The sequence below is a fragment of the Serratia sp. BNK-23 genome (genome assembly GCF_047456145.1).
Lineage (GTDB): Bacteria > Pseudomonadota > Gammaproteobacteria > Enterobacterales > Enterobacteriaceae > Serratia > Serratia nematodiphila.
On record NZ_CP179900.1, the window covers coordinates 4,541,772 to 4,656,097 of the forward strand.

The 114,326-nt window shown below is 59.2% G+C and carries 110 protein-coding genes, 4 tRNA genes and 1 pseudogene (2 of these 115 cut by a window edge); 36 read left to right on the plus strand and 79 right to left on the minus strand.

Translation table 11 applies throughout. From position 1 onward, the window contains the following. A protein-coding gene (gene ispB / locus ACMGF9_RS21620) for an octaprenyl diphosphate synthase (protein ID WP_016929331.1) crosses the window boundary here: on the plus strand, positions 1-669 show its 3' portion. Its footprint begins 303 nt before the window's first position; only the last 669 of its 972 coding nucleotides appear in the window; its start codon lies beyond the left edge, outside the window; its stop codon occupies positions 667-669. A gap of 50 nt (positions 670-719) precedes the next feature. Here ispB and ACMGF9_RS21625 read toward each other — a convergent pair whose 3' ends face one another. Further along, positions 720-1,076 carry a DNA-binding protein gene (locus ACMGF9_RS21625; RefSeq protein WP_015376406.1) on the minus strand — a complete coding sequence of 119 codons (357 nt, stop codon included), beginning with the start codon at positions 1,074-1,076 and terminating at the stop codon, positions 720-722. Between the two features lie 181 nt (positions 1,077-1,257). Here ACMGF9_RS21625 and ACMGF9_RS21630 point away from each other — a divergent pair, with 181 nt between their 5' ends. Then, positions 1,258-1,518 carry a helix-turn-helix domain-containing protein gene (locus ACMGF9_RS21630; RefSeq protein ID WP_004933567.1) on the plus strand — a complete coding sequence of 87 codons (261 nt, stop codon included), beginning with the start codon at positions 1,258-1,260 and terminating at the stop codon, positions 1,516-1,518. Positions 1,519-1,584: 66 nt separating this feature from the next. Here ACMGF9_RS21630 and mdh read toward each other — a convergent pair whose 3' ends face one another. Further along, positions 1,585-2,523 (minus strand): malate dehydrogenase, encoded by a 939-nt coding sequence (mdh, locus tag ACMGF9_RS21635; protein ID WP_004933569.1) that lies wholly within the window; start codon positions 2,521-2,523, stop codon positions 1,585-1,587. Between the two features lie 464 nt (positions 2,524-2,987). On the opposite strand from mdh, the gene argR reads away from it, so the two are divergent. The 3 genes from argR to yhcN (ACMGF9_RS21650) all read left to right on the plus strand — a co-directional run bounded on the left by argR (position 2,988) and on the right by yhcN (ACMGF9_RS21650) (position 4,509). Then, the gene (argR, locus tag ACMGF9_RS21640; protein WP_004933572.1) at positions 2,988-3,458 is read left to right on the plus strand and encodes a transcriptional regulator ArgR; all 471 of its coding nucleotides are present in this window, start codon (positions 2,988-2,990) and stop codon (positions 3,456-3,458) included. Between the two features lie 403 nt (positions 3,459-3,861). Then, a complete protein-coding gene (gene yhcN / locus ACMGF9_RS21645) occupies positions 3,862-4,125 on the plus strand; it encodes a peroxide/acid stress response protein YhcN (RefSeq protein ID WP_004933574.1) in 264 nt (87 codons plus the stop codon). 120 nt (positions 4,126-4,245) lie between these two features. Further along, positions 4,246-4,509: a peroxide/acid stress response protein YhcN gene (gene yhcN / locus ACMGF9_RS21650; protein ID WP_004933578.1), complete on the plus strand. Its 264-nt coding sequence runs from the start codon at positions 4,246-4,248 to the stop codon at positions 4,507-4,509. Between the two features lie 197 nt (positions 4,510-4,706). Here the strand turns inward: yhcN (ACMGF9_RS21650) and mpl are convergent, their stop codons facing one another. Then, on the minus strand, positions 4,707-6,086 hold the full coding sequence (gene mpl, locus ACMGF9_RS21655; protein ID WP_004933582.1) for a UDP-N-acetylmuramate:L-alanyl-gamma-D-glutamyl-meso-diaminopimelate ligase: 1,380 nt from the start codon (positions 6,084-6,086) through the stop codon (positions 4,707-4,709). Between the two features lie 169 nt (positions 6,087-6,255). On the opposite strand from mpl, the gene fbp reads away from it, so the two are divergent. Then, positions 6,256-7,260, plus strand: coding sequence for a class 1 fructose-bisphosphatase (gene fbp, locus ACMGF9_RS21660; RefSeq protein WP_004933587.1), 1,005 nt, complete (start codon positions 6,256-6,258; stop codon positions 7,258-7,260). Between the two features lie 45 nt (positions 7,261-7,305). On the opposite strand, the gene ACMGF9_RS21665 is transcribed toward fbp, so the two are convergent. Beyond that, the gene (locus ACMGF9_RS21665; RefSeq protein ID WP_075684697.1) at positions 7,306-8,859 is read right to left on the minus strand and encodes a methyl-accepting chemotaxis protein; all 1,554 of its coding nucleotides are present in this window, start codon (positions 8,857-8,859) and stop codon (positions 7,306-7,308) included. 260 nt (positions 8,860-9,119) lie between these two features. Between ACMGF9_RS21665 and ppa the strand changes: the two genes are divergently transcribed. Continuing rightward, positions 9,120-9,650 carry an inorganic diphosphatase gene (gene ppa / locus ACMGF9_RS21670; protein ID WP_004933594.1) on the plus strand — a complete coding sequence of 177 codons (531 nt, stop codon included), beginning with the start codon at positions 9,120-9,122 and terminating at the stop codon, positions 9,648-9,650. Between the two features lie 52 nt (positions 9,651-9,702). Here the strand turns inward: ppa and ACMGF9_RS21675 are convergent, their stop codons facing one another. From ACMGF9_RS21675 to tamA, 3 genes are read right to left on the minus strand one after another with little or no spacing between them, the layout of a single operon-like run. After that, positions 9,703-10,050 carry a gamma-glutamylcyclotransferase gene (locus tag ACMGF9_RS21675; protein WP_004933596.1) on the minus strand — a complete coding sequence of 116 codons (348 nt, stop codon included), beginning with the start codon at positions 10,048-10,050 and terminating at the stop codon, positions 9,703-9,705. 2 nt (positions 10,051-10,052) lie between these two features. Then, positions 10,053-13,871: an autotransporter assembly complex protein TamB gene (gene tamB / locus ACMGF9_RS21680; RefSeq protein ID WP_160125973.1), complete on the minus strand. Its 3,819-nt coding sequence runs from the start codon at positions 13,869-13,871 to the stop codon at positions 10,053-10,055. Continuing rightward, the gene (gene tamA, locus ACMGF9_RS21685) at positions 13,868-15,586 is read right to left on the minus strand and encodes an autotransporter assembly complex protein TamA (protein ID WP_170310347.1); all 1,719 of its coding nucleotides are present in this window, start codon (positions 15,584-15,586) and stop codon (positions 13,868-13,870) included. The genes tamB and tamA overlap by 4 nt, the downstream gene beginning before the upstream one ends. A gap of 304 nt (positions 15,587-15,890) precedes the next feature. Between tamA and msrA the strand changes: the two genes are divergently transcribed. Together msrA and ACMGF9_RS21695 are read left to right on the plus strand one after the other, a co-directional pair. Beyond that, positions 15,891-16,532, plus strand: coding sequence for a peptide-methionine (S)-S-oxide reductase MsrA (msrA, locus tag ACMGF9_RS21690; protein ID WP_409438400.1), 642 nt, complete (start codon positions 15,891-15,893; stop codon positions 16,530-16,532). A gap of 180 nt (positions 16,533-16,712) precedes the next feature. Then, positions 16,713-18,044 (plus strand): hemolysin family protein, encoded by a 1,332-nt coding sequence (locus ACMGF9_RS21695; RefSeq protein ID WP_004933603.1) that lies wholly within the window; start codon positions 16,713-16,715, stop codon positions 18,042-18,044. Between the two features lie 69 nt (positions 18,045-18,113). On the opposite strand, the gene ACMGF9_RS21700 is transcribed toward ACMGF9_RS21695, so the two are convergent. Beyond that, a complete protein-coding gene (locus ACMGF9_RS21700) occupies positions 18,114-18,320 on the minus strand; it encodes a DUF1107 domain-containing protein (RefSeq protein ID WP_004933604.1) in 207 nt (68 codons plus the stop codon). 330 nt (positions 18,321-18,650) lie between these two features. Here ACMGF9_RS21700 and ACMGF9_RS21705 point away from each other — a divergent pair, with 330 nt between their 5' ends. Then, positions 18,651-19,208 (plus strand): YtfJ family protein, encoded by a 558-nt coding sequence (locus ACMGF9_RS21705; RefSeq protein ID WP_025159587.1) that lies wholly within the window; start codon positions 18,651-18,653, stop codon positions 19,206-19,208. 1 nt (position 19,209) lies between these two features. On the opposite strand, the gene cysQ is transcribed toward ACMGF9_RS21705, so the two are convergent. After that, entirely contained in the window at positions 19,210-19,950 is a 741-nt protein-coding gene (gene cysQ / locus ACMGF9_RS21710; protein WP_031300142.1) for a 3'(2'),5'-bisphosphate nucleotidase CysQ, read from the minus strand. A 255-nt stretch (positions 19,951-20,205) separates the two neighbouring features. Here cysQ and ACMGF9_RS21715 point away from each other — a divergent pair, with 255 nt between their 5' ends. Then, positions 20,206-22,158 (plus strand): bifunctional 2',3'-cyclic-nucleotide 2'-phosphodiesterase/3'-nucleotidase, encoded by a 1,953-nt coding sequence (locus tag ACMGF9_RS21715; protein WP_015376400.1) that lies wholly within the window; start codon positions 20,206-20,208, stop codon positions 22,156-22,158. Between the two features lie 98 nt (positions 22,159-22,256). Here ACMGF9_RS21715 and fklB read toward each other — a convergent pair whose 3' ends face one another. Next, positions 22,257-22,877 (minus strand): FKBP-type peptidyl-prolyl cis-trans isomerase, encoded by a 621-nt coding sequence (gene fklB, locus ACMGF9_RS21720; protein ID WP_004933618.1) that lies wholly within the window; start codon positions 22,875-22,877, stop codon positions 22,257-22,259. 267 nt (positions 22,878-23,144) lie between these two features. Between fklB and ACMGF9_RS21725 the strand changes: the two genes are divergently transcribed. Further along, positions 23,145-23,819: an OapA family protein gene (locus tag ACMGF9_RS21725; RefSeq protein WP_016929348.1), complete on the plus strand. Its 675-nt coding sequence runs from the start codon at positions 23,145-23,147 to the stop codon at positions 23,817-23,819. A 3-nt stretch (positions 23,820-23,822) separates the two neighbouring features. Here ACMGF9_RS21725 and ACMGF9_RS21730 read toward each other — a convergent pair whose 3' ends face one another. The 5 genes from ACMGF9_RS21730 to rpsF form a co-directional block, all read right to left on the minus strand. Then, a complete protein-coding gene (locus ACMGF9_RS21730) occupies positions 23,823-24,176 on the minus strand; it encodes a DUF488 domain-containing protein (protein ID WP_015376398.1) in 354 nt (117 codons plus the stop codon). A 110-nt stretch (positions 24,177-24,286) separates the two neighbouring features. After that, a complete protein-coding gene (rplI, locus tag ACMGF9_RS21735) occupies positions 24,287-24,739 on the minus strand; it encodes a 50S ribosomal protein L9 (RefSeq protein ID WP_004933629.1) in 453 nt (150 codons plus the stop codon). Between the two features lie 39 nt (positions 24,740-24,778). Beyond that, a complete protein-coding gene (rpsR, locus tag ACMGF9_RS21740; RefSeq protein WP_000135199.1) occupies positions 24,779-25,006 on the minus strand; it encodes a 30S ribosomal protein S18 in 228 nt (75 codons plus the stop codon). A gap of 4 nt (positions 25,007-25,010) precedes the next feature. Beyond that, positions 25,011-25,328, minus strand: a complete 318-nt coding sequence (priB, locus tag ACMGF9_RS21745; protein WP_004933632.1) for a primosomal replication protein N — start codon at positions 25,326-25,328, stop codon at positions 25,011-25,013. Between the two features lie 8 nt (positions 25,329-25,336). Beyond that, on the minus strand, positions 25,337-25,735 hold the full coding sequence (gene rpsF / locus ACMGF9_RS21750; RefSeq protein ID WP_004933634.1) for a 30S ribosomal protein S6: 399 nt from the start codon (positions 25,733-25,735) through the stop codon (positions 25,337-25,339). 453 nt (positions 25,736-26,188) lie between these two features. Here rpsF and ACMGF9_RS21755 point away from each other — a divergent pair, with 453 nt between their 5' ends. After that, positions 26,189-26,455, plus strand: coding sequence for a DUF1471 domain-containing protein (locus ACMGF9_RS21755; protein WP_004933636.1), 267 nt, complete (start codon positions 26,189-26,191; stop codon positions 26,453-26,455). 99 nt (positions 26,456-26,554) lie between these two features. Here the strand turns inward: ACMGF9_RS21755 and ACMGF9_RS21760 are convergent, their stop codons facing one another. Both ACMGF9_RS21760 and yjfP read right to left on the minus strand, forming a co-directional pair. After that, positions 26,555-26,902, minus strand: a complete 348-nt coding sequence (locus ACMGF9_RS21760; RefSeq protein WP_088381170.1) for a hypothetical protein — start codon at positions 26,900-26,902, stop codon at positions 26,555-26,557. 123 nt (positions 26,903-27,025) lie between these two features. Next, positions 27,026-27,778: an esterase gene (gene yjfP, locus ACMGF9_RS21765; protein ID WP_015376396.1), complete on the minus strand. Its 753-nt coding sequence runs from the start codon at positions 27,776-27,778 to the stop codon at positions 27,026-27,028. Between the two features lie 127 nt (positions 27,779-27,905). Between yjfP and bsmA the strand changes: the two genes are divergently transcribed. Both bsmA and ACMGF9_RS21775 read left to right on the plus strand, forming a co-directional pair. Continuing rightward, a complete protein-coding gene (gene bsmA / locus ACMGF9_RS21770) occupies positions 27,906-28,214 on the plus strand; it encodes a biofilm peroxide resistance protein BsmA (protein WP_021504936.1) in 309 nt (102 codons plus the stop codon). A gap of 122 nt (positions 28,215-28,336) precedes the next feature. Continuing rightward, a complete protein-coding gene (locus ACMGF9_RS21775) occupies positions 28,337-28,612 on the plus strand; it encodes a DUF1471 domain-containing protein (RefSeq protein ID WP_031300149.1) in 276 nt (91 codons plus the stop codon). Here ACMGF9_RS21775 and ACMGF9_RS21780 read toward each other — a convergent pair. From ACMGF9_RS21780 to nnr, 16 genes are all read right to left on the minus strand, one after another. Continuing rightward, positions 28,609-29,007 (minus strand): DUF350 domain-containing protein, encoded by a 399-nt coding sequence (locus tag ACMGF9_RS21780; RefSeq protein ID WP_015376394.1) that lies wholly within the window; start codon positions 29,005-29,007, stop codon positions 28,609-28,611. The genes ACMGF9_RS21775 and ACMGF9_RS21780 overlap by 4 nt on opposite strands. Positions 29,008-29,073: 66 nt before the next feature. Further along, positions 29,074-30,702 carry an isovaleryl-CoA dehydrogenase gene (locus ACMGF9_RS21785; RefSeq protein ID WP_414160414.1) on the minus strand — a complete coding sequence of 543 codons (1,629 nt, stop codon included), beginning with the start codon at positions 30,700-30,702 and terminating at the stop codon, positions 29,074-29,076. A 116-nt stretch (positions 30,703-30,818) separates the two neighbouring features. After that, positions 30,819-31,550 (minus strand): 23S rRNA (guanosine(2251)-2'-O)-methyltransferase RlmB, encoded by a 732-nt coding sequence (gene rlmB / locus ACMGF9_RS21790; RefSeq protein WP_004933653.1) that lies wholly within the window; start codon positions 31,548-31,550, stop codon positions 30,819-30,821. A gap of 61 nt (positions 31,551-31,611) precedes the next feature. Next, entirely contained in the window at positions 31,612-34,086 is a 2,475-nt protein-coding gene (gene rnr, locus ACMGF9_RS21795; RefSeq protein WP_015376392.1) for a ribonuclease R, read from the minus strand. Between the two features lie 59 nt (positions 34,087-34,145). Then, a complete protein-coding gene (nsrR, locus tag ACMGF9_RS21800) occupies positions 34,146-34,571 on the minus strand; it encodes a nitric oxide-sensing transcriptional repressor NsrR (protein WP_004933660.1) in 426 nt (141 codons plus the stop codon). 233 nt (positions 34,572-34,804) lie between these two features. Continuing rightward, positions 34,805-36,103, minus strand: coding sequence for an adenylosuccinate synthase (locus tag ACMGF9_RS21805; protein WP_004933663.1), 1,299 nt, complete (start codon positions 36,101-36,103; stop codon positions 34,805-34,807). 98 nt (positions 36,104-36,201) lie between these two features. Next, positions 36,202-36,402: a DUF2065 domain-containing protein gene (locus ACMGF9_RS21810; RefSeq protein WP_004933666.1), complete on the minus strand. Its 201-nt coding sequence runs from the start codon at positions 36,400-36,402 to the stop codon at positions 36,202-36,204. A gap of 63 nt (positions 36,403-36,465) precedes the next feature. After that, positions 36,466-37,470: a protease modulator HflC gene (gene hflC / locus ACMGF9_RS21815; RefSeq protein WP_004933669.1), complete on the minus strand. Its 1,005-nt coding sequence runs from the start codon at positions 37,468-37,470 to the stop codon at positions 36,466-36,468. Between the two features lie 3 nt (positions 37,471-37,473). Beyond that, positions 37,474-38,724: an FtsH protease activity modulator HflK gene (gene hflK, locus ACMGF9_RS21820; protein WP_016929360.1), complete on the minus strand. Its 1,251-nt coding sequence runs from the start codon at positions 38,722-38,724 to the stop codon at positions 37,474-37,476. 68 nt (positions 38,725-38,792) lie between these two features. Continuing rightward, entirely contained in the window at positions 38,793-40,073 is a 1,281-nt protein-coding gene (hflX, locus tag ACMGF9_RS21825) for a ribosome rescue GTPase HflX (RefSeq protein WP_004933675.1), read from the minus strand. Between the two features lie 98 nt (positions 40,074-40,171). Continuing rightward, entirely contained in the window at positions 40,172-40,480 is a 309-nt protein-coding gene (hfq, locus tag ACMGF9_RS21830) for an RNA chaperone Hfq (RefSeq protein WP_004933678.1), read from the minus strand. A 114-nt stretch (positions 40,481-40,594) separates the two neighbouring features. Beyond that, positions 40,595-41,536, minus strand: a complete 942-nt coding sequence (miaA, locus tag ACMGF9_RS21835; RefSeq protein ID WP_004933679.1) for a tRNA (adenosine(37)-N6)-dimethylallyltransferase MiaA — start codon at positions 41,534-41,536, stop codon at positions 40,595-40,597. Further along, a complete protein-coding gene (gene mutL, locus ACMGF9_RS21840) occupies positions 41,529-43,412 on the minus strand; it encodes a DNA mismatch repair endonuclease MutL (protein WP_021504942.1) in 1,884 nt (627 codons plus the stop codon). The genes miaA and mutL overlap by 8 nt, the downstream gene beginning before the upstream one ends. Before the next feature lie 22 nt (positions 43,413-43,434). Next, positions 43,435-45,231, minus strand: a complete 1,797-nt coding sequence (gene amiB, locus ACMGF9_RS21845) for an N-acetylmuramoyl-L-alanine amidase AmiB (protein ID WP_004929933.1) — start codon at positions 45,229-45,231, stop codon at positions 43,435-43,437. A 7-nt stretch (positions 45,232-45,238) separates the two neighbouring features. Then, positions 45,239-45,709: a tRNA (adenosine(37)-N6)-threonylcarbamoyltransferase complex ATPase subunit type 1 TsaE gene (gene tsaE, locus ACMGF9_RS21850; protein ID WP_015376387.1), complete on the minus strand. Its 471-nt coding sequence runs from the start codon at positions 45,707-45,709 to the stop codon at positions 45,239-45,241. 10 nt (positions 45,710-45,719) lie between these two features. Further along, positions 45,720-47,234: a bifunctional ADP-dependent NAD(P)H-hydrate dehydratase/NAD(P)H-hydrate epimerase gene (nnr, locus tag ACMGF9_RS21855; RefSeq protein ID WP_031300152.1), complete on the minus strand. Its 1,515-nt coding sequence runs from the start codon at positions 47,232-47,234 to the stop codon at positions 45,720-45,722. On the opposite strand from nnr, the gene queG reads away from it, so the two are divergent. Further along, positions 47,233-48,372: a tRNA epoxyqueuosine(34) reductase QueG gene (gene queG / locus ACMGF9_RS21860; RefSeq protein ID WP_021504945.1), complete on the plus strand. Its 1,140-nt coding sequence runs from the start codon at positions 47,233-47,235 to the stop codon at positions 48,370-48,372. The two genes, nnr and queG, sit on opposite strands and share 2 nt — an antisense overlap. 311 nt (positions 48,373-48,683) lie before the next feature. Here queG and ACMGF9_RS21865 read toward each other — a convergent pair. From ACMGF9_RS21865 to orn, 4 genes are all read right to left on the minus strand, one after another. Beyond that, positions 48,684-48,759, minus strand: a tRNA-Gly gene (locus ACMGF9_RS21865). 54 nt (positions 48,760-48,813) lie between these two features. Then, positions 48,814-48,889: transfer RNA gene (locus ACMGF9_RS21870), tRNA-Gly, on the minus strand. 66 nt (positions 48,890-48,955) lie between these two features. Continuing rightward, positions 48,956-49,031 (minus strand) — tRNA-Gly (locus ACMGF9_RS21875). A gap of 192 nt (positions 49,032-49,223) precedes the next feature. Continuing rightward, positions 49,224-49,769 (minus strand): oligoribonuclease, encoded by a 546-nt coding sequence (orn, locus tag ACMGF9_RS21880; protein ID WP_004929689.1) that lies wholly within the window; start codon positions 49,767-49,769, stop codon positions 49,224-49,226. A gap of 244 nt (positions 49,770-50,013) precedes the next feature. Here orn and rsgA point away from each other — a divergent pair, with 244 nt between their 5' ends. From rsgA to mscM, 3 genes are all read left to right on the plus strand, one after another. Continuing rightward, on the plus strand, positions 50,014-51,063 hold the full coding sequence (rsgA, locus tag ACMGF9_RS21885; protein ID WP_021504946.1) for a small ribosomal subunit biogenesis GTPase RsgA: 1,050 nt from the start codon (positions 50,014-50,016) through the stop codon (positions 51,061-51,063). Positions 51,064-51,139: 76 nt separating this feature from the next. Then, positions 51,140-52,033 carry an archaetidylserine decarboxylase gene (gene asd / locus ACMGF9_RS21890; RefSeq protein WP_015376384.1) on the plus strand — a complete coding sequence of 298 codons (894 nt, stop codon included), beginning with the start codon at positions 51,140-51,142 and terminating at the stop codon, positions 52,031-52,033. 13 nt (positions 52,034-52,046) lie between these two features. Further along, positions 52,047-55,394 (plus strand): miniconductance mechanosensitive channel MscM, encoded by a 3,348-nt coding sequence (mscM, locus tag ACMGF9_RS21895; protein WP_312425704.1) that lies wholly within the window; start codon positions 52,047-52,049, stop codon positions 55,392-55,394. Positions 55,395-55,462: 68 nt separating this feature from the next. Here mscM and epmA read toward each other — a convergent pair whose 3' ends face one another. Next, positions 55,463-56,440, minus strand: coding sequence for an elongation factor P--(R)-beta-lysine ligase (epmA, locus tag ACMGF9_RS21900; protein ID WP_031300154.1), 978 nt, complete (start codon positions 56,438-56,440; stop codon positions 55,463-55,465). A gap of 385 nt (positions 56,441-56,825) precedes the next feature. On the opposite strand from epmA, the gene frdA reads away from it, so the two are divergent. The 5 genes from frdA (at position 56,826) to blc (ending at position 60,747) form a co-directional block, all read left to right on the plus strand. After that, positions 56,826-58,622, plus strand: coding sequence for a fumarate reductase (quinol) flavoprotein subunit (frdA, locus tag ACMGF9_RS21905; protein WP_015376381.1), 1,797 nt, complete (start codon positions 56,826-56,828; stop codon positions 58,620-58,622). Continuing rightward, positions 58,615-59,349, plus strand: coding sequence for a succinate dehydrogenase/fumarate reductase iron-sulfur subunit (locus ACMGF9_RS21910; protein WP_004929676.1), 735 nt, complete (start codon positions 58,615-58,617; stop codon positions 59,347-59,349). The genes frdA and ACMGF9_RS21910 overlap by 8 nt, the downstream gene beginning before the upstream one ends. Positions 59,350-59,364: 15 nt before the next feature. Then, a complete protein-coding gene (gene frdC / locus ACMGF9_RS21915) occupies positions 59,365-59,757 on the plus strand; it encodes a fumarate reductase subunit FrdC (RefSeq protein ID WP_004929673.1) in 393 nt (130 codons plus the stop codon). A gap of 12 nt (positions 59,758-59,769) precedes the next feature. Further along, a complete protein-coding gene (frdD, locus tag ACMGF9_RS21920) occupies positions 59,770-60,129 on the plus strand; it encodes a fumarate reductase subunit FrdD (RefSeq protein ID WP_004929672.1) in 360 nt (119 codons plus the stop codon). A gap of 84 nt (positions 60,130-60,213) precedes the next feature. Beyond that, positions 60,214-60,747: an outer membrane lipoprotein Blc gene (blc, locus tag ACMGF9_RS21925; RefSeq protein ID WP_015376378.1), complete on the plus strand. Its 534-nt coding sequence runs from the start codon at positions 60,214-60,216 to the stop codon at positions 60,745-60,747. Here the strand turns inward: blc and sugE are convergent. The 4 genes from sugE to efp form a co-directional block, all read right to left on the minus strand. Next, positions 60,741-61,058, minus strand: coding sequence for a quaternary ammonium compound efflux SMR transporter SugE (gene sugE / locus ACMGF9_RS21930; RefSeq protein ID WP_004929669.1), 318 nt, complete (start codon positions 61,056-61,058; stop codon positions 60,741-60,743). The genes blc and sugE overlap by 7 nt on opposite strands. 192 nt (positions 61,059-61,250) lie before the next feature. Continuing rightward, the gene (locus tag ACMGF9_RS21935) at positions 61,251-61,382 is read right to left on the minus strand and encodes an entericidin A/B family lipoprotein (protein WP_004929668.1); all 132 of its coding nucleotides are present in this window, start codon (positions 61,380-61,382) and stop codon (positions 61,251-61,253) included. Positions 61,383-61,502: 120 nt separating this feature from the next. Next, positions 61,503-61,634 carry an entericidin A/B family lipoprotein gene (locus ACMGF9_RS21940; RefSeq protein WP_004929667.1) on the minus strand — a complete coding sequence of 44 codons (132 nt, stop codon included), beginning with the start codon at positions 61,632-61,634 and terminating at the stop codon, positions 61,503-61,505. Between the two features lie 70 nt (positions 61,635-61,704). Continuing rightward, positions 61,705-62,271, minus strand: coding sequence for an elongation factor P (efp, locus tag ACMGF9_RS21945; RefSeq protein WP_004929666.1), 567 nt, complete (start codon positions 62,269-62,271; stop codon positions 61,705-61,707). Positions 62,272-62,313: 42 nt separating this feature from the next. Between efp and epmB the strand changes: the two genes are divergently transcribed. Next, positions 62,314-63,342: an EF-P beta-lysylation protein EpmB gene (gene epmB / locus ACMGF9_RS21950; protein ID WP_004929665.1), complete on the plus strand. Its 1,029-nt coding sequence runs from the start codon at positions 62,314-62,316 to the stop codon at positions 63,340-63,342. Positions 63,343-63,429: 87 nt separating this feature from the next. Here the strand turns inward: epmB and ACMGF9_RS21955 are convergent, their stop codons facing one another. The 5 genes from ACMGF9_RS21955 to ACMGF9_RS21975 form a co-directional block, all read right to left on the minus strand. Next, positions 63,430-63,774: a DUF4156 domain-containing protein gene (locus tag ACMGF9_RS21955; RefSeq protein WP_004929664.1), complete on the minus strand. Its 345-nt coding sequence runs from the start codon at positions 63,772-63,774 to the stop codon at positions 63,430-63,432. Between the two features lie 303 nt (positions 63,775-64,077). Beyond that, positions 64,078-65,685 carry a methyl-accepting chemotaxis protein gene (locus tag ACMGF9_RS21960; protein ID WP_414160417.1) on the minus strand — a complete coding sequence of 536 codons (1,608 nt, stop codon included), beginning with the start codon at positions 65,683-65,685 and terminating at the stop codon, positions 64,078-64,080. A gap of 224 nt (positions 65,686-65,909) precedes the next feature. Then, positions 65,910-67,556, minus strand: coding sequence for a chaperonin GroEL (groL, locus tag ACMGF9_RS21965; protein ID WP_004929662.1), 1,647 nt, complete (start codon positions 67,554-67,556; stop codon positions 65,910-65,912). A 44-nt stretch (positions 67,557-67,600) separates the two neighbouring features. After that, positions 67,601-67,894, minus strand: coding sequence for a co-chaperone GroES (locus ACMGF9_RS21970; protein WP_004929661.1), 294 nt, complete (start codon positions 67,892-67,894; stop codon positions 67,601-67,603). A gap of 189 nt (positions 67,895-68,083) precedes the next feature. Next, positions 68,084-68,572, minus strand: a complete 489-nt coding sequence (locus ACMGF9_RS21975) for an FxsA family protein (protein ID WP_414160418.1) — start codon at positions 68,570-68,572, stop codon at positions 68,084-68,086. Between the two features lie 67 nt (positions 68,573-68,639). On the opposite strand from ACMGF9_RS21975, the gene ACMGF9_RS21980 reads away from it, so the two are divergent. The 7 genes from ACMGF9_RS21980 to ACMGF9_RS22010 all read left to right on the plus strand — a co-directional run bounded on the left by ACMGF9_RS21980 (position 68,640) and on the right by ACMGF9_RS22010 (position 74,905). Further along, positions 68,640-68,888 (plus strand): hypothetical protein, encoded by a 249-nt coding sequence (locus tag ACMGF9_RS21980; protein ID WP_197763682.1) that lies wholly within the window; start codon positions 68,640-68,642, stop codon positions 68,886-68,888. A gap of 51 nt (positions 68,889-68,939) precedes the next feature. Continuing rightward, entirely contained in the window at positions 68,940-70,376 is a 1,437-nt protein-coding gene (aspA, locus tag ACMGF9_RS21985; RefSeq protein ID WP_004929659.1) for an aspartate ammonia-lyase, read from the plus strand. Between the two features lie 249 nt (positions 70,377-70,625). After that, on the plus strand, positions 70,626-71,927 hold the full coding sequence (locus ACMGF9_RS21990; RefSeq protein WP_118892531.1) for an anaerobic C4-dicarboxylate transporter: 1,302 nt from the start codon (positions 70,626-70,628) through the stop codon (positions 71,925-71,927). A gap of 109 nt (positions 71,928-72,036) precedes the next feature. Next, a complete protein-coding gene (gene cutA / locus ACMGF9_RS21995; RefSeq protein WP_015376376.1) occupies positions 72,037-72,360 on the plus strand; it encodes a divalent cation tolerance protein CutA in 324 nt (107 codons plus the stop codon). Then, the gene (locus ACMGF9_RS22000) at positions 72,336-74,054 is read left to right on the plus strand and encodes a protein-disulfide reductase DsbD (RefSeq protein ID WP_414160419.1); all 1,719 of its coding nucleotides are present in this window, start codon (positions 72,336-72,338) and stop codon (positions 74,052-74,054) included. Before cutA ends, ACMGF9_RS22000 begins: the two co-directional genes overlap by 25 nt. A 39-nt stretch (positions 74,055-74,093) precedes the next feature. Next, positions 74,094-74,669: a division control transcriptional repressor DicD gene (gene dicD, locus ACMGF9_RS22005; RefSeq protein WP_004929655.1), complete on the plus strand. Its 576-nt coding sequence runs from the start codon at positions 74,094-74,096 to the stop codon at positions 74,667-74,669. A gap of 160 nt (positions 74,670-74,829) precedes the next feature. Then, a tRNA-Phe gene (locus ACMGF9_RS22010) sits at positions 74,830-74,905 on the plus strand. Positions 74,906-75,458: 553 nt separating this feature from the next. Here ACMGF9_RS22010 and ACMGF9_RS22015 read toward each other — a convergent pair. The 5 genes from ACMGF9_RS22015 to ACMGF9_RS22035 form a co-directional block, all read right to left on the minus strand. Next, the gene (locus tag ACMGF9_RS22015; RefSeq protein WP_226883036.1) at positions 75,459-75,881 is read right to left on the minus strand and encodes a hypothetical protein; all 423 of its coding nucleotides are present in this window, start codon (positions 75,879-75,881) and stop codon (positions 75,459-75,461) included. 119 nt (positions 75,882-76,000) lie between these two features. Further along, a complete protein-coding gene (locus ACMGF9_RS22020; protein WP_172575081.1) occupies positions 76,001-76,507 on the minus strand; it encodes a YbaK/prolyl-tRNA synthetase associated domain-containing protein in 507 nt (168 codons plus the stop codon). 26 nt (positions 76,508-76,533) lie between these two features. Beyond that, on the minus strand, positions 76,534-77,505 hold the full coding sequence (locus ACMGF9_RS22025; protein ID WP_076740818.1) for a threo-3-hydroxy-L-aspartate ammonia-lyase: 972 nt from the start codon (positions 77,503-77,505) through the stop codon (positions 76,534-76,536). A 21-nt stretch (positions 77,506-77,526) separates the two neighbouring features. After that, the gene (locus tag ACMGF9_RS22030) at positions 77,527-77,916 is read right to left on the minus strand and encodes a RidA family protein (RefSeq protein WP_046897895.1); all 390 of its coding nucleotides are present in this window, start codon (positions 77,914-77,916) and stop codon (positions 77,527-77,529) included. 54 nt (positions 77,917-77,970) lie between these two features. Further along, entirely contained in the window at positions 77,971-79,245 is a 1,275-nt protein-coding gene (locus tag ACMGF9_RS22035) for a cation:dicarboxylate symporter family transporter (protein ID WP_414160420.1), read from the minus strand. A 310-nt stretch (positions 79,246-79,555) separates the two neighbouring features. Between ACMGF9_RS22035 and ACMGF9_RS22040 the strand changes: the two genes are divergently transcribed. After that, positions 79,556-80,182, plus strand: coding sequence for a transcriptional regulator (locus tag ACMGF9_RS22040; protein ID WP_015376368.1), 627 nt, complete (start codon positions 79,556-79,558; stop codon positions 80,180-80,182). Positions 80,183-80,185: 3 nt separating this feature from the next. Here the strand turns inward: ACMGF9_RS22040 and ACMGF9_RS22045 are convergent, their stop codons facing one another. Next, positions 80,186-81,514 (minus strand): MFS transporter, encoded by a 1,329-nt coding sequence (locus ACMGF9_RS22045; protein ID WP_088381163.1) that lies wholly within the window; start codon positions 81,512-81,514, stop codon positions 80,186-80,188. A 252-nt stretch (positions 81,515-81,766) separates the two neighbouring features. Between ACMGF9_RS22045 and ACMGF9_RS22050 the strand changes: the two genes are divergently transcribed. Further along, positions 81,767-82,684 carry a LysR family transcriptional regulator gene (locus tag ACMGF9_RS22050; protein WP_015376366.1) on the plus strand — a complete coding sequence of 306 codons (918 nt, stop codon included), beginning with the start codon at positions 81,767-81,769 and terminating at the stop codon, positions 82,682-82,684. 69 nt (positions 82,685-82,753) lie between these two features. On the opposite strand, the gene ACMGF9_RS22055 is transcribed toward ACMGF9_RS22050, so the two are convergent. The 13 genes from ACMGF9_RS22055 to ACMGF9_RS22115 all read right to left on the minus strand — a co-directional run bounded on the left by ACMGF9_RS22055 (position 82,754) and on the right by ACMGF9_RS22115 (position 93,954). Then, the gene (locus ACMGF9_RS22055; RefSeq protein WP_176326575.1) at positions 82,754-83,041 is read right to left on the minus strand and encodes a hypothetical protein; all 288 of its coding nucleotides are present in this window, start codon (positions 83,039-83,041) and stop codon (positions 82,754-82,756) included. A 507-nt stretch (positions 83,042-83,548) separates the two neighbouring features. Beyond that, positions 83,549-84,091: a helix-turn-helix transcriptional regulator gene (locus tag ACMGF9_RS22060; RefSeq protein ID WP_166444750.1), complete on the minus strand. Its 543-nt coding sequence runs from the start codon at positions 84,089-84,091 to the stop codon at positions 83,549-83,551. Positions 84,092-84,305: 214 nt separating this feature from the next. Further along, the gene (locus ACMGF9_RS22065; protein WP_226883055.1) at positions 84,306-84,788 is read right to left on the minus strand and encodes a fimbrial protein; all 483 of its coding nucleotides are present in this window, start codon (positions 84,786-84,788) and stop codon (positions 84,306-84,308) included. 80 nt (positions 84,789-84,868) lie between these two features. Then, complete coding sequence (locus ACMGF9_RS22070) at positions 84,869-85,705, minus strand: hypothetical protein (protein WP_414160683.1); 837 nt, start codon at positions 85,703-85,705, stop codon at positions 84,869-84,871. A 103-nt stretch (positions 85,706-85,808) separates the two neighbouring features. Continuing rightward, the gene (locus ACMGF9_RS22075; protein ID WP_176326578.1) at positions 85,809-86,312 is read right to left on the minus strand and encodes a fimbrial protein; all 504 of its coding nucleotides are present in this window, start codon (positions 86,310-86,312) and stop codon (positions 85,809-85,811) included. After that, positions 86,309-86,824, minus strand: a complete 516-nt coding sequence (locus ACMGF9_RS22080; RefSeq protein ID WP_176326579.1) for a fimbrial protein — start codon at positions 86,822-86,824, stop codon at positions 86,309-86,311. The genes ACMGF9_RS22075 and ACMGF9_RS22080 overlap by 4 nt, the downstream gene beginning before the upstream one ends. Positions 86,825-86,928: 104 nt before the next feature. Further along, the gene (locus ACMGF9_RS22085) at positions 86,929-87,735 is read right to left on the minus strand and encodes a hypothetical protein (protein WP_176326580.1); all 807 of its coding nucleotides are present in this window, start codon (positions 87,733-87,735) and stop codon (positions 86,929-86,931) included. A gap of 425 nt (positions 87,736-88,160) precedes the next feature. Further along, positions 88,161-88,676, minus strand: a complete 516-nt coding sequence (locus ACMGF9_RS22090; RefSeq protein ID WP_176326581.1) for a fimbrial protein — start codon at positions 88,674-88,676, stop codon at positions 88,161-88,163. 13 nt (positions 88,677-88,689) lie between these two features. After that, positions 88,690-89,352, minus strand: a complete 663-nt coding sequence (locus ACMGF9_RS22095) for a fimbrial protein (RefSeq protein ID WP_414160423.1) — start codon at positions 89,350-89,352, stop codon at positions 88,690-88,692. 37 nt (positions 89,353-89,389) lie between these two features. Further along, the gene (locus ACMGF9_RS22100) at positions 89,390-90,148 is read right to left on the minus strand and encodes a fimbria/pilus periplasmic chaperone (protein WP_075686649.1); all 759 of its coding nucleotides are present in this window, start codon (positions 90,146-90,148) and stop codon (positions 89,390-89,392) included. A gap of 43 nt (positions 90,149-90,191) precedes the next feature. Beyond that, complete coding sequence (locus ACMGF9_RS22105; RefSeq protein ID WP_118892535.1) at positions 90,192-92,723, minus strand: outer membrane usher protein; 2,532 nt, start codon at positions 92,721-92,723, stop codon at positions 90,192-90,194. 47 nt (positions 92,724-92,770) lie between these two features. Beyond that, positions 92,771-93,292 (minus strand): fimbrial protein, encoded by a 522-nt coding sequence (locus tag ACMGF9_RS22110; RefSeq protein ID WP_118892719.1) that lies wholly within the window; start codon positions 93,290-93,292, stop codon positions 92,771-92,773. Between the two features lie 119 nt (positions 93,293-93,411). After that, positions 93,412-93,954 carry a fimbrial protein gene (locus ACMGF9_RS22115; protein WP_075686654.1) on the minus strand — a complete coding sequence of 181 codons (543 nt, stop codon included), beginning with the start codon at positions 93,952-93,954 and terminating at the stop codon, positions 93,412-93,414. A gap of 430 nt (positions 93,955-94,384) precedes the next feature. On the opposite strand from ACMGF9_RS22115, the gene ACMGF9_RS22120 reads away from it, so the two are divergent. Beyond that, entirely contained in the window at positions 94,385-95,140 is a 756-nt protein-coding gene (locus ACMGF9_RS22120; protein WP_075685543.1) for a winged helix-turn-helix domain-containing protein, read from the plus strand. A gap of 77 nt (positions 95,141-95,217) precedes the next feature. On the opposite strand, the gene ACMGF9_RS22125 is transcribed toward ACMGF9_RS22120, so the two are convergent. The 11 genes from ACMGF9_RS22125 to fes form a co-directional block, all read right to left on the minus strand. Beyond that, complete coding sequence (locus tag ACMGF9_RS22125) at positions 95,218-95,682, minus strand: hypothetical protein (protein ID WP_015376352.1); 465 nt, start codon at positions 95,680-95,682, stop codon at positions 95,218-95,220. Between the two features lie 3 nt (positions 95,683-95,685). Further along, a complete protein-coding gene (locus tag ACMGF9_RS22130; RefSeq protein WP_230199824.1) occupies positions 95,686-96,426 on the minus strand; it encodes a winged helix-turn-helix domain-containing protein in 741 nt (246 codons plus the stop codon). Positions 96,427-96,746: 320 nt separating this feature from the next. Continuing rightward, positions 96,747-97,364 (minus strand): DUF2238 domain-containing protein, encoded by a 618-nt coding sequence (locus ACMGF9_RS22135; RefSeq protein WP_075685541.1) that lies wholly within the window; start codon positions 97,362-97,364, stop codon positions 96,747-96,749. A gap of 118 nt (positions 97,365-97,482) precedes the next feature. Further along, positions 97,483-98,502: a YncE family protein gene (locus tag ACMGF9_RS22140; protein WP_370531156.1), complete on the minus strand. Its 1,020-nt coding sequence runs from the start codon at positions 98,500-98,502 to the stop codon at positions 97,483-97,485. A gap of 106 nt (positions 98,503-98,608) precedes the next feature. Then, positions 98,609-99,469 (minus strand): isochorismatase, encoded by an 861-nt coding sequence (locus ACMGF9_RS22145; RefSeq protein ID WP_004930014.1) that lies wholly within the window; start codon positions 99,467-99,469, stop codon positions 98,609-98,611. A 3-nt stretch (positions 99,470-99,472) separates the two neighbouring features. After that, positions 99,473-101,101, minus strand: coding sequence for a (2,3-dihydroxybenzoyl)adenylate synthase (locus ACMGF9_RS22150; protein ID WP_414160424.1), 1,629 nt, complete (start codon positions 101,099-101,101; stop codon positions 99,473-99,475). A 7-nt stretch (positions 101,102-101,108) separates the two neighbouring features. After that, positions 101,109-102,314 carry an isochorismate synthase gene (locus tag ACMGF9_RS22155; RefSeq protein ID WP_015376346.1) on the minus strand — a complete coding sequence of 402 codons (1,206 nt, stop codon included), beginning with the start codon at positions 102,312-102,314 and terminating at the stop codon, positions 101,109-101,111. A 212-nt stretch (positions 102,315-102,526) separates the two neighbouring features. Continuing rightward, entirely contained in the window at positions 102,527-103,783 is a 1,257-nt protein-coding gene (entS, locus tag ACMGF9_RS22160) for an enterobactin transporter EntS (protein WP_015376345.1), read from the minus strand. 175 nt (positions 103,784-103,958) lie between these two features. Then, entirely contained in the window at positions 103,959-107,903 is a 3,945-nt protein-coding gene (locus ACMGF9_RS22165) for an enterobactin synthase subunit F (protein ID WP_414160426.1), read from the minus strand. Between the two features lie 32 nt (positions 107,904-107,935). Next, positions 107,936-108,142 (minus strand): MbtH family protein, encoded by a 207-nt coding sequence (locus tag ACMGF9_RS22170; protein ID WP_004930023.1) that lies wholly within the window; start codon positions 108,140-108,142, stop codon positions 107,936-107,938. Next, entirely contained in the window at positions 108,117-109,490 is a 1,374-nt protein-coding gene (gene fes, locus ACMGF9_RS22175; protein ID WP_074469401.1) for an enterochelin esterase, read from the minus strand. Before fes ends, ACMGF9_RS22170 begins: the two co-directional genes overlap by 26 nt. 283 nt (positions 109,491-109,773) lie before the next feature. Between fes and ACMGF9_RS22180 the strand changes: the two genes are divergently transcribed. Continuing rightward, complete coding sequence (locus ACMGF9_RS22180) at positions 109,774-112,074, plus strand: TonB-dependent siderophore receptor (RefSeq protein ID WP_414160427.1); 2,301 nt, start codon at positions 109,774-109,776, stop codon at positions 112,072-112,074. 58 nt (positions 112,075-112,132) lie between these two features. Here ACMGF9_RS22180 and ACMGF9_RS22185 read toward each other — a convergent pair whose 3' ends face one another. Both ACMGF9_RS22185 and ACMGF9_RS22190 read right to left on the minus strand, forming a co-directional pair. Beyond that, on the minus strand, positions 112,133-113,365 hold the full coding sequence (locus ACMGF9_RS22185) for a YncE family protein (RefSeq protein WP_048325759.1): 1,233 nt from the start codon (positions 113,363-113,365) through the stop codon (positions 112,133-112,135). Positions 113,366-113,412: 47 nt separating this feature from the next. Beyond that, positions 113,413-114,326: pseudogene (locus ACMGF9_RS22190) on the minus strand (condensation domain-containing protein) (it continues 1,995 nt past the right edge of the window).

Genomic DNA, 114,326 nt, shown 5'->3' on the forward strand with positions numbered 1-114,326 from the left:
GCGTTCGGCAACGCCGCCAGCGTGCTGGTCGGCGACTTTATCTATACCCGCGCCTTCCAGATGATGACCAGCCTGGAATCCCTGCGCGTGCTGGCGCTGATGTCGGAGGCGGTCAACGTCATCGCCGAAGGTGAAGTGCTGCAGTTGATGAACGTGCACGATCCCGACATCAGCGAAGAAAGTTATATGCGGGTGATCTACAGCAAAACCGCCCGTCTGTTTGAAGCGGCGGCGCAATCGTCGGCGATCCTGTCCGGCGCCAGCGCTGAGCAAGAACAGGCGCTGCAAGATTATGGCCGCTACCTCGGCACCGCTTTCCAGCTGATCGACGATCTGCTCGACTACAGCGCCGACGGCAGCACGCTGGGCAAAAACACCGGCGACGATCTGAACGAAGGGAAACCGACCCTGCCGCTGCTGCACGCGATGCACAACGGCGACGACGCCCAGCGTGACATGATCCGCGGCGCGATTGAGCAAGGCAACGGCCGCCACCTGTTGGAGCCGGTGCTGCAGGCGATGCAGCAATGCGGTTCGCTGGAATACACCCGCAAACGCGCCGAGGAAGAAGCCGACAAAGCGATCGCCGCGCTGCAGGTCTTGCCGGCCTCGGAGCACCGCACGGCGCTGGAAGGCCTGGCCCATTTGGCGGTACAACGCGATTTTTAAGAAATTTTAATTTCGCAATACATTCATCAGGCCCGCCCACGCGGGCCTGCCTAGGTATTGCTCTCTTCGTCGATACGCGCCAGCAGGCCGCCAATCCCTTCCCGCATCAGGAAAGCCACCATTTTCTCGCGCTCGCTCTCCGTCAAATGGTAGTAATACTCGATCCAGACCGCCAACGGATCCTGGCGTTCTACGTCATATGTCGCCCCGTCTTCTTTCAGCGCCAGCAGGTTACGCACGCCTGGAGGCAGGCTGTCGATATGATACTCCAACGCTTTTCCCTGCACGCCTTTACGCCTGCGGCTGATCCAGCCTTCGCGTCGGGCCATCAGATTGATTCCCTGTGGTGAGGAGGGTAATCCTGCGATGCCTGTCAGTTCCTTGGCGGCAAACCACTCGTTTTTCATAGCCATCATCTCTGGGCAATAGTGGACAATGTCGTTTTTTGGAAATTACTTGGGTATTTTTTAGGAAATTTAATGGTATTCTTGTTTCCTAATAAGCGTTTCACGTTGTTCAAACGCTTAACCATGACCCGTTAGTTATACCACTAACGCAACTTTGGCTAATCAGAAAAGGAATGTAAACATGAATTCAAGGAACCCAGATTGGCATCCGGCAGATATCATCGCGGCGCTACGCAAGCAGGGCACCACGCTGGCGGCAGTGTCGCGCAAGGCCGGATTAAGCTCATCGACGCTGGCCAATGCGCTGTCGCGCCCGTGGCCAAAGGGGGAATGGCTGATCGCCGAAGCGATAGGCATCCACCCTTCGGAGATCTGGCCAAGCCGCTATTACGATCCGCACAGCGATTGCCTGCTGGATCGCAAAGCACGCATCAAATCGTGAACGCGGAGCAAAAAAAACCGCCGGAACAGCGTCCGGCGGCGTTTATCGGCTGACTATCGGTGTCGATCAGTTATTGATGAACTTCTCGCCCAGTTCGATATCTTTATGCAGCACGTCCAGCATCTCGTTCAGTGCTTTCTGCTCGAAGGCGCTCAGGGTGCCGATATCTTTGCGTTCTTCAACGCCGTTCTTGCCCAGCACCAGCGGCTGCGCGAAGAAGCGAGCGTATTTGCCGTCGCCTTCAACGTAAGCGCATTCCACAACGCCTTTCTCGCCCTGCAGCGCACGCACCAGAGACAGACCGAAACGGGCGGCCGCCTGGCCCATGGACAGCGTTGCAGACCCGCCGCCGGCTTTGGCTTCCACCACTTCAGTGCCGGCGTTCTGAATACGTTTGGTCAGATCCGCCACTTCCTGATCGGTGAAGCTCACGCCAGGGATCTGCGACAGCAGAGGCAGGATGGTCACGCCAGAGTGGCCGCCGATCACCGGCACGTTCAGTTCTTCAGGCTGCTTGCCTTTCAGCTCGGCCACGAAGGTATTGGAACGGATGATATCCAGCGAAGTCACGCCGAACAGTTTGTTCTTGTCGTAAACGCCGGCTTTTTTCAGCACTTCCGCCGCGATGGCGACCGTGGTGTTAACCGGGTTGGTGATGATGCCGATGCAGGCTTTCGGGCAGGTTTTCGCCACTTGCTCAATCAGGTTACGCACGATGCCGGCGTTAACGTTGAACAGGTCAGAGCGATCCATGCCTGGCTTACGGGCCACGCCGGCGGAAATCAGCACCACGTCCGCACCGTGCAGAGCCGGAGTCGCGTCTTCGCCGCTGAAGCCTTTGATTTTAACTGCGGTTGGGATGTGGCTTAAGTCGACGGCAACGCCTGGGGTAACGGGGGCAATGTCGTAGAGAGAGAGTTCAGAACCTGAAGGAAGCTGGGTTTTGAGTAGAAGGGCGAGGGCCTGGCCGATACCGCCAGCAGCACCGAGAACTGCAACTTTCATCCTATACTCCTTTATTATCTTAAATATATAAAGCGCCGTGAATGTGTTGGTTACGGACCTTAAGTTATTACACCTTTCAAAACAATAAATTAGCCAATTCTTGCCTGCAGGTGTAATAAAACGGCCGCTGTCGCGCCCATTTTAGATTAAATCGCTTACGCATGAAGGGCATAGCGCACACTAATCAAAAATAGTGCGAGGTTATTCACGAGCAAGTTAACCGGCCGTTACATTACACCCTTACGCAACATCAGAACAACATCATTTTAATAACATTTTATTTACCACCGCAGGCCGATTTTCCGTCGTCAAAAGGGCATATTCATCGCGGCCGGATTTTGTTAAAATGCCGCCCTTTCCTCGCCGTCCGGTCATTTTTATTTTCTTTGGGGCGGCCTTTGTTGCATAAAAATTCATCTATATGCATAATCATGACTTCCACTATCAACATTCCACGGTGCAAAATGCGTAATCCCGCAAAACAGGAAGATCTGATCAAGACGTTCAAAGCGTTATTGAAAGAAGAAAAATTCAGTTCTCAAGGCGAGATCGTTTTGGCGCTGCAAGAAGAAGGCTTCGAAAACATTAACCAATCCAAAGTATCGCGCATGCTGACCAAGTTCGGCGCGGTACGTACGCGCAATGCCAAAATGGAAATGGTGTATTGCCTTCCTGCCGAACTCGGCGTGCCGACCACCACCAGCCCATTGAAGAATCTGGTGCTCGACGTCGACCATAACGATGCCGTCGTGGTGATCCACACCAGCCCGGGCGCCGCACAGCTGATCGCCCGCCTGCTCGACTCACTGGGTAAATCCCAGGGCATCCTCGGCACAATTGCCGGCGACGACACGATTTTCGTCACCCCGTCCAACGGCTTTACCGCTCAGAAGCTGCATGAAGCGATCTTGGGCGTGTTCGAACAAGAGCTGTGAAACCTGGCGCTAACAAAGTGCGGCTGTAAACCGCATTTTGTTAGCGCTTCTTTAACCCTCGCGTTACCTTCCCAGCCTTCAACCGCGTTTAACACTGCTTTTTTATCCCGCAACAACACATTTCCATGACATCTCCATGTAACCAGCAGTACCCACTGTGATCTTCCGCACTTTTGGTCAAAATCACTTACCTTATTGAAATTACATAAATTTAACATCAAAAGATCGTTTTATGAGCGTTTTTTATTCCTTACGGTTATAAAAAATAAGGATCATGAGGTTAAAGTTTCACTAGCAACTGTTAGCGAACTATTAATTTTTCACGTTACTAGCTGTATACTCATTTTCGTGAACTGAATCACAGTTCGTTGGAACTGATAAAAGAATACGATGAGGTGAGATGATGAAAATTAAAGCTACCGTTGCAACCCTGAGCGTTCTGTCCATGCTTTCCTTTGGTGCATTCGCAGCACAATCTGTTGATGCAACCCAGGCCGCAAAACTGCAGCCCGCCGGTGTGATCACCGTGAGCGGCGTCGCTGCTGCGCCTTCCGACATTCGCCAGGCACTGTCCGACAAAGCCGACGCCAAAGGGGCGACCGCTTACCGCGTGATCGAAGCGCGCAACGACGGCAACTTCCACGCGACCGCTGAAATCTACAAATAAGTAACGGCATTACCCGGCAACGGGCAATACATCTCTGGAATCAAACGCTGTCATAACGGCCTTCAAGAATAAAAATCGCTGCCAAGCCCTTCCAGGCTGTTATGACCAAGGATCGCTATCATGAACATGAAAACTACTGTTGCTGCACTCGGTTTGCTGTCCGTCATCTCCTTCGGCGCGTCTGCCGCCCAGTTGGTGACTAACGATCAGACCGCCAATCTGCAATCTATCGGCACCATTACCGTCAGCGGCATCGACGGCGCGCCGACCGACATTCGCCAGGCGTTGTCGGAGAAAGCCGACGCGAAAGGCGCGACCGCCTACCGCGTGATCGAAGCCCGTAACGAAGGCAACTACCACGCCACCGCCGAGATTTACAAATAACAACTCTGGGAACGGCTTTGCAGAGCTGATTACCCTCGTCACTGCCACTGCCGAGTTCTGACGCAAACGCCGATTTCCCAGAGACCCTCTCGTCGTCCTATCCGACGAACCCCGTTGCCCTCGCTCGCGAGGGCTTTTTTATGGGCGTAAAAAAGGCCGCGAATGCGGCCCTTAGGTTGGCTTATGCGGCTAAGCGATCAGTAGGTCACCTTCGGTTCCTGCTTTTTCGCCAGCGCGTCCAGCAAGCGATCGTGAATACCGCCGAAACCGCCGTTGCTCATCACCAGAATGTGGTCGCCCGGCTGTGCGGTTTTCACCACCATGTCCACCAGCGTGTCGAGATCCGCGCTCCAATGCGCCGGCTGCACGCAGGCATCCGCCACTTCCGCGACCTGCCACGGAATGTGGTGCGGCTGGAACAGGAACACTTCGTCGGCACGGCCGAGCGAAGGCGCCAGATCGTTTTTGCTGATGCCCATTTTCATGGTGTTGGATCGCGGTTCCAGCACCGCCAGAATGCGCGCCGTACCGCCGACCTTGCCGCGCAGCGCGGCCAGAGTGGCCAGGATCGCCGTCGGGTGGTGCGCGAAATCGTCGTAAACCGTGACGCCGTTGGCTTCGCCACGCAGCTCCAGACGGCGACGGGCATTGATGAAATCGCCCAACGCGCGGCAGGCATCCGCCGGCTGCACGCCGACGTGGCGAGTCGCGGCGATAGCCATCAGGCCGTTATGCATGTTGTGCTCGCCCACCAGCGCCCACTTCACTTCGCCGACCTGCTCACCGTCGAGGAACACCGCGTAATGGCTGGCGTCCGGCGTCAGCTTCTGCGCGCGCCAGGCGCCCTCTTCGCCCACCAGCTCCTGTTCGCTCCAGCAGCCCATCGCCATCACCTGCTTCAGGTGGCTGTCGTTGTCCGGCAGAATGATTTTGCCTTTGCCCGGCACCAGACGCACCAGGTGGTGGAACTGTTTCTGGATGGCTTTCAGATCGTCGAAAATATCGGCGTGGTCGAACTCCAGGTTGTTCATGATCAGCGTGCGCGGGCTGTAGTGCACGAACTTGGAGCGTTTGTCGAAGAACGCGCAGTCATACTCGTCGGCCTCGATCACGAAGAACGGGCTGCCGCCGAGGCGGGCCGATACGTCGAAGTTGCCCGGCACGCCGCCGATGACAAAGCCGGGCTGGTAGCCGCAGGCCTCGAGGATCCAGGTCGCCATGCCGGCGGTGGTGGTTTTACCGTGGGTGCCGGCGACCGCCAGTACCCAGCGATCGCGCAACACGGCGTCGTGCAGCCACTGCGGGCCGGAAACGTAAGGGATACCACGCTCCAGCACCGCCTCCACGCACGGGTTGCCGCGCGTCATGGCGTTGCCGATGATCACCAGATCCGGCGCCGGATCCAGCTGGGCGGGATCATAACCCTGAATCAGATCGATCCCCTGGTTCTCCAGCAGCGTGCTCATCGGCGGATAGACGTTGGCGTCCGAACCGGTGACGTCATGCCCCAGTGAGCGCGCCAGCATCGCCAGCCCGCCCATAAAGGTGCCACAGATCCCAAGAATGTGAATGCGCATAGGTTTCTCATGTGAGTGCATCGAATGTCGGCATATTCTAACGCTCAGAATCGTCCAGAAGAAATGGATTTGCCTATGAATGGCGCGCATCTTTGGGCTACACTGCACGCGAAAACGTTGGCGGTTTGTTAACAGGCCGCTATCCATCCGTAGATTCAGGGATTGTGTCATGAAAACGTTAGGCGAATTTATCGTCGAGAAACAGCACGACTTCTCTCACGCCACCGGCGAGCTGACCGCGTTACTTTCTGCAATTAAACTGGGCGCCAAAATCATCCACCGCGACATCAACAAGGCCGGCCTGGTTGATATTCTGGGAACCAGCGGGGTGTCCAACGTACAGGGCGAAGTTCAGATGAAACTGGACCTGTACGCGAACGAAAAACTGAAAGCGGCGTTGAAAGCGCGTGGTGAAGTTGCGGGTATCGCTTCCGAAGAAGAAGATGAAATCGTGATATTCGACGGCGAGCGAGCTGAAAATGCCAAGTATGTCGTATTGATGGATCCGTTGGACGGTTCGTCCAACATCGATGTCAACGTCTCGGTCGGTACGATTTTCTCTATCTATCGTCGCATCACGCCGGTCGGCACGCCGGTGACCGAAGAAGACTTCCTGCAGCCGGGCAGCGCCCAGGTCGCAGCGGGTTACGTGGTTTACGGCTCGTCCACCATGCTGGTGTACACCACCGGTTACGGCGTCCACGCCTTCACGTACGATCCGTCTCTGGGCGTGTTCTGTCTCTCTCACGAGAAAGTGCGCTTCCCGGCGAGCGGCAACATGTATTCCATCAACGAAGGCAACTACATCAAGTTCCCTCTCGGCGTGAAGAAATACATCAAGTACTGCCAGGAGCAGGACGAAGCGACGCAGCGCCCTTATACCTCGCGCTACATCGGTTCTCTGGTGGCGGATTTCCACCGCAACCTGCTGAAAGGCGGCATCTACATCTACCCAAGCACCGCCAGCCACCCGCAAGGCAAGCTGCGCCTGCTGTACGAATGCAACCCGATGGCTTTCCTGGCCGAACAGGCCGGTGGTAAGGCCAGCGACGGCAAAAATCGCATTCTGGATATCACGCCGGTGAAACTGCACCAGCGCGCGCCATTCTTCGTCGGCACCAAGTCGATGGTAGAAGACGCAGAACGCTTCATCGCCGAAAACCCGGACGAGTAACGCGTTACTGGCAAGGGTTCGGCGCCGCGCCGAACCCTTATCGCCTTACAGCTTGAACGCCGCCATGCTCTGCGCCAGCAGCTGAGCCTGATCTTCCAGCGAGCGCGTCGCCGCCGCCGACTCTTCCACCAGCGCCGCATTCTGCTGCGCCACCTGATCCATCTGCGCCACCGCCAGATTCACCTGTTCGATACCGCTGCTTTGTTCGCGCGTCGCCGCCGAGATCTCACGCATCAACGCCGTCACCCGGCCTACTTCACCGGTGATACCGCTCATGGTCTGCGCCGCCGACTCCACCATCTGCTCGCCTTCCTGCACCCGGTTCTGCGACGCTTCGATCAACCCTTTGATCTCTTTCGCCGACTGGGCGCTACGCTGCGCCAAATTGCGCACTTCGCCGGCCACCACCGCGAAGCCGCGGCCCTGTTCACCGGCGCGCGCCGCTTCCACCGCCGCGTTCAGCGCCAGGATATTGGTCTGGAAGGCGATGCCGTCCATCACGCTGATGATGTCGGCAATACGGCGCGAACTGTCGGTGATCGCCTGCATCTTGCTCATGACCTGACTGACCACGTCGCTGCCCTGGTTGGCGATATCGGACACGCTCAGCGCCAGCTGATTGGCCTGCTCGCAGTTCTCGGCGTTCATTTTCACCGTCGAGGTCAGCTGTTCCATGCTGGCGGCAGTCTCTTCCAGCGAAGCGGCCGATTCTTCGGTGCGCTGCGCCAGATGCAGGTTACCGGCCGCCAGTTCGCGTGAACCGGTGTCGATCTGGCTGCTGGCGTCACGCACTTTGCTGACCGAATTGGCCAGCGCCTGCTGCATGCGCTGCATCGCCCGCACCAGGCGGCCCATCTCGGTATCGCCCTCGCCGCGGATCTCATGGGTCAGATCGCCGCCGGCGATGTATTCCAGCTGCGCGATGGACTCATCCAGCGGACGCAAAATGATCACCCGCAACGCAAACCAGGCCAGCACCGCCAGCAGCACGCTGAGCAGGCCCGCCACCACGATCAGCGAGATCTTGGTGCTGGCGTTGCTTTCGGCGTCATACACCTGCTTCTCGCCGAGCTTCATGGCGAAACTGCGGAAATCGCTGAGATCCTTTTCAAACGCGATGCTCAAGGCGGAAATGCGCGTCTCCTGGATATGGTAATACTCATCGATCTTGCCGGCCTTGATGGCGGCGGCCATCGGCTTCACACCCTGCTCCAGATAGGCGCGATAGCTGTTTTGCAGGCGGCTGGAGAGTTCGCGGCCGCGCTCGGTCACGGTGCCGACGCCGACAAAGCGCGCCATTTCCTTGTTCGACTGCTCGAGGTAACCGTAGATGCGGCCCACGGTGGCGTCGGAGACATCAGTCTGGCCGATCTCCCGTTGGCGCACCGCCAGCGAAGCGGCGGTTCGGGCGCGCAGCGTCAGGTTGGAGCTGTTGGCCAGCGAGCCCAGCTCTTCGCCGAGGATCTGGTTCAAGGTATGGATCGAGCGCGATCCTTCGTTAATCGCGTTGACGCCAATAACGCTGACCATGATCAGCAGCATGGTCATCAGGCTCAGCAGGGCGATCAGCCCAGCCTTCACCGTAATCTTTTTTAGCATGAGTTCTTCCCGGCTTCAGAATAGTGAGATCAGACGTAGTAGGGGTGGCAAAACGCGGAGCCAGCTTTGCTGGCTCATTATTGTTTGTTGAAGTTATCGGCAGCCGCAGGCAAAACTTCATGCCGCGGCGGGATTAATCTGGAAATTCTCCGCGCGCAGAAACACTGGGTTTTCGACGATGAAAAGGGCAGGAAATCGCAAAAGAGTCCGCTATAATAGCCGCCACTCCATTTCTGGTTTGATGATTAAAGGAAACCGACATGAGCTTGAATCTGGTCCCAGCTGGCAAAGACCTGCCGGAAGACATCTACGTAGTAATCGAAATCCCGGCCAACGCCGATCCAATCAAATACGAAATCGACAAAGAAACCGGCGCGCTGTTCGTTGACCGTTTCATGTCCACCGCGATGTTCTACCCGTGCAACTACGGCTACATCAACCACACTCTGTCTCTGGATGGTGATCCGGTTGACGTGCTGGTCCCAACCCCATATCCGCTGCAGCCGGGCTCCGTGATCCGCTGCCGTCCGGTTGGCGTGCTGAAGATGACCGACGAAGCCGGTGAAGACGCCAAGCTGGTTGCGGTACCGCACAGCAAGCTGACCAAAGAGTACGATCACGTGAAAGACGTGAACGACCTGCCGGAACTGCTGAAAGCCCAGATCGCTCACTTCTTCGAGCACTACAAAGATCTGGAAAAAGGCAAATGGGTGAAAGTGGAAGGCTGGGCAGACGCTGCCGCAGCTAAAGCGGAAATCATCGCCTCCTTCGAACGCGCCGCCAAGAAGTAATTTTCGCCGCCGTCCGATGAAAAAACACCGCTCATTGAGCGGTGTTTTTTTATTACTGATCTTCGAGGCGTTTCAGCCAGTCACCGCTGGTAATTCGCGGGTAACCGTCCACGCTGTGTTTATACAGGTAGATCCACGCACTCCCATAAGGCGTCTGAATCAGCTCGCGCTTATAGTCCTTGGTGTTGCTTTTCAGTTCGTCCAGCTCTGCCAGAATCGATGAGTTAATACGATACACTTCGCAATGTATCGTGCCCTCTCCAGGGATCGCCGCCGGGTAATGGCCCAGATTATAAATCTGATAGCCTTCGAGCTCGTGCTCGCCGAGCCATTGGGCGTTGGTCATCCAATGGCTGTTTCCCTGTTTGCGCCGTAAACTGCCGTAGACAATTATTCGCATCGCTAAAACTCAAACTGATAGAGCAAATCTAATGCCTGGTCGAGACCAGACACCGCTTCAAGATACAACTTAGGCATCAGGCGATAACGCAACGTCAGCGTGGCCAGCGAGTCGAAAATGCCCACCCCATATTTTACTTGTAAGCCTGGGAGGACATAGCCGCTCACGACAACCTGGGAATTGTCGCCAACCCCTTGAGTGTCCAGAGCCAAATTACTCACGCCGAATGCCTCGCCGATTTTACCCACAAGTTGACCACTTTGTGCAACCCCCATGCCGATTAACATCGACGTCATGGCGTTGCCGTCGGCGCCGGAACTGCTTAAGCCCTGACCGCGCAGCAGATAAGACAGGGCTTCCTGTTGCGATTTGGCCGGATCGGAGAACACTTCCAGCTTCGGCGCATCCGCCAGGCCGGTCACGCGCACGCCGGCGGTCACGTCGTCCTCGGTGGATTCCGGGTTGCGGATCGCCTCGATATTGAGCAGCGGCTGATCCGGCGGGCCAGAGAACATCAGCTGCCCTTTACGCACGATCAAATCCTGACCATAAGCATGGAAGCGACCGGAAGGGATGTCAATCTGGCCATTGAGGCCCAGCCCTTTCTTGTCCTGCACCACTTTCAAATCGCCCTTCAGGCGGGCTTTCAGGCCGAAGGCGTCCAGCCGCACGTCGTTGCCGACGTGGATCATCAGATTGCTGTTGATCGGGATCGAGGCGGTCTTCGGTTGAATCGGCTTCAGCTGATCGTCCAGCATCACCTCGTCGGAAGAGACGCCCACCGCGCTTTCCGGCAGTTCCTGCACCGTGATGCGCGCCCAGGGAATATCGACCTTGCCGTTGAGCGAGAACAGCTGCGGCGTGGCTTCGAACACCAGATCCGGCGATACGTCGATGCGGATCATCGGCGGCACCGTCACCCGCAGCTTGTCGCCCTTGGCGGCAATGCGCGCACGCCAGGCATTGATGTCACGCCAGTCGGCATCGCCCGCCAGATTCAGCTGGCCGCGCGTGGTGCTGAGCAGCCCTTCCAGCGTCGAGGTCATGCCGTTGAAATTCACCGCCAGCCGCGCGTCGGTCATATCGAACGGCATCCAGTGGCCCTGCACCTTCGCCCGATCCAACGCCAGACGCCCGAACACCAGCGGCTTCTGCGCGCTGCCGCCCAGACGCAGGTTGGCGTTCAGCATGCCCGCCGCGCTTTCGCCCTTCATCAGCGCCGGGTTAATCAGCGCCAACGAAATGTTGGTGATATTGACGTTGCCGCTGATGGTGCGCCGCACCTGCGGATCCGCCACCTGGATATTGCCGTCGAACTGGCCGTTGTTGGTCAGTTTGATCCGCCAGTCGGCCTGCGCGCGGCCGTTGTTCAGGCCGGCGTTGAGGGTCAGCGTATCGAAGGCGATCGGCAGCGCATTGCCCTGCACCTGCTGCACCACCTTGACGCCGTTGCCGGCCAACGTGACCTTCGCCTCCGGCAGCGCGCCGCCCGGTTTCCAGCTGACGTCGGCCCGGCCGGTGAACACGCCGCTCAGGGCGGTCTCCGGGCCGAGGAACGGCTTGATCATCGCCAGATCGAAGCGGTTGAGCACCACGCTGGCCTGGCCGCTCTGGCCGGCTTCGATGGTCTTCGGCACGCACAACTCGGCGTTCGGGTTCTGCCAGCAGTGCGGCCCGACGCTGATCTTCTGCGCGGTGTTCAGGTAGTCCAGCGCGATGGCGCGCGTCAGGCGCCACTCCCCCACCGGCGTATCGAAGCGGGTATTGTTCAGATTGCCGCGCCAGCGCTGCTGCTGACGATCGAAGCTGCCCTGCAGCGCCAGCTGGCCGGAGACCGGTTTGCCGTCGATCTTCAACTGCAGCTGATGCTGCTTCTCGCTGCCTTTGGCGTCGAGGGTCAGCAGGCTGACCTCCAGCGCGTCCTGCTTCAGCTGCTCGACGCGTACCGCCAGTTGCCCCTGGATCTGATCCGTGGAACGCACGTCGCCGTCGATCTTCACGCGGTTGATGCGCAGCGCCTGCCACTGCAAACCGGAAGCGGTCAAATCCGCCAGCAGCTGCGGCGCCTGCAGATTGCCGCGCAGCTTCAGCAGCCCTTTGGCGGTGCCGCCGAGGCCCGGCAGCGCGCCGTCCAGACGCGGCGCGTCGATGTTGGCGTCCAGGTTCCAGTTCTTCTCGTCCAGCTGTCCTTTGACATTCAGCTGGTTGCGCCCCAGCGTCAGATCGATGCCGGGGATTTTCCACTGCCCGGCGGCGTTGCCGCTCAGCGTGCCGCGCGCCGTGACCTTGTTCTGCTTCACGTTGCCGTCCAGCTGCAGCACCGGCACCTGCAGCTGCCAGCTGCCGCCGTGCAGGCTGCCGCGCGTGGTGATCTTGCCGTCGAGTTTCGCCGGCCATTCCGGCCACTGCTTGGCGGTATTGATGCCGCTCAGCGTCAATTGCGAGGTCCAGCTGATGGCCTTGCTCCAGTCCACCAGCGCGGTGAGATCGGTATTGCCCTGCAGCGCCGCCAGGCGCAGGCGCTCCAGCCTGAACTGCTCGACGTTACCTTTGCCGTCCAGCGTCAGCACCGCCGGCGGCAGATCCTGGCCTTTCAGATTGGCGCGCGTCGACAGCGCATAGTCGGTCGCCTTGCCGTTAAAGCGCAGGCGGAAATCGTTGACCTGATACTGCGCCTCGCCGCTCAGCGGCCATTTCAGCTGCTTGCTCTGCAGCGTCAGCGCCAGCGGCAGGCCGGCTTCGGCCAGCCGGGTTTGCACATCGAGCTGGGCGCCGACCGGGCCGGACAGATTCAGCGCCACCTTCAGCTCATCACGCAACCCGCCGTCGATGTTCAGCTTCACCTTCTCGCCCTTCAACGGGTCGATATTCAACGCGCTGTTGGCGGTCAGCGCCACCGGCCAGTCGCCGGTCAGGGTCGCCTGCCCCTGCACCGACAGCGTGCCCTGCGGCGACTTCACGTCGAAGTTGTCCAGCTGGATATGCTGATCCTGCGTGCTGGCCTGCAGCAACAGGCTCGTGATCAGCACGTCAGTATCGCCGGTCAAGCGCAGCTGTTCGCCGCTGATCTCTTTCACGGTGATATCCAGCGGCAGGCGGATGTCCGGCAGATCCGGCAACAGCGGTTTGGCGAACAGTTCCTTCAGCGTTTCGCCGAGCGGCTTCTCCTCCGGCTGCGGCGCCGGTTTCGCCGCGTCGGTAACCTGCTCACCGACCTTTTTCGCCACCTCGACCGCCGGTTGCACCGCTTCCGGCAACGGATTTTGCGGCGTTTTCGGCAAGGCGATCAGCAACGAGCCGATCTTGGTCGGCATCAGCGTCAGCGCGCGCTCTTGCCACTGCGCGCCGGTGCGGAACTCGGCCAGAGAAATGGCGGTGTCGTCGACGGTGACCTTGACGTTATTCAGCGCCAGCAGGCGCAGGGTGATCGGATAAGGGGTGCTGAGATTGGTGGTCGGTTCACTGCTCTCCTCCACCGGCGCGGAGGGCGCCATCTCTTTGGTGTTCACCGCCACGTCCACGTCCTGAGCGGTCAAGGCGTTGACGCACAGCGAGCTGCGTTTAAAGCAGGAGAGATCGAGGGAGAGATGGAACTGCCCGGCGTTGACCGTCACGCCCGGCATCTGATACTTCACGCCCTTCAGCGTCAGATCGCGCCAGCCGCCGCTGACGCCGGCGATCTCCAGCCCCGGCACCCAGCGCGCCGCGCCGTTGATGACCATATGCAAACCGGTGGTGGTCCCCACCAGGAAGGCCAGGCCGCCGATCAGCAACAGCAGAATGACCAGAAATCCGAGGCAAATCTTTTTAACCAGGCTCATAGTTCAGGCCCCAAACCGATGTAGAACTGCATCCCGTGGGTGTCCTTGTCCCCCACGGGCGCGGCGATATCCAGCTTCACCGGCCCCACCGGCGACTGCCAGCGCACGCCTACGCCGGCGCCGGTCTTGAAGTTGCTCTGCTTGATATCGTTCACCGCTTCACCGGAATCGACGAACATCGCCCCCCACCATTTGCCGGTCACGTTGTATTGATACTCCAGCGAGCCGGTCAGCATCTTGGAGGCGCCGGTCAGCTTGCCGTCGTCGCCGCGCGGCGAAATGTCTTTGTACTTGTAGCCGCGAATGCTGCGGTCACCGCCGGCGAAGAAGCGCAGATCCGGCGGCACCTTGTCGAAGTCGTTGGTTTCGATCCAGCCCACCTGCCCGCGCGCTACAAAGCGATGCTTGTCGGCCAGGGTGCGGATCCAGACGTTCTGCGCCTGCATCAGCGCGAAGTCTACGCCGGAGCCCCAGGAAGTGTCGGACACGTCGATGGAATAGCGTTGGCTGTCACCCCAGGTCGGCATCAGCCCGCCGCGCGAACGGGTGCGGTTGAAGCTGACGCCGGGGTACAGCAGCATGGTGGTGTTGCTGACGTTGCCCTGGGTAAAGTTATCCCAGCGCCAGGTCAGGTTGATCGCCCGCTGCCAGCCGCTGGAGAGATCCCAGTTGCGCGAGGCCACCACTTTGGAGGTCACGGATTTGGTGTCGTTAAGATCGACGTTCTTGAGCCCGCCCTGCAGCAGGTAATACTGCTCCAGCGGGTTCTTGAGCAGCGGGATCTTGTAAGTCAGATCCAGCTGCTGCTCCGGCGCCGACACGCTGGCGCTGGTTTCCAGGCTATGCCCGCGATCGTTGAGCCAGGGCTTTTTCCAGGTGCCTTTCACCCGCGGGCCGACGTCGGTGGAATAACCGATACCGGTTTCGACGGTGTTGCGCGTACGCGGCGTCACCAGCGCGTCCAACGGCAAAATCTTGTTCTCTTTGGCATCGTTGAAATCAGGGGACACCACCACCGAGTTGAACCAGTTGGTGGCGGACAAACGGCGGTTCAGCTCGGCCAAATCCTCCGAACTGTAGTAATCCCCCTGATGAAAGGGCACCAGATTTTGCAGATAGTCTTCGCGGATTTGCGAACCGGTGAATTTCACCTTGCCGAAGCGGTAACGTTCGCCGCTGTTGAAATCGATATCCCAAAACGCCTTGTGCAGATCTTCGGCCACGCCGAGCTGGCTTTTGGTCATGTCGGCGTCGAAGTAGCCTTTGCGCAGCGCCAGGCCGGTCAGCGAGCCTTTGAAACTGTCATACTTGCCGTGGTTGAGGATCTCACCGATGGTCGGCCGATCCTTCTTTACCAGCGCCAGGTAGTCCTCATCGGTCTTTGCGCCGCCTTCCAGCACGATGTTGGCGCCGGCGATGCGCACCGGCTCGCCCGGATTGACCTTGGCATGCAGCACCGGGCGCGACATCCCCGGCCGATCGTCCAGCGTAAACTCGATGGTCGGCTGGTAATAGCCGAGCGCGCGCAGCCCCTGGCGCACCGCCTCGTCCACCCGTGCGCGGAAGCGGCCGTCGGTGCCGACCTCTTCAGGCGTGATCGACGACAGCCGCACCCGGACGTTTTTTTCCAACTCTCCGCTTAACCCCTCCACCTGCAGCCGCACGTTCGCCGCATAGGCTGCAGGTGCCGCAAGCAACACAGATATCAAGCACATGACCGGGTACTTTGGCACGTGTTCTCCTTATTGATTTTACTGTCCTGTTATGGTGTTCGCTCCGGGGCCAGGGCAGACTCCGCGCTATCATGACGGCAGCCCTCTTCAACCTTCTTCCGGACGCCGCCCGCCGCGCTTTGCCACCGCCGCGCAACAGGCGAATTCTTCACTTTTGGCGCTCAAAATACTGCGTTAAGCTTATACAAAATCCAACTTGCCGCTTATTGTGGGCAAAGACGCGGTGAGATACAACCGAACCGCCGCCATGTAGGGTCAATTCTTACTGTGACAACAGGAGTCAACCGTGGTGCCATTTTTTGATAAATCACAAACCGTCGATAAGGCAAGCGCGCTGCCTGGCCGCACCACGCCAATGCCTGTCGCAACGCTCAACGTCGTCACCGAACACTCGATGACTCAGGTGCCGGCCGGCATGGAGGTGGCAGTTTTCGCCATGGGCTGTTTCTGGGGCGTTGAGCGCCTGTTCTGGCAACAGCCGGGCGTCTACAGCACCGCCGCCGGCTACAGCGGCGGCTATACGCCGAACCCGACCTACCGCGAAGTGTGCAGCGGCCAGACCGGCCACGCCGAAGTGGTGCGCGTGGTGTTCGATCCGCAGGTCGTCAGCTACAAACAGCTGCTGCAACTGTTCTGGGAAAATCACGATCCGGCGCAGGGCATGCGCCAGGGCGGCGACGTCGGCACGCAGTACCGCTCGGCGATTTATACGCTGAGCCCAGAGCAGCAGGCCGAGGCGGAAAGCAGCCTGCAACGCTTCCAGCAGGCGATGGATGCGGCGGGCGATAAGCGCGCCATCACCACCGAGATCGCACCGGCGCTGCCGTTCTATTACGCGGAAGACGATCACCAACAGTACCTGTTCAAAAACCCGGAAGGCTACTGCGGGCTGGGCGGCATCGGCGTTTGCCTGCCGCCGCAGGGCTGATTTGATGCCGGCCGGCGGCACTTTTTTAACCGCTGGCGGCCCCTGTGGGGCAACTGCTATACTATGCGGGTCGCTTCTGCGGCCCGATAGCTTCCCTTCTGGTTGTTATCGCTGCTTTTTTTACTATGTACTACCCTTCCTCAAGAGCGCCGGCATCCCGTCGGCACGTATGGATAGATTATGTTAAACAGTATTTTACTGATTCTTTTTCTGATCGCGGTGAGTGCGTTCTTCTCACTGTCGGAAATCTCTCTGGCCGCCTCGCGCAAGATCAAACTGAAGCTGATGGCTGACGAAGGTAACGTCAACGCCGCCAGAGTGCTCAAGCTGCAAGAAACCCCTGGCATCTTTTTCACCGTGGTGCAGATCGGCCTGAACGCCGTGGCCATCCTCGGTGGTATCGTCGGCGACGCGGCTTTCTCGCCCACTTTCAAGGTGTTGTTCGATCGTTTCCTGTCGCCCGAATTGGCGGAACAGGTCAGCTTCATCTGCTCTTTCGTGCTGGTGACCAGCCTGTTTATCCTGTTCGCCGATTTGACCCCGAAGCGCATCGGTATGATTGCACCAGAGACGGTCGCCGTCCGGATCATCAACCCGATGCGTTTCTCCATCATGATCTTCCGCCCGCTGGTGTGGTTCTTCAACGGCATGGCCAACCTGATCTTCCGTATGTTCAAGCTGCCGATGGTGCGTAAAGACGACATCACCTCCGATGACATCTATGCGGTGGTGGAAGCCGGCGCCCTGGCGGGCGTGCTGCGCAAGCAGGAGCACGAGCTGATTGAAAACGTGTTCGAACTGGAATCGCGCACCGTGCCGTCTTCGATGACCTCGCGCGAAAGCGTGGTGTACTTCGATCTGCGCGAAAGCGAAGAGAGCATCAAGGAGAAAGTCTCGACTCACCCGCACTCCAAGTTCCTGGTGTGCGACGGCCATATCGATCAGGTGGTCGGCTACGTCGATTCCAAAGACCTGCTGAACCGCGTGCTGGGCAACCAAAGCCTGGTGCTGAGCAGCGGCGTGCAGATCCGCTCGGCGCTGATCGTGCCGGATACGCTGACGCTGTCCGAAGCGCTGGAAAGCTTCAAAACCGCCGGCGAAGACTTCGCGGTGATCCTCAATGAATATGCGTTGGTGGTGGGCATCATCACCCTTAACGACGTGATGACCACGCTGATGGGCGATCTGGTCGGCCAGGGCCAGGAAGAGCAGATCGTGGCGCGCGACGAAAGTTCATGGCTGATTGAAGGCGGCACGCCGATCGACGACGTGATGCGCGTGCTGGACATCGACGAGTTCCCGCAGGCGGGCAACTACGAGACCATCGGCGGCTTTATGATGTATATGCTGCGCAAGATCCCGAAACGCACCGACTTCGTCAAATACGCCGGCTACAAGTTCGAAGTGGTGGATATCGACAGCTACAAGATAGACCAGCTGCTGGTCACCCGGCTGAGCGACAAGCCCGCGGCGGTGCTGCCGAAAGCGCCGGACGACACGCCTGCGGCCTGACGGCGGTAAGACAAAAACATCAGCGGCCCCATCGGGGCCGCATTTTTTTTACCGCTGTCAGCGAGGTGCTCACCCCATCTCGGTCTGCAACAGCAGCACCTGACGGTTCACTTCAGACATCACGCTGAAATGGCGCTTGTCGCGAATCTTCGGCGGCAGGATTTTCCCCTCGTCGAATTCAAATGCGCCCACGTCCTTGATATACAGCCTTCCGCGAAACAGGGTCTTAACGTACTTTGCCACTTTCAAAGGGTTATAACGCTGGAAGATTCTCATTCTTTTACGCTCCTCCCGTTGATCCATGCGCTCAGCGAGCCGCCAAAGGTGGCAGCCTCGAAATTCAGAACGCAACTTGATTGCATGTAGTAGACCCAGTAAAGACCAGAACGTTCACTTCTGCCCGGATATCTACGCTGGATTTACACTTTTTGACAGAATTGTATATGATAATTTATAACGTTTTCAGGATATCCCTTCAAAATCTGATGATTAGCGAACCAAGGGAAAATCTGCGATCCGGTTAACAGGACAGACCTCTTATCACATCCTATGCTTTAGGCTGTCGAAGTGCTGTCGCACAAATTCCCCCCATTACAAGGAGAAAGCATGAAAACAAGTCGCATGCTGATGGTATCCCTGCTGCTCGCCCCGCTTTTCGCTTCCGCGCACAACTTCCAGCTCCAGCAGCGCGTGGCGCCGGTCGGCGTCAGCGACAAAGGAGAGCTCAATTACGCTGACGGTAATTTTAGCTACCAGAACTGGAACAGCGCGCAGCTCAGTGGAAAAGTGCGAGTGATACAACATATTGCCGGCCGCAGCTCCGCCAAAGACATGAACGACCCACTGATTGAAGCGATCAAGAAGGCGAAGCTACCACACGATCGTTACCAAACGACGACAATCGTCAACACCGACGATGCCCTGATGGGCACCGCGATGTTCGTGCGCAGCAGCATTGAAGACAGCAAGAAGGAGTTCCCATGGTCGCAGTTTATCGTCGACAGCGACGGCAACGTGCGCAAAGCCTGGGATCTGCAGCCGAAAGGCTCCGCCATCGTGGTGCTGGATAAGCAAGGGCGCATCCAGTTCGCCAAAGACGGCGCGCTGACGCCGGAAGAGGTGCAGCAGGTGATGTCCAAGCTGCACCAGCTGTTGGCGAACTAACTCAGAACAGCGACACCCGGAAGCCGGGGTTGAGGAAAGATTCACGCGGGGTATAGAGCAATGGCTTACCCTGCCAATCGTGAATTTGCGCCCCGGCGGCCACCGCCACCGCATGCCCTGCGGCGGTATCCCAAATGTTGGTCGGCCCGAAGCGCGGATAGAGCTGCGCCTTGCCTTCCGCCACCAGACAGAACTTCAGCGAGGAACCGACTGACACGGTCTGGTGCTCGCCCAACTGCTGCAAATAATCTTTCAGTTCGTCATCGATATGCGAGCGGCTCACCACCACCAGCGGCGGATGCGCGTTGCTGACGCCGATCGCCTGCCGCACGCCCTTCTCTTCTTTCCAGGCCTTACCGCGCTCCGCCAGATACAACACGTCGATCGCCGGGGCATACACCACCCCCATCACCGCCTGCCCATCTTCAATCAGGGCGATATTGACCGTGAACTCGCCATTGCGATGTAAAAACTCTTTGGTGCCGTCCAACGGATCGACCAGCCAGTAGCGCGTCCAGCCGCGGCGCTCTTCCCACGCCGGCGGATCCTCTTCCGACAGCAGCGGCACCTCCGGCGTCAGCGCCGCCAGGCCGCGCTTGATGATATGGTGTGCCGCCAGATCGGCCGCCGTCACCGGTGAATCATCTTTTTTCTGTGCGACATCAAGCGGTTGTTCACCATCGTACACCGCCATGATCGCCGCCCCCGCCTCGCGGGACAGTTGGCAAATTCGCTCTAACATCATGCACCTCAACTCCGCATCTCCGTGGGAAATTTCCCCCTGTCTCTGCTAGCAGACTAGTTTTTTTTACGCCGAATATCCATCTCAACCGCCTAAGCCTCGGGAATTCCTCATTTCTTGTTGGGCACAACTGTGAACTTCCCCGCGTTACCCGCCGCCATTTTCTGCCACACTTCACAGTTTACTGTGGCAAGCAATGTTAATTACATTTCCCTCTGCGATAACACTCGAATAATGGAATGGAGAGAATCCCAAATGATGAAGCATCCACTGACGCTGTCCGCGCTTGCGCTGCTGGTGTGCGCCTCCGCGCAAGCGGCCACCGTCGATCTGCGCGTGCTGGAAACCACCGATCTGCACAGCAACATGATGGACTTCGATTACTACAAGGACACACCGACCGACAAGTTCGGCCTGGTGCGCACCGCCAGCCTGATCCAACAGGCGCGCCAGCAGGCCGCCAACGCGGTGTTGGTGGACAACGGCGACATCATTCAGGGCAGCCCGCTCGGCGACTACATGGCGGCCAAGGGGCTGAAACCGGGCGACGTGCACCCGGTCTATAAGGCGATGAACACGCTGGACTACGTCGTCGGCAACATCGGCAACCATGAGTTCAACTATGGGCTGGACTACCTGAAGAACGCTATCGCGGGCGCCAAATTCCCGTATATCAACGCCAACGTCATCGACGCCAAAACGCAAAAACCGCTGTTCACGCCGTACATCATCGTCGATACGCCGGTGAAAGATCGCGACGGCAAGGCGCATACGCTGCGCATCGGCTACATCGGCTTCGTGCCGCCACAGATCCTGGTGTGGGACAAGGCCAACCTGCAGGGCAAAGTGACGGTGGACGACATCACCGCCACCGCCAAGCGCTACGTGCCGCAGATGCGTAAAGAGGGCGCCGATCTGGTGGTGGCGATCCCTCATTCCGGGCTGTCCAGCGAGCCTTACAAGGCGATGGCGGAAAACTCGGTCTATTACCTCAGCCAGGTGCCGGGCATCGACGCCATCATGTTCGGCCACGCCCATGCGGTGTTCCCGAGCAAGGACTTTGCCAACATCAAAGGCGCGGATATCGACAAAGGCCTGCTGAACGGCGTGCCGGCGGTGATGCCGGGCCAATGGGGCGATCATCTCGGCGTGGTCGACCTGCAGCTCAACAACGATGGCGGCAGCTGGAAAGTGACCGCCGCCAACGCGGAAGCACGGCCGATCTACGACAAAGAGAACAAGAAATCGCTGGCGGCGGAAGACGCCGCGCTGGTGAAAGTGTTGGCGGACGATCACAAGGGCACGCGCGAGTTCGTCAGCCAGCCGATCGGTAAATCCGACGGCAACATGTACAGCTACCTGGCGCTGGTGCAGGACGACCCGACGGTGCAGATCGTCAACAATGCGCAGAAAGCCTACGTCGAACATTACATCCAGGGCGACCCGGACCTGGCCGATCTGCCGGTGCTGTCGGCGGCGGCCCCGTTCAAGGTCGGCGGCCGCAAGAACGATCCCGCCAGCTTCGTCGAAGTGGAAAAAGGCCAGCTCACCTTCCGCAACGCCGCCGATCTCTATCTCTACCCCAATACGCTGGTGGTGGTGAAGGCGAGCGGCAAAGAGGTGAAAGAGTGGCTGGAGTGCTCCGCCGGTCAGTTCAACCAGATCGACGTCAACAGCGCCAAGCCGCAGGGCTTGATCAACTGGGACGGCTTCCGTACCTATAACTTCGACGTGATCGACGGCGTCAACTACCAGATCGACGTCAGTCAGCCGGCGCGCTACGACGGCGAATGCCAACTGATCAACGACAAGGCGGAGCGTATCAAGCAGTTGACCTTCAACGGCAAGCCGATCGATCCGAACGCCACCTTCCTGGTCGCCACCAACAACTACCGCGCCTACGGCGGCAAATTTGCCGGCACCGGCGACCAACATATCGCCTTCGCTTCGCCGGATGAAAACCGCTCGGTGCTGGCGGCCTACATCAGCGCCGAAACCCAGCGGCATGGCGCGGTGCGCCCGCAGGCGGACAACAACTGGCGTTTGGCGAACTTCAGCAGCCAGCAGCCGCTGGATATCCGCTTCGAGACCTCGCCTTCGGACAAAGCGACAAGGTTTATCAAAGAGCACGCCCAATATCCGATGAGCGCCGCAGGCAGCGACAGCATCGGCTTCGCGGTTTATCGCATCGATTTAAGCGGTAAGTAACACGGTTTATGGCCGGCGCGCCCGGCCATTCATCGCCCGTCTGCGCGGCGCATAAAATAAGGGCGCCACGAAGGCGCCCAGAACAATCCTCGGTGGGATTACAGGATTTCCAGCAGCTCGACGTCGAACACCAGCGCGCTGAACGGCGGGATGGACGCGCCTGCGCCACGCTCGCCGTAGGCCAGGTTGTGCGGGATATACAGCTGCCATTTGGAGCCGACCGGCATCAGGGTCAGCGCTTCGATCCAGCCTGGGATCACGCCGCTGACCGGGAATTCTGCCGGCTGGCCGCGTTCAACCGAGCTGTCGAACACGTCGCCGTTGATCAGACGGCCGGTGTAGTGCACACGCACGCGATCCTGACGGGACGGAATTGGGCCGTTGCCCTGCTCCAGTACGGAGAACTGCAGGCCAGACTCGGTCAGCGTCACGTCATCGCGCTTGGCGTTGTCGTCCAGGAATTTCTGGCCTTCAACCGCCATCGCCTGCTGGCGCTCGCGGCGCACCGCGTCCGCACGCTCGTGGATTTCACGCAGCGCACGGTGCACCACGTCTACCGGAACCGCCGGGGCATTCCCTTCCAGCGCGTCACGCAAACCCGCCAGCAAAGCTTCCGGTTGCAAACCTTCCAGCCCGGACTCTTGCAGCTGCTGGCCGACCTGTAAACCAATCCCGTAACTTGCTTGCGCTTCAACGCTGTCAAAAGAAGGGGTTGTCATGGGGTTTTCCTTAAGTCTGTAAAAAGTCGAAAGCGCAGCATAACAGCGCGTCAATGCCGGGTAAAATCTTGTGTGGAGAATGATGACTTTTGTCGTAGAAAAAGAAACAATAACCTTCTGTTAACGCCCGCAGCCGCAAACCCCGGCTCTGCCGCTCAGCCGCCTTTCACTTCAATCAGTTAGCGGACTATACTGAAAGCAGGATATCGGGCAGGCGACGCGTTTGCCGCGCCGCACTGATTATTACGCCGTCGAAGAGAGGTCACCATGGGCAGAATCGCGCCCAGGAGAAGGAAAACCACCCGCATCTACCAGCCGCTGCTGCGCACCTGGCTGAACATCAGCCAGCGCCTGAAACCAGGCGCCGCACCCACGGCTGAAGGCGCGGAACCGCCATCGGAGCCGCCGTCGGCCAACGACAAAATGCAGCGGGTCAAAGCGCTGCTGATTAAAGTCTGGCATCTGCCGGACGGTTTCCATTGGATGGAACCGCTACCCTACTTTCATCGCCGCTGGGTGCTGATCTTCGGCATCATTCTGCTGCTGGCGTTGCTATGGCCCTACTCGCCCGAAAGACAGCCGTTCCCGGTCTCTCAGCAGGAAACCAGCGTGCCGCTGCAGGCCGAGCTGCAAAACGGCGGTAGCGCCGCCACGCCTGCCAACGAACCGACGCCGGCAGGCAACTGGCAGCGTTATCAGATCCAGCCCGGCCAGACCCTGGCCCAACTGTTTCGCGACAACAATCTGCCGGTGAATGAAGTGTTCGCCATGGCACAGGTGGAAGGCGGCGACAAGCCGCTGAGCAACATGAAAGCCGGCCAGGAAGTGCGCATCGAACGCGACGCCAACGGTGTGATTAGCGCGCTGTCGGTCACCACGGCAGACAACAGCCAGGCGCTGTTCCGCCGCCAGGCCGACGGCAGCTACCGCCGGGAACGCTAATCTCTACAGCTGCGCCAGCAGAAACTCGCGCAGCACCACGCCCTGATTGTGCTCGGTATCTTTGCTGCCATACAGCAGCGTCAGCGTTTGCCCCTGCCGTAACAGCGCCACCAGCGGCTGCCAGGCGTCGTTGGCCGCCAGCTGTTGGCGATAGCGCGTCTCAAAGGCTTCCCACTGGTCGGTATGCTGATGGAACCACTTGCGCAACTCGTCATCCGGCGCCACCTGTTTCAACCACTGCACGCCCGTCAACCGCTCTTTGCTGATGCCGCGCGGCCATAGCCGGTCTATCAGATAACAGTGTTCCGGCGCCGGCGCGCTGAAATCGTAAACCCGCTGTAGCGTAATCGTTGCCATCGCACGCTCTCCTTTTCATCCCGTCTTCAAGCGTAGCGCGTTTTGCCGGACGCAGAAAAGCAAAACGCCAGCGCGAGGCTGGCGTTTTAACCGGTTAACAGCAGCGTAAATTACGCTTCTGCAACCACAACTACATTCAGCTGTGCGAACACGTCGCTGTGTACCTGGAAGTGCACTTCGTGCTCGCCAGTGGTACGCAGAACGCCGTTCGGCAGACGAACTTCGCTCTTGGCAACTTCAACGCCTGCCGCAGTCACTGCGTCAGCGATGTCGCGGGTGCCGATAGAGCCGAACAGTTTACCTTCGTCGCCAGATTTGGAAGCGATGGTGACTGAACCCAGTTCGTTGATCTTGGTTGCGCGAGCTTCAGCAGCAGCCAGAACGTCAGCCAGTTTGGCTTCCAGTTCAGCACGGCGTGCTTCGAAGAACTCAACGTTTTTCTTGGTAGCAGGAACAGCTTTGCCCTGTGGTACCAGGAAGTTACGAGCGTAGCCCGCTTTAACGTTAACTTGATCACCCAGGCTGCCCAGGTTTGCTACTTTATCAAGCAGAATAACTTGCATTACCTTATCCTCTCAAAGTCGTTAATGGACAGTGGCCGATTACTGATGACGATCAGTGTACGGCAACAAAGACAGGTAGCGCGCGCGCTTGATAGCACGGGCCAGCTGGCGCTGATATTTTGCACGAGTACCGGTGATACGGCTCGGTACAATTTTACCACTTTCGGTGATGTAGTTTTTCAGCGTAGCGATGTCTTTATAGTCAATCTCTTGAACGCCTTCCGCGGTGAAACGGCAGAACTTGCGACGACGGAAATAACGTGCCATTTGGCTAGTCTCCAGAATCTATCAATTCAATCTGCTCGGCATGCAGAACCAATTTGCTCAGCCCGTTGCGCCCTTGATGGCAGCTTACAAAGCCTTGCACGGTAATCTGACTGCCGACCGTTAATCTTTGAGTTAGTGCTTGTGACTGTTGTCCGCTGACAACCACGGGCATTCGGCACCATGCTTGTCTGCTGAATCCGGCTTCCGTCTGCTGCGAACGGTGCTCTAGCACAAATTGGCAGTGCGGTATCCCGGAAGGACTCACTTTTCGAACCGGCGCCTTGCACACAGTGCCCGACAAAACCAGACGATTAGCCGTCACGGCGGCAATTACTCTTCAGAATCCCCAGCATCTGCATCATCTGCGGTTTCGTTAGCGAAATCTTCGCGGCGATCGCCACGACGTTCGTCTTTCGCTTTAACCATCGGAGATGCTTCGGTTACCGCGTGCTTAACGCGCATAACCATGCTGCGGATAACGGCGTCGTTGAAGCGGAAGTTAGTTTCCAGCTCATCGATCGCTTCCTGCGGCGCTTCAACGTTCAGCAGAACGTAGTGAGCTTTGTGCAGTTTGTTGATCGGATAAGCCAGCTGACGGCGGCCCCAGTCTTCCAGACGGTGAATCTGACCTTGCGCGTTAGTGATGGTAGCACTGTAACGCTCGATCATGCCCGGAACCTGTTCGCTTTGGTCAGGATGGACCATAAAAACGATTTCGTAATGACGCATCGAATTGCTCCTTACGGATTATTCAGCCTCCTGTCAGGGTCAACCGCGGCCCATGGAAGCAAGGAACGTGTTTAGTGTGCGGCTGAAAAATGACGCGTAATCATACTGACGCAGGGCGGGAAACTCAAGGACTGCGTGGGTTTTATTCGCGTTAATACGACGCGCTATGGGAAATAGCACGATTTGCTCGTGAGTGAACCTATGTACGCCGATCCATCAGTTTCAAAAATCTTTCAATGAAATCAGCGTTGAGTCACAAATCTATTTCACTTTTTTTGAAGGATGCCTTCAAAACACCCCGCTTTTTAATCACCGGCAACGGACTAAAATTAACCATATCCGCCGCAGACAGCGCGACGAAAAAGATCCCAGGTTATTCAATGCAGATAAATGACTTTTTGCCGCAGCGACACTCGCTGTCAGGCCGTAACGGCAAAAAGTAAGAGAGGCACTATGAAACGCATTATTCTCGCGACGGCGCTGGCCGCCCTGTTCTCCGCCAATGTGATGGCCGCGACGGAGATCACCTCGCACCAGGCCGATCAACGCCAAAGCGTCGGCTTCGTCACCCTGAACCAGAATGTGGTTTCGCCGGACGACGCCAGCAGCCAGGTCAGTAAAATCGCCGACCAACGCGGCGCAAGCTCTTATCGCATCATCGCCCTGCACGAACCGGGCGACAACAGCACGATGCACGTCAGCGCCGAGCTGTACCGCTAAAGAGACGCGCCACGCCAGGGAAATCCCAGGGCTTCATCAGAAAGCCCGTTCAGTCCGCACCGGAGCGCCGCCCGTTGGGCGCTCCGCTTCCCCCGCCAATCAGAGCTTGAGCAACGCCGGCGCGTTGAGCGCCTTGCCCGGATTGTGCAACTGCAACGCCATCCGCAGATAGTGGGTGCGCATTTGCAGCAGATCGGCACTTTCCGCCAGGGTCGCCCGCTGTTCGAACGAGAGTGCTCCCGGCGCCGCAGTGTGAGTGGCCGCCGCTTTCGGCGCGAAAGAGAACAGTGCCGTCATGTTTTGCACCGTATGCGCGGTAATGCGCGACAGCGGATGCACCTTGCCGTCGGCTGCCTCCAGCATCTCGCTGAAGGCCGCTGAGTTAAGCTCGGCGCGCGCTTTCATCGTTCCCATTAAGCCGGCCACACTGCCGATGCTTTTTATCATGCCCTCTGCTCCTTGCTGCCCTGAAAGAATTCACGCTGACATTCTCCCCTTCATTCGGCCAAACGATGGCCGAAACAGCAGGCACAGAGCGCTGCAATTCCATGCATCGTGCCCGGCGGCGCATCACAGCTCGCGGCGGAAAAAGTCTGCCGTGGCGGACAGCGCCAACGGCGTGATGCGGTGCTTCACCCCCGGCTCGACGAGCGACGTCAAACGGCCATCCGCGCCTTGCCGCCGCAGTTCGGCCGCCAAACGCAGGCTGTCCGCCGCAGGCACCACGTCGTCCGTCTCGCCGTGCCACAGCAACAACGGCCGCCCGGCTATCGTCTCCAAACGCCCTTCCAGCTCATATTCCGCCAGCACGGCGGTGCGCGCGGCAAACGCCGCCGGCGAGAGCACCTCGCCCTCTTCGCCCAACGGCGGATACAGCGTTTGCGCCAGTGAACGGTAATAGCCGGAGCCCATCAGACTGGCGGCCGCCCGGATCCACGGGAAGCGCGCGAAGGCGCCAAGCGCGGTCATGCCGCCCATTGAGGCGCCGGCAACGCCGATGCGTCCGTCGGCAATCAGGCCAAGCCGCTCAAAATGTGCCTTGATCTGCGGCAGCTCGTCGATATTGCTGCGCAGGATCTCCCAGAACGCCGCCAGGCGCCGCGTCTCATCGCCGTCGAACCGCTCGCCGTGCCGATCGGCATCCGGCAGCACCGCCCGAAAACCGGCGCGCGCCAGCGCATAGGCGAAGTAGGCGTACACCTCTTTCGACGAGGTATAGCCATGGCAGAAGAACACCGTCGGCAGCGGCCGATGATACTGCCCCGCCGGCACCGCATGGATCACCGCAATATCGCCCGCCCGCTCGTCATGAATTTCGATCATCCGTTCATCCTCAACTCACCTGTTGGCATTCATCATGACAAACTTGCGCCAGCCAGCGTTAGCTCAATCTGTTCCAGCTTATATTGCGTTACACTGAAGCCATCGCACCGGCTCTTTCGAGGTTCCCATGACGTTTGTCCGCACACTTATCGCCCTGACGCTGGCCGCACAGCTTTCCGCCTGCGGCATCATGACCACCACGCCGAAACCGCCGCCGCCGCCCACCGCACAGGCGCAGGAGATCGTCCGCGCGCAGACCGTCGAGCTGGTGAAAATCGGCACCGTCACCGCCGTGGTACGCGGCAGCCCGATGGACGTGGAAGCGGAGATCCAGCGCAAGGCCACCGCCGCCGGCGCCCGTTATTATGTGATCATCATGAACAGCGAAACCGTCGTGCCGGGCCAATGGTATTCCCAGGCAATCCTGTATCGCTAAGGCGGGGATTTTTTAAGCAGATTTACACTGGCTTTGCACAGGCTGAAGCAGGGTGTTGCACACTGAGGGACAGCATGCCGCATGTTGCGGGTGCGATTCAGGATCTGACGAAGGGGAACGCCATGAAACGCTCCACCGCACTCACCTCCCTCTTGCTTTCCATGGGGTTGCTCAGCACCGGCGCACAGTCCGCCGAGCTGGCGCCCGCCGATCGCGTGACGCCGCTCAGTGAAATCGCCGAGATCACCTTCAGCAATCTGCCCGGCTCGCCGCAGGAAGCGGAACTGGCCATCGCCCGCACCGCCGACCGACACGGCGCCAGTTATTACCGCATCCTGCGGATGGAAGAGCAGGCGCACCCGCTTGGCTGGCGCGCCTCGGCCATCTTATACCTTTAGTAGCTCATGCACGCCGCATTCAACACGCCGCCGCTGACGGAGACGCCCCCCAAGAAAATCCCGGCGGCCAGGTGATTCGCTTCTATCTTGTCGCTGATGCGCGGCATGTAGATCTTCACGGCCGCGAACAGCAGCAGTTGCACCACCAGCGCCACCACGCCCCACAGCAGGTAATCCAGCAGGCTGATCGAGTTGATCGCCGCGCTGGCCAACGGGATCACATACCCCAGGCAGGCGCCGATGAAAGCAAAGGCGGCGGATTGATTATCGGCCTTGATCAGCGCCCATTCGTCGTGCGGGGTGATGCGGGTATAGACGAACAGAAACACCAAAATCATGGCGAAGCCGCTGAAGAAGTAAGAGGCGAACGCCGCCAACGCGCTGAGAATATCCATGTGCATTTTCCTGTCAGAGTGAGGCTGAATTAAAAAGGTTTTCGCCGCCGGGCGCCACCCTTTTCCCTAACCGCCGATGGCGCGGTTCAACAACAGCTCGCACACCTCGGCCGACAGTAGGCTCTCACCGCGGTGATCCAGCGTCAGGTGACACCAGGCGTCGGCGATCTGCGGGCTGGCGTGCTGCAACAGCTGCGCGGCGCAGCACAGATCGAACAGCTGCTGGGTCAGCAACCGCCCCATCTCCTCACTCGGTTGCCGGGCGCGCTGCTGCCACTGCCGCCAGGCGCGATCGAACAACCGATTCTGGCCGCGCACCGGCTGCAGCTCGAACTGCAGCATTTCAAGCGCGCCCGGCAATTTGTGCAGGCTGCGCAACACGTCCAGGCACATGATGTTGCCGGAACCTTCCCAGATGCTGTTCACCGGCATTTCACGGTACAGGCGCGGCAGCTCGCTCTCTTCGCAGTAGCCGATGCCGCCCAGCACCTCCATCGCCTCGGCGATGAACGGCATGCCCTGGCGGCAGATGCTGTATTTGGCCGCCGGGGTCAGCAGGCGGCTGTAGATCAGCTCGCCCTCATTGCTGCGGCTTTCCCAGGCGCGGGCCAGCCGGAACAGCAACGCGGTATGCCCTTCCAGCCGCAGCGCCATGCGCGCCAGAACCTGGCGCATCAGCGGTTGTTCGATCAACAGCTTACCGAATGCCTGCCGCTGCAGCGCATGATACAGCGCCACCGACAGCCCGCGGCGCATCAGGCCGTGGCTGCCCAGCGAGCAGTCGAAACGGGTCAGGCCGCCCATTTTCAGGATATGCCGCACGCCGTCGCCTTCATCGCCCAGCAGCCAGGCGGTGGCATCCTGAAACTCCACCTCGCTGCTGGCGTTGGAGCGGTTGCCCAGCTTGTCTTTCAGCCGTTCCAGGCGAATGGCGTTGCGGCTGCCGTCCGGCAAAATGCGCGGCAGGAAGAAGCAAGACAGCCCGCCTTCGGCCTGCGCCAGCACCAGGTGCGCATCGCTCTGCGGCACCGAGAAGAACCACTTGTGTCCCACCAGCCGGTAGGCTTCGCCCGGCCCACGCGCGCCGAGCGGCACGGCGGTGGTGGTATTGCTCAAGACATCGGAGCCGCCCTGCTTCTCCGTCATGCCCATGCCGATCAGCAGGCCGCGCTTTTGTCCGCCCGGCAGCAGGTGAGCATCATAACGATCCGACAGCAACGGCGTCAGCCAGGAGCGAAACTCGGCCGGTAACGCCTGCTGCAGCAGCGGTGTGGCGCCGAAGGTCATGGTCACCGGGCACAGCGTGCCGGCCTCAACCTGCGCATGCAGCATAAAGCGCACGGCGCGCGCCACGAAGGAACCGATGCGCGCATCCTCCTGCCAGGGCAGGTTGTGCACCCGGTTGGCGATCAGCCCCTGCATCAGGATATGCCAGGCCGGGTGAAAGCGGACGTCGTCCAGTCGCTGGCCGGTGGCGTCGTAGCGCAGCAGCTCCGGCGGGTTGGCGTTGGCCAGCCGCCCCAGCTCCAGCGACTCCTGCGTGCCGAGCTGCTGGCCCAGCGAAGCCAATACCTCGGCGTCCCAACCACCTTGCTCGCGCTGCAGCGCTTCGCGCAGCGGCGTATCGGAGAGAAACAGGTTGCTGTTACCCAGCGGCTTGGGTTGGTTAAAAACGGTGTGCGTAGTCCAGACCATGAGAGTGCTCCCTGAAAAAAGCGTCAGGAGTAAGTATGGTCGGCGCAGGGATTTCTGCCGCAGGCGGGATCACAAGAGGGGGAATTAACGGGGGCACTGCGCCCCCGTCAGGAGAATCAGCCGCGCTGACGCACCGCTTCGAACAGGCAGATGCCGGTGGCGACCGACACGTTCAGCGAAGAGACGGTACCGGCCATCGGGATGCTGATCAGCTCGTCGCAGTGTTCGCGGGTCAGGCGGCGCATGCCTTCGCCTTCCGCGCCCATCACCAGCGCCATCGGGCCGGTCATTTTGCTCTGATACAGCGTATGGTCGGCTTCACCGGCGGTACCCACCACCCAGACATTCATCTCTTGCAGCAGACGCAGCGTACGCGCCAGGTTGGTCACGCGGATCAGCGGCACGTTTTCAGCCGCGCCGCAGGCCACTTTCTTGGCGGTGGCGTTCAGCTGGGCGGAACGGTCGCGCGGCACGATCACCGCGTGCACGCCGGCCGCGTCGGCGCTGCGCAGGCAGGCACCGAGGTTGTGCGGGTCGGTCACGCCATCCAGCACCAGCAGGAACGGCGTCTCCACGCTTTCCAGCAGGCCTGGCAGATCGTTCTCCTGATACTGACGCCCTTCGCGCACCCGGGCGATGATCCCCTGGTGCACCGCGCCTTCAACCTTGTCATCCAGCCATTGGCGATTCGCCACCTGGATCACGATGCCGGTCGCTTCCAGCTCGGCGATCAGCGGTTGCAGGCGGCGATCTTCGCGGCCTTTCAGGATAAACACTTCCAGGAAGCGTTGCGGGTCGCGCTCTAACAGGGCTTTGACGGCGTGGATGCCGTAAATAATTTCGCTCATGATGCTCTTTTAAATTCGTGCGGCCGGCGATAACCGGCCGATGATAACGATGTGCGGCAGGTTAGGCCTGCTCGGCACCTTTCTTCTTGGCTGCGCGTTTGGCTTTGGTCGCCGCCGCGATTTTCCGCGTTTTGTCGGACGCTTTCTTGGCTTTCTTTTTCGCCTTCTTCACGTTGTCCGCAGGCTTGGCGTCATCCTGCTTGCGGAAGGCGCTGTCCGGCTCGAAGTTGGCCGGCGGTTTGCCGCCGCGGCGCTTGCCGCGCCCTGCGCTACCGTTGTCGCGCAGCGTACGCTGGCCGCCTTTCTTGGCGCGATCGCGCTCGGTTTTGCCTTCACCGCGCGCTTTGCGGGTGCTGGACACCAGCGCGAAGTCGATCTTGCGCTCGTCCATATGCACCGCGTCCACGCGGATCTCCACCGTATCCCCCAGGCGATAGACCGTGCCGGAAGACTCGCCGATCAGGCGCTGGCCGATATTATCGTAGCGATAGTAATCATTATCCAGCGTTGATACGTGCACCAGCCCGTCGATAAACAGATCGTTCAGGCGCACGAAGAAGCCGAAGCCGGTCACGCTGGAGATGATGCCGCTGAACACTTCACCGACGTGATCCTGCATGAAGTCGCACTTCAGCCAGTCGGCGACGTTGCGCGTCGCTTCGTCCGCGCGACGCTCGGTCATCGAGCAGTGTTCGCCCAGCTGCAGCATCTCTTCAAATTCGCTGTGCCAGCCGCCGGTCGGCGTCCAGCGCTCTTTCGGCTCGCCGTGTTCTTTGGCCAGCTGATATTTGATCGCGCGGTGCAGCGCCAGATCCGGATAACGGCGGATCGGCGAGGTGAAGTGGCCGTAAGACGCCAGCGCCAGGCCGAAGTGGCCGCGGTTTTCCGGATCGTAAATCGCCTGTTTCATCGAGCGCAGCAACATGGTTTGCAGCATTTCGTGGTCAGGGCGCTCAGACACTTCATCCATCAGCACCGCATAGTCCTTCGGCTGCGGCTTATTGCCGCCGCCCAGCGTCAGCCCCAGTTCGCTCAGCACGCTGCGCAGTGCGGAGATGTGATCGTCGCTTGGACGATCGTGCACGCGGTACAGCGCCGGCTCGTTGCGTTTCTCGACGAAGCGCGCGGCCGCCACGTTGGCCATGATCATGCACTCTTCGATCAGCTTGTGGGCGTCGTTGCGCACCGTCGGCTCTACGCGCTCGATGCGACGCTCGGCGTTGAAGATGAATTTGGCTTCTTCGGTTTCGAACGCGATGCCGCCGCGCTCGGCGCGCGCCTTATCCAGCACCTTGTACATGGCGTGCAGCTCTTCCAGGTGCTTGACCAGCGGGTGGTAATGCTCGCGCAGCTCCTGATCGCCCTGCAGAATGTGCCACACCTTGTTGTAGGTCAGGCGGGCGTGAGAGCTCATTACCGCCTCGTAGAACTTGGCCGTGGACAGGCGCCCCTGGGCGGAGATGGTCATCTCGCACACCATGCACAGGCGATCGACCTGCGGGTTCAGGGAGCACAGCCCGTTGGACAGCACTTCCGGCAGCATCGGGATCACCTGCGACGGGAAATACACCGAGTTGCCGCGGCTGCGCGCTTCATCGTCCAGCGCGGTGCGCGGACGCACGTAGTAGCTGACGTCGGCGATCGCCACCCACAGGCGCCAACCGCCGCCGCGTTTTTTCTCGCAGTACACGGCGTCATCGAAGTCGCGCGCGTCTTCACCATCGATGGTGACCAACGGCAGCTTGCGCAGATCGACGCGGCCCTTCTTGGCCGCTTCCGGCACCTGTTCGCTGAGATCGGCCACCTGTTTTTCCACCTGCGGCGGCCAGGTATGCGGGATCTCATGGGTGCGCAGCGCGATGTCCACCGCCATGCTGGTGCCCATCTTGTCGCCGAGGATCTCAACGATCTTGCCAACCGCCTTGGTGCGGCGGGTCGGACGCTGAGTCAACTCCACCACCACCATAAAGCCCATGCGCGCGCCGCTGACGCTGTCCGCCGGGATCAGAATATCGAAGCTCAGACGGCTGTCGTCCGGCACCACGAAGCCGGTACCGGCGTCCATGAAGAAGCGGCCGACGATCTGGCTGGTTTTCGGCACCAGCACGCGCACGATGCGCGCTTCGCGGCGCCCTTTGCGATCCGCGCCCAGCGCCTGCGCCAGCACCACGTCACCGTGGATCGCCATTTTCATCTGTTCGGCGGACAGGTACAGGTCGTCTTTGCTGCCTTCAACGCGCAGGAAGCCGTAGCCGTCACGGTGGCCGATCACCGTGCCGCGCAGCAGATCCAAACGTTCCGGCAGCGCGTAGCACTGGCGGCGGGTAAACACTAACTGTCCATCGCGCTCCATGGCGCGCAGGCGGCGGCGCAGCGCTTCCAGCTGTTCTTCACCGCTGAGACCCAATTCGTTGCCCAGTTCTTCGCGGCTGGCCGGCGTTTCTCTTTTCGCCAAATGGGCCAGGATATATTCACGGCTGGGGATAGGGGATTCGTATTTTTCTGCTTCTCGTTCCAGGAATGGATCTTGTGACATTGCGGTTCCTCCGTTGTCATCAGCAGGATGACGTTGAGCCTTGTCTTCTCAACGTCGTTTTATTCGACAAGCAATAGCTTGTAGAGCGGCGGATTGTCTTCGACCATGTCGGCCAACGTATGCTTATCCAGCTCTTCAAGGAAATTCTGTACGCCCTGGTGGAGCACCTGCTTCAATCGGCAGGCAGGGGTGATGTGGCAAAACTCGCTGCTGCAGTTAACCAGCGCGAGCGGCTCCAGCGCCCGCACCACGTCGCCGAGGCGAATGCTCTCGGCCGGTTTGCCCAAACGGATGCCGCCATGCTTGCCGCGCACCGCCGTGACAAAACCCACCCGGCTCAACTGATTGATGATCTTCACCATATGGTTGCGAGACACGCCATAAACCTCGGTCACTTCCGAGATGCTGGTCATCTTGTCCTGCGGCAACGAGGCCATGTAGATCAACGCCCGCAGGCCATAATCAGTAAAACTTGTTAACTGCACATCTTACCTCTGGGTATCACTTTACCCGTCTGATACGCCGCTTTTCGGCGCTATTCAAAAGATTACTCATTGGATAATAAACCAGCCGGAGAGTTCGTCGCTAATTATTTAGCGAATCCCGCGCCCTAAGGCGGGTTTATGAAAGGATTTTTTGACGTGAAACCGCAATCGGAGGGAGTCAGGATAAAAACAAACCGGGACGCGCCCGGTTTGTTTAATGCCGCAAAGCCTGATTATGCGTCGAACGGGTCGCGCAGGATCATGGTTTCGCTGCGATCCGGGCCGGTAGAGATGATGTCTACCGGTACGCCGGTCACTTCTTCGATGCGCTTGATGTAGTTCAGCGCAGCCTGAGGCAGCTTGCTGTGCTCTTTCACGCCAAAGGTGGTTTCGCTCCAGCCCGGCATGGTTTCGTAGATAGGCTCGATGCCTTCCCAGCCTTCAGCCGCCAGCGGAGTGGTGTCCACTTCGCGGCCGTCCGGCATGCGGTAGCCCACGCAGATCTTCACTTCTTTCAGGCCGTCCAGGACGTCCAGTTTGGTCAGGCAGAAGCCGGACAGGGAGTTGATCTGCACGGCGCGGCGCACCGCTACCGCGTCCAGCCAGCCGGTACGACGACGACGGCCGGTGGTGGCGCCGAACTCGTTACCCTGCTTGCACAGGTACTCGCCGGTTTCATCGAACAGTTCGGTTGGGAACGGACCTGCACCCACGCGAGTGGAGTAGGCTTTCACGATGCCCAGCACGTAGTCCACATAACGTGGGCCAATGCCGGAACCGGTAGCTACGCCGCCTGCGGTGGTGTTGGAAGAGGTAACGTACGGGTAAGTACCGTGGTCGATATCCAGCAGGGTGCCCTGAGCGCCTTCGAACATGATCAGGTCGCCACGCTTGCGCGCGCCGTCCAGCAGTTCGGAAACGTCAACCACCATGGCGGTCAGGATGTCGGCGATAGACAGCACATAGTCCAGCGTCGCCTGATAATCGACGGCGTCAACTTTGTAGTAGTTGACCAGCTGGAAGTTGTGGTAATCGACGATCTCTTTCAGCTTAACGGCGAAGGTTTCTTTGTTGAACAGATCGCCGACGCGCAGGCCGCGACGAGCCACTTTATCTTCATAAGCCGGGCCGATGCCGCGACCGGTGGTGCCGATCGCTTTCGCGCCGCGCGCTTTCTCACGCGCGTTATCCAACGCAACGTGGTAAGGCAGGATCAACGGGCAAGCTTCAGAGAGTAACAGACGTTCGCGTACCGGGATGCCACGCGCTTCGAGTTCACCCATTTCTTTCATCAACGCGTCCGGCGCCAGAACAACACCGTTGCCGATGATGCTGGTGACGTTTTCACGCAGAATACCTGAAGGAATTAAATGAAGAACGGTTTTTTCACCGTTGATTACCAGAGTGTGGCCAGCGTTATGGCCACCTTGGTAGCGCACAACATATTGAGCCCGTTCAGTCAGCAGGTCTACAACCTTGCCTTTACCTTCGTCACCCCATTGGGTGCCCAGTACGACGACGTTCTTACCCATTTTTCAAAATCACCGATTGCTTAAAAATGGATTCTACCACCGTAATTTTCGATTTTCAGCACTTTTAGCATACGATTGCATAAATTTTGGGCTAGACTTTAAAGACCCGTGCGGCCGCTCAACATGTAGTAGATCACGCAGCCCGCAACCACTATTCCACCGCCAAATCGCCGCAGCGTCGCGTCCGGCAACTGCGACATCGCCACAATCATTTTGCGCCAGGCCTGCGGAAACAGCATCGGCCCCAATCCTTCCAGCACCAGAACCAGCCCGAGCGCCAGCCAAATCGTTGAGTTCATGCATCCCCCAAAAACGAGAAAGGGCCCGCGTAAACGGGCCCTCGATCAGATTACCTGCCGCGCTTATTTGCGCAGGGTATCAGGCGACTTCATGTAGCGGAAGAAATCGCTGTCCGGGCTCAGTACCAGCACGTCCTGATTGTCCTTGAAGCTGGCTTCATAGGCACGCAGGCTGCGGATAAAGGCATAGAAGTCCGGATCTTGGCTGAACGCGTTGGCGAACAGCTTGGCCGCTTCAGCATCGCCTTCACCACGGGTGATACGCGCCTGACGCTCGGCTTCCGCCAGGGTACGAGTCACTTCGTAGTCCGCGCTGGCGCGCAGTTTCTCGGCTTCTTCCTGGCCCTGCGAGCGCAGACGACGGGCTACCGCTTCACGCTCGGCGCGCATACGCTGGTAGATGGCGTCAGACACTTCGGCCGGCAGGTTGATCTGCTTGATACGCACGTCGATCACTTCGATGCCCAGCGCCGCCATGCTGTTCGGGTTCACCTGCGGCTGTTTGCCGGTGGTTTCCCGCTCAACGCGCGCCGCCGCAGAGGCGATAGCGTCATCGGCTTCGGTGGTCGCCACTTCTTCGCCGTCGCCCACTGTGCCGGTGTTCAGCGCGTCACGCACGTCAGACATCAGCTTGCCGCGCGAGTCGGTCACGATGTCTTTCACGTCCAGGCGGCCGATTTCGGAACGCAGACGGTCGCTGAACTTGCGTTTCAGCAGCACTTCTGCCTGGGAGACGTCGCCGCCGCCGGTCGCCAGATAGTAACGGCTGAAATCGCTGATACGCCACTTCAGATAGGAGTCGACGATCAGGTCTTTCTTCTCGCTGGTCACGAAGCGATCGGCCTGGTTGTCCATGGTCTGGATGCGCGCATCCAGGTTCTTCACGGTCTCAATGAATGGGATCTTGAGGTGCAGACCCGGCGCATACACCAGCGGCTTGTTTTCGCCATCGCGCAGCACCTTGCCGAAGCGCAGCACGATGCCGCGCTGGCCTTCCTGCACCACGAACAGCGAAGCGTACAGCACCACCAGCACCGCGAGGACAATAACTACAAAAGACTTACGCATTGATTACTCTCTCCCTACGCGAGTGGTGTCGTCACGCTGCGCATTCGCCCGGCGCTGATCCATAACCGATCCGCCGCTGGTGCGCGGAGTGCTGCTGTTGGCAGCCGGCGCAGGATTCGGATTGAGGCGAATCAGGCTGGTATCCTTGTTGCCGCTCTCCGTCGCCGCGCCTTGGCCGCGCAGCATCTGATCCAGCGGCAGCACCATCAGGTTGTTGCCTTTGTCGCTCACCAACACCTTACGGGTATGGCCCAGCACTTTTTCCATGGTTTCGATATACAGACGCTCGCGGGTGATCTGCGGTGCGGACTTGTATTCCGGCAACAGCTTGGCAAAGCGCGCCACCTCACCCTGAGCTTCCAGGACGGTGCGGTCCTTATAAGCCTTGGAGTCTTCCAGCAAACGCTGCGCCTGGCCGTTCGCACGCGGCTGAACTTCGTTGGCGTAAGCTTCCGCTTCACGGATGTATTGCTGCTCGTTCTCACGCGCGGCGATCGCATCGTCGAACGACGCCTTCACCTCTTCCGGCGGACGCGCCGCCTGGAAGTTGACGTCCAGCAGCGTGATGCCCATGTTGTAAGGACGAATGGTCTCTTCCAGCATGCGCTGCGTATCGTTACGCACCACGGTACGGCCTTCGGTCAGGATGCGATCCATCGAGTATTTGCCGATCACGCCGCGCAGGGCGCTGTCGGTCGCCTGGCTCAGGCTGTCGTCGGCATTGACGACGCTGAACAGGTACGCTTCCGGGTTGGTCACGCGGTACTGCACGTTCATTTCCACGCGCACCACGTTTTCATCGGAGGTCAGCATCACGCCGGACGCTGCCAATTCGCGCACGGACTCCACGTTCACCGGACGCACGTCGTCAATGAAGGTCGGCTTCCAGTTCAGGCCCGGCTGCACCAGATGGCTGAACTTACCGAAACGCGTCACGACGCCGCGCTCGGCTTCCTTGATGGTGTAGAAGCCGCTGGCGGCCCAGATCACCACCACGGCGACCGCCGCGATACCGATAATGCGGCCGCTGAAGCCCGGACCAGAGGTGCCGGTGCCGCCGCTATTGCTGTTGGAGCCTTTGCCCCCGCCGAAACCGCTCAATTTCTTGCTCAGTTTGCGGAAGATATCGTCCAAATCAGGTGGCCCTTGATCACGACCGCCTTTGTTGTTACCGCCAGAGTTGCCGCCATTGTTATTGCTGCTCCCCCACGGGTCGCGGTCCTGTCCGTTATTACCGGGCTGATTCCACGCCATGTTTTAGCTCCATATTCTGTGATTGGGTACTTCAGGCTTTCGCGAAGCATAAATGTAACAGGATATGATCATACGATAAAGTCAATCAGGTCCTGTTCTTGCTTGCAGAGACGACGCCATTCGACGATCGGCATTCGCACCACCACGCCAATGCTGCCGTCTTCTTCGTTCCACTCTTTTTCAATCGCCTGAAGCTGGTAAAAACGGCTGCGAAGACGGCCTGCCCGTGGCGGTAAGCGCAATTCGTAATGCGCGATCTCCCCCGATAAGCGCTCCGTCAACGCCTGATACAGCAACGGAATACCCTCTCCGCTGGCGGCGGACAGCCACACCCGGATCGGCAGGTTTTCGTCGTTGCGGTCGATACGCGGCACAAAATCGTCCAGCATATCTATTTTGTTCATCACTAACAGTGTAGGAATTTCATCCGAGTCTATCTCCGCCAGCACGGTGTTCACCGCTTCGATGTTCTCATCGACGCGCGGATCTGCGGCATCGATGACGTGCAGCAGCAGAGATGCCTGGCGCGTTTCCTGCAGCGTCGCCTTGAAGGCGGCCACCAGATCGTGCGGCAGGTGCCGGATAAAGCCTACGGTATCCGCCAACACGGTATCCCCCACGTCCGGCACGTCAATGCGCCGCAACGTAGGATCCAGGGTGGCAAATAGCTGGTCCGCCGCATACACCTCGGCAGACGTTATTCGGTTAAACAGGGTGGATTTGCCGGCGTTGGTGTAGCCCACCAGCGATACGGTCGGCACATCGGCGCGGGTCCGCGCGCGTCGGCCTTGTTCACGCTGCTTCTCTACCCGCTCCAGGCGGCGCAGAATCAAGCTGATGCGATCGCGCAACAGGCGACGGTCGGTCTCAAGCTGGGTTTCCCCCGGCCCGCGCAGGCCAATCCCCCCTTTTTGCCGCTCCAGGTGCGTCCACCCGCGTACCAGGCGCGTGGCGATGTGACGCAACTGCGCCAGCTCCACCTGCAGCTTACCTTCATGGGTGCGGGCACGCTGGGCAAAGATGTCTAAAATCAGCCCGGTGCGATCGATCACCCGGCATTCGCACAGGCGCTCGAGGTTTCTTTCCTGCGCCGGGGAAAGGGAATGATCAAACAGGACAACAGACGCGCCGCTGGCTTTCACCGCATCTGCAATTTCTTCGGCCTTTCCTTCGCCGACAAAGTACTTCGGATGCGGGGCTTTGCGGCTACCAGTCACCACTTGCAAAGCTTCGACACCGGCTGAGGAGACCAGCGATTCGAACTCGTTGAGGTCTTCCGTATCTTTGTCTTGCGAGAAATAGATATGAACCAGTACGGCCTGCTCACCGGCTTCATAACGGTCAAACAAGCGTGCAACCTCTCAAACGGACACTCACCGTGAGTTTGGGGGACATAAACAGCCCGCGGCTGCTTATGCTCCCCGTCATGGTTGACTTGCAACGCGCTTTATTCAGCGTCATCGCTTTCCTGCTGCGGCTGTTGCTGCGCAGACGGATTGTTGCCATGGTGATAGTTGCTTGAACCGCCGCTCGGGTTGTTGCTGTGATGCGAAACCGGACGTGACGGGACAACGGTAGAGATAGCGTGCTTGTACACCATCTGGCTAACCGTGTTCTTCAACAGGATGACAAACTGGTCAAAAGACTCAATCTGGCCTTGCAGCTTAATACCATTCACCAAATAAATAGAAACCGGAACACGTTCACGACGCAATGCGTTCAGGAACGGATCTTGCAAAGATTGCCCCTTAGCCATTCTATCTTTTCCTTATTTGCTTGTTGTTTGTAACTAAGAACCTGTCGGCTCTAAAATAAACGACGTAAAAAATTTGCGCGCTGAATACTCAGCAATTGTACACAATCACCCAACCTATGCACTAACAACCTGTGTCACCGAGTCCAAAGCCTCTCCCGGCTTTTCACTGTCCAACCAATGGACCGACTCCCAACCCCGTAACCAGGTCATCTGGCGTTTAGCCAACTGACGCGTTGCGCAAATACCACGATAAACCATCTCATCGTAACTAATTTCACCAGACAAGTATGACCACATCTGGCGGTAACCGACACAGCGAATGGAGGGCAAGTCCGTATGCAAATCACCCCGTGCGAAAAGTGCACGCGCTTCCGTCTCAAAACCCGCCGCCAACATTTGATGGTACCGCAGCTCGATGCGTTGATGGATCAACTCACGGCTGGTCGGCGCTATCGCAAATTGGTGAACTTGATACGGCAACGATTCACCCGAAATTTTAGTCAGTTCCGTTAAAGTTTTACCCGAAATAAAAAAAACTTCCAGTGCTCTGGACAGTCTCTGCGGATCATTCGGATGAATTCTCAATGCTGCGACCGGATCGATCGCCTGTAACTGACGGTGCAACGCCTCCCAGCCCTGCTCCGCCGCTTGCCGTTCGATGCGCTCGCGCACCGCGGGATCGGCGGACGGCAACGGCGACAATCCTTCCAGCAACGCCTTGAAATACAACATGGTGCCGCCCACCAACAGCGGAATGCGGCCGGCGGCGGTGATGTCGGCCATCTCTTTCAACGCATCGGCGCGAAACTCCGCGGCCGAGTAAGCTTCGGCGGGATCGCGGATATCGATCAGCCGGTGCGGCGCCTGCGCCAATTCTTCGGCGCTCGGCTTGGCGGTGCCGATATCCATGCCGCGGTAAATCAGCGCGGAATCGACGCTGATCAGTTCCACCGGCAGGCGTTCGCGCAGCGCGATCGCCAGCGCGGTCTTGCCCGAGGCGGTTGGCCCCATGATGAAAATAGCCGGGGGACGTGGTGTCATTTCAGTGTCAGTCATGCTTGAGGGCCGCCAGTGCGGCCTGTAAATCAACGGGTTGTAAAAGTCCGCTCGGTGGCGATTTGACCAGCTGCGGGCAAAGTCGTTCAACGTCGGTCAGCAATTGTATCGCTTGCGAGGTGTTCCACTGTTCATGTTCGCTGCCAAGGCGGCGAGCGAGCCAGGTAGCCAGCACCGCGGGCGACATCTCCTGATGTTCGGCCAGATAGCCTAACAGTTCGGGTATCAGTTTTTGTAAATTTTGTTGGCGTAATGGTAAAGGCACTGCGCGCAGCGTCACACGGCCGTGATCCGCCTGCAGATCCAGCCCCATCATCGTCAGCAGCGCCTGATGCCGCGCGATGGCCGCCGCTTCGCTCTTCTCCAACGTCAGCTTGACTGGGATCAGCAGCGGCTGCGGCCGCAGCCCTTCTGCCGGCGGGTTGAGCTGCGCCTGGCGCAGCCAGCGTTCCGCCACCGTCAGGTTAAGCAACGCCGGCTGCTGGCGCTGTTCAATCAACGCATAACACGGCGGATGGATCATCAGCACCCGGCCAAAGCTGTGTTGCCCGCTCGCCAACGGCGTTTCCGCTGCGGCTTTCGCCGGCGGGAACAGCGGCGGCTTGCTCGGGGTTTCCGGCGCGGCCTCGGCCGGCAGCTCGGCGGCGGGCTGCATCAGTTTACCGTACAGCTCGCCTTCGCGTTTTTGGTAACCGCCCGCCGTTTGCCAACCGGGCTGCGGCGCGCGCTCGCGGGCGGCGCCGGGCGATGACGGCGTTTCACGACGCGACGCCGGCAAAGAAAAATGGTTGCCGCCGGCGGCGACGCGGTTTTCCTGCTGCCAGACCGGCGCGGGCGCTTCGTCCGGCGTTTCCGCCAGCGGCAGCAACGGCGTCTGCCCGGCCTGTTGCAGCACGGTGGTCACTGCCTGGTAGATAAAATCGTGCACCAGCCGCGCCTGATGGAAACGCACCTCGTGCTTGGCGGGATGAACGTTGACATCCACCTGGTGCGGATCGACCTCCAGATACAGCACGTAAGCGGGCTGCTGATCGTCCTTCAACTGATCCTGATAGGCCTGACGAATGGCGTGATTGATCAAACGATCGCGCATCATGCGACAGTTGACGTAACAATACTGCATTTCACCCAGTTGGCGTGCCCCGGCCGGATCCGCCACCCAACCGCGGATGCTCAGATCGCCGTGCTGCCAGTCGATGCTCAACGCATGCTGTAAAAACGCCGGGCCGCAGATGCTGCCTAAACGGCGCTCGTGCTGGCTCTCTTCCTTCGCCGCCCGGTATTGGCGGATCAGTTTGCCGTTGTGGCTGAGGTTGATCGCCACATCGAAACGCGCCAGCGCGATGCGCCGCACCACTTCATCGATATGGCCAAATTCGGTTTTCTCGGTGCGCATGAACTTGCGGCGCGCCGGAGTATTGTAAAACAGATCCAGCACTTCCAGCGTGCTGCCGACCGGGTGCGCGGCGGGTTTGACCGTCACCGCCTGCTCGCGCCCTTCGGCGTAGGCTTGCCACGCTTCGCTCTGCTCGGCGGTGCGCGACGTCAGGGTCAAACGGGACACCGAACTGATACTGGCCAGCGCTTCGCCGCGAAAACCGAGGCTGACGATCGCTTCCAGGTCGTCGAGCGTGCTGATTTTACTGGTGGCATGCCGCGCCAGCGCCAGCGCCAGGTCGTTCTTGCCGATGCCGCAGCCGTTATCGCGAATGCGGATCAGCTTGGCACCGCCGCGTTCGATATCGATATCGATGCGCGTCGCACCGGCGTCCAGACTGTTTTCCACCAGCTCTTTGACCACCGACGCGGGGCGTTCAACCACCTCTCCGGCGGCGATCTGGTTGGCGAGCTGTGGCGGTAACACCTGGATAGGCATGCTGACTCCTGTAGCGGTGGCGCTAGGCCTGCGGAATGGTCAACGTCCGATCCAGCGGCGCGACGTCCGACTTCAGATTATTGACCCGTTTCAGATCGCCGACGCTGACCCCATAACGAGAAGCGATAGAGGACAGCGTGTCCCCACGGGCCACTTTATGTTTAGACGGCTTCTTCGCCGGCGTTTTCGCCTTGGCGACGGCGGTGACGGCGGCGGTTTTCCCCGCCGGCACCTTCAGGCGTTGCCCGACCCACACGCCGTCTTTCTTCAGTTTGTTCAGATCCCGCAGGGCCGCCATGGTGGTGCCGTAGCTGTCGGCGATGCCGGACAGCGTCTCCGCCCGCTTCACCACGTGGATCTGGGTCTTGCCGCTAACGCTGCGGCTCGCGCCGGCCGGGCTGACGATAGGCTCCGGCTGGCGCACGTCTGGTGTTGAGGTGTTAACCGCCGCTGCGACGTCCAGCGGTCGGTTTTCCACCTTTGGGTCGGCTTGCAGCGGATGCGCCAGGAAGTAGCTGCGCAGGCCGTTATGAATGGCCTTGGCAATCTTCTCCTGATACGCGCTACTGCCCAGCAGCCGCTCCTCCGTGCTATTACTGATAAATCCTGTTTCCACCAGCAGCGATGGAATATCCGGCGAACGCAGCACACCCAGGCTGGCGTGTTCCGGCCGGCGTTTATGCAACGAGCCGACGCTCTGAAGCTGCTGCAGCACCTTCACCGCCACATCGTACCCGACGCGCTGCGAGTGGCCGAACTGCAGATCCAGCACCGCCTGGCTCAGATAAGGGTCGGCCTGGCTATTGGCCAGCAAATCGCCGGCGCCGCCGAGCAGCTCAGACTGCTTCTCGTGCTGTTCCAGCCAGCCGGCCATTTCGCTGTTGGCGCGGCGGTTGGACAGTACCCAGACGGAAGCGCCGCTGGCGCTGCGGTTTGGCGCGGCATCGGCGTGGATGGAGACCAGCACGTTGGCGCCCTGTTTGCGCGCAACGTCGGAACGCCCCATCACCGAGATAAAATAGTCGCCGTTACGCGTCAGCACCGGTTTGAACTGCGGATCGGCGTCCAGCATCGCCTGCAGGCGGCGCGCGATGGCGATGGTGACATTCTTTTCTTTCAACCCGCTCGGGCCAATGGCTCCCGGATCCTGGCCGCCGTGGCCGGCGTCGATCGCCACCACCACCCGATCGCCGGAACCGGCGGAAACGCGGCTGCTGCGCGGCGTGACCTCAGTGGCGGTGCCTGCGACCACAGTCTGTTTTTGGGTAAAGGGATTCGATCCCGTCGGCGCTTTGCGCAGCGGCGGCTCCGGCGCTTCACGCACCGCAACCGGCGCCTGACGCGGCGGTTGACTGACGGCGACCGGCGGAGGCGTTTGCACCGGCGCTTTACGCGCCACGATATTGGCGCCGCCTTCGGCCGAAATGGTGAACACCACGGTATGCACGCCGCCGTTCTGGCGAGTGGAAACGCGGGTTTTGGCGCGCTGGGTCAGATCAAACACCAGACGCACGCTCTGAGCGTCTTTCGGCGCGCTGGAGCGAATGCTCTTTACCAGGTTTTGCCCGCTAAAGTTGAGCGGCAGGCCGCCGACTTTGCCCTTCTGGTTAACGTCCAGCACCACCCGTTCCGGGCCGTGCAGCGGGAAAAACGCATAGTCCGGCGGGCCATTGAAGCTCACCGACACCGTCGCTTCGCGTTGGGCGTTCGACACTTTGATATCGGACAGCGAGGACGCCGCCAGCGCGTTCAACGCGCCGAGCGGCCCCAGCACGGCGATCAGCATGATGACCGCAAATTTTTTCAACACCTGCGTCATTGCAGCATCATCCCTGTGATCCATGAATGCGGTCTAACAGCTGGCTGCCGTAAGCAGAAATCGCCTCGATCTTCGCCTCTCGCCCCTCGCCCTGATAGCCGAGGTGCAGCGCCAGGTCCGGCTCCGGCAGCACGCCGGTGCCCTGCTGCGGCCATTCGACCAGGCAGATGGCGTCTTGCGCGAAGTAATCGCGAATGCCCATGAATTCAAGCTCTTCCGGATCGGCCAGGCGATACAGATCGAAGTGATACACCGCCAGCGGCTGCAAGGCATAGGGTTCCACCAGCGTGTAGGTCGGGCTTTTGACGTTGCCCTGATGCCCCAACGCCTGCAGGAAGCCACGGCTGAAGGTGGTTTTACCGGCGCCCAGGTCGCCGTAGAGATAGATGACGCTGGCGCGATCGCAGGCCTTGGCCAAAGTGGTGCCCAAAGCGACAGTCGCTGCCTCGTCCGGCAGAGGTAAAACGAGTTCTTTCATTCGATAAAGTCTATTTTGCCCACTCAGGGTTAACGAAATGAAGGATGTCCGGCAGTAAATCGGTCGCCAACATGCCTCTTGTTCCTTGTCTTTCCGCTACGCGATCGCCGGCCGCGCCATGCACGACGCAGCCCGCACAGGCGGCATCATACAGCGGGAGCTTTTGCGCCAGCAAACCGCCGATGATGCCCGACAGCACATCGCCCATGCCGCCGGAGGCCATGCCGGCGTTGCCGACGTCGGCGATCGCCATCTGCCCCTGCTCATCGGCGATCAGCGTACCGGCGCCTTTCAGCACCGCCACGCCGCCGTAGCGCGCCGTCAGCTTGCGCACGGCAAGTAAGCGATCACTCTCGATGTCGGCAGTGCTGCAGCTCAACAGCCGCGCCGCCTCTCCAGGATGCGGAGTCATCACGCGATTCTGCCGTTTCTCGGGATTTAATGCCAGCAAGTTCAGCGCATCGGCGTCCCACAAGGCTGGTTTATCGCTGGTTTGCAGCACGCTCAAGGCGTTTTTGCCCCACTCAGCCTGGCCCAGCCCCGGGCCAATCACCAGCACATCCGCCCATTGCATCGCCTGCCGCAGCGTCGCCTCGTCGAGCGCCTGCGCCATCAGCTCCGGCCTGGCCGCCAGCAGCGGCGCAACATGATCAGTGTGAGTAAGCACTCGCACCAATCCAGCCCCGCTGCGCAGCGCCGCTTCCGCCGCCATGCGAATGGCGCCGCCGAATCCGCGGTCGCCGCCCACCAGCAGCAGACGACCATGTTCGCCCTTATGGGCGCAGGGGCGCCGCGGATGCAGCCAGCGCGGCAACGCCTCGGCGGTAAGCCGCTGAATCTGCTCCGGTTGCTTCGCCAACCAATCCGATAAGCCTAGCGCATTCTGATGAAGTTGCCCGACCCAGTCGCGCGCCTGCCCGGTCAGCAAACCCGGCTTGAGGCCGATGAACGTGACGGTATGCGCGGCACGCACCACCGCGCCCGGCGCCGCGCCGCTTTCCGCCAGCAGGCCGGACGGGATATCGAGCGCCACCACCGGCGCCGAATGGCGGTTGGCGGCCTCAATCAGCGCATCAAAAGGCGCGCGCGGCGCGCTGCCAAGGCCAGTGCCCAGCAAGCCGTCGATAATGAGCGAAACAGACGCCGGCCAGCGGCTGTTCGCCGGCAGAATGTCGCCGCCTGCAGCTTGCCAGGCCTCGCGAGCCGCTGCGGCTTCCGGTGGCAAAGGGCGTGCGCCTTCGCAGGCGATCAGCGTCACCTGCACGCCCGCCGCCTTCGCCAGGCGCGCCACCACATAGCCGTCGCCGCCGTTGTTGCCGTGGCCACACAGCACCAGCCAGTGGTCACGGGAGGGGTACGCGTTGCGAGCCAGCGCGTAGGCCGCCTGACCGGCGCGCTGCATCAAATCGTAAAGAGAAATACCGAGCGAGGCCGCCGCCGCGGGTTCCGAGCGACGGATCCAATCCGCAGGCCAGACAGAGTGTGGTAAACTGTCAGCGTATGCTTTTTCACTGTGGCCCGTCATGACGCACCCCCTCGATCTTCATCAACTCGCCCAACATATCAAGCAATGGGGGCAATCGCTAGGATTCCAGCAGGTTGGCATCTGCGATACCGATCTGAGCCTTGAAGAGCCGAAGCTGCAGGCCTGGCTCGACAAGCAGTACCACGGCGAGATGGAATGGATGGCGCGCCACGGCATGTTGCGCGCACGCCCTCACGAACTGTTGCCGGGCACGCTGCGAGTGATCAGCGTACGCATGAACTACCTGCCGGCCAAGGCGGCGTTCGCCAGCACCTTGCAGAATCCGCAACTGGGCTACGTCAGCCGCTACGCGCTGGGGCGTGACTATCACAAGCTGTTGCGCCAGCGCCTGAAAAAACTGGGCGATCAGATCCAGGAATACTGCGGCGAGTTGAATTTCCGCCCCTTTGTCGATTCTGCGCCGGTGATGGAGCGCGCGCTGGCCGCCAAGGCGGGCATCGGCTGGGTTGGTAAACACTCACTAATTCTCAACCGTGAAGCCGGGTCGTGGTTTTTCCTCGGCGAGTTGCTGATCGATCTGCCGCTGCCGGTGGATCGGCCGCAGGAAGAGCAGTGCGGCCGCTGCGTCGCCTGCATCACCACTTGCCCGACCGGCGCCATCGTCGCCCCCTATACTGTCGACGCCCGGCGCTGCATCTCCTACCTCACCATCGAGCTGGAAGGCGCGATCCCGGAAGAATTCCGCCCGCTGCTCGGCAACCGCATCTACGGCTGCGACGACTGCCAGCTGATCTGCCCGTGGAATCGCTTTTCGCAGCTCACTGACGAAGACGATTTCAGCCCGCGCGCCGCACTGCATGCGCCGCAGCTGATCGATCTGTTCAACTGGACAGAAGAAAAATTCCTGCGCATCACCGAAGGCTCGGCGATACGCCGCATCGGCCACCTGCGCTGGTTGCGCAATATCGCCGTGGCGCTGGGCAATGCGCCTTATGAGGACGGCGTCGTGCTCGCGCTGCGCACGCGTTTGGGCCAGGACAGCATGCTGGACGAGCATATCCACTGGGCGCTGGCGCAACAGCTTGCTCGCCGTGAAGCGCAGGGCATCGAGGTGCAGACGGCACAGAAAAAACGGCTGATACGGGCTGTGGAAAAAGGTTTGCCGAGGGACGCCTGACGGCGTGCGCCGCGCGGCCGCATCACCGGCATCCTTACTCTGTGGATTTGTGCATAAAAATAAAAACACGTTGTCTTTCAACTGCAACAAAAAGAGCAAGTGATCGGCATAACGTTTTGGGATAAATAAATAAGTATATAAATCAAATAGATAAATATTTAATTTGTATGACGTTGATTTTTCAGGCAGGCGAGTTTATGTGCAGAGGCTGTGGATAACTCTGTTCACAACATTTTTACCGGGCGTGTAAAACGGGACAAAAATCCGCGCCGGATAAGGCGTTGGACTTGAGTTTGAAACGAAGAGAAAATTGGAGCGGGAAACGAGACTCGAACTCGCGACCCCGACCTTGGCAAGGTCGTGCTCTACCAACTGAGCTATTCCCGCATAGAGATGCTTTCGGCATCCGGTCACCAAACACTGGCGTGACCTTTGAATTTTTGGAGCGGGAAACGAGGCTCGAACTCGCGACCTCAACCTTGGCAAGGTTGCGCTCTACCAACTGAGCTATTCCCGCGTCGCATAGGTACTGCTTGATACTGCTTTATTTATTCATCATGCCGCATCGCGACATTGTTGAATTTGGAGCGGGAAACGAGACTCGAACTCGCGACCCCGACCTTGGCAAGGTCGTGCTCTACCAACTGAGCTATTCCCGCCCGGCGTATCGATGGTGGAACGTTACGAAATTCTTCATCGGTACGGGGTGCGCATTATACGAGAAATCCTTTTTGCCGCAAGCCCCTGAAAGCAAAAAAACGCGATTTTTGTTTGATTGCCGATTAAAGCGCCAGATTGGCGAATTAAGCGGCTAAAAACGGCGTATTTTCCCCGCAGGGGCCGCCATCGCCTTAAAGCTGAATGAAATGTTCGCGGTAATAAGCCAGTTCGGCCACCGATTCGCGGATGTCATCCAGCGCCTGATGGGTGCCCTGCTTCTTAAAGCCGCCAAGAATTTCCGGCTTCCAACGGCGTGCCAGTTCCTTCAGCGTGCTGACGTCCAGGTAGCGGTAATGGAAGTAGGCTTCCAGCTCCGGCATGTAGCGGAACAGGAAACGGCGATCCTGGCCCACGCTGTTGCCGCAGATCGGCGATTTGCCGGCCGGCACCCATTGCTGCAGGAAGGCGATGGTTTCCAGCTCGGCGGCGCGATCGTCCTGGCGGCTGGCTTTCACCCGCTCCACCAGCCCGCTGCCGGTATGGGTGCGCACGTTCCACTCGTCCATCAAGGCCAGCTGCTCGTCGGATTGGTGCACGGCGATCACCGGCCCTTCGGCCAGGATGTTCAGGTTGGCGTCGGTGACCAGCGTGGCGATCTCGATAATGCGGTCACGCTCGGGATCCAGCCCGGTCATCTCCAAATCGATCCAAATCAGGTTATTTTCGTTTCCTGTCATGATGTTTCCTGCCTAAAAGCCGAGAGAAAAACGCTGTGCGGACGAGACGACGGGCGCCGCCGGTGGCGACGCGCCGCAGCCGGCGGCTAACAACGGTTATTTAATATAAAATAGCGTGTATCATAGTCTTTTTGGTCGCCTTGGGCGACATATACCCTGACGGGTTCAAGGCTGCGCCGGGGGCAACTCCCCGCCGCGGCTGTGCATATACGTAAAGGTATAAAACCGATTCAAGTGAGGCGCAGTGAGTAAGAACAAACTGTCCAAAGGTCAGCAACGCCGCGTGCAGGCGAACCATCAGCGCCGTTTGAAGCGCGCCGATAACAAACCGGAACCGGATGATTCCCAGCTGGGCGAGCCGCAGGAAGGCGTCGTCATCAGCCGTTTCGGCATGCACGCCGACGTTGAAGCGCCGGATGGCACTCAGCACCGCTGCAACATCCGCCGCACGCTGCGTTCGCTGGTCACCGGCGATCGCGTGGTGTGGCGCCCCGGCCTGGGCACCCATGAAGGGGTGAAGGGCATCGTGGAAGCGGTGCACGAGCGCACCTCGGTGCTGACGCGCCCGGACTTCTATGACGGCGTGAAGCCGATCGCCGCCAATATCAATCAGATCGTCATTGTGTCGGCGATCCTGCCCGAGCTGTCGCTGAACATCATCGACCGCTATCTGGTGGCCTGCGAAACGCTCGAAGTCGAGCCGCTGATCGTGCTCAACAAAATTGACCTGCTGGACGCCGAAGCGCGCAAGCTGGTCGACGGCATGATGGATATCTATCGCAAGATTGGCTACCGGGTGCTGGAAGTCTCCAGCCAAACACGGGAAGGCATGGCGGAGTTCGAACAGGCGCTGGCCGGGCGCATCAGCATCTTCGCCGGCCAGTCGGGGGTCGGCAAATCCAGCCTGCTGAACGCGCTGCTGCCGCCGTCTGAAGAGCAAATTCTGGTAAATCAGGTTTCCGACGTATCGGGCCTCGGGCAACATACCACCACCGCCGCGCGGCTGTACCATTTCCAGCACGGCGGCGACGTGATCGACTCCCCCGGAGTGCGCGAGTTTGGCCTGTGGCACCTAGAGCCGGAACAAATTACCCGCGGCTTTGTCGAATTCCGTGATTATTTAGGCGGTTGCAAATTCCGCGACTGCCGCCACGATACCGATCCCGGCTGCGCTATCCGCGCGGCGATGGAGAAAGGCGATATCGCGCAAGAGCGTTTCGACAACTACCACCGCATTCTGGAAAGCATGGCGCAGGTGAAGGTTCGCAAGAACTTCACGGACGCCGCAGACTGACACTGACGGGCGGGCATTGACGACGGCGGAGCCCTCGTTACAATGCGCGCCCTTTACCCTGATTCACGAGGTTAACGTGCTGGATAGCATCAAGATTAAACTGCAATATTGGCTGCCGAAGCTGGCGCTGACCCGCCTGGCGGGCTGGGGCGCCGACAAACGTGCCGGCTGGCTGACCCAACTGGTGGTCAAAACCTTCGCCCGCTACTACCGCGTGGACATGCAGGAAGCGCAAAACCCGGACCTGGCGTCTTACGCCACCTTCAACGACTTCTTCGTGCGCCCGCTGCGCGATGGCGCGCGCCCGATCATCGCCGACGCCAACTGGCTGGCGCTGCCCGCCGATGGCGCCATCAGCCAGCTCGGCCCGATCCGCGAGGATCAAATCTTCCAGGCCAAAGGCCACCACTACAGCCTGGAAGCGCTGCTGGCCGGCAACTATCTGTTGGCCGAGCCGTTCCGCAACGGCCTGTTCGCCACCACCTACCTGGCGCCGCGCGACTATCACCGCGTCCACATGCCGTGCGCCGGCGTGCTGCGCGAAATGATCTATGTGCCGGGCGATCTGTTCTCGGTCAACCCGCTCACCGCCGCCAACGTGCCTAACCTGTTCGCACGCAACGAGCGCGTGATCTGCGTCTTCGACACCGACATCGGGCCGATGGTGCAAATCCTGGTCGGCGCCACCATCGTCGGCAGCATTGAAACCGTCTGGGCCGGCACCGTCACGCCGCCGCGCGAAGGCATTATCAAGCGCTGGACCTACCCGGCCGCTGGTGAAGAAGGCGCCATCACATTGGAAAAAGGCGCCGAGATGGGCCGTTTCAAGCTCGGCTCCACGGTGATCAACCTGTTTACCGCAGGCAGCGTGCAGTTTGCGCCGCAGCTGCATAACGGCACCGTCACCCGCATGGGTGAAGCCTTCGCCGAAATCCCGGCCGCCGCTGAAACACCACAGACCCCGATCTAAAGGAATCGACGCCGTGCGCCTTTTCATCACGCTTTTGCTCGGTTGCCTGTTGTGGCAACCGGCGCTGGCCGCCCCCGTGCCGACCGAGAGCCAGCTCAAACAGGAGCTGAAGCAGGCGGAAAGCAGCAAAAACGCGCCGAATCAGGCGGAGACCACCGAGGCGCTGCAAAGCGCCCTCAACTGGCTGACGGAGCGCAAAGAGTCGCAGACTCGCTCCGAGCAGTATCAGAGAGTGATAGACGATTTCCCGAAGATGACGCAGGAGCTGCGCCGTCAGCTGGTGCTGGAAAGCAACAAGATCCTGCCGAACGGCGACGATCTGCCGGCCGCCGAGCTGGAACAGCAGATCCTGCAAACCAGCAGCCTGCTGCTGGAACAGGCGCGCCTGCTGCAGCAAGAGCAGGATCGCACGCGGGAAATCAGCGATTCGCTCGGCCAGTTGCCGCAGCAGCAGACCGACGCTCGCCGTGCGCTGACGGAAGTGCAGCGCCGCCTTCAGGCGCAGCCTGCCAACCCGACCACGCCGTACGCGCAGGCCGCCCTGGCCCTGCTGCAGACCGAAGCGGCGGCGCGCAAAGCCAAAGTGGACGAGCTGGAGCTGGCACAACTGTCGGCCAACAACCGGCAGGAGCTGGCGCGCATGCGCGCCGAGGTCTATAAAAAGCGCCACGAGAAAATAGACGTGCAGCTGCAGGCGCTGCGCAACAACCTCAATGCCCAGCGCCAACGCGAAGCGGAACTGGCGCTGGAAAGAACCGAGCAGTTGGCCGAGCAGAACGGCGACTTGCCAAGAAGCATCAGCCAACAGTTGCAGATCAACCGCGAACTGTCCGCCGCGCTGAACAGCCAGGCGCAGCGCATGGATCTGATTTCGTCGCAGCAGCGGCAGGCGGCGGCGCAGACGCTGCAGGTGCGCCAGGCGCTGAGCACCATCATCGAACAGGCCCAGTGGCTCGGCTCGTCGTCGGCGCTGGGGGAAACCCTGCGCGCCCAGGTGGCGACGCTGCCGGAAATGCCCAAGCCGCAACAGCTGGACGGCGACATGGCCCAGCTGCGCGTGCAGCGCCTGCAGTTTGAAAATCAGCTGGAAAAGCTGTCGCAGCGCGAATTCAAGCGCGACGACGGCAGCGCGCTGACCAGCCAGGAGCAGCGCATCGTCGATGCCCAGCTGCGCACCCAGCGCGAGCTGCTGAACTCGCTGCTGTCCGGTTGCGACACCCAAATCCTCGAGCTGACCAAGCTGAAGGTGGCCAACACCCAACTGATCGAAGCGTTGAACGAAATTCGCGACGCCACCCACCGCTATCTGTTCTGGGTGCCGGACGTCAATCCGATCAACTTCTCTTATCCGCTCAACGTGGCACACGATCTGACGCGCGTCCTGTCGTTGGACACGTTGTCGCAGCTCGGCGGCGCCTTCATGATGATGGTGACCAGCCGCGAAACGCTGATCCCGATCTTCGGCGCCCTGCTGCTGGTGATTTTCAGCATCAGTTCACGCAAGCACTATCACGCCTTCCTCGAGCGCGCCAGCAGCCGCGTCGGCAAGGTGACGCAGGACGAATTCTTCCTCACGGTGCGCACCGTGTTCTGGTCGATTCTGGTGGCGATGCCGCTGCCGGTGCTGTGGGCCGCGCTCGGTTACGGCCTGCAGAGCGCCTGGAACTACCCGGTGGCAGAAGCGATCGGCAAAGGGGTGACCGCCACGCTGCCGATCCTGTGGATCTGCATGATCTGCGCCGCCTTCGCCCACCCGCAGGGGCTGTTCATCGTGCACTTCCGCTGGCCGGCGAAGCAGGTTTCGCGCGCCATGCGCTACTACAAGATGTCGATCTGGCTGATCGTGCCGCTGATCATGGCGCTGATCACCTTCGATAGCCTGAAAGAACGCGAGTTCGCCAACACCCTGGGACGGCTGTGCTTTATCCTGCTGTGTCTGGCGCTGGCGCTGGTCACCCACAGCCTGAAACGCGCCGGCATTCCGCTGTATCTGGATAAAAACGGCTCCGGCGACAACATGCTCAACAGCGCCTTCTGGGGGCTGCTGCTGTCGGCGCCGCTGCTGGCGGCGCTGGCCTCGACCGTCGGTTACCTCACCACCGCGCAGGCGCTGTTGGCGCGCCTGGAGACCTCGGTGGCGATCTGGTTCCTGTTGCTGGTCATCTACCACATCATCCGCCGCTGGATGCTGATCCAACGGCGGCGCATCGCCTTCGATCGCGCCAAACAGCGCCGCGCCGACATCCTGGCCCAGCGCGCCCGCGGCGAAGACGAAACCTCGCACACCCCGAACAGCACCGAAGGCGCCATCGATCCGGACGATTCGGACTTCGATCTGGACACCATCAGCGCCCAGTCGCTGCGGCTGGTGCGGTCGATCCTGACGCTGATCGCGCTGGTGTCGGTGATCGTGCTGTGGTCGGAGATCCACTCCGCGTTCGCCTTCCTGGAAAACATCTCGCTGTGGGACGTGACTTCGACGGTCAACGGCGTGGAAACCGCCCATCCGATCACCCTCGGCGCGGTGCTGATCGCCATTCTGGTGCTGATCATCACCATGCAGCTGGTGCGCAACCTGCCGGCGCTGCTGGAGCTGGCGGTGCTGCAGCACCTGGATCTGTCGCCGGGCACCGGCTACGCCATCACCACCATCACCAAGTACTTGCTGCTGCTGTTCGGCGCGGTGCTCAGCTTCGCCTGGATCGGCATCGAATGGTCAAAACTGCAGTGGGTGGTTACCGCGCTCAGTCTGGGGTTGGGCTTCGGCATGCAGGAGATCTTCTCCAACTTCATCTCCGGCCTGATCATCCTGTTCGAGAAACCGATCCGCATCGGCGACACCGTGACGATCCGCAACCTGACCGGCACCGTCACCAAGATCAATACCCGCGCCACCACCATTTCGGACTGGGATCGCAAAGAGATCATCGTGCCGAACAAAGCGTTCATCACCGAACAGTTCGTCAACTGGTCGCTGTCGGACACCCTGACCCGTGTGGTGCTGACCGTACCGGCGCCGGGCGAAGCCAACAGCGAGGAGGTGACCAAAATCCTGATGAACGCCGCCGAACGCTGCTCGCTGGTGCTGGATAATCCGGCGCCGGAGGTTTACCTGGTCGATCTGCAACAGGGCATCCAGATCTTCGAGATGCGTATTTACGCCGCCGAGATGGGCCACCGCATGCCGCTGCGCCACGAGATCCACCAGCTGATCCTGGCGGGCTATCGCGAGCACGGCATCACGCTGCCGTACCCGCCGTTCCAGGTGCGCACCGAGACGCTGTCGCGGCTGACCAACAACGGCCGTACGCCGCCGTCTACGCCGGCGCCGAATACCAAGCGCGACGCCGGAGGGCTGTAAGGGATTCTCGCGATAAAAAAAGGGCCGGCAAATGCCGACCCTTTTTGCTTTTCTTACCGCCTGAAACGTCAGGCGATCCCGACCGGGAAGGCCAACACGTCGCTTAGGCTCTCGGCGCCCAGCGCCAGCATCACCAGACGATCCACGCCCAGCGCCACGCCGGAACATTCCGGCATGCCGTGCTGCAACGCCGCCAACAGGTGATAGTCGATCGGCTGCTGCGGCAGACCGCGCTCCGCGCGTTTGCGGTTGTCCTGCTCGAAGCGCTGCTGTTGTTCACGGCCGTCGGTCAGCTCGCGGAAACCGTTCGCCAGTTCGATGCCCTTGAAGTACACCTCGAAACGCTCCGCCACGCGGTGGTCTTCGGTGCTGATCTCCGCCAACGCCGCCTGGCTGGCCGGGAAGTGGTAAACGAACGCCGGCTTTTCACGGCCGATATGCGGTTCCACGCCCACGGTGAACAGCAGCTGCAGCAGCGTATCGCGATCTTCTTCGGTATCGGCGATGTTGCTCAGATCGAGTTTGGCCGCCGCTTCGCGCAGCTGCGTCTTCTCCGCCGACAGCGGATCGATGTCCAGATGGCGCAGGAACGCCTGCTGATAAGACAGGGTCTCCGCGCTCTCGCAGTCCAGCACCTGTTGCAGCAGATCGTCCACCTCATTCATCAGGCGGTACATGTCGTAGTGCGGACGGTACCACTCCAGCATGGTGAATTCCGGGTTGTGATGCCGCCCGGCTTCTTCATTGCGGAAGCTGCGCCCCATTTGGTAGATCGGGCCGCTGCCCGCCGCCAGCAGGCGCTTCATGTGATATTCCGGGCTGGTCATCATGTATAGCGTCAGGCCCTCTGCCGCCCCCGGCCCGACGAAACGCGTCTCGAACGGGAACAGGTGAACGTCGGTGACCGTCGCCTGGCTCATGGTGGGCGTCTCAACTTCCAGCACGCCACGATCGGCGAAGAAACGCCGGATCTCAGCCAGAATCGCTGCGCGTTTCAACAAATTGGCGATGGGTGCACTAGGCTGCCAGCTTGCCGTTTCGCTCATGGTAATTAACTCCGAAATCAAACAGGGGATGCAGTCTACTCGCATCCTTGCAGCCAAACAAATTCTTCACGATGCGCAACCGGCCATAACGCCAATTTCCGATAAATAGGCGGCAAAAGCGCGTTAAAAAGGGTAAAGCACGCCGAACGCGCGAAAAGGCAGGCAAGCCTGTTGGGCAAGCGTTAATCGACAAAACAATCGATCACATCAAATTTCGACTACTTAACTTTAGGTATAGTTAATTCCCCATTATTGGTGGGAGATATCTATCCTTAACCTTTAAGCAACATTAATCGGTTCAATTAGTTAGCACCCGAAGAGTTCGCTAAATTTTAAGCATAGATATTTAACTTGCCGTTCTTGATAAGAACATTGGAGGAATGCAGTGCAAACCTTTAACGCCGATCTTGCCATTATTGGGGCCGGGGGCGCTGGTTTACGTGCAGCAATAGCCGCAGCGGAAGCCAATCCCCAACTGAAAATCGCGCTGATCTCTAAGGTCTACCCGATGCGCAGCCACACGGTCGCCGCCGAGGGGGGCTCCGCCGCCGTCACTCAGGATCACGATACCTTTGACTACCACTTCCACGACACCGTCGCCGGCGGCGACTGGCTGTGCGAGCAGGACGTGGTCGATCACTTCGTGCATCAGTGTCCGCGCGAGATGACCCAGCTCGAACAATGGGGCTGCCCGTGGAGCCGCAAACCGGACGGTTCGGTCAACGTGCGGCGTTTCGGCGGCATGAAGATCGAACGCACCTGGTTCGCCGCCGACAAGACCGGCTTCCACATGCTGCACACCCTGTTCCAGACCTCGCTGAAATACCCGCAAATTCAACGCTTCGACGAGCACTTCGTACTGGATATCCTGGTGGATGACGGCCAGGCGCGCGGCCTGGTGGCGCTCAACATGATGGAAGGTACCCGCGTGCAGATCCGCGCCAACGCGGTGGTGATGGCCACCGGCGGCGCCGGGCGCGTTTACCGCTACAACACCAACGGCGGCATCGTCACCGGCGACGGCATGGGCATGGCGTTCCACCACGGCGTACCGCTGCGCGACATGGAGTTCGTGCAGTATCACCCGACCGGCCTGCCCGGTTCCGGCATCCTGATGACCGAGGGCTGCCGCGGCGAAGGCGGCATCCTGGTGAACAAGGATGGCTACCGCTACCTGCAAGACTACGGCATGGGCCCGGAAACCCCGCTGGGCGAGCCGAAGAACAAATACATGGAGCTGGGCCCGCGCGATAAAGTGTCCCAGGCCTTCTGGCACGAATGGCGCGCCGGCCGCACCATCGCCACCCCACGCGGCGACGTGGTCTACCTCGATCTGCGCCACCTGGGCGAGAAAAAGCTGCTGGAGCGGCTGCCGTTCATCTGTGAACTGGCCAAAGCCTACGTCGGCGTCGATCCGGTGAAGGATCCGATCCCGGTGCGCCCTACCGCGCACTACACCATGGGCGGCATTGAAACCGACCAGAACTGCGAAACTCGCATCAAGGGGCTGTTCGCGGTCGGCGAATGTTCCTCCGTCGGCCTGCACGGCGCCAACCGTCTCGGCTCCAACTCGCTGGCGGAACTGGTGGTATTCGGCCGCGTCGCCGGTGAGCACGCGGCGCGCCGCGCGCTGGAAACCGCGCCGGCCAACGGCGCCGCGCTGGATGCGCAAACCCGCGACGTCGAAACCCGCCTGGGCAACCTGATGAAGCAGGAAGGCAACGAAAACTGGGCGAAGATCCGCGACGAAATGGGGCTGTCGATGGAAGAAGGCTGCGGCATCTACCGCACGCCGGAGCTGATGCAAAAAACCATCGATAAGCTGGCCGAGCTGAAAGAGCGCTTCAAGCGCGTCAAAATCACCGACAACACCAGCGTGTTCAATACCGATCTGCTGTACACCATCGAGCTGGGCTACGGCCTGGACGTCGCCGAATGCATGGCGCACTCCGCATTTAACCGCAAAGAGTCGCGCGGCGCCCACCAGCGCCTGGACGAAGGCTGCACCGAGCGTGACGACGTCAACTTCCTCAAGCATACGCTGGCGTTCCACAACCCGCAGGGCGCACCGCGTCTCGAATACAGCGACGTGAAAATCACCAAGCTGCCGCCGGCCAAACGCGTCTACGGCGCAGAAGCCGAAGCGCAGGAGAAAAAGAATAAGGAGCAGGCAAATGGCTGAGATGCAAACCCTGAAGATCGACGTCATGCGCTATAACCCGGAAAGTGACGCCGAGCCGCATTTCGTCACTTACGCCGTGCCTTATGATGAACAGACCTCGCTGCTCGATGCGCTGGGCTACATCAAGGATAACCTGGCGCCGGATCTCTCCTACCGCTGGTCGTGCCGCATGGCGATCTGCGGCTCCTGCGGCATGATGGTCAACCGCGTGCCGAAGCTGGCGTGCAAAACCTTCCTGCGCGACTACGTCGGCGGCATGAAGGTCGAAGCGCTGGGCAACTTCCCGATCGAGCGCGATCTGGTGGTGGACATGACCCACTTCATCGAAAGCCTGGAGGCGATCAAACCGTACATCATCGGCAACGATCGCAAACCGGAGGATGGCCCGAACGTGCAGACCCCGGCGCAGATGGCCAAGTACCACCAGTTCTCCGGCTGCATCAACTGCGGCCTGTGCTACGCCGCGTGCCCGCAGTTCGGCCTCAACCCCGAGTTTATCGGCCCGGCGGCGATCACGCTGGCGCACCGCTATAACCTGGACAACCGCGACCACGGCAAGAAACAGCGCATGCCGCAGCTCAACGGCCAAAACGGCGTCTGGAGCTGCACCTTCGTCGGCTATTGCTCTGAAGTCTGCCCGAAACACGTCGATCCCGCCGCCGCCATCCAGCAGGGCAAGGTGGAGAGCGCCAAAGACTTCATGATCGCCATGCTGAAGCCGCAATAAGGGAGAAAAATTGCCATGACAACTCAACGTAAGCCCTATGTGCGCACCATGACGCCCACCTGGTGGCAAAAGCTCGGCTTCTACCGTTTCTACATGCTGCGCGAAGGCACCTCGGTGCTGGCGGTGTGGTTCAGCATCGTGCTGCTCTACGGCGTGTTTGCGCTGAAGGGCGGCGCCGAGAGCTGGGCCGGCTTCGTCGGTTTCTTGCAGAATCCGCTGGTGCTGTTGATCAACGTCGTCGCCCTGCTGGCGGCGGCGCTGCACACCAAAACTTGGTTCGATCTGGCGCCGAAGGCCGCCAATATCGTGGTCAACAGCGAGAAAATGGGGCCGGGCCCCATCGTGAAAGGGCTGTGGGCCGTCACCATCGTCGTCAGCGTGGTCATCCTGGCCGTGGCCCTGATCTAATCCGGAGGAAACATGATAAATCAAGCACCTAAACGTTCCGACGAGCCGGTTTTCTGGGGATTGTTCGGCGCCGGCGGTATGTGGGGGGCGATCGTCGCACCGGCCATCGTACTGCTGGTCGGCATTCTGCTGCCGCTGGGGCTGTTCCCCGGTGAGGCGCTGGGTTACGAGCGCGTGCTGGCGTTCTGCCAGAGCCTGATCGGCCGCCTATTCCTGCTGCTGATGATCATTCTGCCGCTGTGGTGCGGCCTGCACCGCATCCACCATGCGATGCACGATCTGAAGATCCACGTGCCGGCCGGCAAGTGGGTGTTCTACGGTCTGGCGGCGATCCTCAGCGTCGTCACCGTCATCGGCGTCGTCACGCTGTAAACCGCTCAGGCGGCCAACGCCCGTTGGCCGCCCTTTTCTCATCGGCTACACTGTCTACTCGCCCCCGGTAAACAGGAGTCACCGATGCGTTTATGGTCAAAGCTTAGCGTCATGCTTTCCGCCCTGCTCTCCGTCGCCTGCAGCGTCTCCCCGCCTAAAGACATCAAGGTCGTGACCCCTTTCGACAGCCAGCGCTATCTCGGCACCTGGTATGAGATTGCACGTCTGGATCATCGCTTCGAACGCGGTTTACAGCAGGTGACCGCCCACTACAGCCCGCGTGCCGACGGCGGACTGAAAGTCATCAATCGCGGCTTCAATCCGCAGAAACAGCAATGGCAAGAAAGCGAAGGCAAAGCCTACTTTATCGGTTCACCGCAGATCGCGGCGCTGAAAGTATCGTTCTTCGGCCCCTTCTACGGCGGCTACAACGTGATTGCCCTGGATCCGGCGTATCGCTACGCGCTGGTTTGCGGCCCGAACCGCGACTATCTGTGGATCCTGTCGCGCACGCCGACGCTTGACGCCGCCGTGCGCGACCGCTTATTGCAGACAGCCAAAGGCTACGGTTTCGCCACCGACAAGCTGATCTGGGTGCAGCAGTCCGCCGGTCAGTGACTGCTGAACTTCAGCCCGAGTATGCCGACCACGATCAGGCACAGGCTGATGATGCGCGCGATATTGGTCGATTCCCCCAACAGCACCATGCCCATGATGGCCGCGCCCACCGCGCCGATGCCGGTCCACACCGCGTAGGCGGTGCCGGCGGGCAGCGTTTTCATGGCGTTGGCCAACAGCAACATGCTGACCACCATCGCGGCGATGGTGATAATGCTCGGCGTCAGCCGGGTAAAACCGTGGGTGTATTTCAGACCGATAGCCCAAACCACTTCGAGCAAACCGGCGATAAGCAGAATAATCCAGGCCATGAGACGGCCTCCCTACCACTGGGGTCGTCCCCGATAAAATGACGCGTAAACGGGCCGTCCCGTTCAGCGAGGTGATGCATGACGGGTAACCTCACCCGCACTGCGGCAGGATAGCAGCAGCGTTAACGCTCAGGCAAGGGATAGAAATGTGGCGGCTCTCCGCAGCCGGAACGCCGCCGGGTGGAATGCGGATTATTCCGCGCTGCGCTGAATAGCCTTGCCGCCGGCCTGAATGTCTTCACCCACACCGCGGGTGGTATTGCAGGCGGTCAGCGAGCTCAAAATCATCAAAGAGAAGATCGCGATAATACTTTTCTTCAGCATAAGAAAGTCCTTATTTGTCGTTGATGAAAAAGTACGGCTTTCTAAGCGTAGTCAAAATTGACGGAGGGTGTGGGATCGTGACCGGCTTTGTGGCGCAAATACATCGGGTTAAAGGCGGGATCAGCTGGCCGTGCGGGAGATGGCGCCGCCGAGATGCTGAACGTCTTCGCCGAAACCGCGAAACGTATTGCAACTGCTGAGGGAGAAAAGGAACAACAGGGAGAGCACGGCCAACAGCGTTTTCTTGAACATGCGGATTTTCTGCCAACGAACGAGGATGGGATAAAACAGAGGAACCGCGGGGGTTCCTCTGTTTTGAAACTTACTTAACGCGAGAGACGTATTCGCCAGAGCGAGTGTCAACTTTGATCACTTCGCCGATCTGGACGAACAACGGCACTTTTACTACGGCGCCGGTGCTCAGGGTCGCCGGCTTGCCGCCAGTCCCTGCGGTATCGCCTTTCAGGCCAGGATCGGTATCGGTGATTTCCGCTTCGATGAAGTTCGGCGGCTGAACGGCGATTGGACGGCCATCCCACAGGGTGATGATGCACTCTGCGTTATCCTGCAGCCATTTGGCCGCGTCGCCGACGGTTTTGCCGTCAACCTGATGCTGTTCGAAAGACTCAGGGTGCATGAAGTGGTAGAACTCACCGTCGCTGTACAGGTAGTTCATGTTGGTGTCCATCACGTCTGCGCCTTCGCAAGAATCGGTAGACTTGAAGGTTTTTTCCACGCGGGTGCCGGTCAGCAGACGGCGCATTTTCACGCGTGCAAACGCCTGGCCTTTGCCCGGCTTAACGAACTCACTGGCTTCGACGGCGTAAGGTTCGCCCTCGAACATGATTTTAAGACCCGGACGGAAATCGTTGCTAGAATAAGTCGCCATGATGGCCCTCTGAATATTTGAACTGGTAGCTTAGCCAAAAAAATGGCACACATTATAACCCAAAGTACGGCACATAGAGAAGATTGGTTGCATCAACTCGCCGATGTTATTACCGATCCCGATGAATTACTGCAGCTTTTGTCACTGAATACGCACCCGGAACTGCCGCAGGGGCGCGATGCCCGCCGGCTGTTTGCCCTGCGCGTGCCGCGCGCCTTCGCTGCGCGCATGCGCCCCGGCGATGCCAACGACCCATTGCTGCGCCAGGTGCTGACCGCCAGAGAGGAGTTCATCAACGCCCCAGGGTTCACCACCGATCCACTCGATGAGCAGCGCAGCGTGGTGCCGGGCCTGCTGCACAAATACCGCAATCGCGCGCTGCTGCTGGTCAAAGGCGGCTGTGCGGTCAACTGCCGTTACTGCTTCCGCCGCCACTTCCCCTATCAGGATAATCAGGGCAACAAGAACAACTGGCGGCAGGCGCTGGATTATATCCGCCAACACCCGGAACTCGACGAGATCATTTTTTCCGGCGGCGATCCGCTGATGGCCAAAGACAGCGAGTTGGAGTGGCTGGTCGGCGAACTGGAGACCATCCCGCACCTGAAACGCCTGCGCATTCACACCCGTCTGCCGGTGGTGATCCCGGCGCGCATTACGCCGGCGCTGTGCCGCCTGCTGTCGGCCTCGCGCCTGCAGGTGCTGATGGTCACGCATATCAACCACGCCAACGAAATCGACCGCGAGCTGCAGAGCGCCATGGCTCAGCTGCGCCTCGCCGGCGTCACGCTGCTCAATCAAAGCGTGCTGCTGCGCGACGTCAACGATGACGCCGACACGCTGGCCGCGCTCAGCAACGCGCTGTTCGACGCCGGCATCCTGCCCTACTACATTCACGTGCTGGACAAGGTGCAGGGCGCGGCGCACTTCATGGTCAGCGACGATGAAGCGCGCGTCATCATGCAGGCGCTGCTGAGCAAGGTGTCCGGTTATCTGGTGCCGCGCCTGACGCGTGAAGTGGGCGGCGAACCGAGCAAAACACCGATCGACCTGCGCCTGATGCAGGAGTGATGCGCGCCACATGGCCTGATGGAACGAAAAGAGGAATGCCGTGGCATTCCTCTTTTTTATCTCTGTGCGGCGTTTGGCCTCAGCGCCTTACGGGCACTTGTAAACCTGGCCGACCATTTTGCTGTCCAGCGGCGCGAAGCTGGAGAGCAGGTTCTGGCTTGGGCTGTTGGCGCCGTAGATCACGTTGCCGCCCATTGCCGCCGCCTTGTTGCGCAGATCGTTGGCCGCACCGCGCATGGAGCTGCCCTCACCGCCGTTGCCGGACAGCCAGTTGCTCTGGGTGCCGGTCACTTCCCCCAGCAGCTGGCATTCCGCCGCCGGCTTGCTGTCGGTGAACTTGATCTGCTGACCCGCAGCGGTCAGTTCATGAGTGGTGCTGCAACCCGCCAGCAGCACCGCTGCCGAAAGACCCAGTAAGGCTTTAATCCGCATCTTGTTCCCCATTCGATGTTGAGAATTACGCAAAATCTTCTACCCGTCGCCTTTCAAGCTGTAGCGTTGTTGACTGCACTCGCTCACCCCAGTTACTTACTCAAGTAAGCGCCTGGGGACTCACGAGCTGGCCGCCTAGCTACAACTTGAAATTCATAGGGTATATCAGAAAGCGATGCCATCTCTTAAGCATCCGTTGCCGCGCGAGCGGGCCAACGTCTTGAGCGACAGCTGATGACTAACCAGTTTACCAGCTAAATCGCCCCGGGCGGCAAAAATATCATCAAATACAGAGCGGCGGCATTATACCCAGCCGGCACCGGCCGCCGAAGCCGACGCTTCCGGCTCTCCCGCCAGTTGGAATACCGCCACCGCCTGCGCCAGCAAGGCCGCCTGCTCCTCCACGCCGACGGCGGTGGTCGCCACCTCTTCCACCAGCGCGGCATTCTGCTGGGTTACCTGATCCATCTGGGTCACCGCCACCCCGACCTGCTCAACGCCCTTGCTTTGCTCTTGCGACGCGTACGAGATGTTATCCATTAGCGACGTCACCTGGTTCACCGAGCCGACGATGGCATTCATCGTCTCACCCGCCTGCTCCACCAGCCGCACGCCGGCGGCGATATCGCAGGTGACGCCGTCGACCAGGCTGCTGATCTCCTTGGCCGAAGTCGCGCAGCGCTGCGCCAGATTGCGCACTTCGCCGGCCACCACCGCAAAACCCCGCCCCTGCTCCCCGGCGCGCGCGGCCTCGACGGCGGCGTTCAGCGCCAGAATGTTGGTCTGGAAGGCGATGCCGTCGATCACGCTGGTAATATCCCCCACCTGACGCGCGCTGTCGTTGATCGCCCGCATCTTGTCGACCGCGCTGGCCATCAGCGTTTCGCCGTTGCGGGCAATGCCGGCGGTCTGATTGACCATCCCGGCGGCCTGGTTGGCGTTATCGGCGTTTTGCCGCACCGTAGCGGTGATCTGTTCCATGCTGGCGGCGGTTTCCGTCAGCGCGCTGGCCTGTTCTTCTGTGCGGCTGGAGAGATCGGCGTTGCCGACGGCGATCTCATGCGTGCCGTGGTTGATCGACTCCACGCCGTCACGCACCTGCTGCACGGTGGCGCTCAGCTCCTGCTGCATCGCCTGCAGGCTGGCGAACAGCATGCCAATCTCATCGTTGCTGCGCGCCACGATCTTGCTGCGCAGATCGCCACGCCCAACCTTTTGCAAATGTTCGGCAATCTGGCGCAGCGGCAGGATCAGGCGCCGGCGGAAATCACGCTGTACGGCGACCAGCAGCAGCAGGATCGCCGCCAGGGTGCCGCTCAGCAGGCGGGCGAACACTTTCTGAGTCTGCTCCGCCTCCTCCACCGCCAGACGGTGGGCGGCCACCGTGGCCCGCATGTAGTCGGCAAACTGGCCGTCCAACCGTTGGCGCACCTGACGCTTCTCGGCCGCCATGGCGTGCAGCCGTTCAATCAACGATGCCTGCGGCGTCTCGGCCAGCAGCGTCAACTCTTGCTTCAGCACTCTCTGCTGCGCCAGGTAGACCTTTTTCATCGCCTCGCCCAGCTCCGGGCGCGATACCGTCAGGCCCGGCGTATCCCAGAACAGATTGAAAGCGACATCGGCGCCGCGCAGCTCGCCGCGCGCCTCATCAATGCCCTGCTGAATATCGGCTCTGCTGGTCTGCGCCATACGCTCGAACGCCAGGTTGTCGATCAGCGTCTGCGTTTGCAGCAAGGAACGCCAGCTGCGGTTCAGCGCCGCTTCCTCGTCGGAGAAAGTGCTCATCCTGCCGATGCTGTTGCCGTTTTGCTGCATGAAATAGAAGGCGATGGCGCCGGTTCCCATGGGCATCAAGCCCAGCAGCAACAGCATCAACATCAACCAGGTGGCTATTTTCATATTTTTCAGCATAAGTCGTCTCCGTTGACAGTCACCCCGGCGGGGGAAAATTCCCCGCCCGGTAGGGGCTATATCGGTACGAAACGACAGCGGTTTAGGGCAAAAGCAAAATAATGCAATAATTCATTCAGTGAACTAATAACGCGCTAAACAAACATTCTTTTTATTGATTTTTAAGATAAAAAAACCCCGGTCGTTTGACCGGGGTTCTCAGCACACAAGCGTGTGGGGGATGATTACATCATGCCGCCCATACCGCCCATGCCACCCATGCCGCCTGCTGCGCCCAGATCCGGTGCGTCAGCCTTCGGCAGGTCGGTGACCATGCATTCGGTGGTGATCATCAGGCCAGCCACGGAAGCCGCGTACTGCAGAGCAGAACGGGTCACTTTGGTTGGATCCAGGATACCCATCGCGATCATGTCGCCGTATTCTTCAGAGTAAGCGTTGTAGCCGTAGCTGCCTTCGCCCGCTTTCACCTGGTTGGCGATAACGGAAGCTTCTTCACCGGCGTTAACCACGATCTGACGCAGAGGGGCTTCCATTGCGCGCAGCGCAACTTTGATACCCACGTTCTGGTCTTCGTTGTCGCCTTTCAGCGCGGCGATTTTTCCTGCAACGCGGATCAGCGCGACGCCGCCGCCGGCAACCACGCCTTCTTCCACTGCAGCGCGGGTGGCGTGCAGGGCGTCTTCAACGCGGGCTTTCTTCTCTTTCATTTCAACTTCAGTCGCTGCGCCAACCTTGATAACGGCAACGCCGCCGGCCAGTTTCGCTACGCGCTCCTGCAGTTTTTCACGATCGTAGTCAGAGGTCGCTTCTTCGATCTGCTGACGGATCTGAGCAACGCGGCCCTGGATGGTTGCTTCGTCGCCCACGCCATCGATGATGATGGTGGTGTCTTTGTTGATGACAACGCGTTTCGCCTGACCCAGGTCTTCCAGGGTGGCTTTTTCCAGCTCCAGACCGATCTCTTCAGAGATAACGGTACCGGCAGTCAGGGTCGCGATGTCCTGCAGCATGGCTTTACGACGGTCGCCGAAGCCAGGCGCCTTAACGGCAGCCACTTTCACGATGCCGCGCATGGTGTTGACCACCAGGGTCGCCAGCGCTTCACCTTCAACGTCTTCAGCGATGATCAGCAGCGGTTTGCCTGCTTTGGCAACGGCTTCCAGCACCGGCAGCATTTCGCGGATGTTGGAGATCTTCTTGTCAGCCAGCAGGATGAACGGACTTTCCAGCTCAACAGAACCGGTTTCCGGCTTGTTGATGAAGTATGGGGACAGGTAACCGCGGTCGAACTGCATACCTTCAACCACGTCCAGCTCGTCTTGCAGGCCGGTGCCTTCTTCAACGGTGATAACGCCTTCTTTGCCCACTTTCTCCATCGCTTCCGCGATCAGTTTACCCACGGTTTCGTCGGAGTTGGCGGAGATGGTGCCTACCTGAGCGATAGCTTTGGAATCGGAGCAAGGTACGGACAGTTTTTTCAGTTCTTCAACCGCAGCGACAACCGCTTTGTCGATGCCGCGCTTCAGATCCATCGGGTTCATGCCGGCAGCAACCGCTTTCAGGCCTTCGGTGATGATGGATTGAGCCAGTACGGTTGCCGTAGTGGTGCCGTCGCCCGCCGCGTCGTTCGCTTTGGAGGCCACTTCTTTCACCATCTGTGCGCCCATGTTCTCGAACTTGTCTTCCAGCTCGATTTCACGCGCAACGGAAACGCCGTCTTTGGTGATGGTCGGTGCGCCGAAAGATTTATCCAGCACTACGTTGCGGCCTTTCGGGCCCAGGGTCACTTTTACTGCATCAGCGAGAACATTCACGCCGCGGAGCATTTTCACGCGAGCGTCATTGCCGAATTTTACGTCTTTAGCTGCCATTGGTATTTCCCTTCAACTCGTTCAGTTCAGAAGATAAAGCGCAATTACGCTTCAACAATTGCCAGAATGTCGCTTTCGGACATGATCAACACTTCTTCATTGTCGATCTTCTCTGCTTTCACGCCGTAGCCGTCGTTGAAAATCACGATATCGCCAACTTTCACATCCAGCGGTTGGATGTTGCCGTTTTCCAGCACACGCCCTTTACCCACTGCAACCACTTCACCGCGAGTGGATTTACCCGCAGCAGAGCCAGTCAGGACGATGCCGCCAGCAGATTTTGATTCAACTTCTTTGCGCTTGACGATAACGCGGTCATGCAATGGACGAATACTCATTGAACGCTCTCCTGTAAGAAGGTCTCTATCAGATTTAGGGTTGTACACCGGATGGTTGTTATTACCGGCCTCGTGGCATTTGAGATGGGGGCGTTCCAGCCCCCTTCAAGGGGGCTAACGAAAAAAATTTCGCATTTTTGGTTCGGCGAGTGCCGCAGAGATGAAAAACGCGGCCTGGGCCGCGTTTGCTTAACGATCGTGAGGTTTGCGATCCTCGTCCGGGCGGTGTTCCAGCACCGGGCGCTCGTCGTGCTTACGCTGGAATTCGCCGTCAAAGGTGTTGCCATTGGCGGCGTCGCCGCCCGTCCAACCGCCGGGGCGATACACCGACAGATGCGGCATCAGCTTCAGCGTCAGCGATTTTTGCACCGGCGGCAGCAGCAGCAGCAGGCCGAGGAAGTCGGTGAAGAAGCCCGGAATCAGCAGCAGGAAGCCCGCCAGCACCAGCGAAACGCTTTTCACCATTTCCGCCGCCGGGCTTTCGCCGGCCGCCAGTTTTTGCTGCATCTGCACGAAAGTTTTCATGCCCTGATTGCGCACCAGCGAAATGCCGACGCAGGAGCTGAACACCACCAGCAACAGGGTGACAGCCACGCCGAGCACGGCGGCGACTTTGATAAAGATGGATATTTCTATGTAAGCCAGCAGAAATATCAGCAGTAGCGGTAACCAGCGCACCTGGTTCTCCTATCGGTAGGTAAAGCGCGGCCGCCACGGGGCGACGGCGCGAAAAAAGAGGCCGTAAATGGCCGACACCATTACAATGAGGGCATCCCCCCACCATTTCAACCGAGAGCCGGTTTTTATTGCTAAAGTTCACAAACGTGAAAGAAGTCACAGAACCGGAAAAGGGCATATCCTTAAACACCATAAGGTGATCTGGATTCAGTCATTTCTTATCAACCAGCATATGATCTGGGCAGCAACGGGCGATTTGGTTAATCGTTTCACGCCCCAAGCCTTCGGCAATATTAATTTAGGCTGTGCCCTTTAGCCTTGACCTGACAAATTATTAATTCGGCAGCAACACATAGAGAAGGTTCTCATGTCAAACAACATTCGTATCGAAGAAGACCTGTTAGGAACACGTGAAGTCCCCGCAGACGCTTACTACGGAGTTCACACTCTGCGTGCGATTGAAAACTTCTACATCAGCAACAGCAAAATCAGCGATGTCCCCGAGTTCGTTCGCGGCATGGTGATGGTGAAAAAGGCCGCGGCGATGGCCAACAAAGAACTCAAAACCATTCCGCGCAAAATCGCCGACGTGATCATCCAGGCCTGCGACGAGGTGCTGGATAAAGGCAAGTGCATGGATCAGTTCCCGGTGGACGTATTCCAGGGCGGCGCGGGCACCTCGCTGAACATGAACACCAACGAAGTGCTGGCGAACATTGGCCTGGAGCTGATGGGCCACCAAAAAGGCGAATACCAGTACCTGAATCCGAACGATCACCTCAATAAATGCCAGTCCACCAACGACGCCTACCCGACCGGGTTCCGCATCGCGGTGTACGCCTCCAACCAGAAACTGATCGACGCCATCAACCAGCTGCGCGAAGGCTTCGATCGCAAGGCGAAAGAGTTCGAAACCATCCTGAAAATGGGCCGCACCCAGCTGCAGGACGCGGTGCCGATGACCCTCGGCCAGGAATTCCACGCCTTCAGCGTGCTGCTGAACGAAGAGACCCGCAACCTGCACCGCACCGCGGAGCTGCTGCTGGAAGTGAACCTGGGCGCCACCGCCATCGGCACCGCGCTCAACACCCCGGAAGGCTACCAGCCGCTGGCGGTGCAAAAACTGGCGGAAGTCAGCGGCCTGCCGGTGGTGCCAGCGGAAGACCTGATCGAAGCCACCTCCGACTGCGGCGCCTACGTGATGGTGCACAGCGCGCTCAAACGCCTGGCGGTGAAACTGTCCAAAATCTGTAACGACCTGCGCCTGCTCTCCTCCGGCCCGCGCGCCGGCCTGAACGAAATCAACCTGCCGGAGCTGCAGGCGGGATCGTCCATCATGCCGGCCAAAGTGAACCCGGTGGTGCCGGAAGTGGTCAATCAGGTGTGTTTCAAGGTGATTGGCAACGACACTTGCGTTACCATGGCGGCCGAAGCGGGCCAGCTGCAGTTGAACGTGATGGAGCCGGTGATCGGCCAGGCGATGTTCGAGTCGATCCACATCCTGACCAACGCCTGCTACAACCTGCTGGAAAAATGCATTAACGGCATCACCGCGAATAAAGAAGTCTGCGAACACTACGTCTTCAACTCGATCGGTATCGTCACCTATCTGAACCCGTTCATCGGCCACCACAACGGTGACATCGTCGGGAAGATCTGCGCCGAAACCGGCAAGAGCGTGCGCGAAGTGGTGCTGGAACGCGGCCTGCTGACCGAAGCCGAGCTGGATGACATCTTCTCCGTGGAGAACCTGATGCACCCGGCCTATAAAGCCAAACGCTATACGGATGAAAATGAACAATAACAGACCTACCCGGTAGCCCTGAAAGGCACGCTAAATCCTCTGGATAGCGTGCCTTTTTACTTTTCGGCGCCCACAAAATTTTAACGTTTTATTTTCAATTTACACCCTAAATCATTGGGACTGCATCAAGGCGGCAAGAGCGCAAGTCCCCAGGAGCTTACTCTAGTAAGTGACTGGGGTGAGTGCTCGCAGCCAACACCGATGCAGTTTCAAGGATGACGGGAAATCTCATTTTAAGGAGTAAACACTATGCTAGCCGTAGAATTGGTTATCGTTCTGCTGGCCATCTTTTTAGGGGCCAGGTTGGGCGGTATCGGTATCGGGTTCGCGGGGGGGTTGGGCGTTCTGGTCCTGGCGCTGATCGGCGTCAAGCCGGGCAGCATCCCTTTCGACGTGATTTCCATCATCATGGCGGTGATCGCGGCGATCTCCGCGATGCAGGTCGCCGGGGGGATGGACTACCTGGTGCAGCAGACCGAAAAGCTGCTGCGCAAGAACCCCAAACATATCACCATTCTCGCCCCTATCGTCACCTACTTCCTGACCATCTTCGCCGGCACCGGCAACATCTCGCTCTCGGCGCTGCCAGTGATCGCCGAAGTGGCGAAAGAACAGGGCATCAAGCCTTGCCGGCCGCTGTCGACCGCCGTGGTCTCCGCCCAGATCGCCATCACCGCCTCGCCGATTTCCGCCGCGGTGGTGTACATGTCTTCGGTGATGGAAGGCCACGGCGTCAGCTACCTGCACCTGCTGATGGTGGTGATCCCGTCCACCTTCTGCGCCGTGCTGGTGATGTCGCTGCTGGTGACCTGGCTGTTCGACTCCAAGCTGTCTAACGATCCGGTCTACCTGAAACGCCTGGAAGAAGGCCTGATCACCCTGCGCGGCAACAACGCGCTGGCGATCAAACCGCGCGCCAAAGCCTCGGTGCTGCTGTTCCTGCTGGGCGTGCTGTGCGTGGTCGCCTACGCCATCATCAACAGCCCGGGCCTGGGCCTGGTGGCCAAGCCGCTGATGAACACCACCAACGCCATCCTGATCATCATGCTGAGCGTCGCCACGCTGACCACCCTGCTGTGCCGCGTCGACACCGACATGGTGCTGAACTCCAGCACCTTCAAGGCCGGCATGAGCGCCTGTATCTGTATCCTCGGCGTCGCCTGGCTGGGCGATACTTTCGTGCAGGCCAACATCGACTGGATCAAAGAGACGGCCGGCAGCGTCATTCAGGCGCACCCGTGGCTGCTGGCGGTGATCTTCTTCTTCTGCTCGGCGCTGCTGTACTCGCAGGCCGCCACCGCCAAGGCGCTGATGCCGATGGCGCTGGCGCTGAACGTGTCGCCGCTGACCGCCGTCGCCTCCTTCGCCGCCGTTTCCGGCCTGTTCATCCTGCCGACCTACCCGACGCTGGTCGCCGCGGTGCAGATGGACGATACCGGCACCACGCGCATCGGCCGCTTCGTGTTCAACCATCCGTTCTTCATTCCCGGCACCATGGGCGTGATTTTCGCGGTGGTATTCGGCTTCCTGCTCGGCAGCGTCATGCTGTAACGCTTCGACCGGGGCTGCGGCCCCGGTTTTCCTTTTGGCGATAAACTCGCCTTCTAGCCAATCCGCCTTCAGGGTATAGTGCCCATTCGAACCGATGAGAGGGCTGAAGATGTCTGATTGCGAAGCTGTCGTCATACTCTGTACCGCACCCGATGAAGCCAGCGCCCAGGAACTGGCAGCGCGGGTCCTGGGCGATAAGCTGGCGGCCTGCGCCACGCTGCTGCCCGGCGCCACCTCGCTGTATTACTGGGAAGGGAAACTGGAACAGGAATACGAGGTGCAGATGCTGTTCAAAAGCGATCGCCGCCGTCAGCAGGCCCTGCTCGACACCCTGAAACAACATCACCCCTACCAGACGCCCGAGCTGCTGGTATTGCCGGTGATGGCCGGAGATAAAGACTACCTGTCATGGATCAACGCTTCATTAAACTGATTTTGCTGCTGTGCAGCCTGTTCTTCCTGCCGCAGGCGGCGCAGGCTTCGCTGTTCGCACCGACGGGCGGCAGCCAGTTCGTGCCCGTCGATCGGGCCTTCGCTTTCGATTTCAAACAGCAAGGCAACCAGGTAACGCTGAACTGGCAGATCCGCCCCGGCTATTACCTGTATCGTCAGCAGATCAAACTGGTGCCCCAGCAGGCGACGCTTGGCGCCTTTACCCTGCCGGAAGGATTGAGCCACAAGGACGAGTTCTTCGGCGAAGTCGCCATCTTCAAGCAGCAGCTTAATCTGCAGGTGCCTCTGCAACAGGCGGCGGCCAACGCCAGCCTCAGCGTCACCTATCAGGGCTGCGCCGAGGCCGGTTTCTGCTATCCGCCGGAAACCCGGGTGATCCCGCTGGATGCCGTCAGCGCAAACGCTGCCGCCCCGCTCCCGGCCGCTGCACCGGCTGAAGCGCCCGCCGCACCGGCCAGCCTGCCGTTTTCGCCGCTGTGGGCGCTGCTGATCGGCATCGGCATCGCCTTCACGCCGTGCGTGCTGCCGATGTACCCGCTGATCTCCGGCATCATTCTCGGCCATGACCGGCCACAAAGCAGCGGCCGCATTCTGGCGCTGGCGGTGGTTTACGTGCAGGGCATGGCGCTCACCTACACCCTGCTGGGCTTGGTGGTGGCCGCCGCCGGCCTGCAGTTCCAGGCGGCGCTGCAACATCCTTATGTCTTGATCGGCCTGTCGGTGCTGTTCATCGCCCTGGCGCTGTCGATGTTCGGCCTCTATTCCCTGCAGCTGCCTTCCGCACTGCAAACCCGGCTGGCTAACTGGAGCAACACCCAGCGCGGCGGCTCGCTGACCGGCGTGTTCCTGATGGGCGCCCTGGCCGGGCTGATTTGCTCGCCCTGCACCACCGCGCCGCTCAGCGCCATCCTGCTGTATATCGCCCAGAGCGGCAATCTGTGGGCCGGCGGCGGCACGCTGTACCTGTACGCGCTGGGGATGGGCATTCCGCTGGTGATCGTCACCCTGTTCGGCAACCGCCTGCTGCCGCGCAGCGGCCCGTGGATGCAATACGTGAAAGAGGCCTTCGGCTTCGTCATTCTGGCGCTGCCGGTGTTCCTGCTGGAGCGAGTGATCGGCGATCTGTGGGGCATGCGTTTATGGAGCCTGCTCGGCCTGGCGTTCTTCGGTTGGGCCTTCGCCCTGAGCCTGAGAAGCGCGCGCGGCTGGGCTCGCGCCCTGCAACTGCTGCTGCTGGCAGCGGCGGTGATCGCCGCACGGCCGCTGCAGGACTGGGCTTTCGGCGCCGACCAGGCGCAGCAGGCCGCTCAGCCACACCTGGCCTTTACCCGCATCAACAACGTCGAACAGCTCGATCTGGCGCTGCAACAGGCACGCGGCAAGCCGGTGATGCTCGATCTGTACGCCGACTGGTGCGTAGCCTGTAAAGAGTTCGAGAAATACACCTTCAGCGATGCGGCGGTGCAGGCGAGCCTGGCCAACGCAGTGCTGCTGCAGGCGGACGTGACCGCCAACAGCGCGGAACAGGCTGCGCTGCTGAAGCATCTGCAGGTGCTGGGGCTGCCGACGATCCTGTTCTTCGATCCGGCGGGCCAGGAACTGACGGCGCAGCGGGTCACCGGTTTTATGAAGGCGGAAGCCTTCAACGCGCATTTGCAGAAAGTGATGCGATAACTGACACTGAAGATCGGAAGCGAATGGGAGGAAGCACAAGTGCAACGTGAACACGTCCTTGATACCGCGCTGGGCCTGTTGGAACAACAGGGCCTGGCGACCGCCACATTAGAGATGCTGGCGGAAAAACTCGACGTTCAGCCCGGCGATCTCAAACGGTTCTGGCCGGATCGCGAAGCGCTGCTGTACGACTGCCTGCGCTACCACGGCCAACAGATTGACACCTGGCGCCGCCAGCTGCTGCTGGACGAAAGCCTGAGCCCGCAGCAAAAACTGCTGGCGCGCTATGACGTGCTGGCGGAATACGTGCAGCAAGACCGCTACCCCGGCTGCCTGTTTATCGCCGCCTGCAGTTTCTTCCCGGAAACGGATCATCCGATCCACCAACTGGCGGAGCAACAGAAGCTGACCTCGCTGGAGCTGACCCGCGAACTGCTGCGCGACATGGACGCCGACGACGCCGACATGGTGGCGCAGCAAATGGAGCTGATTCAGGAAGGTTGCCTGAGCAAACTGCTGGTAAAACGCCAGCTCCAGGACGTATCGGTCGCCAAACGGCTGGCGGAAGACATCTTGCAGGTGGCGCAGTGCCGCCGCAACGGGGCGCTGAGCTGAATCGGCAGGGTTGGCAGCGCCACCAACCCGAGGTGATAGCCCCAACAGGCGCATTTTTTGCGCCCTTTGCCTGAAAAGCCAGCAACCGGAGGCATTTTCGCGTCTTTCACGCATAAAGCCGTTGACGGCTATCGGCCAATACGGTTTAATGCTGCCCGTTGCCCGGATAGCTCAGTCGGTAGAGCAGGGGATTGAAAATCCCCGTGTCCTTGGTTCGATTCCGAGTCCGGGCACCATATTCAGAAGAACCCGCCTATGGCGGGTTTTTCGCTTTCTGGGGTACGGACTCTCCATCGAACTGCGTTCGATTATTCGGCCAGAGGCCTCACCCTGCGGGCCAGCGCTGAAGCGCTGTTCAACGCGGCGCCAGCGCCGGTTGTCCGAGTCCGGTCGCCCTATTCAGAAGAACCCGCCTATGGCTGGGTTTTTCGCTTTCTGGGATACGGACTCTCCATCGAACTGCGTTCGATTATTCGGCCAAAGGCCTCACCCTGCGGGCCAGCGCTAAAGCGCTGTTCAACGCGGCGCCAGCGCCGGTTGTCCGAGTCCGGTCGCCCTATTCAGAAGAACCCGCCTATGGCGGGTTTTTCGCTTTCTGAGATACGGACTCTCCATCGAACTGCGTTCGATTATTCGGCCAGAGGCCTCACCCTGCGGGCCAGCGCTGAAGCGCTGTTCAACGCGGCGCCAGCGCCGGTTGTCCGAGTCCGGTCGCCCTATTCAGAAGAACCCGCCTATGGCGGGTTTTTCGCTTTCTGGGGTACGGACTCTCCATCGAACTGCGTTCAATTATTCGGTCTTCCGCTTCCTCGGTGGGATCAGCCCAATCAGCGCCAGCACACAGGATTTGGCGGCTAATACCAGATTGAGATGCCCGGGGAAAGCGACGTTGATAAACCAAAAGGCCAGGAAGATCGCCAGAGAAACCGGCCAGGCGAGCACGAAGAACCGGGTATCGCATAACCGCTGGGCGCAAAACAGCAGCGTCAGCACGATCGCCAACACGCCGAAAGGAAGATACAGAATCAGCCTCAGGTAAGGGGCGATGACATCGGCGAACGATACGTTATTGATGACGGAAATCGTCAACTTCTGAAAAAATAACGTATCACGATTATAAATCTCTAAAAGATTTAGCCACGCAAAGCTGAACCCTATCGTTAACGACATCCATACTGCGTATTCTTTGCGGGATAGGGGATTGGTGATCAAACTCAGTCTCTCGTTCAGCCAGCGGTTCCGAACAAAGGATATAGCATAACAACGCTGAACCGGCGGTAAACGGCGGTTCAGCGTTGTTGTTCAACTCGTCCGAACAGACGATCTTTTTCTCACTCCGTCATTGTCTCCGTACGCGCAAAATGAATAAACTCAGGCGCCGCAATACGCAGATAATCCTGCGCATTGAGCACCACGGAGCGTTGCAGATCGCCGGCGTTAAACGCAATGTCATCGTAACGGTCAAACAGCTCCGGATCGGCGACCAGCCTGAGCTGCGGGTGGAAGCTGAACGGCGGGATCGCCCCCGGCACGCAGGCCGTCAGGGTCGTGATTTCCGCCGGGCTGACCAACGATGCCTTTTTACCGCCCAACTCGGCCGCCAACCGCTGCAGATCCGCCTGACGGTCCGCCGCCAGCACCGCCAAAATGTAATGCTTGGCGCCGTCGATGCGCGTTTGGCAGACCAGTGCCTTGGCGCCCTGCCCCTGTTCGGTGCCGCGCAGCGCCGCCACCGCTTCGCAGCGCCCCTCCGCCGGATGTTCTATCACCCGGAATGCGGCCTCTCCGGCGCTCAGCAACGCCACGACCTGCTCAAATACCGTCTTGTCTGTCACCATGGTTCTCTCTCGTCACCTGCCTGGTTCTATTGACCTGCCAGCAACTCGCCGTAGCGGCGAATGTCGACGTTGCCACCGCTGATGATCACACCGACGCGTTTTCCCCGCAGCATCGATTTATGCGCGCAGGCGGCGGCGAATCCCAGGCAGCCGGTTGGCTCCACCACCATTTTCATTCGTTCGGCGAAAAAGCGCATGGCGCTAATCAGCTCATCGTCGGTCACCGTCAGAATGTCGTCAACGTCCCGGCGGATAATAGGGAAAGTATATTGGCCCAGGTGCTGCGTCTGCGCGCCATCGGCGAGGGTCTGCGGCGTCTCAATGTGAACGATGCGGCCGGTACGGAATGATTGCTGCCCGTCATTGCCCGCCACAGGCTCTACGCCATAGACTCGGCAACCCGGCGACAGCCGGCGCGCGGCGAGCGCAGAACCGGCCAGCAACCCGCCGCCGCCCAGACAAACGAACAGCGCGTCCAGTTCGCCAACCTCGTCGAACAGCTCTTTAGCTGCGGTGCCCTGCCCGGCGATCACCTGCGGATGATCGTAAGGCGGGATCAGCGTTAATCCCTGTTGCTGCGCCAGATCCCGGCCGATCTGCTCGCGATCTTCATGATAACGGTTGTACTCCACCACTTTGCCGCCATAGCCGCGCGTCGCAGCCACTTTGGCCGCCGGCGCGTCGTGCGGCATGACGATCGTGGCGGGAATGTCGAGCAGCCGGGCAGCCAGCGCGATCGCCTGCGCATGATTGCCGGAAGAAAAGGCCACGACCCCGGCCTTGCGCTGCGCCGGAGAAAACTGCAGCAAAGCATTCATCGCACCGCGAAATTTAAAGGCGCCCATGCGCTGCAGGTTCTCGCATTTGAAAAATATGCTGGCGCCGAAATCGTCGTCAACCGTGCGTGAAGTCTGCACCGGCGTGCGGTGAGTATAATCATTGATGCGCGCGGCGGCGGCGGCCACGTCGTCATAAACGGGTAAAATCAAATCGGTCATAGCGTTACCTGTCAGTAAGGGTTAAAGGGCGGCCAACGCGACAGCTTCCACTTCCACGGCGGCGCCATAATGCAGTTGCGATACGCCGGCCACCGCGCGCGCAGGGCGAAACTCGCCGATCCATTCGGCATACAGCGCATTGAAGGTCGGCCACAAATCGATATCCGTCAGATAGACGCGCACCTGAACCAGCTGCGCGCGGCCGACGCCGGCCCCTGCCAGGCAGGCATCCAGATTGTCCAGCACCTGACGGACTTGCCGCGCGAAAGGTTCGTCGGCAAGACTCTCACCGGAAAAGGCGATCGGCAATTGACCAGAGATATAGACCGTCCCATTGGCCGTACAGCTGGGCGAATAATGACCGGCGGGAGGAAAGCCGCCGGCGGCGTTGTAAACCACATCATGCTTCATATTTAATCCTTGCACAGGTTCGAAAAGCCCTGCGGAAACGGCGCAGGGCGGCATTCAGACGGGTTTGCGCGCAGCCGCTTCAGGCAGCCTCGCCTGAAAACCCACACGTTCTTTCTGCCAGTAAGAAATCGCCATGGTCGCCACGCCGTTGCCGGCCACGTTGGTCAACGTACGCATGGTATCCATCAAGCGATCCACGCCGAGAATCAGTGCCAGCCCCTCCATCGGTATCTCTGGAAACATCAACAGCGAAGCGGACAGCGTGACGAAAGCGCCGCCCGTCACGCCGGCTACGCCTTTCGAGGTCAATAGAAACACCATCAATAGACCGGCCTGTTGCGCCAGGCTCAGCTCCAAACCGGCGGCCTGAGCGATAAACAGCGCCGCTAACGTCATGTAGATTGAAGAGCCGTCCAGATTCAAGGAGTAACCGGTCGGCACGACAAAACCGACGGTGGCTTTACTGCAGCCGACCGATTCAAGTTTTTTCATCAGGCCAGGCAAGGCGGCTTCCGATGAGGTGGTGGTAAAGGCGATGATCAGCTCTTCCCTGATGAGTTTTAAGAAACTGAACAGGCTAAAACGGGTCAACCAGGCCACCACGGAAAACACCACCACAATGAGGAACAGACACCCCAGATAGACCAGCCCCACCAATTTCATCACCGGCATCAGCGCGCCGATGCCGTATTTGCCCAGCATGAACGCCGCCGCGCCAAATACGCCAACGGGCGCCAGCTTGAGGATGATATTGACCACTTTGAAGGTGGCGACGGTCAGCAGATTCACCAAATCAACCACCGGCTTGCTTTTATCGCCCATCGCGTACAGCGCATAGCCAAACAGCAGAGCCACCAACAAGATTTGCAGCATGATGCCGCCGGCCAACGCATCAACCACCGTTTTCGGGATGATGCTCATCACGAAATCCATGCCTTGCAGGGGCTCCGCCGGTTTAAGCGCCGTGGCGGCATCGGCATGCAAGACCAGCCCCTTGCCCGGCTCAAACAGATTGCCCATCGCCAGGCCGATCAGCAGCGCCAACGTGCTGACCACTTCGAAATAACAGACCGAGATCATGCCCAGGCGGCCAACGCCGGCACCGCGTTTAACCTGCGCAAAACCGGCTACCACGGTGAGAAACACAATCAGGCCGGCCACCATTTTGATCAGTTTGACGAAGGCCGCCGCCAGCGGATTGAGCTGAGCGCCGATTTGCGGCCACAACAGGCCCAGCGCGCCACCGGCCGCCAGCCCTACCACCAACTGAAAGGTCAACGTGTAATAAAAAGGTTTTCGTGCAGAACCGACGACTGAAGTCGCAGACATTATTGTTCTCCATGCCCTTGCGGGCCGTTGAAGCTAGCGCTGAAAAACCTCGGTGTGTGCGATACGGCTTTTAACGCACGAACATTGTCATATTTAAAACAAATAATCCAAAATTAGAAAATAAGTCCAGTAATGATGTTATATACCTGCGCGACGGCCAAATGCCAATCGGGAAGTGCAGAATTGGGAGCAAGATCATTTTTAGTGCCGCCAGGCGCCAGATGAAAACCGCCGTGCGCCGCACTTGTGGTATGTTCTTCATCTGGCTCGAAATGAGCCAACGCCGCCAAGAAAGTGATCGGAGTGCCCTATGCCTGAAGTGCCGGAAAACCTGTTGTTATCCCAGTTGAATGTGATTGCCGAGGGGCTGAGCGCCACCTTCGCGCCGTTTTGCGAGGTGGTGGTTCACGATCTGCAAAATCCCGAACACGCCATTTTGGCGATCCACAACAACCTGTCCGGACGAGAAGTCGGCCAAGCGGCGACGGAACTTGGCCTGGCTCGCATCGCTTCGGCGGAGTTTCCCAGCGTGATCGCCAACTACGGCAACCAGTTCGCCGATGGCCGCCCGGCGAAAAGCACCTCGATCGGCATCAAGAATGCGCAGGGCGACTACGTCGCCGCACTCTGTTTGAACGTTGATATGACGCTGTTCCGCGGCATGCAAAACGCGCTGGCGCAGTTCACGCAAACGGCGGCCGGCGCGGTGACGGAACACCTGGAGCCCAGCGGCGCGGAGGCCATCCGCAACCGTATCGATCGCTTCGCCGCACGCCACGCCACCACGCCGCGCGCGCTGAAAACGCCGGAGAGAAAGCGGTTGATTCAGGAACTGAGGGAGCAAGGCCTGCTCGAGGTGAAAAAGGCGATGGAGATTGTGGCGCAGCACCTCGGCGTTTCCCGCGCTTCGGTGTATCTCTACGCCAAGGAAGAGTGAAGTTCAGGAAACGGCCAGGCGCGGATTGACGAAAAGCAGGCAGACGGCTGCCAGCAGCGACGGCAGCGCGAAAGCCATAAAGTTTTGCTGAAGCGTCAATTCACTATCAATCAACAGCCCCCCCATGAAGGGCCCCAGAATCGCGCCAATACGGCCAATGCCCAGGCCCCAGCCAAGGCCCGTCGAAGTCATGGTTCCAGGATAAAAACGGGCGACATAAGAACTCATCGCGATTTGCGTACCAATGGTGCTTGCACCTGCAATAATCAGCAGCAAATACAGGATGTACACCGGCGTCTGAGTACCCAACAACACTAAAGTGGCGGCGCCCAGCAAAAAATACCCAATAAGAATACGTCTTCCATTCATTCGGTCCATCAGCCAGCAACTGCTCAACGCCCCGACAATGGTGCCCAGATGCAGCGCAAACAGGAACGACAGGCTGGAGCCTAATGGATAGCCAGCCTGCAACATCAACTTAGGCAACCAGGAGGTCATGCCGTAGATGACAAACAGCGACATGAAGAAAACCAGCCAGAACATCAACGTACTTAAGCCTCTGCGTTCAGCGAACAGATCCTTCAGGGTCGCCTTTCCCGCTTTTATACCTGCCGAGGAAGAGCTGATAAACTTCGTACCGGGTTGATGGATATAGTCTGGCGCAATCTTTTCCAAAAGGCGTTTTAAACGGTCATGCTGTTCGGTTTTCACTAAAAATGCCGCCGATTCGGGCAGGTGGCTTAACATCCATGGCAAAACAATGAGTGGCAAAGCGGCAATATAAAATATAGATTGCCACCCCGCGACCGGGATCAAATAAATGCCTGACAGCGCCGCGAGCATGCCGCCGATGGAATAACCACTAAACATCAGCCCAACCATCAGGCTCCGCTTACTTTTAGGTGAATATTCGCTGGTGAGGGCCGTAACGCTGGGCATAACGCCTCCCAGCCCCATGCCGGCGATAAAACGACACCAGCCGAATTGGCCAGCATTAACGCTAAAGCCGCAAAGAAAAGTAAATAAGCTAAAGGTGATAATACACAAACTAATGGTTTTCTTCCTGCCTATTTTATCTGAGAGCGGACCCAATAAAATCGCGCCGAGCATCATGCCTACTAAGGTATAACTGCCCAGCAGGCCTGCCTGAGCCGCAGTGATGCCCCAGTTCGCCATGAGTTCAGGAAGGACCACACCCAGTACTGCAAGATCGAAACCGTCAAAAACAATAATAAAAGCGCACCATAACACCGTGAGTCGGTGCATATTATTCAGTTTCGCATTATCTATTATTGGATTGATATCCACGACATAAATATTAGCTTGCGACATATGTCCTCCCGGAAATGAAATCGGCACCAACCATAAATATCAGAGCAAACCACCAATAATAGGTTGAGCTTATGTATTTCACTTATATAGACGAGTTGGATTTAGCTAAAAAACTTATTCTTTAATAAAAATTAAAAACCACCTATGATGAGTGGCCAATACATATTTTATTTTCATTCGCGACGATATCGCTCATGGGCGCGCTCGTCTAACACCCATTTTGCATCGTATTGATACCTTAAAGGCATAATCTTGGAGCTGCGTCATTTACGCTATTTTATCGCCGTCGCGGAAGAGCAGAATTTCAGCCGAGCGGCTGAGCGGCTGCATATCAGCCAACCGCCGCTCAGCCGGCAAATTCAGCAGTTGGAGGCGAGCCTGGGGGTGAGGCTGTTTAAACGCGGCGCCCGTCCTCTGGTGCTGACCGCGGCCGGGCGCTTTCTCTATGGGCACGCACTGCAATTCCTGGCGCAAAGTCTCGAATTGAAGACCATGACCCAGCGCGTGGGGCAAGTAGAGCGCCCGCTGTCGCTCGGTTTTGTCGCCTCAACGCTCTATGACATCCTGCCGCAGCTGATTCGCCGTTTCCGCACCGCTCACCCCGAAGTAGGTCTGAACCTGCATGAAATGACCACTCTGGAACAGATTCGAGCGCTCAAGGAAGGGAAAATTGATGTAGGATTCGGCCGCATTCGCCATGAAGACATGCATATACGCCGCATTATCCTGCGAGAAGAGCCTCTGATGGCGGCCTTAGCGGCCGATCACCCGCTGGCTCGTTCGGAGGGATTAACGCTGCGCGCCCTACAGGCGGAAACGCTGATCGTTTACCCGCAAACGCCGCGCCCAAGCTTTGCCGATCAGGTGCTGGCGACCTTTCGCGATCGTGTGTTAGTCCCCAGAAAAATCATGGAGGTGCGGGAACTGCAGGTCGCATTGGGGCTGGTAGCCGCTGGTGAAGGCATCGCGTTGGTTCCTCACTGCCTGCACAGCCTGAAGCGCCCGGACGTGGTCTACAACATATTGAACGAACGGCGCCTGGTTTCCCCGATCATCATGAGCACCCGACAGTTGGATGAATCTGAAGATATCAGGACACTGTTGCGGATGATTTACACTCTGTATGACGAACAAGGCATTGCCTACATCAAGCCTGAACGGCAAGATTGAGATACCTATGGCGGGCAAAACGAAGAAAAAGCCCACCATAGTCGTGGCGGGCTTGACTACATACACTCCTTATTGGCAAATCGAAGCGTATTTCTTCATAAACGGGCTGGCGCAAATTGACGCGTAAATGTCTTTTTGCAGTTGGCTGGCGCTAGAATCCGGCTTTTGCGAACCGCCAACGTTTACACCGGTGCCGTTGTTGCCGTTAGTGCTGCCGTTAATGCTCACGTCAACTGAAGCACCGTTGCCGCTGCCGATATTGCCATTAAGACCACCGTCGATCACCAGCTTGGCCTGAGCCAGCTGCGAACACATCAGCAGTGTGCAACCCAGTAATGCGATTTTTTTTCTCATCATGTCCTTCTCCTTGTTTATTGAATTACCCGTTTGTATTTATTTCCCTGTGCGGCAGACCCTGTACTGGTTTCCTGTTGCGGCTAGCGCCCTCTTTCACCTATCGCCAATCGCCTTTTCTTCATGCGCTGATCGTGTTTGAAAAACGCATATAAACTCAGAAAAAACAAAAAAATCGCCAGATAAAAAAGATCCAATTTACCATCCCTGGGTACATCTCGGCACCACACAAATATAATATTCACTTGATAAATAGTTTTTCATAACTCATAATCCATAGCGCGTTATGAGCCAAAAAAAACAGGGCTAACCCCTGCTCATCGATAAATAGCCATTAATAAATCTACCGTATTTTTTCACAACCTGTGCGACGTGCTTGTGAACTATCTTTTAAAGTTTAACATTCACGCCATTAGTATGTTAAAAGCACATAGCCATCTCATTAAAATTGAAAATAACATGAGATGTCAGAATAACAAAAAAGAAAAATTAGAGTATCCCTCATCAAGGTTAAGAATATTCTCCCTCCTGGGACAACAGCCAATAAATAAACTCATGATTGCGGCTTAACATCAACTTGCTCATAACCGATCGTTTATGACTGTGCACGGTTTTTACGCTGACGCCTAACAGCCTGGCGGTTTGCGATTGATCGACCCCGCTGCGGAGATAGTTCACCACCTGCCATTCACGCTGGGTCAGGCGCTGAGGTTTGACAAGAACAGAGTCAGAACCAGACAATGCCTCATTCAGCAACTCAAACAGCTTGATCTGATCATCCGTGCGGTAAAGCACGCGCACAGCATCTTTCACAGCTGAAATAGGCCGTTCTTTAACGGTGACGACCTGCGGAGCGCCACCTTGGCTCGTTCTGCGCCAGCGCTGGGCGCGCCGCCGGGAGGAGGCAAGCACCATATCAGGCTGTTCCGCAGCGCCCGGGGCTAAAAAGCAGATGGTTCTATTATTTCTCTTCGCATATTTTTCAATACTGAGCCGCAGGCCCTCGGCAAAATAACGGTTCTCGTCGTCAATGACGATATTAAGCTGTTTCATTTTCTCTTCCCTCTTGGCCAGCTCTTACTTTATTCAGACATCGTGAAAAGACGTTTATTTTTACACCGAGCAATATTATATCGTTTAATTTCTCCTGTGCTCTTAGCATGAAAAAAACTATCGACCAGATACGCAGGACAACAAACAGCAACCCTATTAAACATTTACTGATATCGTAAGTAAAAAACTAAGCAGCAGGGGTCATAAAAATAAATTATTCATATCCAAGAATAAAGGTCGCTGTTGCATTAAAAGCGCCATGGGTAATACTCTTTTGCGCTATCGCCTGCGGCTCACCTTGCACATATGCACGCAATTGCACTTCGCTATTGCCGGCGCGCAGGGGGTATGCAGCGCTGGGCCGGTTCAACGGTAAAGGCTGCCCTTCCGGCGTTTCCAAACCGATAGCAATGCCTGCGGCCTGGCTGCCAGCTTCCGGTAACAGCATCCCTGGCAGCTTAATGCTTTCATTACCAGTAAAGGTCAGCGTCACCGTCGCTCCCAAACTCAGATCGCATTCCGCCAACTGAATGACCAACGGGATACCATGAGTACGTTGATTAAGATAAAGATACTTATCCACCACGCTGCCGAAATCGAGCTGGATGACTTCTTTGCCTGGCGGAATAACGCATGGCTCCGCCACCAGCGCGCCATGAAAGCGCATATTTTCGGCTGCAACGCTATTTCCCAGCATTGCCGTTGACAATGCTATCGCACCCAGCACATATCGGCATGCTCTGCCAAACACTATCATCATATTATCTCCCTCCGTTATCAGAGGATATCCACTACAGCCACCGCCGAGCCGGAAAAATCGCCGGGCGCTGGCGTTCCCGATGTGATTAACATTGAAGAAAACACCACGTCTTTTCCTGACAAGCCAGGAACATCCAGCAACACACCACTGCCATTACCGACAACACCATTCACGGTTAGCAGGGATTGTAAACTGCCGTCAGAACGCAAATTAACCATATAACTGTCGCTGCCAATACTGGATAACGCGCGCACTTTTACTTTGGCCGCGCCTGTGCAATACACGCGAGCGGTCGTATTAGCCTTGTTAGAGGCAACTTCACTATCAGCCAGCGAACCATGCTGCAGATAAATATTGCCGCTCAGGTAGCAGGAGATCTGCGGCTCAGGTGGCTTAGGGGTGACAGGGGGGGGAGTGGCCGTTCCTCCACAGGTATCACCAAACGACCCGCCACCGGTTGACCCACGTATATCGAAGGCAAAGCAGGGAGCGCCACCAATTTTATCGACCATCTCCCCCCAGTTGTTGATATATACGCTAGGAGAAGTCCCCCCCCATGCATCAACAATTTTTTTAACTTCGTGCTGGCCACGGTAAGACATTTTGGGGAAATCATGATAGAAGGTAGCACCAACGCTTAGGCTTCCCCCCCCCACATGTACAAAACACGATGCAAATAATCCGCAATTCACCTTACTATTAGGAGTTAAGCGAGAATTTACCGATATCACAGTCATCTGCATCCCTCGTCCATCACTGGAAGGCTGCCAATTTATTTCCACATCATAACTATAAGAATACCCAGACCAACCCAAAAAAATAAAAACAGGAAGCAACCGCATCAGGAATCTCATAAAAACCTCTGATTCTCGCTATATATAAATTGAAGCTTGGCAGATACCATCTTATGGCTTTTCATATCTTGCCATATTTTTATTAATGACCTTTGTCAGGCTTTTATTGATAATCCGCCAGCAACGTCGCCTGTGCGCTAAACGCCTGCGGTTTTAATTCGCTTCCTTTACGCTTGACCGGCACCGCCTGCAGTACCGGCGGATTCGCGGCGTCAATCGCCACGCGTTTATTCAGCACAAAGGCATTCCCCGCCAACAGCAGGCGTATGGCCAAATCAGGCACGTTGGTCGGCACGGCGGCAATATCAAAACCGCTGGCGGTGGCTATCAGTGTAAGCCCCAGCGTTTGCCCGCTCCCTCCCGGTTCACAGTCGATGCGATAATTGATGGTTTGCAGATAATTTTGCCCATCCACTTTGCTGATACCCACGCGTTCGCCAAAGTCCACGTCGATCTGCTGCCCGTTATTGATCACACACGCCGGTGGGTCGTTAAGAATGCCGCTGAACGTCATTGCCGCGGCGTTGTCTGCCGCATACCCCGGCAGCATCGATAAGAAAAAAGTGCAGGCCAGCAGACACAAGGCTTTGCCATCAATCATCTTCATTGATAATCCACCATTAACGTCGCCGCAGCGCTGAAAGCGCCGGCGGTCAGCGCCCCGCTGCCTTTGACCGGCACCGCCTGCAATAGCGGCTTATTGGGATAGGTAAAGTTCAGCCAACTGCCGATAGTCAACGGATTGCCATTAGCCCGCAGCGCAATAGCCAGGTTGGTCTTACTACTTTGAATCGCACTGCTGTTGAACGCAGCTGTCGTCCCCACCACTTTCATTTTCATGGCATTTTTACTGTTATTCCGACATTCCAGTGTATAATCGACCGGGCGAATATAGTTGCCGCCGTCTACTTTTGTGGTGATCAGATCGTCACCGAAATCCACGCGTATCGTTTGGTTGCCGTTAATAACGCATTGAGGCTTGCTGGTGATCGTGCCGGATATATATATCGGCGCCGTTGCCGCCTGCCCTACAGAAATAAGTGCCCCTCCCGCTAAGGTTAATGTCAATACGCCATAACATCTTCCTAACCAAAGCAGACGTTGTTGTACTGCATGCATAACGCCTCCCTAAATAAATTCAACATATTAATTTCCCCTCTCTTCTCGGCGGCATAGTCGGAAAAGGAGTTTGCAATCAACCACCCCATAGCGTAAACCAGGATTTACGGGATTGTGAGCAATAATACGGCAGAGGCTGAATACTTACCAGAAGCCACCTCACCACTACTTACCAACGCCGATGCTATAGTGATATTTTTACCGCCGGTTCCCACATTAGTTACGGTGACCCCACTCTGGGCAGAAACGTTATTTATTGTCAACTCAGAATATAAACTGCCATTAGCAGCCAGAGAGAGACGTCCATTACCGCTTAACCCTGTCATACGCAGATTGATACTGCTGTTTCTGTTACACGACACGTTGACATTCACCTCTTTGCGATTACCATTTAATTCATTTGCCATAATCGCCGGATGCTGCAAAGTAATATCCTGCGAGTTTATCGTGCAGGTAACCGGTGGCGGCGTGCTTCCTCCCGGCCCTGTGGTACAGCTCATCGGGTTTATAGGTGAAGGGGAAGAAGACCCTATCTGATAACCCAAATTAACGCAGGGGTATTTTATTCCATCGGGCACAGTGGCCGTGATCGCATTATACTTTGTCCCTGAGAATCTTAGACTCATGTTTGACATAAAATCCTGCAACTCAGGGTAATTAGTTGCCGACTTATTGGTTGGATAACGATTATAGGTCGAAAATCTGTTTTCAGAAAATAGCTCGCCATAGACGATATAACAGTTACTGACCCGATAACACGGGTTAAGATCGTTCGCAATATAATAATCATTATCATACTCCCAGTAAACTATTGGAAAAGTAGTATCATTCCTCACCGCACTGCCAGTAATGTTATACGAACTTGCCCAAAATGGGACAACGGCAAGAAGAAAACAAAAAAATCTTAGCATGAGCCCCCCCAATAAGATAACTTAGAAAAATCCAATAGTTTATAGCGTTGGTTCAGTCTAAAAATTTCGTTTGCCTTTCCTTTTTACGCTCTGAAACAGATTATTTACAGATCAGTAAAAATGTTTATTAAGCGCTACCCCCTGCCGATAGTTATATTTTTATTGCTTCAGGTTCAGCACGCCCATACGCTTCAAGGGTGACTCTATTTTTCTGTCAGCAGCTAATATTTCTTAGTTAACTTATTCAGTGGCAACAAAATGCCAGAAGCATTTTCCAGGCCGATGGCGACACCACTCTTCCCCACGCAATTAAAAGCCAATAACCCCAGGCGTGCAGCACTCTCCGTATCACTGAACGAAATCCTGACCGTTTTGCCAAGGCTGAGACGTATTCCGTCAGTTGCAGAGCAAGCTCATTCCCTTCCTCACTGATAAGCCACCAGCAGGGTGGCGTCGGCAATAAAAGCGCCACCGGGCAGCGTTTTGCCCGCTTTTTTAACCGGCACCGCCTCTAACAACGGCGTTTGATTATCCGAATAGGTGAATTTCAGCCAACTATTGATATTAAGCGGCTGCCCATTGGCGCGTAACGCCACGCCAAAGTCGCTGATGTTAGTCTGCAGCGCCGTGGCATCAAAGGAGGTCGCGTTGCCCTGAATCTTCATCTGCATGGCATTGGACTGACGGCCCGAACATTCCAGCGTATAATCCACTCTTTTCTTATAATTGCTGCCATTCACGCTGACCGTCAGGAGCTCGCCGAAGTCCACTTCTATAGTGCGATTGCCATTGATCACGCAAGGCGGCGGCATCTGCACCGTGACGCTGACCGTCACGGTAGACGCCGCATCACTCAATGGCGGAATTCCCGCACAGAGGAGAAACATCGCCGCATTACCCCAAAAGCTGAAACCGCTGGCCAGGTTAAATTCGTGCGCCATGTTCCTCGATTCCTCAGTCATAGCTCAGGCTAAAATCCACCGTGGCGCGATAGGCTCCGGCCGTCAGACGGGCCGCCGTGCGTTCCGGCGCCACGCTATAGCTCAAGGTATTCTGCCCCGGCGTCAGCAGCAACGGTTCCCCGCGGCTGCCCAGCCGCACATCCTGTCCACGGCTGTCGGTAAGACGCAATCCCAACCCGGCAACACCCTGAGCCCTGACCAGCTGCGGATTATCCGCATCCTGCCCGGCGCGGAAAGTGACCGTTACCGCCGGTTGATCATTGGCCCAGGTTAAGGCGCCGGTGCGTGAATCCCGGCTGCCGGCCGGGCTGCGCAGGCAGTCTCTCAGCCGTAACTCAAAGGCTACCGGCGCGCCGCGGTCACCAATATTCTGCAGGCGCCCGGTGCCGATCTCCCCCAGGCTGATAGCCTGCCAGGCGCTTTCCATCTCCAGCCGACAGGCGCTCTCCGTCAGCGCGCCGCGCACCTGCAGCACGCCATTGGCGCCGTCTGTGTACCAGTTATCCGCCACCTGCCCTTGCGCAGCCGGCATCAGCCACAGCATCGCCCCGAGGGTGAGAGGCACCATCAGCGCCAGCCCACCCAAGGTGCCGTAATACCGACAGTCGTGACGCTCCGGCAGGTGTTTTCTCAGTTTCTCGCTCATCCATTGCATCTTTATTCCTCCCGATGACCCGCCGCAGCCGGTGGTGTTACGACTTGCTCTTTTCCGGCACGACCTGGCAGGCGTTGCCGCTGCAGTTAAAGCTCAGCTGCGGGCGACCGCCGTAGTCGTTGATATAGGTCAGCACCGGGCCGTTACCCAACGCGCTGGCGTTGACGCCGAGCGGCGCACTGCTCTTCGGCGGCACCATCAACGGCTCGAAACCTTGCACGCCAGCCACGCCTTTCCTGGCCCCTGCGTCCACCAAAGTGACGTAATAAGGCGTCGGGTTATTCACCACATACTTGTCGCCCTGCTTGCTCAGCGTCAGCTGCTCTTGCCATGGCGCGGCATTCTGCTGCGGTGCAATCGCCGACGGGCGATAGAACAGCTTGATGCGCGTCTGCAGCGCAATCTGCAGCGTATTCGGCTTGTCGCTCTTCGGCGGGATCTCACGCAGGTTGAAGTAGTAGAGCGACTCCCTGTCCTGCGGCAGCTGTTTGGTCGCCGGCAGCGCCTGGATCTTCACCTGGCTCGGCTTGCCCGGCTCCACGCGCTGCACCGGCGGCAACACGGCCAGAGGGCTCTGAATCTTGTTGCCCTTTTCGTCCTCCAGCCAGCCCTGCGCCAGGTATGGCAACTGCTTGTTCTGGTTGCTGATATTCAGGCTGACAGACTTTTCGCTGCCGTCGAAGATCACCCGGGTGCGATCCAGCGCGATAGCGGCCTGCGCCTGCGGCGCCAGCAGCGCGCCCAACAGCGCGGCGGTCAGCAATTGATGTTTGCTCATGGTAAAGTTCTTTTTCATACGTTTATCACTCTTACAGATTCAAATAGGGTGTTCGCGTTCATTACGCCTCTGGCTCATTGGCCGGCAACGCCCGGCACGGCAGCAGCAGGTTGCTCATCATGTCAGCCGGCAACGCTTGCGGCAGGCTGATGGCGCACTGCGCCGCGCCGTTCCAGTGCACGGTCATGCTTTCACCTGGCCGGATGCCGCTCAGGTAGACGCTGCCGCCGTCGTTCACAATCCCTGTATCCTGTTTGCTGGCGTTCATCACCGTGGCGCCGAACGGCGGCGTGCTGCCGTCCGCCAGCCGGATAACCGCCATCGCCTTCTCCCCGGCGAGCACATCAAACTTGCGATAACCGATTGCGCCTTCGGTCAGGGTGGCCTGCACCACCGATTTGGTGGCCTCGGCGTTTTCTCCCAGCTTGTTCAGATCGATGCTGGCCTTGTTGCGGTAGTAGCTGTTAACGTCCGTCACCACCGCCTTGCCCCAGCGGTTGGTATCTACGGTGCTGCCGTAACCACGCACCGGCACCCCGGCCACGCCGCCGGTATCCAGCAGCAGCCGGGTACTGCCCGGCATGCCGATGCGGTGCAGCGCTCCGCCTTCTGCCGTTAAGGTCGCACCGCCCTGCGCGCTGAAGCCCAGCGCGCTGTAGCTGCCCTGCTGATAGCTGGCGTTGGCGCTCAACTGGGCCACATCGCCCTCACGGCTGTAATAGCCGCTGAAGTTGGCGCCGTTTCTGGCGCTGCCGACGTTCAGCTGATAGTTGCTATGCTCATCCAACCGATCGTAATACCCCACTCGCTGGCTGCTGTCGTGACGGTTTACCGTCGCGCTGTAGCTAAGGTTGGCTCCCTGGCCCCACGGCAGCGACAGCGACAGGTACATGCCGTCGTCGTTGGTGTTTTCGTACTTGTTGCGGTACCCGGTCAACGACAGGCTCAGGTTGCGGAAGCGGCCGATATCGAAATAGCGCGACAGCGTCAGGTTGTAACGGTCATTGGCCGGTCGATCCCAATAGGTCTGGTGGTCATAGTTCAGGTACAGGCTCAGGCCTATATCCCGGAACTGCTGATTAAAGGTGATGGTGTACATCTCCTTGTTGTTGCCCACCCGGCCACCATAGTAACGCGCGTCCAAATACTCGCTCATGCTCATAAAGTCCTGCTCCGAGAAGCGGTAGCCGGCGAAGGTCACCTGGCTGTCGGTCTCGTCGAAGGTCTTCGAATAGCTCAGGCGGTATGAACCGCCGCTCAGCGTGCCGTCCTGCTGCGGCAGCCGCGCCCGCGACTGGGTGGCGTCGAACGACAGCGCGCCCAGCGCCATCAGATCGCGGCCGATACCCAGCGAAGCCGCGTTGTAGTCGCCACCGAACAGGCCGCCGCCGTACAGCGACCAACCGTTGCTCACCCCCCAGGAAAACTCGCCGGTGCCGAACAGCGGCCCATTGCTGCGATGCTGCCAGTCTGAAGGCTTGCCCGCCGCCATTTTGAAGCGCCAGGAACCGGGGCGCGTCAGGTATGGAATGCTGGCGGTGTTCATCTTGAACGCCTGCACGCTGCCGTCTTGCTCTTCCACCCGCACGTCCAGCTCGCCGGAGACCGCCTCGCTGATGTCCTGGATGCGGAACGGCCCCGCCGCCACCTGAGTCTCATAAATCACCCGCCCCTGCTGGCTGATGGTGACTTTGGCGTTGGTTTTCGCCACCCCGACCACTTCCGGGGCATAGCCGCGCAGGTTCGGCGGCAGCATGTTGTCGTCAGACACCAGGCTAACGCCGGTGAAACGGAAGCTGTCGAACAGGCCGGAGTTGAGGTAGTCCTCACCCAGCGTCAGGCGCGAGCGCAACGCAGAAACGGCCCGATAGGCGTAGTAACGGCTCCAATCCAGCCGCTGATCGGTACCCTGGCCGCTGCCGGTTTGGTGATTGAGCTGCCCCTGCCAGTCAGCGCGCAATCGCCAGGCACCGACGTTGGCGCCGGCGGTGCCGTTGCCGCTCAGGCTGTTACTCTGCCCACCGCTCCGCTCCTGGCGCTGAGTCTGGCCGTTAACGTTATAGTCAAACAGCAGGCCCGGAATGCCCTCATCCCAGCGCGACGGCGGATCCCAGTCAGGCGAGGAATATTCCAGATAGGCCTGCGGAATGCTCAAATACAGCGCCGCCGTGGCTAAATCGCCGCGCGCCTCCATGCCCTTCAGGCTGGCGATATCCAGACACTCGTCCTGATGCCACCAACGCAGTCCTTTTGATGCATCCGGTTTCAGCCCCAGCTGTTCCACCAGCGCCGGTGAAATACAGGCCTGGCTGCCCTGAGCATCGTCATCCGGCGGATAAAAACTGACGCTCTGTTCCGGCAATTCATTGTTATTAAGATGAATCACCATGGCATAGGCGCCCGGCATGATATAGCCGCTGCGTGAAAACTGGCTCAGGTCGATATTTTTTCTATCGTTAACGTCCAAAATATCGGTATTAAACTGAATGCCATCCTCGGCTTCTGCCTTTGGCGTTAAATGCGCTAACGCCAGAAATATACCGATACTTAGCGCATGAGGACGAAACAGCTTCCATGCAGGAGAAAAAAACATATCCACGACCCTGTTTGTTTAATAGTATTTATCGGCAGAGTTCAGCCTCAGTAGTAGTCAACTTTGAATCGAATCGCAGAGTAATAGGCCCCCGCCCGCAGCGTTTTTTTATTGGCCACCAAGCGCATTTCATAATTAAGACGCATACTTCCCGGCTCTATTTCCCCAGCGGGCAGCGGACTACCTGGCCTGGCAACATTTCCGTAAGCATCGGCTATCTGCAGGCCAACACCTTTCGCCTCACCATCAACACCAAATAACCCGCCATCATTATCGCCATCAAATGTCATCTGAAAGTGTTGCCAGTCACTTAGTTTTTTTTCAGTGCGTGACAATACACAGTTAGTTAACTCAATAGAAAAACCCTTGGATATTCCTTTCCCATCGCGAACGATATCCGCTACCGGCACCGTATCCATTTCGATCACCTGCTCTTGACTTTCCGTGGCGATGGCGCAGGCGGTATCAATAATGGCTCCTTGCATATTGACTCGCCCCAATCCCTGAGAGGAATAAGCAGCCTGAGAGTCATTTGCCATTAGCAACAAGGCTAATATGCAAGGAAGCATTAATTTTGCGTGAGAATGGCCCATAGAATATTCCCTATTCATAAACTCTTCCGTCTTCGGATGCTCCTGAAAAGCATGCGAGCAAGCCCGCATGCTGGATTTAGGAAAAACAGCCGGACTTACTGGTAAGCCAGGGTAAAGTCAGCCACGGACTGGAAGTCGCCCGGGGTGATAACAGCAGTAGACGCCTTGTTGCCCTGCAGATATGCAGAGAAGTTCAGGGTGTTGTTACCGTTCTGCAGGGTTTGCGCCGCTGTCGCTTTACCCAGTTCAATCAGCTTGCCGGAACCGTCGGTGATGGCGATACCAGCGCCTTTAGCAGTACCGGTAATGCCCAGCAGCTTGTCGTCCTCTACCGAGGTGGCACCGGTAAATTTGATGGAAACGGTATTGTTTTTACCAGGAGTGGTATCAGTCAGCTCACAGTTTTCCAGCTTAATCACGAAGTTTTTAGGCGAGGACTGGCCGCCGTTTTTCAGCGCCACGTTGGAAATCTGGCCCAGGTTAACGGTCTGGTCTACGGTTTCCGGGGTAATTGAGCAAGGTGCGTCAATGATCGCGCCTTTAAAGGTTACGGTGCCGTGGCCCTGGTCTTTTGCGTGAGCCACAGACGCTACGCCGAAAGCCAATACTGCTGCCATCATGATTTTATTCAGTTTCATATTAAATCCCTTACATTCCTTAGTAAGAAAGAGGTACTCATTGACGTCAATTAGATCAACAATTCACTCTTGATGTTTAACGCGCCGCTTTATTATCGAGCGCAGATTCTTTCGCTGATACCTGCCTTTCAGCGTTCCGTATCAGTGGCAACAAATTTACCCCGCCCAGATCAAAAATAAAACGTTATGTCGCAAAAAGACAAAAACACAGGATTTAAATATGAAAAATACACATTAAATAGATTTAAATACCAAAAAATAGAAATTAAATGACCTTATTTATTTTTTAATACTTATACACTTAGACCCGGATTAATATAATTATATGAATAGAGGGAAAAATCCTATTGACCATTAATACGAAGGATTGAAAAAACAGCACGCAGGTCTCAGAATCATCTCTCGACAGGTAAGTTGACAGGTTGAAAAAATGATCTTCCATATAAATAACAACGTTCTCTATGATGAAGATGAGAACACATTGTCGCATATTGATAATGCGGCAACTAAAATAGTCTTACTTAGACCCAGCGCCAGGCTGTTATCACTATTCATCCGTAACAATAATGTGTTATTAATGCGTGAAAGGCTGCTTAATGATGTCTGGGTTGAGCATGGTCTTAAGGCCTCGAACAACAATCTGAATAATTATGTATCAGGGTTACGCAAATCGCTGGCGCAGTTCGGCGAAGAGGCGCTTATTGTCACCTATCCGCGTCAGGGGTTTAAGTTCACCGCAGATATCATTCATGAAGTAAATAACAATGAGGAGGTAAAAAAACCGGAAAACAATCCAGAGGGAGATACAGAGGTCAGTAAACTAACCAATAAAGAAGTGCTGCATAATGGCACCAATAGCCCATTCAGGCGTCTTCTGCTGGCATTTTTAGCCTGCCTGGTGCCGTTTGCCGCTATCGTGCTTTATCAAAACGCCACCCGTATCAGCATGTATCCTTTAGGTGACTACGATCGCTGCCAAATATACAGCATGAATTCGGGGAGCGGCCACTTATCCGAAATCAAGCGATTTATCCAGCGCGCTGGTTTTAATTGTAGAAGTAAAGCTGACGTGTATTACTATGATAACATTCGCGATGAGGCTTCGCAGAAAGGCAAAGAGCTGTTAACCTTCTGCCCGCGAGAAAAAAGCAGCCCGTGTATCTACAATTATATCGACAAAGAATAGCATTGATATTGCAAGATGTTACCTCACCAGGCCATCTCACTCTCAGGATCCCCTTGTCCTAACCAAGGGGATTCATCTTAGGGTGTAGCACACACAAATAACGGCGCATGGTTATCGGCAAACAAGAAATGCCGGCTATCAATTTGCTCGATACGCCAGTGTAACTGCATACCTTCCACCGGCAACCGCCGATTAAAATCCTCAAGCCTTATCGAGTCATGCGGTTTCTTGATATTTTCCTTCACCCACAGCGTATAGTTATTGCCCTGCCATCGATAATCCAGAACCAGAGTACGTGAGACAACATAGTGCTCTTTACCGTCATAGACTCTGCCGTTCAATAATATGTTGATACGCCGCGGGCCATCGGGAACCACATTTATCAGAACAATGCGTTCAACGCTGCGGCCGGCAATGTTGTCAGTTACGTGTTCAACCGCCCGGCACTCCGGGATTTGCGGTCTGAAAAATAAAAAGTAACCGGCGATGGCGCAGCACCCCATAGCCAGTAACGCCGCAATCGCGTAACCATATCGTTTCATCGCTTACAGGCCCCAGCTTTCATAGAAACTCTCGCATTGCACCTTGTTATCCGCCATTTGCGACTCTGGGCAGTAATAGAAATAGGACGTTCGGGTTCTCCCGGCGCCGTTTGGCACCAGTGTTTGCGTGTCGTAGTAGAGCAGCGTCGCCGGTTCGTTGCAGTGAATCTGCGGCCGCCGCTTCAGCATGTCGCGCAGATGATCCAAATCGACCTTGTTGATTGCCGGCTTGTGATAAGTGGTGATAAGGCGCACGCTGCAGCTGTCGATGCGCCCCCCGTCGATAGTGCTGATCGGCTGATAGCCTGCATCGCACCACGCCCAAATACCGCTGCCCAACGCCAGAACCAACAAAGCCGCCAGCCCGGCGGCTTTGAAACGCGTATAGCTGCGTACAGCGGCGGAGCCTACCTCAGAGGGGATACCCACATCCTGGCCCACCTCCGGAGCCGGATCCTCTGCGGGCGCCTGGCTGTCCGCCGTTTTGATCGTAGCGGCGGTGAACATAAAACCTTGCCGCGGCAAGGTGACGATGATCTCCTCCTCGCCAAGCGAAGAGAACGCCTTGCGTAAAATTGAAATGGTATTGTTGAGGTTATTACCGGAAGCGACCTGACCGTGAGCCTCCCACACCTGCGTCAACAACGTCTCTCTGGATAACACCAGATTGTTGTTTCTGACTAATGTGGAGAGCAGGCGGTTCAGTGTGGCCGTCAGCATAATCGGCGGGATATCGTCATGCACCGAGACCAATTCCGATCTATCTTCGTGATATTTAATATTATTATTAATTATGTATCTCATACATTCCCTGCGCTACAAACCATGTCAACGCCAATTCCCCACCAAACAACATGATATTAGCACAGCAATTATAATAAGAAAATTCTTACAAATTAAATATAAGTTCATATAAAACAATGAAATATAAACAGCAAATCATAGAGAACGGCGGAACCTTGGGCGCAGTTAAGGCTCCCGGCCTTCGCTTGATGCGACAACGTTCATTGCGATATATATAAAAAAACCCGCCATAAAGGCGGGCTAATTCTGTTTGAAATTTATCAAACTAAGCGAGTGATTTGCCGATCCTGCCAGCGCCCGAACAGCAACAGGCCGCATATCGCCCCGAGCAGCGCGCAGAACATGTCGGACTGGGTGTCCCACGGGTCGCCCTGGGTGCCGAGAAACTCGTCAGCGCCCTGGCCCAGCGCCAGTGCCGCCCACCATTCGATCAGCTCATACAGGGCACTGATGGCGAGCGCGATGCAGCACACCACGAAGCCCAGCATCTTGCGCCCCTGTACATAACCACCGCGCAGCAGGATCTCGCGCGCCGCCAGCGCCGGCACCAATCCCTGAAAGAAATGCCCCAGTTTGTCGTACGGGTTGCGATCAAGATCCAGCCACTGCTGCACCTCAACCCCCAGTGGCACGCGGGCATAGCTGTACATGCCGCCAAAAATCAGGATCAGCGCGTGGAAGAAAATCAGCGTGTAGAGCAGCGGCGTCAGCGGGTAACGGCGGTGGGTGAGCCACAGCAGCGGCAAAACGATCAAGACCGGCGCCACCTCCATCAGCCAGGTGGTGCGATCGTAAGGGCTGATGCCGCTGTGGATCAGCGCGGCCAGCAGCAGCAGAGTGATAACGGACAACAACAGCGGAGAGCGTGAGACGGGCATAACCAACGTTCCTTCGGGTCAATAAGGCAATCCACACGTTATACCGCAGATCGCACGGCGAAAAAAAACAGGCGGAGCGTCGCCGCTTCGCCTGTTCGGTGTGCTTACCTGGGTGGGATTATTTCAGCACGACGCGGATCACGTCGTCCGGCGCGGTCGCTTCTTTCTCGCGGCTGGAAGCCTGCTTGACGCTGACATACAGCGTTTGGCCATCAGGCGACAGCGCCAGGCTGTTCGGATGGGTCGGCGTCTTGATGGTGTTCAACACCTTGTAGCTCTTGGCGTCGATCACGCTCACTTCGCCCGCCTGACGGTGGGTGACGTACACTTCATTGCGCGCCGGGTTGAACAGCACCGCCAGCGATTCCGGCACGTCGATCTTGCTCAGGATGTTGCCGTTACGGGTATCCACCACCAGCACCTGTGGCTGCTTGGAATCAGTGATGAAGGCGCGATGGGTGGCGGTATCCAGGCTGATGTTCAGGAAGAAGTGCTCTTTGGACTCATCCAGTTTCTTGCGCGACAGCACCTTGTTGCTCTGGGTATCGATGGTCACCAGTTCGCCGTCGGCGTTGGTGACGTACAGGCGTTTGGCGGCGGCGTCCAGCGCCAGGCCAGTGCCGTACTTGCCGGTGTCGGTCACGGTGGCGCGCAGGGTCAGATCCTTGCCGTCCACCACCCATACTACGCTGGAATCCCCCAGCCCGGTGATGTACAGGGTATCGCTGTCGGCATCCGCCACCAGTTCACGCGGCGCCAGCGGCTTGACGGTTTCGGAGCGCTGGCGCGCGTCCAGCACCAGGCGACCTTTCACGTCGCCGGTCTTGGCGTCGATGGCGGTCACCGAGTTATTGACGGTGTTACCGAAGAACAGCGTGCCGGTCTTGGCGTTGACGGCGGCGCCAAACGGCTTGATGTCGTTATGGATAATTTGGGTCACGTCCAGCGTGGTCGGATCCAGACGGTAAACGATGCCGCCCTTGTCCAGCTTGCGGCTCTGCGAGGTGGCCAGGTAGAGCGCGTTCTCGCTCGGGCTGTAGGCCATTTCATAGGCGCCTTTGCCGACCGGCTTGCGCAGCACTTCCGGCGCGGTTTGCGCCTGCAAAGTGTTGGAGAACAGCAGCGTAGACAGCAGCATCAGCGGAAATGCCGCACGTTTTCCCTTGGTGATCAAAGTATTCATCAAAATCTCCTTATAAAGCCAACAGGGTGGCCGAACGGCCGCCCTCTGCTCGTGATTAAAATCAGGCTTTCTCTTCGGAAAGCAGCGCCCACCAGCTGTCGATGGTCGGGTTGCGCGCCAGCGCGATAAAGTCGATGTCGCCGCGGATCTTGCGCCAGCGGGTCGCCAGTTCCATGATGCGCACCGAATCCAGGCCGTAATCGATCAGGTTTTCATCGTTGCCCATGTCCTCGCTGTCTTCGTCCAGCAGCGGCAGGATCTGCTGACGCAGCGCATCAATGCTGGCGATGCCGGCCGCCGGCAGCAGAGACGCGGTGGTCACCACCCGGCCGCAGCGGCCGGCGGTGTAGCGCAGCGCCATCAGGTGTTCGTCGCGCGAGAAGTCCGCCAGACCGTCGGCCACCATGAACGGCTGGATGTTGCGCATGAAGGCGTCGATGGCGGTGGTCAGGCAGCCGATGTGCGCATACACGCCGCAGATGATCAGCTGATCGCGGCCGGACTCCTGCAGGATTTCCTGCAGCGGCGAGCGATGGAAGGCGCTGTAGCGCCATTTCACCAGCACCGTATCGTCTTCGTCCGGCGCCAGCGCAGCGGTCACCGCCTGCTGCTCAGGGTGTTTGTTCAGACCCGGCCCCCACATGTCGTTCAACAGCGCGCGATCTTCATCGCTCTGCTGGTTCGGCTGCGCGGTATAGAACACCGGAATGCCCTGCTGCTTGCAGTAGCGGCGCAGGTTGGCGATGTTCTCCACCACCTGTTTAATCAGCGCGCTGTCCTCGCCCCAGAAGTTGAGGAAATACTGCTGCATATCGTGGATCAGCAGCGCGGCGCGCTGTGGCTCCACCTGCCAGGTGACTTTATTTTGCGGCAGTTCGTCCGCCGTCGGCAGCGCGTAGTCATTAAGTTTTGGAATGGCCATCGATTAATCTCCCTGAGCCTGAGTCTGTAGTTGCGCGTCGAGCTGCTGGCGCAGCCGTTTTTTGTCCACTTTGCCGACCGGGGTCAGCGGCAGGCTGTCCACCTGAATAAAGCGATCCGGCAGTTTGAAGTCCGCCACGCCCTGTTCGCGCAGGTGACGGCGCAGCACTACCGGCTTCAGCGGCGCGTTGGCAATGATATAGGCGCAGCTCTTCTCCCCCATCAGCGCATCCGGCATCGACACCAGTGCGGCGTTGATCACGTCCGAATGACGCAGCAGCAGGTTCTCGATCTCCTCGGCGGCGATCTTCTCCCCGCCGCGGTTGATCTGGTCTTTCTGCCGCCCCTGCACGGTGATGTAGCCGTCTTCGCTGATGCTGATCAGATCGCCGGAGCAATAGAAACCGTCGGCGTCAAAGGCATCGGCGTTGTGCGCCGGGCTCTGGTAGTAACCGCGGAAGGTGTAAGGCCCGCGCGTCATCAGCCGCCCAACCTCGCCCGCCGGTAACGGATTGCCGTCGTCATCCGCCACCCACACTTCGTCGTCCGGCGACATCGGCCGCCCTTGCGTCGCCAGAATGTGGCGTTCGTCGTCGTCCAGCCGGGTGTAGTTCACCAGCCCTTCCGCCATGCCGAACACTTGCTGCAGTTGGCAGCCGATTTCGTTCTGAATGCGTGCCGCCAGCGTTTCGCCCAGCTTGGCGCCGCCCACCTGCAGCAGTTTCAGGCTGGCGAGCTGGGCATTGCCGCCCCACTCTTCGATCGCCTGCAGCCACAGCGTGACCGCCGGCGGCACCAGCGCCGTCACGTTGATTTGGTGCTGTTCGATCAGGCGGAAGCATTGCCCGGCGTCCGGATCGGCGGCGAACACCACCAGCCCGGCGCCATAAAACACGCCCAGCACGCCCGGCGAACTCATCGGGTAGTTGTGCGCCACCGGCAGCGCGCACAGATAGCGGGTCTGCGCGTCGAAACGGCAGATCTCCACGCTGCGGCGAATGCTGTAGTAGTAATCATTGTGGGTGCGCGGGATCAGCTTCGGCGTACCGGTGCTGCCGCCGGAAAGCTGGAAGAACGCCACCCGATCGGCCGCGGAAGGCTGCGCGACGAAACCGTCGCTCGCTTCGTCCAGCCAGGCGGCCAGCGCCAGCTCGCCCTCGGCCTGGCTGCGCAGCGCCACGACGCGCAGCGAAGGATGCGCATCGCGGAAGGCGTTCAGGAATTGATCGTCGGCAAACAGCGCGTGCCGGCGATCGGCGATCAGCAGCGTCGGTTTGATCTGCTCGGCATAGGCGTTCAGCTCACTGCGTTGATGGCTGAACAGCGCATTGACCGGCGCCACGCCAATTTTCAGCAGCGCGAAGAACACGATATAGAACTCCGCCACGTTGCCCAGCTGCACCAGCGCGGTGTCGCCGGATTTTACGCCGCGGCGCAGCAAAGCGGCCGCCAGACGATCGGAACGCTGCTGCAGCTCGCGGTAGGTCAGGCTGCCCTGGGCGTCGATAATCGCCGGGGCGTCGTTGTTGGCCTGGCGGTCGAGGATCTCGGTCAGCGGTTTGTCAATCCAGTAGCCGCGCTCGCGATAGCGGCTGGCGAACTCCGCCGGCCAGGGGGTAAAGGCAATGCTCATCTTGTCGTTATCCTTGATTTATACCAAAGGCACGCAGAATGGTGCTGAGTTTGGTGCCTGTTTCATGCCATTCAGATTCGGGTGAAGAGTCTTCCACGATGCCGGCGCCGGCGAACAGCCGCACCCGGTTGCCGTCAACGGTGCCACAGCGGATGGTGACCACCCACTCGCCGTTGCCTTCATCGTCGCACCAGCCGACGATGCCGCCGAACAGGCCGCGATCGAACGGCTCCAGCTTGCCGATCAGGGCGTGCGCCTGGGCCGTCGGCATGCCGCACAGCGCCGGCGTCGGGTGCAACAGGCAGGCCAGCGACAGGGCGTTTTCGTCGGGAGATGCCGCCTCGCCGTCGATCGGCGTGGAGAGATGCCACAGCGTGGTGGTGGTCAGCAGTTCAGGGGTTTGCGGCACGTTCAGGTAGCGGCAGCGGCCGGCCAGCACGTCACGCATGCTTTCGGTGACGATGCGGTGCTCGTGGCGATCTTTCGCCGAGGCCATCAGCCGCTCTCCCACTTCGCGATCGCGCTCTGGGTCGGCCTCGCGCCGGGCGGAACCGGCCAGCGGGTTGGAATAGAAACGGCCGCCGTCCTGGCGCAGCAGCAGCTCGGGGCTAGCGCCCAACAGCGCGCCCTGCTCCAGCGGCACATGGAAATGGAAACCGTGCGGGTTTTGGGCAATCACGCGCGCCATCAGCGCATGGCGATCCACCGGCTGACGCGTTTCGATCTCCAGCAGGCGCGACAAGACCACTTTGTCCAACTCACCGGCCTTCATCGCGTCGACGGCGTCGCTGACCATATTCATGAACGGCTGCTGTGGCGGCAGTTCCGTTACCCCGGCCAGCTCCGGCCCATCCGCCGCCGGCCTAACGCCGGCCATAAAGGCGGCGCGATCGAACCAGCGGCTCTGCTGCGGAATAAACAGCGCCGAAGGCTGCCGGGTATCGAACGGGATGGCGCCGCACAGCAGCGGCTTTTTGATGCCGGCCTGGCGGGCCTCGGCAAACGCCTGCCGTACGCTGCGCTGGAACTCGCCGTTCAGATCGGCGCCGTCTGCGGCCGGCAGGCGAATGCGGCTGAAACAACCGGTGGTGGTCAGACTACGGAAAGGAGAAGTAAAGAAGAAGCCCGACGCGGGAGAAAAATCAGCGGCAAATCGCTGCTCTTCGCACTCCTGCACTTCCTTTCGATTGATGTCGTTCACGGCAGTATCCATCGCTTCGCCCTCAAGAATTTGAAGTGATAACCAATATAATAATGATTATCATTTGAGTTAATTCCGCGCTAAATTACTCGCCGATATTTGCTATGTCAATAAACGTAAGCACTTCTTTCATTTCGAAATCATGACATAAACGCTGTGGGTTTTACGCATGCCGATGATAAGCATTGCTATTTGATCCCACAGCGTTGTTTTAACGCGTTCGACTACTTTTCTGTGGCGGGCTGCGGCTCCGGTTTGTGCAGCGTAACCTGGCGCAAACCGGTCATGGCGAACAGCAACAGGATGCCGAGCAGCGCCGCGCCGAAGCCGAAACCGCTGGCGCTCATCGCCGGCAGCATAAAGGCGCCCATCGCCCCCAGCAGCAACGCGCCCAGCGCATCGCCAACCACGTTCTGCGCCGTCCACAGGCCATTGATGCGGCCGAGGAAGTTGTCCGGCGTCAGGCTCTGGATCAGACCGTATTGCAGCAGCGAGTTCAGCGCGCTCAGGTAGCCGAACGCCACCAGGCACAGTAACGCCAGGCTGTACCACGGCATCAGGCCGAACAGGCCGATGGCGGCGAACGCCGCGATCGCCGTCAGCAGCATCACCCAGCCGGGGCGCGCCACATGCGCCACGCGCCCGCTGGTGAACGCGCCGATGGCGGCGCCGAGCGGCACGGCGGCGTACATATAACCGAGGTGGGCAGCGTCGATGTGCCAGCCTTCCGCCATCGCCGGGTACAGCACGCGCACCGCGCTGGCCATGGTCAGCAGCGCGCCGATCAGTGCCACCATGCCGATCACCTTGTTCTGGAACAGGAAGGCGAAACCGCCCGCCAGCGCGCGCAGCGGGTGTTCACGCGGCTGCGGCGGCGGCATCAGCTGCGGCAGACTCAGCAGCGGTAGCAGCGTCAGCAGGGTGCCGAACGCCGCCAGACCGTAGTTCCAGGTGATGCCCATATGGGCGATCACCAGGCCGCCGATCGCCGGAGAAAGAATCGAGCCGAAGCGCACCGTCAGCATGCTGATGGCGCCCGCCTGCACGATGTTTTCGCGGCCCACCAGCGCCGGCGTGGCCGCCAGCAGCGCCGTCACCCCCACCGCGCCAAAGAAGCCGTCCCACACCGCCAGCAGATAAATGGCCGCCAGCGAAGGCGACGGCAACAGGGCATTGAGACACAGGCCGACAAATCCGACGCCGCAGGTGGAACGCGCAAACAGAATCAGCCGGCGTCGCTCATAGCGATCGGCCAATACGCCCCCCATCAGCAGCCCGGCGAACATGCCGCCGCCGGCCAGCGTCACCGCCAGCCCGACCTGCAGGGTGGAACCGGTCAACGCCTGGATCTGCACCGGGATGGCGATCGCCATCAACCCCAGCGCCACAATGGAGATAAAGCGCGCGCAGAACACCGCGCGGAAAGCCCGATTGGTTTTCAGCAGGCTGAAATCAAGCAGGATGGAGGGTTTGCTACTCATCGGTTGTTCACCACATCTTTAAACGGGGATTCTGCAGTTGCGGAGCGCTATGCTAGCACAGATGACGAAATCAATAATGATAATAAAAATCATTGATATTCAATTGTTAGCGACCGCAAGAAACGCCGCCAAACGCGGGGCAATCCCCGTGCCTGGCGGCGGGATGAGGGCGTCATTACAGCGTGCGCAAGATCCGGTTCAGCAGCGGCCCCAGCACTTTGAACGACGCCGGCGAAACGATATCGACGTGCGCGCAGTCCAGCTCGTGCGCCTGCAGCGCATCGACATACTGCGACCAGGTTTGCTGCACGTCCATCCCTTCCTGCAGCGTGCGTTTGGCGACGAACAGCGTCGCCTGGCCGTGGAAACGGGCGGTCCGCGTGTGCGACAACAACCGCACCGAATCGGCGTAGTTGGCTTCGATGTTGTCGAACATCGCCGTGCGCGTCTCACCCAGCGCCGGATCGAGCGTGTCCTGCGACACCGCCAGGAACTGCTCGCGCTCGCGCTGCACTTCCTTCAACACGTTGTCGTCCAGCATCACGTCCCAGTTTTGGGTCTCCGGCGGATAGGTATCCAGCAGGCCGAGGAACGCCACCTGCTCGCCGCGCGCCTGCAGCCGGGCGGCGATACCCTGCGCCAGCGTGCCGCCCAGCGAATAACCGATGAAGTGGTACGGCCCGTGCGGCTGCACCTGCAACACCGTCTGCAGGTGGGTATCCACCACCTGATCCATGTCTTCGCTCAGCGCCAGCGGGCCGTCCGGCCGCGGCGACTGGATGCCGACCAGCGACCAGTGCTGGTCGAGATAGCGCGGCAATACGCTGAACTGCCAGGAGAAGCCGGATGCCGGGTGCAGGCAGAACAGCGTCGGCCCCTCGGTAACGCGCAGCGGCAATACACTGTCGAAGCCACTGCGATCGGCCTCTTCCTGCGTGCGATCTTCCGCCAGCAAGGCGGCCAGTTGCTCAACGCGCGACGCCACCATCACCTGGCCGACGGACACCGCCTTGCCCAGATCGCGGCGCAGCTCCGCCGCCAGGCGCATCGCCAGCAGCGAGTGGCCGCCGAGCGCGAAGAAATCGTCGTCGGCGAACACCTGCTCGCGCTGCAGCAAGCGGGCGAATACCGCCGCGATCTCGCTTTCCAACCCGGCCTGCGGCGTCCGCCCCGCCTTGCGCTCACCGCCCTGCGGCTGCGGCAACGCCTTGCGATCCAGCTTGCCGTTGGCGCTCAGCGGCAAATCCTGCATTTCCACCAGCGCCACCGGCACCATGTGCGGCGGCAGGCGGTCGGCCAGCGCCGCGCGCAGGGCTTCCGCATCCCAGCTCGCGCCTGGCTGCATCACCAGATAGCCCACCAGCTGGCGCGCATCGCCGCCGGCGTCCACCGGAGTGCCCTGCAACACCAGCGCGTGCGTCACCGCCTGGCGCACGCCCGGCAGCGACAGCAAGGCGTGATCGATTTCACTCAGCTCAATACGCTGCCCGCGGATCTTCAGCTGATCGTCGCTGCGGCCCAAATATTCCACCGCGCCGTCCGGCAGCCAGCGCGCCACGTCGCCGGTGCGGTACATCCGTCCGCCCTCGCCGAACGGGTCGGCGACAAAGCGGCTGGCGGTCAGATCCGGCCGGCCAAGGTAGCCGTGCGCCAGCTGCACGCCGGTCAGATACAGATCGCCCGCCACGCCCGGCGGCACCGGCCGCAGGCGCGCGTCCAGAATGCGCAACCCGGTGTTCCATACCGGCAGGCCGATCGGCACGTTGGCGCCGGTCACCTTCGCCAGCGCGTCGCCGTAGGCCGGATGCCAGGTCACGTCCACCGCCGCTTCGGTCGGGCCGTAGAGGTTGTGCAACGGCACCGCCGTGCGGCTTTGCCACAGGCGGCACAGCTCCGCCGGCAGCGCTTCGCCGCTGCAGAACACCTGACGCAACGCGGCGCAGCTCGCCACCGCCGCGTCGTCGTCCAGGGCGGCCACGAAAGCCGCCAGCATCGACGGCACGAAGTGCAGCGTGGTAATGCGATGTTGGGCGATCAGCTGTTGCAGCTGCTGCGGATCGCGATGCGCCTCCGGCGGCGCCATCACCAGCCGGGCGCCGACCATCAGCGGCCAGAAGAATTCCCACACCGAGACGTCGAAACTGCACGGCGTTTTCTGCAGCACCGCGTCGTCCGCCCCCAGCGGATACTGGTGTTGCATCCACAGTAGGCGGTTGACGATCGCCTGATGGCCGACCAGCACGCCTTTCGGGCGCCCGGTGGAGCCGGAGGTAAAGATGATATAGGCCGCATGATCCGGCGTCGGGCCCGCGATCGCCACCCCGGCGGCGTGATCGGCCGCCAGCGGTGCGTCATACAGCAAAATTTCGCCCTTGTCGGCGAAACGCGCCTGCTGCGCCGGGCTGGTGATGACCAGCCGGGGTGCGGCGTCTTCCAGCATCATCGCCAGCCGCTCGTCCGGATAACCGGTGTCCAGCGGCAGGTAGGCGGCGCCCGCTTCCACGATCGCCATCAACGCCAGCGACAGGAACACCGAGCGCGGCAGCGCCACCGCCACGATGTCGCCCGGCCGTACGCCCTGCACAACCAGCTGGCGCGCCAGCGCCGTGACCTGTTCGCGCGTTTCGCGGTAGGTGAAGCTGAAATGCGCATCCGCCAGCGCCGGCGCGTTCGGCGTGCTTTGCGCCTGCTGCGCCAGCAGTTGGCTCAGCGTGGTCGCCGGCACCGGATGCGCCGTGTCGTTGACCCGCGCCAGCAGAGCGCGATCGTCGGCGGTCAGCATGTCGGCTTCGCCGATCGGCAACGTTGCCTGCGCGGCGAACTGCGCCAGCAGCAGCGGCAACCGCTGCAGATGCGCCAGCAGTTCCTGACGGCTGTAACGCTCGGCGTTGGCCAGCAGCTCCACCTTCAGCTGATGGTGTTCGTCGATAAACAGCGCAATCTCCAGATCGCGCACCGGCCCGGAGGCCAGATCGTGGGTAATGCCTTCGATACCGGCGAAGTCCAGCTGGTAATCGAACATTTTGAAGTTGAAGACCGTACCGTACAGCGGTTCGCCGTCGCCGATGCGCCCCAGATCGCGCTGCACCTGTTCGGCGTCGTAGCGCTGATGGCGGCGCACCGTTTTCAGCTCGCGGCTGATGCGGGCGGCGGCCTCATACAGCGTGGCCTGCGGCTCGAGGTGCATCTCCATCGGCAACACGTTGATCACCGGGCCGGCGGCGCACAGGGCGGCCGATCCGGTACGGCGCATGAAGATAAAACCGGCGCTGAAGCTCGGTTGGCCGCTCAGACGCGACACCCACAGCGCCACCAGCGCCACCGCCATATCGGCGGCGTTCAGCTTCTGCTGCGCGCCGCACTGCACCAGTTCGGCGAAGGCCTGCGGATCGCAGCGCTGTTCCAGCCGGTGGATGCGCGGCGTGGGCGTTTGCCCGGCCAGCGGCTGCGGGCAGATCGTGGCCGGCGGCGGCAACTGCCGTGCTTTTTCGCGCCAGAAATCGGCGTCGCGTTGCCAGGCCGGCGCCTCCCGGTAAGCCTGGTATTCCGCCACCACGTCGCTGAACGCCGTGAAAGGCGTCGGTTCCAGCGCGTCGCCGCGGCAAAGATGGGTGTAAATCGCCGCCACGCGGCGCGCGATGGCGGTGAAGCTGAAACCGTCCACCAGCAGATGGTGATAGCGCTGATACCAGAACCAGCGGTCATCCGCCAGACGCATCACCACATGACGATACAGCGGCGCGCCGCTGCCGGCGCGCAGATCGCCCGCCAGATCGATGTCCATCAGCGCGCGCGCGGCGGCTTCAGGGTCCGGCGACGTCGTCAGATCGACAAGTTCCGGCGCGTGCACCGCCAGCGTGTCATCCAGCCATTGCACCGGCACGCCGTCGCGTTCCGCAAAACGCAGGCGCAGCATGTCCACCTCGCCCAGGCCCTGGATGATGGCCTGCAGCAGAGGCTCCACGGCGACAGGGCCGTTGAGTTCGATGGCGTGAGCCACCGCGTAGGCATTGCGATGCGGGGAGATTTGATCGGCGACCCAGATGCCGGGTTGTGCCGCGACCAGCGGCCATTCGCCCGCAAGCGCCGGGCCGCTGAGAGAGTTAGGGGTGTGTGACACTGCTTATTGCTCCCGTGATTACCTGGCGCCGGTCACGCCTCGCGTGCTGCGACCGGCAGAATATCTTGCCAATGCTGTTCCAGCCATTCGGCGCACTCGAGGCGCGCCGCCGGGCCAAAGACGATCGTCCACTCGGACGGAATGGCGCGGAAATCCGGCCACAAACTGTATTGTTGTTGTACGTTGCGCAGCACCAGGCTGCGCTGCTGTTGATCATCGAACGGATTCAGGCTTTCCATCATGTGTTCCTCGTGCCGTCGCCGATGCCGGGTAAGCGGTGGCGAAAGCGGAAGCCCATACCGCCTGCAGCCCATCGGTCAGGCCGCTGCGCCAGCACAGCGCATCGTGCCCGCCTTCCACCACCCGGTAGTGCACCCGATGGCCGGCGTCGCTCAGGCGCGCCGCCATTTCGCCACTGACCCGATGCACCAGTTTTTCCTGCGAACCGGCTTCCATAAAGACCTTCAGCGCGCCGTGGTTGCCCAGGCCGTGGCGTTCGACCTGTTGCATCAGCCAGCAGGCGTCGTCGGGAATGCTCGGCAGCTGCAGCATGTCGCGCCGCGGCCACCAGTAGGAACCGGACTGGGTGATCACCGCGCCGAAGCGCTGCGGCCAGCGCAGCCCGGCATACAGGGAGGCCAGGCCGCCAAAGCTTTGCCCCGCCACCACCGTATCGGCCGGCTTGTCGCTGTGCGGCGCCCAGTCGGCCAGCTGCGGCATCAGTTCTTCCTGCACCGCCAGCCAGAAATCGTCCTTGCAGGTTAATTCTCGCGCCCGGTGCGGCAGATCGATGATGTCGATCAGCACATACACCGCTTCCGGCAACGCCCCCTCGCGGGTCAGTTGCATCAGCGGCGCCCAAACCGGCATCTGCTTCGCCCAGAACTGGCCGTCGAGCAAGATCGCGAGCGGGCGCTCGGCCGGCTTGCTGTCGCCGGTGGTGTAGATCCAGACATCGCGGCTGTTGCCCAGGCGCTCGCTCTGCCAGGTATGCCGCTGCAAACGCGCCGGCAGCGGCGGCGTGCAGCGCCCGCTGGCGATCTCATATTCGTCGAACGAACGCCATACCGGCTGCGGCGGCGCATCCGGCATGTGCAGACCGGAGACGCTGTGACCGCTGGCGCTTTGCCAGGAGCGATACGGGTTGAGCAGATCGGGGGTAGCGCTGGCGAACACCTGATGCCACCAGTGACGCAGGTTGTGCATGTTGGCGTGCGCATCGTCGCCGCTGAACGCCGGCGGCCGCTCGTCAAAGCAGGGGATAAAGCAGTAGCTTCCGCGCCAGGCGCCGCTCAGTTCGGTCTGCCAATACCACACGTCGGTGCCGGCCAAACGCTGCAGGCTTTGCGGCGGATTCGGCTGATGGTGGTCGGTCAGGCAGTTAATGTTGATCCATACGCGACGGTAGGCGGAGGTCAATTCGCATCCCTGGGGATCGCGCCAGAAAAAGGTGGTGCGCCAGCGGCCGTTACCCGCCGGTTCTACCCATGGCGTACCGCGTCGTGCCACCGTCAACCACCACCCTGGACTGCCCGCATTGCTGCTGGCCAATAATCTGCTGCTTTCTGACTGTAGTTCTGTATTCACAACGCCTACCCATTTTGTAGTTGGCGGCACCGGGAACGTCGACTTTTCCCTATCGCCGGCCACCGCCCGAACGCACTGTACGCCAAATACTATTGATAATAATTTGCATTTGCAATAGTGTGTAAGGCTTGGAGATCGTGCTGGTATTGCGCGCAACGGACAGGGATCGGGGATACATCAATGGCATCCCTTGCCGCAGCCGATTTTCTATTTCCGACTACACAAAAACTACAACCGCCCTTCCCCCATTCGGCGAGGGATGGCAGCAAGGTAGGACACTCAGATGAAAAGCAAGCTATCACGTTATTCTTTAGCCACTCTTATCGGCTTGGGATTGGGCGCGTCCGCGTTCGCCAGCGCCGCGCAGCAAACCGACACCACCACCACGGAAGAGAACAGCGGCGCCACGGATAAAAAGCCGCGCGGCGAAGACACCATCGTCGTGACCGCCGCCCGGCAGAACCTGCAGGCGCCGGGGGTGTCCACCATCACCGCCGACGAGATCAAAAAACGCCCGCCGGCGCGCGACATCAGCGAACTGATCCGCACCATGCCCGGGGTTAACCTGACCGGCAACTCCACCAGCGGCCAGCGCGGCAACAATCGCCAGATCGATATCCGCGGCATGGGCCCGGAAAACACCCTGATTCTGATCGACGGCAAACCGGCCTCCAGCCGCAACTCGGTGCGTCAGGGTTGGCGCGGCGAACGCGACTCCCGCGGCGATACCGCCTGGGTGCCGCCGGAAATGATCGAACGCATCGAAGTGCTGCGCGGCCCCGCTGCTGCACGCTACGGCAACGGCGCCGCGGGCGGCGTGGTCAACATCATCACCAAGAAAGCCGGCGATGCGCTGCACGGCTCGCTGAACGGCTACTTCAACGTGCCGCAGCACAAGCAGGAAGGCGCCACCAAGCGCACCGATTTCAGCCTGTCCGGCCCGCTGAGCGATTCCCTGAGCTTCCGCCTGTTCGGCGGCTACAGCAAAACGCAGGCCGATGCCTGGGATATTAACGAATCGCATAAGTCGTACCGCGCTGCAGCCACAGCAACCACTCCTAGTTATGAAAATAGCGTTCCCGCTGGCCGCGAAGGGGTTATCGATAAAAACATCGACGCCCTGCTGCACTGGGATTTCGCCCATCTGCAGTCGCTGGAGTTCGAGTACGCCTATGGCCGCCAGGGCAACCTGTACGCCGGCGATACCCAGAACACCAACAGCAACGACCTGGTGCAGAGCAACTACGGCAAAGAGACCAACCGCATCTACCGTGAAACCTTCGGTCTGACCCATCGCGGCGCCTGGGACAACGGCGTGAGCACCAACAACTACGTTCAGTTTGAACGCACCCGCAACACCCGCCTGAACGAGGGCTTGGCCGGCGGCACCGAAGGCATCTTCGACACCAAGAACACCGGTTTCGGCACCACCAAGCTGGACGACTTCCTGGCGCACAGCGAAGTCAGCGTGCCGTTTGAGCTGGGCGTCGCGCAAACCGCCACGCTGGGCACCGAGTGGACCCAGCAGCGGATGAAAGACGGCACCTCCACCAGCCAAACGCTGATGGGCGGCACCATTCCCGGCATGACCACCGGCACGCGCAGCCCTTACGCTTCCGCGCATATCTTCTCGCTGTTCGCCGAAGACAACATTGAGCTGACCGACACCACCATGCTGACGCCGGGTCTGCGCTACGATCTGCATTCGGAATCCGGCAACAACTGGAGCCCGGCGCTGAACCTGTCGCAGGAACTAGGTGATTACTTCACGCTGAAGATGGGCATCGCGCGTTCCTATAAAGCCCCGACGCTGTTCCAAACCAACGGCAACTACCTGCTGTACAGCAAAGGCCAGGGATGTGCCGGCAGCGATACCAAAAACGGCTGCTACCTGCTCGGCAACGACGATCTTAAAGCGGAAACCAGCGTTAACAAAGAGATCGGGCTGGAATTCCATAACGAGGGCTGGCTGGCCGGCGTGACCTACTTCCGCAACGATTACCACAACAAGATTGAGGCGGGTAACTCGCGCATCGCCACCAGCAGCAAAAATACAGCGGTCTACCAGTGGGAAAACGTGCCGAAGGCGGTGGTGCAGGGGCTAGAGGGCTCATTGAACGTGCCGGTCAGCGAGACCGTCACCTGGAGCAACAACGCCACCTACATGATCGAGAACAAGAACAAGACTACCGGCGATTACCTGTCGGTGATCCCGAAGTTCACCGTCAACTCGACCCTCAGCTGGCAGGCCACGCAGGATCTGTCGATGCAGTCCACTTTAACCTGGTACGGCCGGCAGAAGCCGAAGAAGTACAACTATCAGGGTAAACCGGCCACCGGCGGCGAAACCCGCGAGGTCAGCCCTTACGCCGTCGTCGGCGCCAGCGCGACCTATGACCTGACTAAAAACGTCAGCCTCACCGCCGGCATCGACAACCTGTTCGACAAACGCCAGTTCCGCGCCGGCAACGCGCAGAACGTGGGTGATCCAAACACCGGCGTGATCAACATCGCCGGCGCGGGCGCGGCCACCTACAACGAACCGGGCCGCACCTACTACATGAGCATCAACACCCACTTCTGATGACATGACCCAACGAAAAAGGGGCGCCGCGGCGCCCCTTTTTTATCTTTCCATTGCATTACCTGGTGTGCAGCTGAATGCGCACCACGCTTTCCGGCTTGCCGGCCTTGGTGGAAGCGCCGTCGTTTTTCACCGTCACGAACAGCGCGTCGCCTTTCGGATCCAGCGCCAGGCTGTTAGGGTGCGGCGGCAGGTCTACGGTTTGCAGGCGCTTGAGGGTCTTGGCGTCAAACACCGTCAGCGTGCCGGCGCCGTGATCCACGCGCACGCCTTTGCGGTTGGCGACATACAGCCGCTGGCTACGCTCATCGAGCAGCAGGCCGATCGGCACCTCATCCGTCAGCTCGCTGGCCAGCACTTTTCCGCTGTCCGCATCCAGCGCGAATACCCGGTGGCCGCTGCTGCGCTTCACATAGTCGTGCCCCAGATGATGATTGCGGTAGTCGTCGCGATCGATGCCCTGATCGACGCCCAGCAGGCGATTGCTCGCCGGGTCATACACCAGGTTCAGCAGCTGATCGGCCTGAACTTCGTGCGTGGCGGTGATCGCCAGCGTGTCGGCGTTCAGGGTGATCACCTGCCCCTGCATGTTGGAGACGAACACCCGTCGGCCCTTCTCATCCAGCGTGATGCCCACCGCGTTGTAGCCGAAGCCCGGGATCACTTTCTCCAGCTTGCCGGCTTTGGTATCAACCACGTACAGCACGCTGTCGACGCCGAAGCCCAGACCCGGCAGGAACAGACGGCCGCTTTGCGCGTCATACTTGAGCTCGCGGAGGCGGTACAGGTAGTCCTCGGTGATTTTAAACTTCTTCAGCTCCGCCAACAGGAAATCCAGACGCTTGCCGCTGATGCCCGCCTGCTTGTAAGCCTGCTCCAGCACCGCTTTGTCCAGCAACTTGATGCTGCCCAGCGCGTGGTTGGTGGTGGTGTCCACTACCCCGACTTCGCCGTTGAAGGCCTGCGTCAGGTACAGGCGATTGCCCGCGTCGTTCAGCGCCACGCCGAAGCCTTTCACCTGCAGCGGGATCTCCGCCTTGATCGCCAGGGTGTTGGGATCCAGCCGCAGCACGCGGGAGCGCGCCTCTTCCTTCCAGTCCGGCGCGCTGACGAACAGCGCCTGTTGCGAGGTGCTGTAGGCCATCTCCACCACCGTCGACGACAGTGCCTGGCGCTTGATGTCCTGCGGTTTGATGCCGGCATCGTCGGCCTGCGCGGCGCCGGCGACCACCAGAGAGGCCGCCACCAGCAGCGACAGTAACGCGCGCGGGGTTGCTAGGGTTCCAGACATCCTTTTATCTCCTTGAAAATCATGCTTTCGGTTAGAGTGAAACAACGTCATGCCTGCGGCCCGGGCGGCAGCGCCGCCAGAGCGATATCGCCAGCGATGTGCTGCGCAAACTGGGTAAAGACGTGCTGAACGCCGTCGGCGATCAGATTGGCCTGCTCCCGGCTGTAGTGATCCTGGCGGTAGGTCATCATCACCCGCAGGGATTTCGCCCCCCCAGATCGTCTTCCATCACCTCAAACTGCAGGCCGAGCAACGATTCGGCTTTCTCCGGCTCCACCTGACGGTAGGCGATCGCGCTGCCGTCCTGCAGCTGGAACTCGCCGTTCAGTTTGATGCGGCTGTGGATCTGGATGAACACTTCAAACATGTGGTTCTTGCGGTCGGCGTCCACGCCGAACAGCCCTTCTTCCACCAGATCGATCGGAATGTCGGTGTATGGCAGCGAGCCGTTGATGGTGTTTTTCACCTGGCTGACCAAGCCGGCGACCGTCAGCCCTTCGTCGAAGCGCACGCGGTGCACCACCACGGTGGTGAAGTAGCCGACGGTATCGAAGAACTCGGCGTCGTTACGGCCGGAGGTCGAAGTGCCCACCAGCAGATCCGCCGGGCCGCCAAGCAGGCGCAGCGCCGAGGTGATCCCGGCATACACCACGTTGAACAGCGAAGCGTTATTGCGGCGAGCGAGCTGATACAGGCCTTCCGCCACGGCGGGATCGACCTCGAACTCCAGCCAGCCGCCGTTGACGTCCGCCGGCGCCGGCACTGCCGGGTGGGTAGAGGGTTCTTGCCGGAAGATCGGCTGGCCGACCGGCGCGCCGCGCAGCGCATCGAGCCAGTAGTCCAGATGTTGCTGCTGCACCCCGGAAGCCCGCTGCTGCCGGGCGAAGGAGTGGAACTGCGGCGGTTGCCCGCTCCACTGCGGCGCCTGGCCGACGACGCGATGGCGGTAGGCGATGCCCAG

Coding starts and splice junctions, on each gene's coding strand:
- ACMGF9_RS21625 (WP_015376406.1), bottom strand. CDS start 1,076: ATGAAAAACGAGTGGTTTGCCGCCAAGGAACTGACAGGCATCGCAGGA.
- ACMGF9_RS21630 (WP_004933567.1), top strand. CDS start 1,258: ATGAATTCAAGGAACCCAGATTGGCATCCGGCAGATATCATCGCGGCG.
- mdh (WP_004933569.1), bottom strand. CDS start 2,523: ATGAAAGTTGCAGTTCTCGGTGCTGCTGGCGGTATCGGCCAGGCCCTC.
- argR (WP_004933572.1), top strand. CDS start 2,988: ATGCGTAATCCCGCAAAACAGGAAGATCTGATCAAGACGTTCAAAGCG.
- yhcN (WP_004933574.1), top strand. CDS start 3,862: ATGAAAATTAAAGCTACCGTTGCAACCCTGAGCGTTCTGTCCATGCTT.
- yhcN (WP_004933578.1), top strand. CDS start 4,246: ATGAACATGAAAACTACTGTTGCTGCACTCGGTTTGCTGTCCGTCATC.
- mpl (WP_004933582.1), bottom strand. CDS start 6,086: ATGCGCATTCACATTCTTGGGATCTGTGGCACCTTTATGGGCGGGCTG.
- fbp (WP_004933587.1), top strand. CDS start 6,256: ATGAAAACGTTAGGCGAATTTATCGTCGAGAAACAGCACGACTTCTCT.
- ACMGF9_RS21665 (WP_075684697.1), bottom strand. CDS start 8,859: ATGCTAAAAAAGATTACGGTGAAGGCTGGGCTGATCGCCCTGCTGAGC.
- ppa (WP_004933594.1), top strand. CDS start 9,120: ATGAGCTTGAATCTGGTCCCAGCTGGCAAAGACCTGCCGGAAGACATC.
- ACMGF9_RS21675 (WP_004933596.1), bottom strand. CDS start 10,050: ATGCGAATAATTGTCTACGGCAGTTTACGGCGCAAACAGGGAAACAGC.
- tamB (WP_160125973.1), bottom strand. CDS start 13,871: ATGAGCCTGGTTAAAAAGATTTGCCTCGGATTTCTGGTCATTCTGCTG.
- tamA (WP_170310347.1), bottom strand. CDS start 15,586: ATGTGCTTGATATCTGTGTTGCTTGCGGCACCTGCAGCCTATGCGGCG.
- ACMGF9_RS21695 (WP_004933603.1), top strand. CDS start 16,713: ATGTTAAACAGTATTTTACTGATTCTTTTTCTGATCGCGGTGAGTGCG.
- ACMGF9_RS21700 (WP_004933604.1), bottom strand. CDS start 18,320: ATGAGAATCTTCCAGCGTTATAACCCTTTGAAAGTGGCAAAGTACGTT.
- ACMGF9_RS21705 (WP_025159587.1), top strand. CDS start 18,651: ATGAAAACAAGTCGCATGCTGATGGTATCCCTGCTGCTCGCCCCGCTT.
- cysQ (WP_031300142.1), bottom strand. CDS start 19,950: ATGTTAGAGCGAATTTGCCAACTGTCCCGCGAGGCGGGGGCGGCGATC.
- ACMGF9_RS21715 (WP_015376400.1), top strand. CDS start 20,206: ATGATGAAGCATCCACTGACGCTGTCCGCGCTTGCGCTGCTGGTGTGC.
- fklB (WP_004933618.1), bottom strand. CDS start 22,877: ATGACAACCCCTTCTTTTGACAGCGTTGAAGCGCAAGCAAGTTACGGG.
- ACMGF9_RS21725 (WP_016929348.1), top strand. CDS start 23,145: ATGGGCAGAATCGCGCCCAGGAGAAGGAAAACCACCCGCATCTACCAG.
- ACMGF9_RS21730 (WP_015376398.1), bottom strand. CDS start 24,176: ATGGCAACGATTACGCTACAGCGGGTTTACGATTTCAGCGCGCCGGCG.
- rplI (WP_004933629.1), bottom strand. CDS start 24,739: ATGCAAGTTATTCTGCTTGATAAAGTAGCAAACCTGGGCAGCCTGGGT.
- rpsR (WP_000135199.1), bottom strand. CDS start 25,006: ATGGCACGTTATTTCCGTCGTCGCAAGTTCTGCCGTTTCACCGCGGAA.
- rpsF (WP_004933634.1), bottom strand. CDS start 25,735: ATGCGTCATTACGAAATCGTTTTTATGGTCCATCCTGACCAAAGCGAA.
- ACMGF9_RS21755 (WP_004933636.1), top strand. CDS start 26,189: ATGAAACGCATTATTCTCGCGACGGCGCTGGCCGCCCTGTTCTCCGCC.
- ACMGF9_RS21760 (WP_088381170.1), bottom strand. CDS start 26,902: ATGATAAAAAGCATCGGCAGTGTGGCCGGCTTAATGGGAACGATGAAA.
- yjfP (WP_015376396.1), bottom strand. CDS start 27,778: ATGATCGAAATTCATGACGAGCGGGCGGGCGATATTGCGGTGATCCAT.
- bsmA (WP_021504936.1), top strand. CDS start 27,906: ATGACGTTTGTCCGCACACTTATCGCCCTGACGCTGGCCGCACAGCTT.
- ACMGF9_RS21775 (WP_031300149.1), top strand. CDS start 28,337: ATGAAACGCTCCACCGCACTCACCTCCCTCTTGCTTTCCATGGGGTTG.
- ACMGF9_RS21780 (WP_015376394.1), bottom strand. CDS start 29,007: ATGGATATTCTCAGCGCGTTGGCGGCGTTCGCCTCTTACTTCTTCAGC.
- ACMGF9_RS21785 (WP_414160414.1), bottom strand. CDS start 30,702: ATGGTCTGGACTACGCACACCGTTTTTAACCAACCCAAGCCGCTGGGT.
- rlmB (WP_004933653.1), bottom strand. CDS start 31,550: ATGAGCGAAATTATTTACGGCATCCACGCCGTCAAAGCCCTGTTAGAG.
- rnr (WP_015376392.1), bottom strand. CDS start 34,086: ATGTCACAAGATCCATTCCTGGAACGAGAAGCAGAAAAATACGAATCC.
- ACMGF9_RS21805 (WP_004933663.1), bottom strand. CDS start 36,103: ATGGGTAAGAACGTCGTCGTACTGGGCACCCAATGGGGTGACGAAGGT.
- ACMGF9_RS21810 (WP_004933666.1), bottom strand. CDS start 36,402: ATGAACTCAACGATTTGGCTGGCGCTCGGGCTGGTTCTGGTGCTGGAA.
- hflC (WP_004933669.1), bottom strand. CDS start 37,470: ATGCGTAAGTCTTTTGTAGTTATTGTCCTCGCGGTGCTGGTGGTGCTG.
- hflK (WP_016929360.1), bottom strand. CDS start 38,724: ATGGCGTGGAATCAGCCCGGTAATAACGGACAGGACCGCGACCCGTGG.
- hfq (WP_004933678.1), bottom strand. CDS start 40,480: ATGGCTAAGGGGCAATCTTTGCAAGATCCGTTCCTGAACGCATTGCGT.
- miaA (WP_004933679.1), bottom strand. CDS start 41,536: ATGACTGACACTGAAATGACACCACGTCCCCCGGCTATTTTCATCATG.
- mutL (WP_021504942.1), bottom strand. CDS start 43,412: ATGCCTATCCAGGTGTTACCGCCACAGCTCGCCAACCAGATCGCCGCC.
- amiB (WP_004929933.1), bottom strand. CDS start 45,231: ATGACGCAGGTGTTGAAAAAATTTGCGGTCATCATGCTGATCGCCGTG.
- tsaE (WP_015376387.1), bottom strand. CDS start 45,709: ATGAAAGAACTCGTTTTACCTCTGCCGGACGAGGCAGCGACTGTCGCT.
- queG (WP_021504945.1), top strand. CDS start 47,233: ATGACGCACCCCCTCGATCTTCATCAACTCGCCCAACATATCAAGCAA.
- nnr (WP_031300152.1), bottom strand. CDS start 47,234: ATGACGGGCCACAGTGAAAAAGCATACGCTGACAGTTTACCACACTCT.
- orn (WP_004929689.1), bottom strand. CDS start 49,769: ATGACAGGAAACGAAAATAACCTGATTTGGATCGATTTGGAGATGACC.
- epmA (WP_031300154.1), bottom strand. CDS start 56,440: ATGAGCGAAACGGCAAGCTGGCAGCCTAGTGCACCCATCGCCAATTTG.
- ACMGF9_RS21910 (WP_004929676.1), top strand. CDS start 58,615: ATGGCTGAGATGCAAACCCTGAAGATCGACGTCATGCGCTATAACCCG.
- frdC (WP_004929673.1), top strand. CDS start 59,365: ATGACAACTCAACGTAAGCCCTATGTGCGCACCATGACGCCCACCTGG.
- frdD (WP_004929672.1), top strand. CDS start 59,770: ATGATAAATCAAGCACCTAAACGTTCCGACGAGCCGGTTTTCTGGGGA.
- blc (WP_015376378.1), top strand. CDS start 60,214: ATGCGTTTATGGTCAAAGCTTAGCGTCATGCTTTCCGCCCTGCTCTCC.
- sugE (WP_004929669.1), bottom strand. CDS start 61,058: ATGGCCTGGATTATTCTGCTTATCGCCGGTTTGCTCGAAGTGGTTTGG.
- ACMGF9_RS21935 (WP_004929668.1), bottom strand. CDS start 61,382: ATGCTGAAGAAAAGTATTATCGCGATCTTCTCTTTGATGATTTTGAGC.
- ACMGF9_RS21940 (WP_004929667.1), bottom strand. CDS start 61,634: ATGTTCAAGAAAACGCTGTTGGCCGTGCTCTCCCTGTTGTTCCTTTTC.
- efp (WP_004929666.1), bottom strand. CDS start 62,271: ATGGCGACTTATTCTAGCAACGATTTCCGTCCGGGTCTTAAAATCATG.
- epmB (WP_004929665.1), top strand. CDS start 62,314: ATGGCACACATTATAACCCAAAGTACGGCACATAGAGAAGATTGGTTG.
- ACMGF9_RS21955 (WP_004929664.1), bottom strand. CDS start 63,774: ATGCGGATTAAAGCCTTACTGGGTCTTTCGGCAGCGGTGCTGCTGGCG.
- ACMGF9_RS21960 (WP_414160417.1), bottom strand. CDS start 65,685: ATGCTGAAAAATATGAAAATAGCCACCTGGTTGATGTTGATGCTGTTG.
- groL (WP_004929662.1), bottom strand. CDS start 67,556: ATGGCAGCTAAAGACGTAAAATTCGGCAATGACGCTCGCGTGAAAATG.
- ACMGF9_RS21970 (WP_004929661.1), bottom strand. CDS start 67,894: ATGAGTATTCGTCCATTGCATGACCGCGTTATCGTCAAGCGCAAAGAA.
- ACMGF9_RS21980 (WP_197763682.1), top strand. CDS start 68,640: ATGGCCGACACCATTACAATGAGGGCATCCCCCCACCATTTCAACCGA.
- aspA (WP_004929659.1), top strand. CDS start 68,940: ATGTCAAACAACATTCGTATCGAAGAAGACCTGTTAGGAACACGTGAA.
- ACMGF9_RS21990 (WP_118892531.1), top strand. CDS start 70,626: ATGCTAGCCGTAGAATTGGTTATCGTTCTGCTGGCCATCTTTTTAGGG.
- cutA (WP_015376376.1), top strand. CDS start 72,037: ATGTCTGATTGCGAAGCTGTCGTCATACTCTGTACCGCACCCGATGAA.
- ACMGF9_RS22000 (WP_414160419.1), top strand. CDS start 72,336: ATGGATCAACGCTTCATTAAACTGATTTTGCTGCTGTGCAGCCTGTTC.
- ACMGF9_RS22020 (WP_172575081.1), bottom strand. CDS start 76,507: ATGGTGACAGACAAGACGGTATTTGAGCAGGTCGTGGCGTTGCTGAGC.
- ACMGF9_RS22025 (WP_076740818.1), bottom strand. CDS start 77,505: ATGACCGATTTGATTTTACCCGTTTATGACGACGTGGCCGCCGCCGCC.
- ACMGF9_RS22030 (WP_046897895.1), bottom strand. CDS start 77,916: ATGAAGCATGATGTGGTTTACAACGCCGCCGGCGGCTTTCCTCCCGCC.
- ACMGF9_RS22035 (WP_414160420.1), bottom strand. CDS start 79,245: ATGTCTGCGACTTCAGTCGTCGGTTCTGCACGAAAACCTTTTTATTAC.
- ACMGF9_RS22040 (WP_015376368.1), top strand. CDS start 79,556: ATGCCTGAAGTGCCGGAAAACCTGTTGTTATCCCAGTTGAATGTGATT.
- ACMGF9_RS22045 (WP_088381163.1), bottom strand. CDS start 81,514: ATGTCGCAAGCTAATATTTATGTCGTGGATATCAATCCAATAATAGAT.
- ACMGF9_RS22055 (WP_176326575.1), bottom strand. CDS start 83,041: ATGATGAGAAAAAAAATCGCATTACTGGGTTGCACACTGCTGATGTGT.
- ACMGF9_RS22060 (WP_166444750.1), bottom strand. CDS start 84,091: ATGAAACAGCTTAATATCGTCATTGACGACGAGAACCGTTATTTTGCC.
- ACMGF9_RS22065 (WP_226883055.1), bottom strand. CDS start 84,788: ATGCTGGGAAATAGCGTTGCAGCCGAAAATATGCGCTTTCATGGCGCG.
- ACMGF9_RS22070 (WP_414160683.1), bottom strand. CDS start 85,705: ATGAGATTCCTGATGCGGTTGCTTCCTGTTTTTATTTTTTTGGGTTGG.
- ACMGF9_RS22075 (WP_176326578.1), bottom strand. CDS start 86,312: ATGAAGATGATTGATGGCAAAGCCTTGTGTCTGCTGGCCTGCACTTTT.
- ACMGF9_RS22080 (WP_176326579.1), bottom strand. CDS start 86,824: ATGCATGCAGTACAACAACGTCTGCTTTGGTTAGGAAGATGTTATGGC.
- ACMGF9_RS22085 (WP_176326580.1), bottom strand. CDS start 87,735: ATGCTAAGATTTTTTTGTTTTCTTCTTGCCGTTGTCCCATTTTGGGCA.
- ACMGF9_RS22090 (WP_176326581.1), bottom strand. CDS start 88,676: ATGGCGCACGAATTTAACCTGGCCAGCGGTTTCAGCTTTTGGGGTAAT.
- ACMGF9_RS22095 (WP_414160423.1), bottom strand. CDS start 89,352: ATGCAATGGATGAGCGAGAAACTGAGAAAACACCTGCCGGAGCGTCAC.
- ACMGF9_RS22100 (WP_075686649.1), bottom strand. CDS start 90,148: ATGAAAAAGAACTTTACCATGAGCAAACATCAATTGCTGACCGCCGCG.
- ACMGF9_RS22105 (WP_118892535.1), bottom strand. CDS start 92,723: ATGTTTTTTTCTCCTGCATGGAAGCTGTTTCGTCCTCATGCGCTAAGT.
- ACMGF9_RS22110 (WP_118892719.1), bottom strand. CDS start 93,292: ATGCTTCCTTGCATATTAGCCTTGTTGCTAATGGCAAATGACTCTCAG.
- ACMGF9_RS22115 (WP_075686654.1), bottom strand. CDS start 93,954: ATGAAACTGAATAAAATCATGATGGCAGCAGTATTGGCTTTCGGCGTA.
- ACMGF9_RS22120 (WP_075685543.1), top strand. CDS start 94,385: ATGATCTTCCATATAAATAACAACGTTCTCTATGATGAAGATGAGAAC.
- ACMGF9_RS22125 (WP_015376352.1), bottom strand. CDS start 95,682: ATGAAACGATATGGTTACGCGATTGCGGCGTTACTGGCTATGGGGTGC.
- ACMGF9_RS22135 (WP_075685541.1), bottom strand. CDS start 97,364: ATGCCCGTCTCACGCTCTCCGCTGTTGTTGTCCGTTATCACTCTGCTG.
- ACMGF9_RS22140 (WP_370531156.1), bottom strand. CDS start 98,502: ATGCTGCTGTCTACGCTGCTGTTCTCCAACACTTTGCAGGCGCAAACC.
- ACMGF9_RS22145 (WP_004930014.1), bottom strand. CDS start 99,469: ATGGCCATTCCAAAACTTAATGACTACGCGCTGCCGACGGCGGACGAA.
- ACMGF9_RS22150 (WP_414160424.1), bottom strand. CDS start 101,101: ATGAGCATTGCCTTTACCCCCTGGCCGGCGGAGTTCGCCAGCCGCTAT.
- ACMGF9_RS22155 (WP_015376346.1), bottom strand. CDS start 102,314: ATGGATACTGCCGTGAACGACATCAATCGAAAGGAAGTGCAGGAGTGC.
- entS (WP_015376345.1), bottom strand. CDS start 103,783: ATGAGTAGCAAACCCTCCATCCTGCTTGATTTCAGCCTGCTGAAAACC.
- ACMGF9_RS22170 (WP_004930023.1), bottom strand. CDS start 108,142: ATGGAAAGCCTGAATCCGTTCGATGATCAACAGCAGCGCAGCCTGGTG.
- ACMGF9_RS22180 (WP_414160427.1), top strand. CDS start 109,774: ATGAAAAGCAAGCTATCACGTTATTCTTTAGCCACTCTTATCGGCTTG.
- ACMGF9_RS22185 (WP_048325759.1), bottom strand. CDS start 113,365: ATGTCTGGAACCCTAGCAACCCCGCGCGCGTTACTGTCGCTGCTGGTG.